This is a genomic window from Chryseobacterium wanjuense (assembly GCF_900111495.1).
GTDB lineage: Bacteria > Bacteroidota > Bacteroidia > Flavobacteriales > Weeksellaceae > Chryseobacterium > Chryseobacterium wanjuense.
The window spans coordinates 1-115343 of the sequence record NZ_FOIU01000001.1; the positions used below are offsets into that span (position 1 = coordinate 1).

Here is a 115343-nt window from a genome sequence, read left to right on the forward strand (position 1 = left end):
TTTTGATAATTTTTTGTTGTGTTGTCATAATACTTAATCTGTTTTAAAGTTATTTAATTTGATTATAACTGTCAGATTAAGTATTGACTAATTCAAATAAACTGATCATTAGAATCTTTATTTGTTTGACTTTTTAGTCTTAAACCATTTCCTACAGTTAATTTACTATAATCATATTGATTGAAAAGATTATTTGCACTATTTAGTTCATATTCAAAAAGCGAAGAACCTTTTGTAGGATAAATAATTTTTGTAAGAACAGCAGATTGCGTATAATTAATATCAGCTTGTTTAAAATTATTGTTATAATTATTATCCAATGGTATGGCTGTTGGATAATTAAAATCAGTGGGATTTAAAAACAATGTCTTATTGCTAAAACCACCATTAGAATATCCCCAATAATCTACTCCCATTGAATTTTTCGAAGGTAATAATGTTTCATTATATCCAAATATGTAAGGAGTATCATTATTTATTGTAATTGATAAGAGCTTAAGTCTTTTCTTTAATCTATCTTGTGAATAGATTTGATAAGGCTGATCTATTGTTATAGAATTCTGAGAGTTAAAATAGTCATAATTGAAGTTAACTGTTTTTACAATCTGATTTAAATTATTTTGTTCTTCTATCTTATCTAATTTTTGTGTAGGAAAATCGACACGATCAGAATAATAGAAATTAATTTTACCAAAATTTCCTGATATATTGTTTATAAGTAAATAATTTTGTGTCGTAGACCAGTTAATCAATGGTGGTGTCATAAATCCAACACTTTGAGAACTACGAAACGGATTCATTGCTGAACCAGGATATTGTTCGTCAAATTCTCCTATCCATGTAAAGTTTTGTGAGTTTGATAACGGTAAAGAATTATAATGATATGTTTGATTACCGTAAGTATAATTTAGTTTTTGTCCTATCGATACTAAATTTTTAACATTAGAATATTCATTATATGTAAAATTTATATCGTTATTGTTAATATCTGTTATTTTTGTAATAAAATAATTTTTACTCACACTGGTTAACGTTCTTACATCTTCAACTCTTGAGAAATAAAATTTAGTTCCTGTCGGATCAATGATTGTAAAATAGGAATTACTGTTGTAAGAAATTTTATATCCTTTTTTATTCAAGCAATAAAAAGTTGGTGTAAAAGTTGTCACAAAATTCGTGGGATAATTACTTATAATAAATTCTAACTTCTCACCAAATAAGTTGCATGTAAATATGTCTGGTGAGGTATCTGTATCTGCCTGAAAAGAGTTGTTTAAATCTTCAAAATTCCCATTTAATGGTAAAAACCCATCAATTGTCTTATAATACGAATAAGCATCCTTAGTGGGTTGAGATACAAATCCGGCCGGCAAAGGTTGAACACTGTGAGGGAAATAATTATTAAAAGGATTTGCTGATTTTGTAAAATCTGCTAGATATTTTTTTTCAGTTCCAAAATCACTATAGCCTCCTAAAATTGATTGTGTAATCGACGGAAGGCTTATGTCCCATCCCAATCCCGTAGATCCAGCTTCTTGTGTAACTTTTACACCATTTCCCGAAATATATTTTAATATCAGGGGAATTTTAATAGTTCCTGATTCAGCCGTAAGTAAGGGAATTTGAGGGCTATTAGTTCCTGTATATTCCGAATTTTGAATATCCCCATATCTTAAAAATGTTGCTGTTGATGGAGAATTAGGAAGGTTTTTAAAATAGTATTCACTGTATTTGTTTTGATCATTCTGAGCCTGTATTATAGAGAAGAAGGTCAGACCCAATACAAAACTTAATATTATATTTTTTTTCATTTTTGTTTATTTCTTTATCAATTTAGCATTTGCTGTTTTACCTATATCAGTTTTTATGGTGATGAGATAAGCTCCCTGAATTAAAGGCTGCGTATTAATCTTCGTCACTTTATTCTTAGTTTTCAGACTTTGCAACTGTCTCCCAGACATATCATACAACAAAATCTCAGCTTCCTTGAAATCAAAACCGATTTCTACATACGCATAGTCTGAGACAGGATTCGGATAGATCTTAATATCCTGTTTTTCGATGAGTTGATCAATCTGCTTATCTCCCAATTTTACAATCTTCCAGTTTTCCTTTCCAAGTTCCTCTGCACTGGTTCCGGCTAATACAATTGAACCGTCTCTGTTTAATTTTATATCAGCCAATCTTTCCTCCTTCTTTCTCGATTCTCCCTTTACGTATTTTCTCCACTGCTCATTACCATTGTAATCCAAATACAACATCCAGAAAGTTTCATCATCACTTTCTATACGACCTTCTGCCTGAGTGTAGCCTCCTAGCAAAACCCCTTTTGAAGATTTGTCATCAGAAGCATGTAAGATACTCATCCCCATCAATACATCTCTGTTTTTGAAATTGTAAGATTTCTGCCAGATTTCTTCTCCTCTTTCATCGAGTGAAATCAACCATAAGTCTGTTCCTTCTTCGATCCCTACAGATTTATTTCCAGACCTTTCCGATCTTGATTCTCCTCCGATTAAATATCCTGTTGATGTTAAAGAAAGTGTTCTTAAATGATCATCACCTTTTCCTCCAAAATTCTTTTCCCATTCTACTTTTCCGTCTTTTGAAAGTTTAATGATCCAATAATCGCCCTCACCGAAGTTTTCGGTTTTCTTTGATCCGCCTGCATTACTTCTAGAATAAATTCCGAGTAAAGCTCCACCATCCTTTGTTGGAATCATTTTTTCAACTTCATCGAGTCCTTTTCCCCCTAAAATAAGTTGTGATAGCTCTTTGCCATTTTTATCCAGCCTTACAATGAGAACATCCTTTGAGCCGTAACCCTTCATTTTAGAGTCCTGAGCGGAGACGAAGGATCCGGCCACAAAAAAACCAAGATCAGTCGTCTGAATAACAGCTCTTGCTTCTTCATCTGAAGCTCCACCAATGGTTTTCTGCCATAATTCATCTCCAAATTCATTGAGTCTAATCAGCCAAATATCTGATCCTCCTTTAGAATCGTCTTTTTTATCCAATCCTTTTCCTGAATAAGAAGTTCCTGCCGCTAAAAATCCACCTTCCTGAGTAGCCACTGTTGCAGACAAAAAATCATGATTCTGCCCCGAGAAATATTTCTCCCAGACTTCTTCTCCTTGCTGGTTTAATTTTATAAAATGATAGTCATAACCGTTATTCTGCTTACTTCCAGCCCCCAGTTTCTGATCTCCAGCCTGAATCGAGCTTCCTGAAATGAGATATTGCTGATCAATGGTTGTGGTAACCTGACTTAAAAAATCCTGTGTTGAGGATTTAATGTCTTTCTGCCAGACTACTTCCTGAGCAGATGTACTCAGAATTGTGCATAAGAAAAGTGCACCTGTGTAGAATTTATTCATAACCCGTGTTTATTTTTGAGTTGTTAATTATTAATTTTAAATCGCTGCAAAATTATTTCTTTTACTTCACGTTAGAAAGATTTATTACAGAGATTTAATGTGAATATGATCTTTTTTTGCAAAGATATTGCTGTATAACGACAGAACTTGTCGTGTTATTAGTAAGTCTAATGGATTGGATGCGCATATAGAAAATGCACTCATTAAATAGAGTAGTTTTTTATTCATCGTTGTGTGTTTTATATTTACATGGCAAAGCTAAAAAAAATATTTAAACTATAAAAATATTTTATATAATTAACTTATTATTAATTAAATACAAATCCAATCTTGGTTATTGTCTTGATTTAAAATTTATTTACATCAATTCTAAAAAATACTTTTAAAGTTTTTTTAATTCAGAAAACTTTTGTGTGAAAATTTCTGAGAGTAACTTTGTCAAAATTTTAAAAATGAAGAGAGGATTACAATGGTTAATGATAATATTTTCGTTAACAGTTTTTGGACAAAAAGGAACGGTTGATACAGCTCAGATAGTTATTCCCAATCGATATAACAGTGTTGAAGCACAGACAAAACCTTATGTGATCATGATTTCTGCGGACGGTTTTCGCTATGATTATGCTAAAAAATACAATGCCGGAAACCTTTTGAAGTTTTCTAACGGGGGAGTTCAGGCAAAGGCAATGATTCCAAGTTATCCAAGCATCACTTTTCCGAATCATTGGAGCTTAATTACCGGACTTTATCCTTCTCATCACGGGTTGATTGATAATTATTTTTACGATTACAAAAGAAAGGAAGCTTATGCCATGAGTGATAGAAAAAATGCTGAAGACGGAAGCTGGTACGGTGGAATTCCGCTTTGGGGACTGGCTGAAAAACAGGGGATGATTTCTGCTTCTTTGATGTGGGTAGGCTCTGCAAGTGATGCGGGAGGTATAAGACCGACATATTATTATCCTTATCACGAAAAATTCACTCCATCCGAAAAAGTGGATAAAGTGATCGACTGGCTGAAGTTGCCGATGGATAAAAGACCTCATTTTATCTCTTTGTATTTCCCTGAAGTTGATGGCAGTGGCCATCATTTTGGACCTGAGACGAAGGAAACGGAAGAAGCGGTTCATTTGGTTGACAAGGCAATAGGAGAGCTGGTTCAAAAAGTAAATAATTTAGGCTTAAAGAATGTAAATTTTATATTTGTTTCCGATCACGGAATGATAAAAGTTGATGGCGGAAATCCTCTTGAAATTCCTGCAATGCTTTTAAATAAAGAAAAATTTGATATATATAATTCCCAGACTTTGTTAAGAGTTTATGTTAAAAATCCGGAAGAAGTCAAAGCGGTTTATAAGGAATTAAAAGCCAATAAAACTGATGACTATGAAGTGTATCTGGATAAAAAATTCCCGAAATATCTGCATTTTGCTACAAAAGATGATAAGTATAACCGAATCGGGCAAATTTTATTAGTTCCGAAAGCTCCGAAAGTATTTTTACCAAAAGGAAAAACAACATCTGTAGGAAAGCATGGATACAACCCTGCAATCGTGCCTGAAATGAAAGCGACATTTTTAGCTTGGGGGTCGGAGTTCAAGAATAATTTAGTTATTGATGAATTTGCTAATATTAATGTTTATCCATTGGTTGCTGAAATTTTAGGATTAAAAATTAATGAGCCTATTGATGGAAAACTAAAAGTGTTGAAAAAGACTTTAAAAGAGAATAAATAATTTTTTAATTTGATATTAATTCATTTTAAGATAAAGTTTCGGCGAGCCGAAGGCTCGCCGAAACTCATTTATACATTCACATTGTGAAAAGGACATTCAAGTCAAAAGAAATCAAGCATTAAACCTTTCCGCAAACTCCTTAGCAAACTCCTCCAGTTTTACCTTACCATCCACATACGCTCCATGCTCAATAAAATCCTTCTGTACAACTCCGGTTCGGATTCCACGTCCCATTTCAGTGTACAATTCAGCAATTTCCTGTGGAAGACCGGCCTGAAGCATTCCGTTTAATGAATCTTCATCCTTAAACTCTACCCACTGAAGTTCAGGTTTTCCAATGGCAAGACCGAAAGTTTTAGCAAAATCAGAAGCTTGACGAAGATCACTTACAATATATCTTACATTTTTACTGTCTGAATTCTTAACCAACTCTTCAGCCGCCGCTTTTGCAATATCAATGGGATGAACCAGCGGAACTTTTACATCTTCAGGATAATTTCCTCCGATAATTCCTGCGTTTTTAATTAATGGAATGTCATTAAAGAAATTAATATAAAAATACCCGGCTCTTAAAAATGTAACGGAAGTATTTTCCAATCCGTTGTAGAGTTTTTCAATATGGTAAAGTGTTTTTATCGGTCCGTTTTCTACTGGTGATTCTGCACCGATGCTGCTTAACATCACAATTCTTTTCAAACCCGTTTTTCTGATGGCTTCTGTGTAGTTTTTCCCTGCATTAATGGTGTTTTCAACAATATTTTCAAAACCCAGATTCGGAGGAGTCATTAAAAAAGCGGCATCTTTTCCTTCAAAAGTTTTAATTAAAAATTCTAAATCTGTGATAGAACCGATCGCTGCTTTTGCCCCTAAAGCCTCGATTTCATTTTTCTTGGATTCGTTACTGCTGATTACAGTAATGTCATGTCCTTCAGCTATTAATTGTTGAGCAAGCGGTCTTGCTACATTTCCTAATGATCCTGTGATTACAATTTTCATACGTAAATTTTTTTATTGTTTTTAATGGTTTGTATGTAATCGCAGAATATTAGTTTTTATAAGTTGACTAACTAAATGCGATTTCATAATAAAATATTTTTTTATTTCCTGAGACAAAGTTATATTTGTACTTACTTTTATACAAGTACTTACCCTAAAGTATGTATTATGACAGCCATTAAAGAAAGCTCAACCATCCAGCAGAACAAGAAATACGCGCTGGATTCCTGTCCCGTAACCTATGTTATGGAAAAAATCGGTGGTTTCTGGAAACCCATTATTTTATATCATCTGTCGAATGGTGATAAAAGGTACAGTGAATTAAAACGTGCGATTCCGGCCGTAACCGAGAAAATGCTGATCCAGCATCTCAAACAGCTGGAAGCCGACGGATTGGTTATAAGAACGGCAAAACCGGTCATTCCACCTCATGTAACTTATGAATTAAGCAAGTCAGGAAAAGGATTGATTCCGGTCATTCATGCCATGGCAGAATGGGCATTTAAAGATATGAATGTGAAAATTAAATAATGTAACAACGTAACAATATAACAATATAACAATATAACAATTAAGAAATGTAATTTCCCTAAACCCTAAACCCTAAACCCTAAACCCTAAACAAAAAAAGACCCTCCGAAGAGAGCCTTAGTTAAAAAATATACGAAGATTACAAAGATTGCATATCAATAACAAAACGATATTTCACATCGCTTTTCAACATTCTTTCATACGCTTCATTGATGTCCTGAATTTTAATTAATTCAATATCAGAAACAATATTATGCTTTCCGCAGAAATCCAGTAATTCCTGAGTTTCGGCGATACCTCCGATCAGTGATCCCGCTACAGATCGTCTTTGGAAGATCATGGGTCTTGTACTTGGCTCCTCATTTTCGAATTCCCCTACGAATCCTACTAAAACCAACGTTCCGTTCAAGGCAACAGTCTGCATATAAGGATTAATATCATGCTCATAAGGAACCGTGTCGATAATGACATCAAATTTACCTTTTACAGCATCCATCTGTGCCTGTTCGGTAGAAATTACGACGTGATCGGCACCCAATTTTTTCGCATCTTCAGTTTTTCCCGGAGTTCTGGAGAATAAAGTCACTTCAGCTCCCAACCCTTTGGCAAGCTTGATGGCCATATGTCCCAACCCTCCTAAACCTACAACTGCAACTTTAGAATCCGGACCGACATTCCAGTGTCTTAATGGAGACCAGGTTGTAATACCTGCACAAAGAAGAGGTGCAACAGCTGCCAAATCCAGATTTTCAGGAACACTAAGCACAAAATGCTCATCAACAACTACTTTTTGAGAATATCCGCCGAAAGTATGACCTCCCAAATGTTTATCCTTCCCGTTGTAAGTTCCTGTAAAACCGTTTTGGCAATATTGTTCCAAATCATGTTTACAGCTCTCGCATTCTCCGCAAGAATCAACCATACAGCCCACTGCAGCCAGATCTCCGACTTTAAATTTAGAAACTTCGCTTCCTACATTCGTGATTCTTCCCACAATTTCATGTCCGGGAACAACAGGATACAAAGATCCTCCCCAGTCATTTCTCGCTGTGTGAAGGTCAGAGTGACAAACGCCGCAGTATAGAATTTCAATTTCTATGTCTTTTGCGGTTACTTCTCTTCTGTTGATATTAATTTCTTGTAAGTCAGCAATTTTAGATTCTGCTCCGTAAGCTTTTACCGTGAATGTGCTCATTTGTTTTTTGGTTTAAGTTTAATTTTAAATCTGTTGATTTCTCAAGTACAAAAGTCGATAGTTTAAAATTAACAATACTTATACAAATTACAGAAAGATTTACCAATTTTACAGGCAGTATAAAATGTCCGCCGGAAAATGGTAATTTTGATTATCAATAAAAATATATTTCATGCAAAATCAGGAGATTGAGATCTATAACAGCGTCTCGGAATACAATAAAATGGCCAATCATGAGACATTGCATCCGTTGGTAAGCATTATCGATTTCTCGAAATCTGATCCTATCTGCCAGTTCAGAAGGGTGTTTGGTTTTTATACGGTTTTTCTGAAAGATATTATGTGTGGAGATATGCATTACGGCAAGCACAGCTATGATTACCAGGAAGGAACATTGGTTTTTATTGCGCCCGGACAGACGTACGGAATTTATAATGACGGAAAGTTTATTCAGCCGGCGGGTTATGCCTTGATATTTCATCCGGATTTAATCAAAGGGACGAATTTGGGTAAAAATATCAAGGATTATAATTTCTTTTCCTATGAAGTTCATGAAGCGCTTCACCTTTCGGAAAAGGAAAGGGAAATTGTGTTGGAATGCTTTAAAAATATTAAACTTGAGCTCGAACAGTCCATTGATAAGCATAGTAAGTCATTAATTGTCAATAATATTGAGTTGTTTCTGAATTATTGCATGCGCTTTTATGACCGCCAGTTCATCACAAGAGATCATATCAATCAGGGAGTGATAGGTAAATTTGAAGGGTTGTTGGAGGCATATTTAAAATCTGATAAGCCTAAAAGCATTGGTTTCCCCATGGTCAATTATTTTGCGGAACAACTAAATCTTTCGGCGAACTATTTCGGGGATCTCATAAAAAAAGAACTTGGAATTTCCGCACAGGAATATATTCACAATAAGCTGATCGACGTAGCAAAAGACCAGATTTTTGATCCCTCAAAATCCATCAGTGAAATTTCGTATGATCTAGGGTTTAAATATCCTCAGCATTTTACAAGATTATTCAAAAGTAAGGTTGGAGTGTCTCCGAGTGAATATAAAACTTTAAACTAAAACTTTAAACACGAATTTCACTAATATTTTCACGAATAACACCAATATTTTATTAATGGAATGTCATTTGTGTTTAAATTAAAAAAATAAATTGTTCCAGATGTCAATTTTTCAATGTTTTATCAGTGAAATTTATGCAAATATTAGTGCTATTTGTGTTTAAAATAAAAAAAATAAGTTTGTTCCAGATGTCAATTTTTCAATGTTTTATCAGTGAAATTTGTGCAAATATTAGTGTCATTTGTGTCTAAAAATAAAAAATCACTAAATTTAATATCAAATAAATTTTGTTTTGGATGACAACACAGCAAAATATAGGAACACATTCTTTTCATACACCTTTTGGAAAAATTTTAGCATTAAAGGAAAATGGCGTTATCAAAGCCAAAAGCATCCGTTATGCCCGTTCTGAAAGGTACAAAATGCCTGTTCCCGTTGAAACTGTAGAGTCTGAGGAGATTTTGGATAAAACTCCGGTTTGCCCGCAGAATATCAGTCCGCTCTTAGAAAGGCTGATCGGTAAAACGGATCTCGAAAAATTTCAACCAGATGAATCTACCCAATTTTTGACCATTACCCGTCCCGAAAATTTTAGTCAAAATGAAAAACTTCCTGTTGTCGTTTGGATTCACGGAGGTTCTTATGAAATCGGCTGTGGCGATCTTCCCACTTCGGATCCTTCGGTTTGGGTGAAAGAACAAAATATGATGGTGATTTCCGTCTCTTACCGTCTCGGACTTTTCGGTTTTTTGGGCGGTGATGAAAATCGGCCTGCAAATCTTGGTTTGTTTGATATCATGGAAGCCTTGCGATGGATTCAGAAAAATATTCAAAGTTTTGGAGGAGATCCTGAAAATATTACGCTTTTTGGACAATCTTCCGGAGGTGATGCCATTGCACACCTGATGATTTCAGAAGGAGTTGATAATTTATTTCACCGGGCTATTATTCACAGTGCGCCGCTTGGTTTCAGGCTGAAAAGAAACAAAATGTCATTAGAATTTTTCCGGAAAACAGAATTTCTGAAAGATGAAACTGATCCTTTAAAAATGACGGAGGGATATGTAAATTTTTTACCATCATTCAGAAAATATGGTTTAAAAACTTCAATGCCGTTTTGTACACAATATGGTTATCCTCCTTTATGCACGGAAGAAGAAAGCCAGGAAAAATGGAAGGAAAATGCAAAGAAATATGATGTTTTAATGGGTTTAAATCATGATGAAACTGCATTTTATGTAAAAACAGCAGAGCAGGGAATTTATACCTATTTACATGAAAAAATTCTCAACAGAATCGTTCGTGTAACAACCGATTCCATCTACGAAAAACCGGCGAATATGTTTGCGGAGAACTATTCGGAAGGAGGAGGAAATATTTATTTGTTTAAAATTCATTCAACCATAAAAAATAATTATATCGGAGCATCACACTGCTTTGATCTTCCTTTAATTTTTGCCAATGAAACCGCCTGGAAATCATCAGAATTACTAAAAGATGTTCCATGGCAATATATGGTTGAAAACGGAAAAAAGCTTCGTGCGCTCTGGGCAGAATTTGCCCGAAAAGGAAAAATCTCCGATGATTCTGAAAGACCGGAAATTCTTCGTCTCCGAAAAGTTTAGTTTTATTTTTAAACACAAATGTCACAAATTTTCACAAATAATTTTTTAAACGTTTTCGCATTAATTAGTGTCATTTGTAAAAGCATTCGTGATATTTGTGTTTAAATCAATCATTCAGCAACCCAAACACTCACATTCCCAGCCGGAACCGGGAAGCTTCCCCATCCGTTTTCATCGATCGTTACTTTGTTTTCAAATCTTCCCAACAAGTCGTAGAAAGTTTTTCCAATATATTTTTCACCCATTTCCATAGGTTTTTCATAAGCGTCTTTATTGCTCAAAACAACGGCACATCCGGAATGCTCTTCATCTCCTTCACGAACCCAGCCGAGACAATTGGCATCTTCAAAATAATCTCTCTGTTCGCCGTAAGCATGATCTTTTCGGGCTTTTAGCAGTTCTTCGATTTTATCAACCTTATCTAAAAATATTTCCTGATCGTTGCCTTCTCTGTCTTTGTCGACATAATGAGCACCGTACAAATCGGGATAAAAAACACAAGGATAGCCATCTTTTCTCAACAGAATCATAGCATAAGCCAAAGGTTTAAACCATAATTCCACAGGAGCTTCCAGATCCTGCAAAGGCTGGGTGTCGTGGTTATCTACAAGGCTTACTGAGTGAAGCGGATCTGCCTGAGTAAGGCTTCCGTCGAAAATTCTTCGTAAATCATAAGAACCACCTTCTTTGGAGGCAGTATGGAAATTGTTTTGTAACGAACTGTCGAATAAGCTCATACAACCTTCCGTAACTTCGATGTATTTTTGAAGTAAATTCAGATATCCGGGAGCCCAATATTCTCCCACAGCAAAAATATTTTTCCCCGAATTGGAACGTAATAAAGTAAGCCATTCTTTATAAAAATCAAATGAAATGTGCTTGAGCGCATCCAGTCTTACTCCATCAAAATCCGTTTCGTCAAAATACCATTTTGCCCAATTGTTCAGCTCTTCGCGTACAAAAGGGTTGCGGTGTTCAATATCGTTGTACATCAGATAATCGTAGTTTCCTTTTTCATCATCGATCATCTCTTCCCAGTCGGTTCCGTATTCGTTTTTTATTTTAAAAATATGGGAATCCATACCTTCTGCATAGTCTACGCCGCTGAAACAGGTGAAATTCCATTCAAAATCTGAATATTTTTTTCCTCTTCCCGGAAAGGTAAATTTTGTGTAGGATTGGATCTCTATTTCATCGGAAATGATTTTTTCGCGGTTTTCCTCATCTACTTTTACAGCCTTAAAGCTTTCCAGCTCGTCTCCGCCACCTTTATGTCCTAAAACAATGTCGACAATCACCTGAATATTTTTCTCCTTTAAAGCTTTAATTGCTTGAATATAATCTTCTTTCGTGCCGTATTTTGTGGGAATGGTTCCTTTTTGATCAAATTCTCCCAAATCATATAAATCATAGGCGTCGTAACCTGTGGAATGCCCTCCTGTTGCGCCTTTGTAAGCGGGAGGAAGCCACACTGATGTTATTCCTAAGTCTGCCAGATATTGTGCATGCTTTTCAGCTTCTTTCCATAACTTTCCGTCTCCTTCCGAATACCAATGGAAAAACTGAATCATCGTTTCATTCATAAAATTATAATTTGGTCTTTACAATGTAGTGAAAAATTTTCACATTATTGATCCTCAAATTCCTTAAACGGGATTTTTAGTTGAACGGAAATCAGCTTTTTTTCCTCGGTATTAAGTTGTGAAAGAGATAAGCCTAATAATCGGACAGGCTTATCAAAAGGTCGAAGTTCCCAGAGTTTTTTTCCGGTGTTAAAATATTGCTCGGGTGAAGAAAAGTATTCTTCTTTGGTAATGCTTCGCGTATATAGGGAGAAGTCTTTATATTTAATTTTTAACGTTAATGTTCTTCCGAGAATATTATTTTTCTGCAAACGATTGTGAAGTTCGTCGCTTAAGCTTTGAAGTTTTTCATTGATCTGCTGTTCGTCAAAAAGGTCTTCAAAAAAAGTTCTTTCCACCGCCACACTTTTCTGAATCCGATGAGGTTTTACTTCGGAAGTATGAATTCCGCGGACAACGTTATAATAATATGCTCCCGATTTTCCAAATAATCTGGTAAGGTCTTCAAGAGATCTTTTCTTTAAATCTTTTCCTTTAAAAATGCCTAAACTAAACATTTTGTTAGCTGTAACTTTCCCTACACCGTAAAATTTTTCAACGGGTAATTCTTCAAGAAAGCTTTCAATTTTATCGGGATGAATGGTTTTTTGTCCGTTGGGCTTATTGATGTCGGAAGCTACTTTTGCCAGAAATTTATTCACAGAAATTCCTGCGGAAGCAGTAAGACCCGTTTGTTCGAAAATCTTTTGGCGGATTTCTTTCGCAATCTGATTGGCAGATTCTATTCCTTTTTTATTTTCGGTGACATCGAGATAAGCTTCATCCAAAGAAAGAGGTTCTACCAAATCGGTATATTCATAGAAAATTTCCCGGATTTTTCTTGAAATTTCTTTATAACGCGGAAATCGTGGCGGAACAAAAATCAAATGCGGACATTTTTCTTTTGCTGTTTTACTGGGCATCGCAGAACGGACGCCAAATTTTCTGGCTTCATAGCTCGCCGCCGAAACGACACCCCTGTGACCACCGCCCACGGCAATCGCTTTTCCCCTCAGCGCAGGGTTGTCATGCTGTTCCACGGAAGCATAAAATGCATCCATATCGACATGAATAATTTTGCGTATCGGAAAAGGAAAATCCATATCACAAAGATATGGATTCTTGTATTTTATGATTAATTTCTTTTGTCTTAAAACAAAAGAAACAAAAATTCAAGACTTGGAAACTCCGACTAAAAATAGACTCTGTTGTAAATGAGCTACATTTTTAACCATTAAGATTTTTATTAAGAAGTGAAGTTTAATTAAGAAAATCAAATAGATTTTAAATCTTAAAGCAACGCTAAACTTAATATTCTTAATTCCTTAATAAAAATCTTAATGGTTAAAATAAATAATAAAATGCAAATCTTTGCACTTTGAAGTTTGATTAAAATTATTTCAAAAGCTTATCAATCGTAGCCTGAATTTCCGGGTCTTCCGGTGAAATGGCGTAATATTTTGCAATCGCAGATTTTTGGTCGATCACCATATATCTCGGAATCCAGTTGAGGTCGACGTAGTTGTTGAAATCATTTTTCCAGCCGGATACAAACCAATAGTTTTCTTTGTCTTTCATTTCAAATCTTTCCAGACTTTTTTCAAAACCTTCTTTGGAACGGTCTAATGAAAGGAAAACAAAATCAATATTCTTATTGTTTTCTTCTAATTCTTTGGCTTTTGGAAGGGCCTTCAAACAATCTCTGCACCATCCGGCCCAAAAATCGAGTACTACAACTTTTCCTTTATGTTGATCAAGAATTTGCTGAATAGTAATCGTTTTTCCTTCTTCATCTTCCAGTTTTTGAGCTAAAGCTTCTTTGGAAAAGCCTGTTTTATTGGCCTGTGGAACTTTTTGTGAGCAGCCTAATCCAAAAATACTTAATGTAAAAAATAATAATAACTTTCTCATTTTTTCAATTTCATTTAATGCAAATCTAAACAATGAAATGCAATTGGAGCGTTATTTTGATGAATTAGTTAAGATTTATGAGATTGAAGATTTCTATTAAACTTAAATAACACATAAGAAATTTATAGACATATTACACAGCCTAAAAAGAACCCATTAGCTTTGAAAATCTTTGATTTTTACTTATGTTTTCTGAATTTTTTCAAATTTTTGAGTTAAATCTATTGTGACTAATGTGTTGGAATTTTTAATAGAGTTTATTTAAATATGATTTTTCTAATGTCACGTTTAGATCCTCTCAGGATGACAAACTTCGAGAAAATAACTTAGAATAAAATAAAGGAAAGTTTATTGATAATTCTTCACCAAGCCTTTCACTACTGTGATCACATTCGGCATCGCTTTATTGGCAGCATTCAGAACTTCTTCGTGAGAAACTGAAAATGCAATGTCCGGACCGCCAAGATCTGTAATGATGGAAATGCAGAAAACATCCATTCCCATATGTTTGGCAACGATCACCTCCGGAACGGTACTCATCCCGACCATATCGCCGCCGATCGCTTTGATCATCCCGTATTCTGCGGGTGTTTCAAATGTCGGACCTTGTAATGCAACGTAAATTCCCTTATGGATTTTAATATTATTTTCTTTGGCTGCGTGTTCGGCCACGGAAATCATTTTCTTGCTGTAAGCTTCACTCATATCAACAAATCGAGGACCGAAAGAATCGATATTTTTGCCACGAAGCGGATGTTCGGGCATCATGTTGATATGATCTTTTATGATCGCAATATCGGCAATGTTAAAGCTGGAATTTACTCCGCCGGAAGCATTAGAAAGAATCAGATTTTTAATTCCTAACAGATGAAAAACCCTTATCGGAAAAACAACGGTTTCAATAGAATGTCCTTCATAATAATGAAAACGGCCGCTCATCATCAAAACTTTTTTGCCCTCGAGAATTCCGCAGATTAATTTTCCGCTGTGGCCAACTACCGTTGTTTGAGGAAAGTTTGGAATTGCAGAATATTCTAAAGTATGAATGGCTTCAACTTCATCCTGTAATTTTCCCAATCCCGAGCCCAAAACAATAGCGAAATCAGGGGTTTCTTTAATGATGTTTTTAATAAAATCTGCTGTCTGCTTAATTTTTTCTAACATAATCTAAGATGATTTGATTGAATTCTTCCTTTTTATCAATAATCACATTGATAGGCCAGTAGTAAACAATGTCTCTAAGATAGTCAAAAGTTTTTAGACGAACATAATCCTTTTCTGTGGTTAAGATTAATTTATATTCACCTAATTTTTTGTATTCGGCAACGATTTTTTTAATATCATCATCCGTAAAATTGTGATGATCTCTGAATTTTAAATGCTTTACTCTTTGCGAAAATTTTGCAAGATGGGTCAATAAAGGTTTTGGATTGGCGATTCCTGTAATTAAAAGAATATCATAATAATTCAGGTTGTTGTCGGGAAGCATTTTTTCTTTTCCGTATACATTTTCGTCGTATCCGATGGATGAAAAGAACACTTTTTGCTTGTGGGAAGGTCTTATCCTTGAAATATAATATTGCTTGGTTTCTTCCGTGAGTTCATCGGGACATTTGCTTACCATAATGATATTCGCCCTTCTTACGCCGGTTCTTGATTCTCTTAAATCTCCTGCAGGAAGAAGATGATCTTTAAAATAAGGATCATTAAAATCGGTCATCATAATCGTGAATCCCGGTTTGATGGCTCTGTGCTGCATCGCATCGTCCAGTACCAGAACATCCAGATCCATATCGGAAATCACTTTTTGAGCTCCGGGAACCCTTTCTTCGGAAACTGCGATCACAAAACGGTTTTTAAAACGTTCAAAAAGCTGCATCGCTTCATCACCTACCATTTTGTAATTGCTCTCATAGTTGGTGACAGCATACCCTTTCGTGAGTCTTCCGTAGCCTCTGGAAAGCACTCCGGTTCTGTAATGTTTAGCTAAAAACTGAGCAAGATACATCACCATCGGAGATTTCCCGCTTCCGCCCACAGAAAGGTTTCCGACATTGATTATCGGAGTCTTGAATTTTGTCGATTTTAAAATTCCCAGATCATACATTGTGTTTCGGATACCCGTTACCATGTGATAACCTAGGGAAAAAGGATAAAGGTACCATCTTTTCATACGATTGCAAAAATAGGAAATTTCATATGGATTTGGCTTACTATGGTAGGTACTTTTCAATATTTATTTTAAAAATTTGATTGATAATTATCATTAAATTAGAGTATTTTTGTAGAGTTATTTTATTACATTGAGGTATTTTATTGAGTTTTCCTACAACGGCAAAAATTATTTCGGCTACCAGATCCAGCCGGATGCTATTTCCGTACAGGAAGAATTGGAAAAGGCACTTTCCACGATTTTAAGGGAAGAGATTAAAACAACAGGAGCAGGAAGAACAGATACGGGCGTTCATGCCAAGAAAATTTTCGCCCATTTTGATACAGAAAAAGTTTTGAATGATGATCTTCCCCGAAGATTAAACAGTTTTCTTCCGCCTGATATTTCGGTGAAAAGAATTTTTCAGGTAAAAGATGATTTTCATGCCCGTTTTGATGCGACGTACAGAACGTATGAATATTATATTTCCTTGGAAAAAAATCCTTTCACCCAGGAATTTGCATGGCAGCATTGGAAAAGACCTTTAGATATTAATAAAATGAATGAAGCCTGTAAGATTTTATTTGAATATGAAGATTTTACAAGTTTCGCTAAATTACATACCGACAACAAAACCAATCTTTGCAAAATGTACAAAGCAGAGTGGGAGCAAAACGGGAGCGAACTGAAATTCACGGTTTCTGCGAATCGTTTTTTACGGAATATGGTGAGAGCAATTGTTGGAACCATGGTAGAAATCGGTTCGGGGAAGATGAAACCTGAAGATTTACGAAAAGTAATTGAAGACAAGCATCGTAATGCTGCAGGAACTTCCGCGCCGGCTCATGGGCTGTATCTGGTGGATGTCGGGTATGAATTTGATTAAGGATTTTAAAAACATAAAAACATTATGATGTCAATTTTTATTATGATTGGAGCCTACAGATATTATGCAGGGCTTGCACAGAGATTTGGGAAGACGAAATGGCATTTCGGGCTTTTGGCTATTGGGATTTATCTTGGATTTCAGATTTTGTTTCTTTTTTGTTACGGAATTTATAAAGGACTTACAAATCCTACTGCTTTGAGCAACAATAATAATTATGACTATGGGAATTTTACATTTGTTAATTTTATAAGCTGGTTATTTGCTATTGCTGTCGTATATGGATTTCACACCTATCTTGAAAAGAAATTCACAAAGGAAATGGTAAGAAAGCCTTCTTCGGAAATTGAAGAAATTGGAAATAAGGAATGATAATAATGATGGTGACATGATATTTTTAAGTCATCATTTTAATTTACATAAAAACTAAAAACCATGGATGAAATCGAAAAACTGGCTTTTGCCCTGAATCATTTCGCCGGACTTACAGAAGAAGATTTCAAATTATCTGAAGATTTCTGGCTGCCCAAAAACTACAGTAAAGGAGATTTCTATAACCTTCGCGGAACGGTTTGTACCTATTTCGGATTTATAGTTGATGGTGTTTTCCGTTCTTATACTATTGATGAAAAAACGGGAGAGGAGAAGAATGTTTTTCTTTATTCTGCTAATGGTTTTGTGGTTTCGTTTAAAAGTTTTATCAATCAGATTCCCTGTGATTATCATACTCAGGCGCTTACGGATGCTTCGATTATTTATATCCGCTATACCGATCTGCTTTCATTGTATCAGCAGTCGCACCGATGGGAAAAATTTGGAAGGCTTTTGGCGCAGGAAGCTTTTAATATTACCATGTCGAGAATAGAAGGATTTATTTTAAAATCTCCTGAAGAAAGGTATTTAGACCTTATCAAACAGCATCCTGATATTTTTAATAATGTTCCGTTGTATCATATTTCTTCTTATTTAGGTATTCAGGGGCCATCTCTGAGCAGAATCCGAAAAAGAATTTCGGGTAAGTAATACGATTTTAACCAAGGTTAAAATTATCCTCATTTTATTCGCGGAACTTTGTCTCATAATTTAAAACCAATAAAAATAAAAGTTATGAAAACAAACACTATCGTATTAATTCATGGATTATTTGTGAACAATACAAGCTGGAAAGAATGGAAAACTTATTTTGAAGCTCAGGGCTACACCGTACACACACCTGCTAATCCGGGACACAACGGAGATCCTAGAGATCTGAAAAAGAATTTTCCGGCAGATTTGAAAGATGTGGGATTTGATGATGTGGTAGATCATTTATCAAGATTTATTGATACACTTCCTGAAAAACCTATTATTATCGGGCATTCATTTGGTGGATTGATGGTTCAGAAACTGATTGATATGGGAAAAGCTGTTGCCGGAGTAAGCATCGACGGCGCTCCTCCAAAAAATGTGATGGCTCCCTTTTCCACCGTGAAAATCGTTTGGCCGGTGGTGAATTTCTTTAAAGGAAATACCGTATTTATGGGGTCAAAAGAATGGTATCACAAAGCTTTTTTCAATAATTATTCTAAAGAGGAAAGTGACAAATTATATGAAACCATTGCTGCACCCGAAAGCAGAAAATTGGCAAGAGATCCGCTATTCAAATCTTCTGCAAAGCTGGATTTGCAAAAACCTCACGAGCCCTTGCTTTTCATTGCGGGTGAAAGAGATCATATTTTTGCTGCCAATTTTTCAAGAAAAATTGCCGGAGCTTACAAAGACAAAAACAGCATTGTTGATTTTAAAGAGTTTCCCGGAAGAAGCCACTTTATCGCTGGTGAAAAAAATTGGGAAGAGGTTGCGGGATATGTTTTGGATTGGATTAAAAAAGTAAATTAATATACATTTACATACACATTGAAAAAGAGACGGCTTGGGGAGTTGGTCTCTTTTTTATTTAATCAAACCTTTAAGGTTTAGTTGAGGAAAGACGAAGATTTAAAAGAACGACTGCGACCCTAGCCCAGATTGCAGCATTTGTTTGAGCTCATTTTATGGGTTTTCGGGGGCTGCGGCAAAGCCGCAGCCCCCGAAAACCCATAAAATAGCGAGTGCGGAAAGCTGGAAAAAGCTCCTGAAAAAATTAGAAGCAAGAACTTATTCAATTAAAACCGGAAAAATCATCTATACCATAAATAATACCGATCTGAATTTTTCATCAGGAATTCATGAAGTTGTAAAGGCTGGGAAATTATAAAGTCTTATTTTTGCAGAGAATTTTATTTTAATTCTTTCTTCAATTCGTACAATGAAAAAACAAGATACCTGGGGAATTATCAAGAGGCTGTTCTTTATCGGAATGAAGTTTCGTTCTTGGTTCGTCATTACGCTGATCATCTCCATCATACTGGCCATAGTTTCTACCTACAGGCCTTATCTTACTATGCAGGTTGTGGATAATGACATCACAGGGCTGAAAGATAAAGCGCTGATGATGAAGCATATCTACTTGTTGGTAGGTCTGGTGTTTGCGGAAACGGTCCTGAATTTTTTTCTGGTGTATTTTTCCAATTATATTTCCCAAAATGTAATCCGGGACATTAGAGAAAGACTTTATAACAAGCTTATTTATTTTAAAACTTCTTTTTTTGATAAAACTCCGATCGGGCAGCTGGTAACAAGAGCGGTTGGTGATGTAGAAACCATTGCAACGGTGTATACAGACGGTTTTCTGATGGTTTTCGGAGATATTTTGAGAATTATTTTCGTATTGGTGATGATGTTCATTACGAATGTTCACCTGAGTTATATTACACTGGCGATTTTGCCGCTGATGGTGGTGATTACGAGATTTTTCCAGAAAAGACTGAAAAAAGCATTTGGAGACGAAAGAACGTGGACGGCCAATCAAAACTCATTTGTTCAGGAAAGGCTGGCGGGAATGCCGATAATTCAGGTGTTCAACAGGCAGAATTCTGAGTTTAAAAAGTTTGATGATATTAATATTACCTTAAAAGACGCTTTGTTGAGAACGGTTTTCATCTTCTCACTGTTTTTTCCTGTGGTAGAATTAATTTCTTCTCTTTTCATCGGTTTTATCCTGTTTTATGGAAGTTATACAACGATTAAAGCAGGGGTTGTCATTGCTTTTATTCAATATATTTCGATGTTGATTCGCCCTTTGAGACAAATTGCCGACAGATTCAACAATATCCAGCGTGGTATTGTGGGTGCGGAAAGAGTTTTAGGCTTAATGGATGAAGAAAATTCGATGCCGAATACCGGAAAAGTGCAAAAAGATCACTTTGACGGAAAAATTGAGTTCCAGAACGTGCATTTTGCTTATGATGAGAAGCAGGAAGTACTGAAAGGAATTGATTTTAAAGTAAATCCGGGAGAAACCGTAGCAATTGTTGGAGCAACCGGAGCCGGAAAATCTACGATTATCAGTTTGATTACCAGATTGTATGATATTAATTCAGGGAAAATTTTAATTGATGATGTAGATCTGAAAGATTATGAATTGTATTGCCTGAGAAGCCATATCGGAGTGGTGCTGCAGGATGTTTTCCTCTTCCACGGAAGTATTTTTGAAAACCTGGCGTTTGGTGATGAAACCATTACTTTAGATAAAATAAAGGCGGGAGCAAAAGAAATTGAGGTAGATGAATTCATTGAAAGCCTTCCCGGAGGTTACGATTATGTTGTGAGCGAAAGAGGTTCGTCGATTTCTTTGGGGCAGAGACAGTTATTGTCGTTTTTAAGAGCCTATTTATCAGATCCTAAGATTTTAATTCTTGATGAGGCAACTTCTTCGATTGACCATGAAAGTGAAAAATTGATTCAGAGAGCAACCGAAAAAATTACCAAAAACAGAACCTCGATCATCATCGCACACAGACTTTCCACCATTGAAAAGGCCGATAAAATTATCGTTATGGAACACGGAAAAATCGTTGAAGAAGGCAAGCATCTGGAGCTTCTGGACAAAAACGGATATTACGCAACATTGTACAAAGCCCAGCTGAGACACGAGGTGGAAATGGAAGAAGAGGAAAGAAAATCATAGTATAATTTTAAGTATTCCGAATTTGGTGTGATAAAAATTTCTTTAATAATAAAAGAACAGGCAAAAATATATTGCCTGTTCTTTTTTATTATACAATTAAAATTTAAAACCGATACTAAAATATACTCTCCATAAATTAATGACATCATTTTTTGAGACATTAATATTAATAGGTCCTAAGACAGATTGATAGCCAAGATTAAGACCATAACTGAAGATGTTAATACTTTCTTTGAAAGGAGTGAGGTAATAGCTTCCCATTCCATAATGAAAAGATGGAGTAAGGTAAAACTTTTTGTAGATATTGTATTGAAAGTCAATTCCTAGTTTAGCTAAAGAGTTTATGGGCGCTTCCTTTTGTCTGAAACCGTTGAATTCGGGATTGTTTCCATTGAAATTATACTCACTTCCTCCAAGATAAAATTTCTGATTGAGAAAAAGATAAGGTGTCTGATTTTCCACTTGAGGTGTAAATGAGAAGTGAGTTCCTAAAAATACATTTGCCTTTACTGATAGCTTTTTAAAGATTGGAAAAACATAATTTTCATTGACAATTAAACTTATCATATTTTTAGATGCAGAATAATAACGCTCAGATGGGTTTAGGTATTGATAAAGTGAGGGTTGTGTATTTTCTAGATCATATAAATTATATTTATTTCCAAAATAATATTTAGAAATAATTTGTAGATTATTCCCGGAAGTCGGATAATATTTTTCATTCAGACTGTTCTGGTTGAATTTTAAAAATAGGTTAAAATCATTATGCTGATATACTTTATTATCAAAATTTCCCGTAATGAACTGGCCGATTTTGTCTACAGAATGATTGATTTTTTCGATATTATATTCTATTCCTGATGAAATCATCGCATTGGGATTGATAGTATAATTAATCGCTGTATTAAAATTAATATTTCTGTAAATATAATTGTCGGACAAGCTCACATTATCATCATCACTGTTTATTAATCGAAGGATAAAATCATTGCTTTTCAATTGAGAGGTATTTCCTTCAGCGCTGATCCACCAATGGGAAGTATTTCCCAGAAATTTCTGAAACTGCAGTCGTCCTTTAAAGTGTTCGGAAATATCCAGAGTAGCCAAAGCACGGAATCTTTTTTCAAGATTTCGATACGTATAATTTACGATAATTCCTACAGATTGCTCGTTGTCATAATGTAATGCCAATTTAAAAGCAGCCGGATTTACTCTTTTTACAAAAATATTCATGATCAATCCATCATCAGAATCTGTATAGGTATAATAGACTTTTTCATAATGCCTCATCCCAAAAACCCTGTCAATAGCTTCATTTACTGTTTTTGCATCATAATATACTCCTTTTTTCAAACCCATTAAATTGTTAATAGTTTCTATTTCAGCAGTATTATTTATAGGAGTGCCGTTATCTTCACTATAAGTGAATTTTACAGTTGGTTTCTTTATTTCTTCAATTAATTGATGATCATAAATAATTCCCAGCTTATGCTGTTCATTGGCTAAAGCAATAAATTCGGGGAGATGTTTTTTAGCTTCTTGTTCACCGATTTTAATGATTTCTTTATAGTTTTTAAAATCTTTTGTAGTATACTTATTGAGAGGAGTTACAAAATCTACTAAAATGTCAGACATTTTCTTCTGTTGATTATAATCCTGTACAGAATGAAATGCATGGGTCTGGTAAATCATTTTCATAGGATTTTCAATTTCTTTTTTTGTAAAAAGCCTGAATCCCGTATATCCTCCAATAATGTAATTGGCTCCCATATCTTTAACCTCCTGAACGGGGAAGTTGCGATCTAAGCCACCATCTACAAGCAGTTTTCCATCGATATAAACCGGAGCAAAAGCTGCTGGAATTGCCAGTGTCGAACGTATGGCCAATGCAAGCGAACCTTTTTTTTGCATTACTAGGCCTCCGTTGATAATATCAGAAGAGGTAAGCTCTACGGGAATACGGAGTTTACTGAAATCATTAATATGCTTCGCCGGAAAGGTAAGTGTGTTAAGGACTTCCGACATATATTGACCTTCAATATAAGATCCCGGTAACGTAGGCAAACCATCAATGACCGGAAACTCCATAATGTATTTATTATACTCGTCTTTTTCACTGATGTTCACTTTATTGTAGGGAATTTTGTTGCTTAAAACCCTTTTCCAGTCTGTAGAATAAACCATTTTTTTTAATTCGTTTCCGCTATATCCCATCCCATACAAACCTCCTAAAATCCCACCCATACTGGTTCCGGTAATATAATCTACTTTTATTTTTAAAGAATCCAACATCTTGAGAATTCCAATATGGGCAAAACCTTTTGCACCGCCACCGCTTAATGCGAGACCGAATTTTGTGTCTTTTGTAATAAGAGAGGAATGAATTTTTATTGAATCTTGCGAATACAGTAACGTAATTGTCATTATCAATGACAAAATGGTGAAAATTTTTTTCATTATTTGTGTGTTTTTGCAAATATAAGGAAATCTGATAAAGAGTTTTTTAATCAGTCCTTATTTAACTTTTATTTACATAATCATTTATCGGGAAATAGTTTCTTGAATGCACAAAAAATAAAATTCTGTGTTGTATCAAAAGGTGTTGTATGATCTTCTATAATACAATTGATTTTCTCAAAATTTTCATGAAACTGACTGCTCATAGTTTCTTCATCGTATTGTTTGATTTCCAGTCCGCTGCATTTTGTAGGTCCGTTTTTTGAAAAAGTTCCTAAAATCATGAACTTATTGATGCTTTTTTTCGCAATTTCAAGGTATTTTGAAATCTGTTCCGGTGTTGTCAGAAAATGAAAAGCCGCTCTGTCATGCCAGATATCATAGGTTTCAGTTGGCGCGAATTCTGTGATGTCTGTAGTGATCCACTGTACTTTTTCAGCTTTTTTGCCCAGTCTTTTTTTTGCTTTTTCTAATGCTTTTGCAGAAATATCAAGAACGGTAATATTTTCAAAACCTTCTTCTAAAAGGAAATCGACAAGATTGCCGTCACCGCCGCCGATATCAATAATTTTCGCATCTTTTTTCAATCCAAAAGAATGGATAAAATCTAAGGAAGTCTGAGGTTTTTTCTGTGTCCAGCTTACCTGATCCGGATTTTTGGTTTCATAGACGTTTTCCCAATGGTTTTTGTTGGTCATTTTAGAAATAATTAAAAAAGCTAATTTAAAATTTTAACCTTATTAATCGAACATTCTCCCATAAAGTTTACTCACATTAAAATATAGCCCCGGAATTTTATATTTATCCTTTTCAAATTTCTGATAATCACATTTTCCGTCATAGCTTTGGGCCTGGGATTCCAATTCGAACATATTCATCAAAACATATTCATGGGAAACGGAAATGACATGGAAGCCCGTTTCGCATTTTAATCCGTCGCCGGAACTGAGAATAGCACCCAGCAATCCGTGGAAATTAATTGAAGTTTTCTTGGCCATCGCTTCATCTTTGGTTAAATGATACAGATACGCCAGATAATTCATGGCTCGAAGATCCAGCGGATTTTCTTCCAGTGCTTCACGGAAAAGCTTCAGCCCTCTTGGAAGATCTTTATCTGTAATGTTTTCACCGCGATAAAATTTTGACATTTCCTCAAAGTTTTTCCCCGTTTTATAAGGTGAATAATTTTTCTGGAAAGTCTGTCCAAAATACAAATGTCGATATTGGTCTCCCGTGATTAGTGTATCGCTTGCCTTTAATTTCTTTAAAAGATTCGGGTAATAAAATTCAGAATTTTTGTCTTCAATATTTTTTTGAATGGCATCATAATCCGGTGCCTTGAATTCCGGTTTTTGAGCCTGTAAAATATTAAACAAGCCCAACATTATTACTACAAAAAATGTTCTCATAGTCATGGTTTCAATAGTTTATTATAATTTTTTATAAACGTAAAAAGTACGGAATACGTATAAATATTGCAAAATCAATTTAGTATTTTCAAATAAATGAATAAAATGTTAACAGAATGTTATGTTTATATTAATAAATTTATTAACTTTAATCAGAATTTAAACACTACCCCTAAAAAATGGTAGGGTGTTTGATAAATAAATCATTAATTTTTATTAAATCCAACAATATAGATGAAGAATATCCAAGATGAATTTCAAGTTTTTAAAGACGAATTGAGAAAGTTGAATATCGAAGTACAGAAAGTAGTGAAAGTGGGGAACGGGAGTATGGATTTCCACGAAGTATTTTACAAATCACCGAGATATCATGATGTAAAAAGTGTATATGTTCAGCGACATAATCTGGACAATATTCTTGAAAAATTCAGGCAAGCCTATCATTAAAATAGAACCCGCGGCTCAGAGAATCTGAGCCGCGGGTCTTTTATATATCATCAATAAAGATCAATCTTTATCCAGTGTCGATGTTTCTTTCGTATCTTTCATTCTTGCATACACCAGAAACGAAAAGAAAATACAAATTGTAATGTACCAGTAAAAATAGTGCTCTACATTAGCCTGTTTAAACCAAAGGGCAACATATTCAGCTGTTCCTCCAAAAATCGCAACCGTAAGGGCATAAGGTAATCCAACGCCTAAAGCTCTTACTTCGGAAGGGAAAAGTTCGGCTTTTACAACGGCATTAATGGAGGTATAGCCACTCACAATAATCAAAGCAGACATGATCAAAAAGAAAGCTCCCCACATCGAGGTTGTTGTACTTAATGCATTCAGAAGGGGATAGGTGAAAGCTGTTCCCAGAATCCCGAAACATAAAAGCAAAGGTCTTCTTCCTATTTTATCGGATAATGCACCAAAAACAGGCTGCAGACAAGCAAAAATAAATAAGGAAATAAATGAAAGCAGGGTCGACTGTTCTTTTGTAAGATGAACCGTATTCACCAAAAATTTCTGCATATATGTAGTGTAGGTGTAAAACGCCAGTGTTCCTCCTAGAGTCAGCCCGACAACAGTCAATAAAGCTTTAGGATGTTTTAATAATTCTTTTATGCTTCCTTTTCTCTCTTTTTTTACATCTTCATTTCCTTCAAAAGCCTCTGTTTCATGTAAACTGGATCTTAAATACAGAGCAACCACAGAAAGAATGGCACCAATGACGAAAGGAATTCTCCATCCCCAGGTTTCCAGCTGGGTTTCCGTAAGCAATAATTTTTGTAAAATAAGCTGAATACCAAGAGCCGTAAGCTGGCCGCCAATTAATGTCACATATTGAAAACTGGAATAAAAACCTCTCCGGTCTGAGGTGGCCATTTCGCTGAGGTAAGTCGCAGAAACTCCATATTCCCCACCAACACTTAATCCCTGTAAAAGCCTTGCAACAAGAAGCAGCAATGGAGCCAAAATCCCGATCGTATCGTAAGTTGGAGTAAGAGCAATGAGCAACGAACCGAATGACATCAGTAAAACCGAAAGCGTCATAGCTCTTTTTCTCCCGACTTTATCGGCAATACTTCCAAACATCCATCCTCCGATCGGACGCATCAGGAAGCCGACCGCAAATATTCCGGCTGTATTCATCAATTGTGCATTGAGATCAGAATCCGGGAAAAACGAATGTGAAAAATAAATGGAAAATGCAGCATAAGCATACCAGTCATACCATTCTACAAGATTTCCTATAGAGCCGCCGACAATGGCTTTTATCCTTTGGGCAGTGGTAATGTGCGTTGTATTCATAGGGGTAATATATTAATTTTTTTAAAGTACTATTTGAAGAGATAATAAAAATTCGCCTTTTCTGTCAGAAATTCTTTTAGAAGAGATGTCATATAGAGGTCTGCTGCTGTATTGAGCGACAATTCTTGCATTTTGACCATACAAATAAAAATTGGCTCCGACATCGTAATAACTTCCTGTCTGGTTTAAAGCTCTCATGTCTTTTAAAGCATAATTAAAATAAGGCTGAATTTTCAAAATCTTACTGAATTTTGGAATAACAAAACCGATCTGAGAGAACCAGATATTTCCGGTACCCATCAAAACCCGGTTGTTTCCGGCGCCTTCTATCATTTTTTGTCCCTTAAAATCAGGATCAGGAGTTCCGGGATTCATTATTCCGCTTATTCTTAGATAATCAGGACCAAAATTATAATTGTAAAATACCGAATATAAGGTGAGTCCCATTTCTTTTCTTTTTTCTCCCAGCGGAATTTCAGAATAGACATCTGCTCCAAAAATATTGGTGTTATGAGATTCAAAAACATTCTCTGAAGGCTGGGTTTGCGTTGCATCTTTATTGGTGTAAAAGCCGGCTCCAAGATTAAGAATTTTTTTGGAAGCGAGGTTATTTCCAGCTAAAAAAGAAGTAGCGGTAACTTCTTTTTCGAAAAACTGATAGTAAGCATATCCTGCAAAAGACAGTTTCCCGCTTTGGTTATTATCCACAGCCGGACCTCCGACTGCAGGGGTAGTTTTGGTAGCAAATGGTTTGTTGATGCTGAAACGGTAATTCAGCCTGTCAAATTCACCATGTACAAATACTCCCAACTGTCGGGCAAACTGATCTGCAATTTCTATCGTAGGAAAATTAAAAACCGGAATATCTGCAGCAAGCATTTTGGTCGTACTCGCATTGGTCATTCTGCTTACACCGTTCCAGGAGTGAAGCCCGGCTCCGATGTAAATATTGTTCTTATTAGGCTTTCCGGTCTGGAAATTATTTCTGGGAATAATGGCCAATTCGTTGTATGCATCATGAAAGAAAAAAGGTGCTTTTTTTCCTGCTCCACTGGCTCCGGTTCCTGTTCCGCCGCCGGAATTGAAGTTCTGGTTATTAATTCCCATCTGCAAAAATATAGAATAAAAAGGCGTCAGCTGACTTTGCATGATAAGCCTCATTCTTCTGATTCCTGCATCGTACGTGTGTTCCTGAGCGACTCCGTTTACCAAGGTTCCGGGATTATTATCAATACTGCGGAGCCATATCTGGCTGGAAATAGTGAATTTCAGCCATTTGTCTTTTTCGGGGTTGAGGTTGATTTTAAGTTCTCCGATATCTAAAGGATTCTTTTCTTTAGGCATATCTTCTGTCTTTTTTTCAACCTTGATACTGTCTTGAGCCTGAGTATATTGTAAAAATATAAGCGTCAGAATTAAAAATAATTTTCTCATAGGTTTCTTTACAGCACCTAAACAATTAATAAATTCTGAAGAAATTTTGAAGTTTTGAACTAAATTCGATTATTGTTTTTAAATTATTGATTTTTAGTTATTTAATTTTTAAATTTCATGCTGAAAGTATGCAGATTATTATTAAACTGATAAGAAATTTCATGATTGTAAATTTCCAAAATCTTCTTCACGAGCGACAATCCTATGCCGATCGAGTTCTGATCGGGATTTCCACGCTTGAATCTTTGAAATAATTCTTCGGAAGAAATTGTAGGAATATTTCCTGTATTTGAAATATAAAGATGATTATCGGTAAGTTGTATGAAAATTTTTCCGTTTCTGATATTATGCCTTTCAGAATTGCTGATGAGATTATTAATGACAATACAAGCCAGATTTTTATCAAAATTAATAAAAACATTTTCCTGAATTTCTTTTACTAAAGTAATATTTTGCAGCTCAATAATATCTTCAAAATAACTGATCCTTTCTTCTAATAATTCCGATAAATTGATATAAGCAGAATCACTTTTTTCAAAATGTTCAAGTTTCGCAAGAAGGATCAATGATTGGTTGATGGATGATAACCTGTCGATTTCATCATTCATCGAACATAAGACTGAGAGTTGGTTTTCGGAAAGATCATGTTCCATAAGCAGTTCTATTTTTCCTTTGATGGAAGCAAGGGGAGTCTGGAGCTCGTGAGAAGTGTTTTCGGACAACTCTTCAAGAAGATGATAATCTTTTTTCGAACTTTCAGACATGGTGATCAGGAATTTATTCATCTCCTGAAATTCCTGGGTATCCGTTTTCATCAGATTCATCGGACGGTTATCCTTTAAACTGAATTTTTTAATCTCATCCAAAGCCTGATAGAAAGGTTCCAGGATATTTTTTGAGATCAGTACGCTTAAAATGATGGTTAAAATAATCAGAAAAACCATAATCCAGGCAAGAACCATCAGAAGGCTCATGAGAAAACGGTTTTCGATGACAGTAATATACCGTACACTCGTAATCGAATATTTTCTGTGATGAATAATAGGATAGGTGGTTACGGAAATTTTGTTGATGTAAGACTGTATACTTTTATTCCAGATATATTTTTCTTCAATAATTTTTTCTTTTTCAGGAGCGGAACCCGGAAGAATTTTCACCTGTGTCTGTCGGTGATGAAATTTCAGAAAGTCGTAGTTGGGATTTTGTTCCAGTTTTTTTGTGACATAGTTGTTGAGGTCTTCCAGCTTGAGGATCGCAGAACGCATTGTCGCCCTTTCGAAGGCAAAATAGAGAATTCCAAAGCCTGTGAGAAGCACAAACAAAACAAGAATGGTGAAAGACCGGGCAAAACGCAAACTCAGATTCATCTGTCAATCCATTTGTATCCCAGTCCATACACGGTTTGAAGGTAATCTTTACAGCCTGCATCGGTGATTTTTTTGCGGATATTTTTCAGATGCTGATAGACAAAATCCACATTATCCATACTGTAGGTGTAATCTCCCCAAAGATGGCTTGCAATAGACTGTTTAGACAGCATTCTGTTCTGATTGTTAATAAAATAAATCAGCAGATTGAGTTCTTTTTTGGTAAGATTGAGGATGTTGTTGTTTATTTTACATTCTTTAGACTGAAGATCAATATGTATTTCATTAAAATTTAAAAACCGATTGTTTTCAGGCATTTTTCTTCTGAGAACTGCCTTTATCCGGGAATGAAGCTCGGGTAATGAAAAAGGTTTCGTCATATAATCATCTGCGCCGTCATCCAGCCCGGTCAGTTTGTGATCGAGAGAATTTTTGGCGGAAACAATGATAACGCTGGTTTCCGGAGAATAGCTTTTAATATGTCTTAAAATTTCAAGTCCGTTGCCATCGGGAAGCATAAGATCCAGAAGAATGCAGTCGTATTCGAAAAGTTCAATTTTTTCTAAAGCTTCTCGCGTGTCGGAAGCGGTTTCGCAGATATAATCTTCTTTTTTAAAGTAGATTATAACCGTATCTAAAAGATCTTTATGATCTTCTATAACAAGAAGTTTCATTTTGAATTCGGTTTTTTTCCATATTTATTGTAGCCAAAATACAAAAAACAGATTGAATACAATGAAACACGTTTAAATTAAAAAAAAACGAATTATAGTTTAATTTTTAAAACCTAAAACCTAATGAAAGTCCGCTTCTAAAGCCAATCCAAGGCCCGTCAATCAATATTCTGGCTCCATTCGCATTGGTTTCAACGGTATAATTCACAAAAGGAATGTCGAGATTTTCTATTTCCTGTTTCAGCTGAGCCTGCATATCAGGTGTGAGAACCACATCACTGGTCATCGTGAAATCTCCTTTTCCTGCTCCGTAATGGGCACCCGCAATCCATAAATCTAAGACTAAATTTTGCTTGCTGGTAAGGAAAAACTGTACGCCAACCATCACCCCACCACTGTTTCCATTGGCATTTCCGAAACCTTTCAATGGAATCTGGTAAGTTGTCCCGCTGAAATTATAATCATAATAAAAATCAAAAGTATTGGAAGTAATTTTTGAATATCGGTAATAAGGCGCTACATAAAATCCTTTTCCATACCCCGCTCCGAGATAAAACCGGGGTTCTATGGTAAAATTAAATACCTTCACTTCAAGATTCTGAAATCTTCTTTCATCTTCGTCACTTAAAAAAGAATTGATAAAAGGTACTTTTCCTTCCGGCATGGCTCCAAAACTCATATTGACGGAAAGCCATTTTGTAAAAGCTCTTTCATAAGAAAGATTGATATTTCTGAATGCATAAGCTGTAACGTTGGTTTTTACAATATTCATTTTGTCCGAAGAAACAGCGGCTGGTTCCTGTGCGTTTATTTGAGAAAAAATAAAACAAGGAAGTAAAATGAGATATTTTTTCATGATTTTATATTTTAAGATTGGTGGTATTTTGATGAAAGCAAAAAACGGGCAAAAAATCGTTGAGGTATAAACTTAATTTTTATTTATGATTGATAATTAAAATACAATTCATGATTATGATTAAAATGTTTAAAATTTTCACAATAATTCTTTTTAAACTCATTGAAAATTTAACCACAAAAACAAAAGATATTACTGAGCTATTTAAAGTTGAGCTATTTAAAAAAAACCTGCAAAAGAATAAAAATCAATAACTAATGTTTTACATCTTTTGTGGTTAAAATAAAGGCTAAGTTCAATAAAAAATCCGCTCAGAAATTTCCGGCGGATTTGAAATATGAATTAAAATATAAATTATTTTTTAATGAATTTTGAAGCTTCCGGTTTTTTATTATCCTTTGCTGAAACTTCGATGAAATAAGCGGCAGGCGGAAGTTCTGAAATCTGTACCTTTCCTGCTTTTACGTCAGATGTTTTGATTAATTTTCCATCTAAGCTATAAATTTTCGCTGTTGAATAATTTTCCGTTTTCCCTTTAAATTCGATAAAATCCTGCGCCGGATTAGGATAAATTTTCAATCCTTTTTTTCTGGCAGTAAGATCTCCCGTTGATAACGTTGTAAGATTCAAAGCCTGTGCTCCGTTGGTTGTCTGGTTGTTGATTCCCGCCAAAGGAACGTTGATGATAACCTGAGTCGTGCTCAGTAAAGGAAATTTATGCGCACTGTCATAGTACGAATAAGCGGTATTGACGATGGTTCCGATCGGGAACATAAAAGTGGTATCGTTGGGTAAATAAAGACTAAAATTCTGAACGGATTTAATTCTGAGTACATTCGGATACGTTGAAGACCCGAGAATCAATGTTCCGGAAGCATCTGCTGAAACATTGATGGTTCCTTTGCATAAGCCGTTGGCTGTGGTAGAAGTAAATGTTCCCTGTGCCTGATCTGTTTCCGTATATCCGAAAGCGGCAGGATAGGAAATGAAAGTTCCGTTGTTTGCAGACAGATTAAGGGTCGCATCGGGAGTGATAAGCCCTGTGATTTCAAGTTTTGAAGTCGACTGCTTGTACATAAAAGTATTTCCTGAAGAAACCATTTTTAATGTAGAGCTTGGAAATGTAGTCACATCACCCGTCGTCGGAGTTGAATAGGTTGTAGTAGCTGCAGCACCTTGTGTCAAAGAAGCATTGTTGAAGGTTGTATTGGCTCCCGTAGCAGAATTATCTACCGTTCCGTTGATGGTAACATTGTTCACCGTTTCGCCTGCAACAGGATCATTAAATGCTTTGGTAATAGTAGTTTGAGCTGTGCATAAGCCAGAGGCCGCCAGCATAGAAAATAGAATTCGTTTCATGTATAAAAATTTAGCTAAAGATACTTAAAATCTGATACTTAAATGGATTTTCTTTACAAGCTAGAGATTAATAAAAAATAAAAAACCGCTCAAAAAAATGAACGGTTATTCTGTACGTTAAATATTTTATTTGAGGTCATGAAGCCGGAAGTTCATTATTGGTAAAACTTCCTGCATCTATCTTCCAGCCAAAAAACTTAATTCTGGCTGATCATCATTTTGCGATAAGAATAAATATCTTCAATCGTCACGACGGTCATTGCTTTTTTCTCTGCAAAATCTACGATCTCTGGCAATCTGGCCATTGTTCCGTCTTCGTTGGTAAGTTCACAAAGTACGGCATCTTCACCGAGGTTGGCCATTTTTATGAGGTCTACACTTCCTTCCGTATGTCCGCGTCTTTCGAAAACACCGTCTTTTTTTGCCACTAAAGGAAACACGTGTCCCGGACTTGCAATGTGTTCGGCTTTTGCATTTTCTGCAACCGCCGTTCTGATCGTTGTTACACGGTCTTTGGCAGAAACTCCCGACTCGACGCCTTCTTTGGCTTCGATGGAAATGGTAAATGCGGTCTGGTTTTTAGAATTGTTGGTTTCCACCATGGGACGAAGGTTCAGGTGTCTGCTTTTCTCTTCCGAAATGCACAGGCAAACGATTCCGCTGCATTCGCGGATTAAAAGTGCCATGTCTTTTTCTGTAATGGTGGAGGCAGGAAAGATGATGTCGCCTTCGTTTTCACGGTTTTCATCGTCTACCAGCAGGATGCCTTTGCCTTGTTGTAGTGTTAAAAGTGCTTTCTCTACACGTTCTTTCGGAGTGGCTCCGAATTTTTCAATTAATTTTTCCATGTTATTTTACTTTTGAAAGTTAAAATACACTTCGGTACATGGAAATGAAATACAACACAATGAGTCCATCGAAATAGTCTCACTGATTGCTCCATTTTCTTCTCCCATCCAGACTTTAACTGTCGGTTTTGGAATTCCACCAAATCAGTCCCTTCAAAAGAAAGGAGTCGCGGACTGTAACCGCCGGTAGGGAATTTCACCCTGCCCCGAAGAAAACTTATACTAAGTTTTACTGTATGTTTCTGTTTTAATTTAAATTTTTAATTCATTGATTTTTATTTAACGTACAGACGACAAATTTCGGGAAGTTTTTTGGAATGAAGAAGAATTTATTAATTTTTATAAATATCCCTGACATTATTTTTCTCTGCAGGCACACTCATGATTTTCATTGATATATGCAATCGAAAGGGTACAGATTTTTTCTAAAACATCAATATTAATATCAGACAATTTTTTGATGTAGATACAGGCTTTACCCATTTTAAATTTTCCGAGATCATCTAATAATGGTTTACTTTCTTCGGTTGGCGAATAGACGTACAGTGAAAACTCTGCTTTGCGCGGTGAAAAGCCGATGATTGGAGCATCACCTTCATGTCCGCTTGCATATTTGTAATGATAGCCGCCGAATCCTATGATGGTAGGTCCCCACATTTTAGGTTCAAATCCTGACCATTTGCTCATTAGCTTGATTAGCTCAAAACTATCCGCTTTCTTTTCATCCTTTTCTACATATGAATTAATAAAATCGGTGACACTGACTGCTGTTTCTGTGGTTTTGTTTGCTTTAGCCATGATTTTAGATTTTGTTTACACCCCTTTGATATATTTTGTTTTTGTAAAAATAAAATATACTTTATTGTTTATATTTAATTATCAAAAATTTGAGAATCAAAAGTAAAACAAGTGATAATGCTGACCTTACAGTAATCCTTATTCCATCGAATTTTGTAGATTATTATTGATTTTTTTCCGTCAACTGATCAATATATTTTTTCAAAGTACAGGAAACCGAACTCGAATTGGAAAGCTTCAATGCTTTTTCAAAATTTTCTATAGCTTTCACATCATTGATATCCGTATAAAGATGACCCAACAGCGAATAATAAAAAGGATTATCCATAAGATTGAGTTTTTCGGCTTCAGAAATAGCAGCGGATTTTCCCCTCACTTTCGCAAAGGCAAAAGTACGGTTGAGTGCAGCGATAGGAGAGTACTCGATTTGTAAAAGCTGGTTGTACAACTGTAAAATATTTTCCCATTTTTCACCGGTGTCTTTTTTCTTGGTGTGCCAATAAGCAATGGCGGCTTCAAGGTGAAATTTGGTAAGGGTATTTCCGAAAGCACTTTGATTTAAAAATTTTATTCCTTTTCCAATTAAAGCATGATCCCATAAAGTATCATCCTGTTCTTCGTATAAAATATTTTCGCCATTTTCACTGATTCTTGCATTAAACCTTGACGAATGAAAATACATCATGGCTAATAATGCGTTCGTAGAAGGTGAATTGGTCATGGGATTTTCGAGAAGTAATGAAGTAAGTCTTATCGCTTCTTCGCATAGATCTTTTCGCAAAATAGCATTTTGAGAGGTGGAATAATACCCTTCAGAAAATAGTAAATATAACGTTGTAAGAACCGTCTGTAAATTAGAATTGATCTGTGATACGGAAGGCTGCTCGATTTTTATGCCTTCTGTTTTTAATTTTTCTTTGGCGCGTTTTAATCTTTTATAAACGACTTCCTTATTCACCAAAAAAGCGTCGGCCACTTCCTGTGTTCCGAATCCGCAGAGTAAATGTAAGGCTAAAGAAATTTGAGATTCCTTTGAAATAGATGGGTTACAGATGGTAAACATCATTGCAAGCTGGCTGTCGATAATGTTTTTCTGGGAAAGGTCTATGTCAAATTCTTCGGTGTTGGATGAGGTGTATTTTATTTCAGTTGAGATTTTCTGTTGAAATAGCTGATCCCTTTTTAAATGGTTTTTGGTCTTATTTTTTGCCACTGTGTAGAGCCAGGCTGTCGGATTTTCCGGGATTCCGTTGATGCTCCAGGATTCTGTGGCGGTGAGAAAAGTATCGCTCACGATGTCTTCGGCAATTTCGATATGGTCGATACCAAATGTCGAACAGAGCACGGAAACAATTTTCCTGTACTCTGTCCGGAATAAATTTGGTATTAATGCCTGTTCGTGCATTTAATTTAAATATAAAAAAAATTATTGTGTCACAGGAGGAATCGCCATTCTTACTTCCACGCTTGCTCCCCATTGAAGAATCGGGCATCCTTTTGCAATTTCTACAGCTTCGTCATAATCATTGGCTCTGATAATGAACATTCCGCCGATGGATTCTTTGATTTCTGCGTAAGGTCCGTTGGTTACGGTGTCGCTTTTTACCACTCTTCCGCCAAGGTCCCATCTTTTGGGTGGAGCCACCAGTTTGTTTTGTGCTGCAATACTTCCCAGCCAGTCCTGAAACGGCTGAATAGAAGCCTGCATCTGTTCCGGTGAAGGAGAAGCATCTTTATTAATAATATCTCTGTGTATTGCTATTAAAAACTCGTTCATGATTTTAGATTTAAAATTTTAATGATTGTAATTGGATTGTATAAATTTAGTAAACTTGATTTACATTTTTAACCATAAAATTTAGCTTGATTTTATGCCTTGTTTGTCGTTCCGTAGAAGCATTGAAAAAGTTAAAATTAATTTTAATCTATTCTGTTTAAATTCTTTCAGAATGACAAAAATGTGGAATTATTTCTGCTGTTTTTATGATTAAATTATTATCTCTGATTTTCCGGGTTGGAAATCCACTCGTCATAATGAATGGTTCCCAGCTTTGCATCGTCTTTCGGAATTAAAGTAGCATCATTCAAAGGAGCGCCGAAGTATTTTGCTTCCGGGCTTGCAACCACTTCGTCAGGATTTTTCATGATCGCGGTGTATTTTTTTACCAGATCGGATAATTTAATTTTGTCCGGACCGCCGATTTCTACCGTTGAATTTTTCGGTTCACCGATCACAACTTCCGTCATTGCTTTTACAACATCATCTGAAGCGATTGGCTGGATAAGAGCTGGAGAAACTAAAATTTGATGGTCAACCGTACTGGAGTGAACGATCCCGCCTACAAATTCGAAAAATTGGGTCGAATGCACGATGCTGTAAGGAATTCCTGCAGATTTAATAATGTCTTCCTGCACCTGTTTTGCTCTGAAATATCCGCTTTCCTGCAAACGTTCCGTGCCGACAACTGAAAGTGCGATGTGATGATTAACACCCGCTTTTTTCTCTGCTTTCATCAAGTTTTCACCCGATGTTTTGAAGAAGTTCATGACATCGTCATCGGCAAAAGAAGGGGAGTTGGCAACGTCTACAACAACGTCTACATTTTCAAGAGCCTGATCCAACCCTTCTCCCGTAAGTGTATTCACTCCGGAGTTCGGGGAAGCGGCCAAAACCTCATGTCCGAGATTTTTAAGGCTGTTGACAAGCTTGCTTCCGATAAGACCTGTACCGCCGATTACTGTGATTTTCATTGTGTATAATTTTTATGGGTTTATACTGTAATGACAATCGGATTTCCGGGATTGGACAAAAAATGTGAAAAAAAAATTGAGGATGGGAGAAAAGGATGGAAGAAAAAGATGGAAGCTGGAGGAGGGAGGATGGAAGTTGTTACCGTAACAAGATATAACAGCGTATTTGTCAAACTTCCAGCTTCCCACCTCCAGCTTCCTACCAAAACAAAATCTATTTCCTCAGAATTTTATCCATGGATTTTCCTTTGGCTAATTCATCGATCAATTTATCCAGATAACGGATATTTCTCATCAGTTCATCTTCGATTTCTTCTACGCGATAGCCGCAAATGACTCCTTTTATCAGGGAAACATTGGGATTGATTTTGGGTGCGTTTTCAAAAAAATCTTTGAAATTGGTTTTGTTTTCCAGGATTTCCTGAAAGCTTTTTTCATCGTACCCTGTGAGCCAGAAAATAATTTCGTGCACTTCTTCCTTTGTGCGTCCTTTCTTTTCTGCTTTTTCAATATAATGCGGATAAACTCCGGCAAAAGACATTTTATATACTCTTTCGAAATTTTTATTTTGCATTGTTTTTATTTTTCAGGTTCATAAATCAGCTGTACCACTCCCGATTTGAAGACGTTTGTTTTGATTAATTTTAAATGTAACCGTTCTTTTAAATCTTCAAATAAAGGTTTCCCGTTTCCTAAAGCAATCGGATGAACGGAAATTCTGTAGACATCGATTAAATTTAACTGAATAAAAGTTTTAATAAGACTTGCGCCGCCGTAGAGCCAGATGTCTTTTCCGCCCTGCTTCTTGATTTCATCAACTTTTTCTGTAATATCTGAATGAATGAAAGTTGCATTTTCATCTTCTCTGCTCTGACTTGAAAATACAAATTTTTCCTTTGAATGAACAGCTTCCCAAAGTTTGATTTCTTCCGGATCTGCATTTTCACCGGGTTGGTAATTCCCCCACGAGTCGTAGCTAACTCTTCCATAAAAAATAGTATCAATGCTTGAAAGAAAACCATCAAAATCCATATCATCATCCATGATGCACCAATCGATTTCACCATTAGGTCCTTCAATAAATCCGTCTAAAGTGGTAGCGAGATCCAGAATTATTTTTTTCATATAAATGAGTTATGTGAATAATGAATTTTTTAACCGTCAACTAAAAACCGTCAACGAGCAACAAGCAACCATCAACTAGTTAATAATCTCCGCATCCGGATTCTCACGTATCTTGGCTAGTCTTTCCTTCCAGCTTTGGAGTTCTTCGTCGGTCAGTTTTATCCAGTCTGTTATTTCACCGACGATTTTTACGGGATCTTGGCTGCGGTATGATCTGGTGGGATTTCCCGGAAATTTTTTGTCGGTTACATTGGGATCATTTTCGAATTGTCCCATAGGTTCCACGATGTAGATTCGTTCCTCGCCATCTCCTTTTGCCAGCGCAGCAGCCAATCCGGCACCGTTTTTTAAAGCTGTAAAATAGATGTGATTCATGATTATTTCTGGATAATAATTCGATTCGAATCCGGCAGTGAGTAGGTCACCAATTTGCAGATCAGCTTTTGTTCCGTGGTAGAATGGGCCGTTGTCCAGGATTTGTTCGTCTTTTTGATTTTCCATTTTGCGTGTGTATTTGGGTTTTTCGGAACCTGTAAACTTAAGAATTTGTTTTTACATAGAAAAACCGCTCTGGAAATAGAACGGTTTTATATATTTAATTTTATAATTTAACTCACAGCAACATCTGCGTCTTTATAGATGTTCCAGAAATTATAATCTGTCATTGGAGCATCGGTGATTCCGACGTTTCGTCCCATGGTTACGATCTGTCCTCTATGATACGTTCCGTGGATGACGATGTGTTGGATGTATTCGTACTTTGAAAAGTCACATTGAAACCATTGTGATTCGATTTTTACATTTTTTGCGAGATCTTCTTCAGAAAGGCTTTCAACGTATTTCATGAGTTTTTCCGAGTTGTTTTTTATTCCGGAGAAAATTTCGTCTTTGGTTGTTTTTGCTGAGGTTTCTGCAAAATTAAAATCATTATTTTCCGCAATGTGGCTCCACCAATATTCCTGGGTCTGCCAGATGTGGTGTAATGTTGCCAAAATCGTCGGAAAACTTGAAATAACTTCCTGATTCAGCTGTTCATCAGACTTTGTGGAAAGCCAGTCGATGTACTTGTTGACCACCCAGTTGTTGTATTGGACGGTGTGGGTGATTAGGGTTTTTAGATTCATCGTGAAATATTTTATAGTTTGGTGCTATAAAATTAATGAAAAGTCTTTGATTTTGATTAAAGAAAAAACTGCTCTAATAATTAAAGAACGGTTTCACATTATTTTGATGAATATATGTTTTTAATTTGACTGGTCACGAGCGGAGAGTGTTTCTTCACTAATATCCGCAACCTGAATGCTTTTAATGGCTGATTTGGTTGATGACGTTGTACTTCCACCCATGATGTATAATTTATTGTTATAAATTTCCGCAGCAGCATGTCTTCGCGGGATCATATTGGATGTTAACTGATGCAGTTTATTGGTTTCTGTATCGAAATAAGCCAAAAAAGTTTGATTATTAGAACCTCCTACAATAAAAATCTTATGACCGGATACCGCTAATGAATGGCCGGATATGCCAACAGGCATCGTATATTGCTCAGTCCAAAGATTTTTGTTGAGATCGTAAACATTAACCAAACGGGATGATGTACCGTTAAAACCACCAATAACATACAATTTATCATTCACAATTTTGCCCTTTGCTTCTCTGGCTGTGGGCATATTGGGTAATGGATGCCATGTATCTGACGCAATGTCATAATATTGGAATCTGTCAGAAAATACAGTGGTGGCGGCGTTGTTTAGCCCACTTCCTCCAAACGTATAAATTCTTCCGTTATGGATGGCAGAACCTGCATTTCCTGTGTAGGCACGGTTAACAGCTCCCTTCGTTTTTTTATGAGTTTCAAGGTCTACAATTTCAAGATGGCTGTTTCCCCACCCGTTAAAAATATAAATTTTATTATCGTAAGTCTCCGAATTGGCAAATCTTTTAGGAACCAGACTGGAGTTGATGATACTCCAACGGTTATCTTTAATATTGTATTTCTCAATAATAGTAGCATTGCCATCCGAATCTTTATAGCCATTGCTTACATAGATATTGTCACCTGCAATAGCACTAGTTATCGCTCCTCTTTTCATCGACATATCCGAAAGATGTTTAAAATTCAGGATTTGTGCATTGGCTAAGCATAAACCGAAAAGTGAAAGGAGGAATAGTCTTGTTTTCAATGGCGTTGAGGTTTGGTTTAATTGATTTTCTGTGTAGAAAAATATGTTTTAAATATAGGGAAAAGTTACGGATTGGAAATCTGCGACATCAGATCTTCTTTGAAATTTTGATACAAGTACGTGATACTTTTTTTTCTTACTGTAATTATTTAAAAATGAAAACCGCTTTGAGGAAGCGGTTTTTTGTTTTGTTTGTTGCTCAAAGCCGGGAGACTTTGCGCAGCGGGAGATTACTTTCTGCGTAACTTCCGATAAAATGTATCCCATGATTCCAATTTAAATGGTAAGTTAAAGGTCGATTCAAAATTATGTCTTTTGTAGCTTTCCTCTAAATCATTTTGAGTACGCCCACCTATTACTATATTATGAATGTTAATATCTTTATTTTTATCTACAAGAGTGTCTTGTTCAGGACCAATAAATGCATTAAAAAGCTTATCTCTATTGAATGCTTTTTCTCTACAGTCATGAACAAGATTTCTAAAAGATGTTATATTTTCATGTATATATCTTAATCTATCACGAATTTGATTAGCCGCCGTATCAATTTTATAATTGAATTTTTTATAATTGCCTTTATTTAGTAAATTAAAATCAGCTCCTTTTACTTCAATAAGGAATACATCCATTCTTGACATGCCTGTTAAAAGCATAAAATCAACAAAGCCATTATTTATAGGGAACTCAGAAAAGCATACATAGCTATCATTTGGAGATGCGTAGATCTCTGCAAAAAAAGACAAATCATTTTTTAACAAATTCAAAAACTCAGTTTCAGTTGAATTTTTTGTTATTAATTCGTACAAAGAATTTTTTGAAATCATATTTTTTTCAATTTCAAACTGTCTTAAGATATATTGAGATTCTAACTGGTCAGGTAATTCTGAATGTGGAGCAATTAACGTTCTAAGTTGTTCAATTTCCTCCAACAATTCAATATTTTTGAGAGTCATATCACCTATTTCATTATCATCACATTCAAGTAATTCTAAAACTCTTTCGTATGTTATAGATTCCCATTCTGTATTATTTTCTTTATTCAATTTAATAATATCAAAGATATGGTTGCGACCAATAGATGGTTCATAATGTTCAATAAAAATACTAGTTTCAGTCATTCGATATTTCTCAATTAACGTTTTACAAATTGCTTCAATAGAATTTGTAACAGATGCAGAAGTATTTTTTGTATCTAAATCAGTAATAAGTACTAATATTTTTGAATGGGAATTTACAAATGTTCTAATTCTGCAAATTCCATCTTTATTGTAATTATTTGCGAATGAGTATCTAAGAATGAAGTCATTAATTTTCATAATTGTATTTTTTACTTTCAAATTTAATAATTCTGACTAAGAATTTATGTGTGTCTAATAATAAAAAAACCGCCCCACAAAAGCAGAACGGTTAGTATATTAAATTGTCTCAGCGACACGCTGTTACATCATTCCCGGCATTCCACCACCCATTGGTATAGCTGGTTCTGCGCTCTTAATTTCAGTGATTACACATTCAGTTGTTAAAAGCATTCCAGAAACAGAAGCTGCGTTTTCAAGGGCAACTCTTGTTACTTTTGTAGGATCGATGATCCCTTCTTCAAGCATGTTTACGTATTCGTCAGTTTTTGCGTTGTATCCGAAATCTCCACTTCCTTCTGCTACTTTAGCAACGATTACAGAACCTTCGCCACCTGCATTAGCAACGATTTGTCTCAATGGCTCCTCGATGGCTCTTTTTACGATTTTAATACCTGTAGACTCGTCAGAATTGATTCCTGTAAGGTTTTCCAAAGCAGAGATCGCTCTTACCAAAGCAACACCACCACCTGCAACGATACCTTCTTCAACAGCTGCTCTTGTAGCGTGAAGTGCATCGTCTACTCTGTCTTTTTTCTCCTTCATTTCAACTTCAGAAGCTGCACCTACGTAAAGAACAGCAACACCTCCGGCTAATTTAGCCAGTCTTTCCTGTAATTTTTCTTTGTCATAATCGGAAGTAGAAGTTTCCATCTGAGCTTTGATCTGAGAAACTCTTCCTTTGATCTTGCTTTCGTCACCACCACCGTTTACGATCGTTGTGTTGTCTTTATCGATCGATACTTTTTCAGCAGTTCCCAGCATATCCAAAGAGATGTTTTCCATAGTGAAACCTTGCTCTTCAGAAATCACCTGTCCGCCAGTTAAGATCGCGATATCTTCCAACATTGCTTTTCTTCTGTCTCCGAATCCCGGAGCTTTTACAGCAGCAATTTTAAGAGAACCTCTTAATTTGTTTACCACTAAAGTTGCCAAAGCTTCACCTTCAACTTCTTCAGAGATGATTAATAAAGACTTACCTCCCTGTGCGATTGGCTCAAGAACAGGAAGCAATTCTTTCATTGAAGAGATTTTTTTCTCTACTAAAAGGATGTATGGATTTTCTAGTTCAGCCAGCATTTTCTCAGGGTTTGTCACGAAGTAAGGTGACTGGTATCCTCTGTCGAACTGCATCCCTTCTACAACGTCTACCGTTGTATCGATACCTTTAGCTTCTTCTACGGTGATAACACCTTCTTTCCCCACTTTTCCGAAAGCTTCAGCGATCAATGCACCGATTGTTTCGTCGTTGTTAGCAGAAACTGAAGCAACCTGCTTCACCATTTCTGTAGAATCTCCAACAGTTTTAGACTGAGATTTTAAGTTTTCAACAACCGCAGTTACTGCTTTGTCGATCCCTCTTTTCAAGTCCATTGGGTTTGCACCTGCAGCTACGTTCTTAAGACCTTCTCTTACGATAGCCTGTGCCAATACAGTAGCGGTAGTTGTACCGTCTCCTGCGATATCATTGGTTTTGGAAGCCACTTCTTTTACCATTTGTGCTCCCATATTTTCTACTCTGTCTTCAAGTTCGATTTCTTTTGCTACAGAAACACCGTCTTTCGTTACGTGAGGTGCACCGAAAGATTTTTCGATTACTACGTTTCTCCCTTTTGGTCCCAACGTTACTTTTACTGCATTAGCCAATGCATCAACCCCTCTTTTTAAAGCGTCTCTTGATTCAATATCGAATTTTATTTCTTTTGCCATAATGTTAAGCTTTAAGCTTTAGGCGATAAGCGGTAAGCTTTTGCCTTGAAGCTGTTAATTATTATTTAATAATTTTTTTCTAAGTTGTATAAGTTTTTGTCTGATTAAATTCAGTTTAGGATTAAGGCTTGATAATTTATCTTCGGTTGTGAAACCTAAATCGCAAGAGAGAAAAAGTAAATATTCCGTTTCGTTTGTTGAACCAATACTTATTTCTAAAAATCTTGCAAATTCTTTATCGGTTGATCTTCCACAACCTTCCGCAATATTTGTTGGAATAGAGACTGATGCTCTTCTTATTTGAGATGTTAAGCCAAAAAGTTCTGATTTTGGAAAGCTTTCAGAAATAATATAAATTTCTTTTACCAACTCATGGGCAATTTTCCAGATATCATATCTTTTGTAGTCTCTCATTGCCTATTGCTTATAGCCTAAAGCCTACTGCTTTTTATCCAATAATTCCTAAAAGATCTCCTTCTTTTACAATTAAATAATCCTTTCCTTCCAATTTCAATTCAGAACCTGAATATTTTCCATAAAGAACTTTGTCACCTACTTTAACAGTTGTAGGCTCATCTTTTTTACCGGGACCTACTGCTACTACAGTACCTTCTTGAGGTTTTTCTTTTGCGGTGTCCGGAATAATAATACCTGAAGCTGTTTTAGTTTCTGCAGCGATCGGCTCGATCAAAACTCTGTCTGCTAATGGTTTAAAGTTTACTGACATAATATATTTAATTTTTTTAATTATTCTGTGTTGTAATTCTCTAAATGTGTGCCATCGGTTGCCTGTGGATGAAATGGCAGATTTTTGTTTTTGAGTGTGAAATTTTGGCAGAAAAAAAGTTTACCACTGGGGCAAACTTTTTTGATTTTATTTTACGGATTCCATCACCATTTTCCTTCCATTGGAATCGATTTCCTGTTTTAGAACTTCCCTTGTTGAAGTATCCAGATAATATGTGACGATTGTTTTTCTATCCTGAATATCATCTGTTGTTTTTACGATCCAGACTTTTCTGCCATTAAGCTCACCTTTATTTACATCTTCAATATAAGCTTTTACCACTCCTTTTTTTGCTGCCGGATTATAATCGAAGATAGGCATTTCGGTGGAGTAGTGTTCCTTTAAAGGCAAAAATCGTAATAAACCCGGATAAGAATTGCTGTCAAAATATTCAGTAGAAACACTTTCATTAATATTGTCTTTTTTCTGAGTTTTTTTATCAAGATAATATCCGGTCACTTTATTTTTTCCGAATTTCAACTGCATATCTCTTGCAGAATTATATGATGAATGATACACCGGCTGGAAGTCTGAAATCTTCACCAACGTTGAATCTACCCACGGAATATCAGGAGACATATTCATTTTTACGCTCGTTTTGATGAGAAGAGTTGTCTTATCTACTTTTTTAACTTCTGTGGTAATCTTTCCGATTTCTTTCTTATGGGTTCCGTTTTCGATGTACCAGATAGAATTGGACGTTTCGTCTTTAATGTATTTGGATTCGATTTTTACGTTGTCGGGAGTGAGTGTTTTTTGTGCAAAAAAATTGGCACTGCTCATTATTAATAAGATCAGGAATATTCTCATGATTTTTTTAATAATAAGTAGTGCCTTTTATGTAAAAGTTACATTACTTTTGGGTTACTTTTTCCCTGCTGCCTGCATCGGATTTACTTTTCCGTTGGAAGCTCCTCTTGCATTTCCGCCTTCTTTTTGTTTAAATAATTGGAATTTTGAAGTTTCTGCTGTTCCGCCACTGTTGCTCCAGAAATTATTTGAAGTGTCGATATCGGCAGTTTCTTTCATCGGATCAAGCTGAATTGATTTTAATTTTTTATCAAAATAATACGTTTTAGAAACTTTCTGCTCATTCATTCTCCAGATCTGAGCCGAAGATTTGTCGGTTAATTTGCTGCCGTCTTCGAACGTGAATTCCAGGATAATAGGCATTACCAAACCTCCTTTATTATTAAAATCAATCTGATACGCCGTGATATTTTTAAATTTATCTTTTTCCTTTTGGCTTAAAGGTTCCGTTCCTTCTGTTTTGAGAGTGTACTCTTTATTGGTATCCACTTTTTCCTGACCTCTGTCGTATCTATAGTAGAAATCCTGAGCGTCTTTATCTTTGTCTACATAGAAAGTGATATTCTTGTCTTCTTTGTTTCTGATTTTTGAAATATCTTCAAATTCGTTTAATAAAGGCTTATCAACTTTGTATTTTGTTTCTTTATCTTCTCTCGCTGCTGTCTCGAAATCTGGGGTTGCAATCGTTACCTTATCGATAGAAATGTCTACCGGATCTGTTCCGTAGAACCATCCTCTCCAGAACCAATCCAGGTCTTCACCACTCGCGTCTTCCATTGTTCTGAAGAAATCTGCAGGTTCAGGATGTCTGAAAGCCCATCTTTTTGCATAGGTTTTAAAAGCTTTATCAAAAAGTTCTCTTCCCATAATGGTTTCACGAAGAATATTCAGTCCTGTTGCAGGTTTTGCATAGGCATTCGGGCCAAACTGAACAATATTTTCAGAATTGCTCATGATGGGTTCCAGTTGATCTTTCGGAAGCTTCATGTAGTCTACAATTGTCCAGGCCGGACCTCTTTTGGAAGGGAATTTATTATCCCATTTTTCTTCTGTAAGATATTCTACGAAAGTGTTTAGTCCTTCATCCATCCATGTCCATTGTCTTTCATCTGAATTAATGATCATCGGGAAGAAGTTATGCCCAACTTCATGAATAATAACCCCTAACATTCCGTTCTTAATTCCTTCCGAATAGGTTCCGTCTTTTTCTGTTCTTCCGAAATTGAAACAGATCATCGGATATTCCATTCCATTGGCCGCTTCCACAGACTGTGCCACAGGATACGGATAAGGAATCGTAAATTCTGAATAAGTTTTAATGGTGTGAGCTACAGCTTTTGTTGAATATTTTCTGTATAATCCGTAAGCTTCTTTCGGGTAAAAGCTCATCGCCATTACTTTATTGTTGTTTTCAGGAATGGTAACGCCCATTCCGTCCCAAACGAATTTTCTTGAGGACGTCCATGCAAAATCTCTTACATCATTCGCTTCGAAAGTCCAGGTTTTTCTTTGTTTTGAGTGGTTCTTTTCTGCTTTTTTAGCTTCGTCCAATGTTACAATTTCTACCGGTTCAGAAGAAGTTTTAGACTTATTATATCTTGCCAGCTGATCTGATGTTAATACCTGATCATAGTTTTTACACTCTCCGGTTCCGCCCACAACGTGATCTGCAGGAACATTCATTGAAACTTTAAAATTTCCGAATACTAAGGCAAATTCTCCTCTTCCTGTAAACTGATGATTCTGCCATCCGTGGAAGTCGCTGTAAACGCACATTCTCGGATACCATTGGGTCATGGTGTAAAGGTCGTTTCCGTCTTCAGGGAAATTTTCGTAACCGCCACGACCGCCCATTTTCATCCTGTTGGGGATGTTGTAGTTCCAGTCTACTTTGAAAACAAGTTTTTCGCCTTTTTTCAGAGGTTTTGGTAAATCAATACGCATCATGGTTTTGTTTACCGTATATTTTAAGGGATTTCCCGATGCATCCGTTACTTTTTCAAGATTTACACCGTATCCGTTATCTTTTGCAGGCAATTCGGTAGGTCTCAGCTGCTGATCATTCGATGCTTTCGGAAGGGTAGATGAGAATGGGAAATCTGCTTTTTTTACTGTAGATTGTTGATTTTCGTCCAGTTGAAGCCAGATATATTCAAGTTCATCGGGAGAATTGTTGTAATAGGTTACCGTTTCCGAACCCTTCAGATTTCTTTTATCTTCATCAAGATAAGCTGAAATTTCGTAGTCAGCCCTGTTCTGCCAATACCCTTGACCAGGCGCTCCGGAAGCTGTTCTATAGATATTGGGAGTAGGAAGAATGGTTCCGAGTTGTTCAAATTTGTTCCCATGATTACTTCCGGGATTGTTCTGTATATTTTGAGCAGTTAACCCGACATAAGCAAATACTGAAAGTGCGGCAACTTTTAGTTTCATAACCGAATTTGTTTAAGAATTAGCAAATATAATAATAAGTAGTTGAAAAGTTTAAAATGTTTCAAGACTAAAAAGGAATTCTTTCTAAAGCCATTTTTAGTGACAAAGCAAAAACACCGGACGAAACAAACAGAATCCAGTCTTTTTGGTTAACCCTGAAGATTTTAAGCAAAATAAATAATAAGATTAAAATACCAAAAACAATGGCAATTTGCCCCAATTCCAGCCCGATATTAAAGCCTAGAAGCGGTATGGCAATGCTTTGGCTTTTCGCAATCATCACTCGGGCGGTATTGGCAAACCCCATCCCGTGAATGAGTCCGAAGATTAAAGCTAAATAATAATTGGCCTTCATCAAGGTCTGTTTTTTATTTTTCATCAGGATATTGTCCAGCGAAGTCAAAACGATCGTAGACGGAATTAAAAATTCAACCCAAGCGGAATTGATTCTTATAATGTCTAAAATGCTTAAAGCTAAGGTGATAGAATGTCCGATTGTAAATGCTGTCACCAGAATTAATATTTTTTTCCAGTCTTTGTAGGAATAAACGGCTATCAAAGCCAATACAAAAAGCTGATGATCCAGCGCGTCCAAAGAAATGATATGTTCCCAGCCAAGGTGTAAATAGAATAGAAAATCCTGCATCATAAAGTAAAATATAAACGCTTACGAAAATAATGATTAATTTCGGAACAAATTTAATGAACTGTGTTATGAAGAATTTTTGGTTGTTTCTGCTTCCTGTGCTTTTTCTGTTTTCTTTTTCTGAAGCAAAACACCCTTATCATGTGGGTTCTGTGGAAATTAATTATAATTCTAAATCAAAAACTTTTGAGATTACCGGGAGATTTTTTCTCGATGATCTTGAAAATGCCCTTGGAAAGAAATACGGACAGTCTTTTCATTTTAATGATCCAAAATATAAAGCACAGCTTAATGAAGCTTTGAGAAAATACTGTTCAGAGTATTTTAAGCTTAAAACCAATAACCAGTTTTTGAAAGTTGATTTCGTCGGTTACGAAGAAGATCACGAATCCGTAAATGTCTATCTGGAATCTGAAGGGGTACAAAATCCCCGGAAAGTAGAAACTGCCGTTAGTTTTCTGTACAATCTCTTTGATGACCAGATCAATATTGTGCATATCATCGTCAACGATGTAAGAAAAAGCGAGAAACTGACGTATCCTAATCGTTATTTATACCAGCAATTCTAGTTTTCTTAAACAAATAAATTTTTGTTATTTTTTATTGAATTAAAATTTTAAACCAAATCTGCCACATTGGTTGATTTTAATTTTATGTTAATTTATTCACTTTATTTTGATTAATTTATTTGTTTTGAATGTCTTTTATTTTGATTTAAGTAATTTTAAATCAATTATTTAAGTTAGATTTTATTTCTTTTTTGTGTGAGTTTTTAAAACGGCTTGTCTAAAATTAAATTTATTTTTTGTGATATTTTCAATGTTTAATTTATTATATTTGTTTTTATATAAATAGTTATTTTTATATGAAATTATAGATGTTGATATATGAATTTTCTTTTATTATCTAAAAATTCATAAAAAAATTCTGTTTTTATTGATTGTTATTTAAGGTTAAAATAAAATAAAAAAAATAATACTAAAATAAACTTTCCATGAAAATTAAACATCTTTACTCATCATTAGCATTTTTTGCTGCAACTACAATTATTCAAGCTCAAGTCGGGATCAATACGGCTAATCCGCAGTCCTCACTGGATGTAGTTGGTAACGGAAGCAATACCTCTTTTAAAGACGGAATTATGGCTCCGAGAGTTTCAAAACAACAGTTGGCATCAAAAGTTGCCGGCACATATGATTCAGCACAAAACGGAGCTTTGGTATATGTGACGGATATCACAACTCCGTCCGGTGTTACACCGAGTTTGGTTCAGGTTGCTGATATTAATGCAGCCGGATATTATTATTTCGATGGTACAGCCTGGAGAGCTTCTTCTTCGGCTCCAGTTAATATTTATAATTCAAACGGAACTCTCACCAATAACAGGGTTGTAACGACTACCGGAAACCAGCTGAATTTTATAGGACCCAACACAAATATTGCAGTTGCCACAGCCGGTACGGAAGGAAGAATTTCACTTACAGGCTCTACGAGGGGATCAATAGGACTTATTTCCGGAACATCCGTCTTGAACTTATTTCAGGATAATGCGAATGTAGCTCAAATTACGACCAACGGAACTTCTACCGGATTAAATTTTGCTACTTTAAATGCTACTCCTCTTAATTTTTTAACCAGCGGAAGCAGCAGAATGATCATCACCAGTGGAGGAAATGTAGGCATAGGAACTACTTCTCCTGATACAAAACTTCATGTGGTTTCTACCGTTGCCAGCGCAAACAGATATAACATCATTGATGCTACTGCAGGAACAAATCAATACGGAATCATTGCTTTAAGAAATACTTCAGCACTTGCGACAGGAAATTTTTCATTAATCGGTTTTACGAATAGTGGTCCTACGTCGGGGGGGGCAAACTGGGCTTTGGGGTCTGTCCGTACAGGAGCTACTTTAACCAACGGCTCTGAAGAAGATTTTTATATTGGAAACTCTACAGGTGGAGGTTTGATTGAAAGAATGAGAATCAATCCAACGACAGGAAATGTAGGAATCGGGACCTCCGGAGCTACCAATAAACTTCACGTTAATGCGACTAATCCTTTGAGACTGGAAGGTTTACAGCCGTCTTCAGGAACATCGGGAAGTTTAACGGTAAATAGTACCGGTGTTGTTCAGCTGCAAAATTCGGCAAGCATCAGTGCGGTAAGAGCAACAGGGAATATTTCGATTACCACTAATAATGCATTTACCAATACAGGTACAGCAACAGAAACTTTCGATAATCTTAATGAATTTACCGGAAATACTTTTACAGCGACAGCAACAGGACTTTATAAAGTTGAATTTATTGTCAATTATCCTCAAAGACCTTCAACAGATGATACGGGGGACGGATATTTGGGATTTGCAAAAATTGTATTGAACGGAGTTGATTACGCAACAATGAACGTAAAAGTTTCACTTCCCGAAGCGAGTGGTGCACCTTCATATAATACCTGTACAAATTCTTCATTGGTGAAAATGACGGCAGGAAATACCCTTACTTTTCAAGGATTGACTTTCGGTTCTTCCCCAACTGCAGGAACGCCGATTACGGCTTCATTTACGATTAATATTGTACGAATAGATTAATAAAAAGTTCACCCTTAATCCCTCAGACATAAATTCTATCAACACAAATAAAAAAATACCTGCGTCTTTTCGTGGGTATTTTTTATTAAATGATGTTAAATATCTTATAGGTGAATTGTTTTTAATAAATGTAAATTTTTTGGCAGTGAATCGTTTTATTAAATCTGTTTTTATTAAGTAGTTGATATTTAGTTATTTATTTAAAATGGTATACAAATGGTATACTATTTTAAACTTACATTTAAATTTTTGAAAATTAATTAGTTAGAGAAAGTAGTACGTAAATGGTATAACGGTTATTTACATAATGAAATAAAAAAAATCTACTTTCACACATTCTTTTTTATTCTAAATAAAGTTAATAAAACTTTCACTTTAAAGATTTAAAAAATAATAAAAAAATACAATCAGAATTTATGGAAAAAAATTTCAGATTAGTAATGCTTTTCACTGTGTTGAGTGTTGCTAAGTTAGTTGGACAAGTAGGGATTTCAACAAATAATCCATTAGCTACTTTACACGTAGATGGGGCAAAAGATAATCCCAATATGGGGGTTCCCAACAGTGCTCAGGAAAGCAATGATGCTGTTGTGACTTCAACGGGGCAGTTGGGAGTAGGAATCATTAAACCGACAACAAAATTTCAAGTTGTCGCAAATACGGCGAACGCCAACAGATTTACATTAATTGATGCACCGACAGGTACCAATCAGTATGTAACTCTTGCTTTGAGAAATACATCTCCTTTGGCAACCGGAAATTATTCTATTTTAGGATTTACGAATAGCGGGCCAGCGTCGGGTGGTGCCAATTGGGGACTTGGAACAATTCGTACAGGAGCTGTATCCGCAAGTGGAAGTGAAGAAGAGTTTTTTATAGCAAACTCCACAGGGGTTGCTTATAATGAACGGATGAGAATTAATACAATCGGGAATGTAGGAATAGGTACATCGTCACCGAATCCGAGTGCAATATTGGAATTATCAAGTACAACAAAAGGTTTTTTACCAACCAGACTTACGACGGCTCAAAGGGATGCTATTACTCCTAAACCGGCAGGTCTCATGATTTACAATACAGACACCAATTGTATGGAATACTGGAATACAACAATGTGGGTTGGGAATTGTGCTGCTCCTAGCGGAACAAATACCATTACCAACTGTACTTCAGGAGCTTTGAGCGGAACATACGTACAAGGAACTCCAATGAATGCAGGAAATACTGTTACAATTACTGTAAATGTAGCTCAAACAGGAGCTTGGTCGATAACCTCCAATACAGTAAATGGAGTGATTTGGTCTGGCTCGGGAACATTTACAAGTACCGGAGTTCAAAACGTAACACTTACGGCAAGTGGAACACCTACCAACAGTGGAACATTTGATTATACTTTCAACTTAGGAAGTAGTAGTTGTACAAGAAGCATTACGTTTAACGGAAATACTCCTTCATCAATGTGTCAATTTGGGCCAGATGACTTACCTAATAACTCTTTTGTTACGAGTAATGGAATACAAATATCTGTTTCCGCAACACACACTGGAGATAAAGGTGTGAATACTACAGGTTGGTACGGCTGTGGTCCGGCAGGAGCAGCTAACGCAGTATATATGTCGAACTTTTGGCTATTTGGCCTTAAAAATGGAGTACATACTTCAACTACTACAACCTATTCATTTAGCAGACCAATCAGCAATGCTGAAGTGAGCATGAGCGAACTTGATGTTAATCAATCGGTAACAATTACTGCTCAGGATGTAAATGGAAACAACGTTTCGGTAGTTTTGACTAAAACTAAAGATTGTATATCCTATAATAATACTGTATCTGGAAATACTGTAACTGCTACTAACGGTAGAAATACAAGTCTTTCTATTAGAGTAGGAGGCGCATACTACAGAAAAATAACGGTTGTACACAATGGTGTTTCAGGTTCTTACAGACCAGAAACAAATAATGCAACAGCTGCGAATCTTACACTTTGTAATGCTGTTGCTCAATAGTTTATAATTTTATTGTCATAAAGGAAAAGCAGAACGTTATTGTTCTGCTTTTTTATTTTTCAAGCTGTAAAAGTGAATTAATTCCTTTTGCATGTTCCCGTAAATCAGGAAAAAAATCATCATAACATTGTTGGAGGACACTTTTATTTTCTAAAAAAGCCTCAAAAACGGGGATGTTTAGATCCAGATATTTAGCTTTGTTTAAAACATTTCTCATACTGAATTTGATGTTCTGGTCTTCACGGTAATTGTACAGCCAGTCATCTGCTTCCATTCTTACAAGCATCGTTTTGAAATTTTCGGGTAAAAACCTTTCATGGTCGTTTAAAACTTTATAAACATGAAGTGAATGTGCCTTCCACTGCGCCAAAGAATGTAAGCTTAAATCATTAGCCACAAAATAATCCATAGCAACATCTACAAAAGCTCCTGCATATAATCTTACCAACGGTGCAAAAACCTTTTTGGCTTCATGAATTGCGGGGTGAGAATCGGTAAAGGTGTCGATCGCACGATGAAGAGTAATCCCGTCCTGGATATCTTTCGGAAAAGAAAACCGGTCTCTGTTAGGGATAAAATCTTCCAAAAACTGCCCGACAATCTGTCCGTCCGAAAAAGTAAGAAAAGAATGAGCAAGATAATTCATGTCTTAAAGTTATGAGTTTTGAGTTATAAATTATGAGTTGATCAAAGTAATTAATATAAACTATCAAAGAACTCATAACTCATAATTTATAACTTATAATTCATTAAAACAATCTTTCGTGGAAATCTTCAATTTTGCTTACTTCTTCAATTTTAATTCCAAATTTTTTCTTGGGAAGTTTATTCAGATTAGAAACAAAAATTTTCTCGTAGCCTAGTTTTTCTGCTTCGGTAATTCTCTGTTCGGCCTGTGCAATCGGACGGATTTCTCCACTAAGACCAATTTCTCCTGCAAAACAATAATGTTCGGAGATCGCAATATCTTCGTTGGACGAAAGAATAGAAGCCACAACAGCCAGATCCAAAGCGGGGTCGTCTGTTTTTATTCCTCCTGTGATATTTAAGAAAACATCTTTTGCACCCAATTGAAAACCTGCCCTTTTTTCGAGAACGGCAAGAAGCATATTTAATCTTTTGGCATCAAAACCGGTTGAACTTCTTTGCGGAGTTCCATAAACTGCCGTGCTTACCAATGCCTGAATTTCCAATAACATCGGTCGGTTTCCTTCCAGAGTCACAGCAACAGAATTTCCGGAAAGCTCTTCGGATTTTTTTGTAATTAATATTTCAGAAGGATTTTTAATTTCTTTTAAACCTTGAGAAATCATTTCATAAATCCCGATTTCAGAAGTTGATCCGAAACGGTTTTTATTGGCTCTCAGCAATCTGAAAAGGTGGTTTCTGTCCCCATCAAAATTCAAAACTACGTCTACCATGTGTTCCAGGACTTTTGGGCCGGCAATTTGTCCGTCTTTTGTGATGTGACCGACTAGAAAAACGGGAACATTATTTTCTTTAGCATATTTAATGATCTCATTGGAACATTCTCTGATCTGGGAAACCGTTCCCGGAGAACTTTCAATCAGTTGAGATTGTAGGGTCTGGATAGAATCGATAATAACGAAATCCGGTTCCAGCTTTTTGGCTTCGTGAAGAATTTTTTCCAGTGAGGTTTCTGTGAAAAGAAAACAGTTGGGATTTTGAATATCCGTTAATCTGTCGGCTCTCATCTTGATCTGAGACGCACTTTCTTCCCCCGAAACATAGAATACTTTTTTCTTCATTTTCAGGGCAAGCTGGAGAAGCAGGGTAGATTTTCCGATGCCGGGTTCACCACCGATTAATGTTACCGATCCTAAAACAATTCCTCCTCCCAAAACGCGGTTGAGCTCTTCGGATGGTGTTTTTATTCTTGGTTCTTCATTGGTTTCTACTTCAACAATATTTATTACGTGTTGTTTAGATTTTGAAAAAGGCGGAGTTTTGTGTGAGCTTGTCTTTTCCACAACTTCTTCCACTAAAGTATTCCATTCACCGCAGCTTTTACACTGTCCCATCCATTGTGGATACTGTGCTCCGCAGTTTTGACAGAAATATGCTGTTTTTAATTTTGCCATGATGTAAAATTATGAAAAAACTTAGAGTCTGTTTAGATTGTAATTTGAGAATTGTAAAAAGTTGTATAAGATTTTCTTTACATTATAAAAAGCTAATGGAGATCCTTCGATTGCTTCGCGCTCAGGATGACAGCACTAATACTAACTGTTCGCAATTGCCGGAATAATTTGCCAGTGTCATCCTGAGCGCGAAGCAGTCGAAGGATTTTTTAATTAAACCAAAATATTATAAGATTAAATTTAATTCAAAAATAATTTTATCAAAATCAAGAAAATAACATAGATCAATGTCCCGTTATGATAACTGGCGTATTTTTGCTTTAAGATTAAATCTAATAAAAAAATAAATATATAATGAAAAAGATATTTTTAACTTTTGTATTCGCACTTGTAAGTGTTGTAGGATTTGCACAGACAGGTTGGGCAGTAGATCCGATGCATTCTTCTGTAAATTTCAATATCAAGCATATGGGAGTCAGCTTTGTGCAGGGAAGATTCGATAAATTCGACGGGAAAGTTGCTACGAAAGGCAATGCTCTTGACGGTGCGGAAATTTCGATGATGGTGGATGTAAACTCCATCAATACGGGTGTTGAGATGAGAGACAAACATCTGAAAAGTGCAGATTTCTTCGACGGAGAAAAATATCCGAATATGACTTTCGTTACGACTTCTATTACAAAGGATAAAAATAATTCTTATCTGTTGAAAGGAAAACTTACCATTAAAGATGTTACAAAAGACATCACCGTTCCGGTAACTTTCGGTGGTATTACCAAAAACCAGCAGGGAAAGGAGATTATGGGAATTCAGACAACATTTAAAGTAAACCGTTTAGATTATAATATTAAATATGATCCTACGGGAGCAGGTGTGGCTAAAGACGTTGACGTTAACTTATATTTTGAGTTAATTAAGCAATAGTTTTCATATATAATTTGGTTTAGGAAGAAGGTTTTCAATTTTTTTGGAAACCTTTTTTGTTTTTTGTTGGTAATCGCAAAGGGGCCAAGGTTATTGAATACCACCATGCTTTTAAGACGCAAGGATTTTATCTGCGATAAAATTTAAGAGTGATATTTTTTAATATTTAAAGTAATATTGCTGAAAATCTATGATTTTCTTGCGCCTTAAAACGTTTTCATTTATAAAATCTTTGCGCCTTTGCGATTACCAACTATAAAAATTCAAGATTTAAAATCGTAACAAAATTGCTTTGTATTTCTTTTTCCCCTAACTTTGCACAAACCTAATCTAATGAGTAAAAAGAATACAAAGTACATCTTTGTGACAGGAGGTGTAACTTCATCTTTGGGGAAAGGAATCGTTTCTGCTTCTCTGGGACTTCTACTAAAATCACGCGGCTTTAATGTAACGATCCAAAAACTAGATCCTTATATCAATATCGACCCAGGAACACTGAATCCTTATGAACACGGAGAATGCTATGTAACCGAAGATGGTGCGGAGACGGATCTGGATTTAGGCCACTACGAGCGTTATCTTGATGCTCCTACTTCCCAAAACAATAACGTTACCACAGGGAAAATCTACCAAACTGTTATCGAAAAAGAAAGAAAAGGAGATTTCCTTGGAAAAACAGTGCAGGTAATTCCTCATATCACAAACGAAATCAAACGTAGAATTAAAATCTTATCTAAACAGAACTACGATATCATTATTACTGAGATCGGTGGAACTGTCGGAGATATAGAATCTTTGCCTTATATCGAAACTGTTCGCCAGTTGAAATGGGAATTGGGAGAGAAAAACTCTATGGTGATTCACCTTACTTTGTTGCCATATTTGGCTTCAAGTGGAGAATTAAAAACAAAACCTTCTCAGCATTCCGTTCGTCAATTAATGGAAAGCGGAATTATGGCGGATGTTTTGGTTTGCCGTACAGAACATAAAATCCCGAAAGATCAGAGAGCAAAACTGGCTCAGTTCTGTAACGTGCCTTTAGATAATGTGATTGAATGTAAAGATCTGGAAACGATCTATGAAGTTCCGATGTACCTTCAAAAGCAAAACTTTGATGATGTTGTCCTTAAAGAATTAGATCTAAAAAGTGATAAAGATGCCGATCTTAAAGAATGGAAATCTTTTTTAAAGAAATTCCAGAATCCTAAAAAATCTATCGAAATTGCTTTGGTTGGAAAGTATGTATCCCTTCAGGATTCTTATATTTCAATTGCTGAAGCTTTCAAGCACGCAGGTGCGGATGTGGAAACGGAAGTGAAGGTCAGATGGGTGTACAGTGGCGATATTACGGAAGAAAATATTAAAGATACTTTAAAAGGTGTAGACGGAATTCTGATAGCTCCAGGTTTTGGTGACAGAGGAATTGAAGGAAAAGTGCTTACCGCAAGATATGCAAGAGAAAATAAAGTTCCGATGTTGGGAATTTGTTTGGGAATGCAGATCATGACGATCGAATTTGCAAGAAATGTTCTTGGATATTCTAAAGCCAACTCAATGGAATTTGATACTTCTACACCGGATCCTGTAATTTCAATTATGGAAGAACAGAAAAATGTAGTAGATAAAGGCGGAACAATGCGTCTGGGAGCTTGGAAATGTTCTTTGAAAAGCGGTTCAAAATTAAACGACATTTACGGAACTAAAAATATTACAGAAAGACACCGTCACAGATATGAATTCAACAGCGATTATATCGGTGAATTCGAGAAAAACGGTTTTCTGGCAACAGGTACAAACCCGGAAACAGGATTGGTAGAAGCATTGGAAATGCCGGAACATCCTTTCTATGTGGGAGTTCAGTACCACCCGGAATATAAGAGTACGGTTGCAACGCCGCATCCTTTATTCAGAGCTTTTATTAAGGCTTGTACACCGAAATAATACAAGTTATTAAACCTTCAAGGTTTTTAAAATCTTGAAGGTTTGAATGAATATAAAGTAATTTTCCAATTACAAACGTCATAAATAAACTCAGACTGATTATTCTCAGCCTGAGTTTATTATATAGTAATATATTATAGCATAGAGTTTTGATAAAAAAACAGTATTTTTGTCGACTCGAATTACAGAACAATACTCTATAAATTACAGAATATTGTTCTATTATATAATAGGTAAAAAATTTTAATTAAAATAAAATGCAACAGAACAACGGACTCGATAAAAGTCAAATGATTAGTTTTGCGGTTTTATGTTTGGTTCTCTTTGGTTTCATGTTTTATTTCCAAAACAAGCAATCGAAGGAGGAGCAATTGAAAGCTCAGCAACAAAAGACCGAACAGGTAAAAAATGCTGTAAAACAAACTCAGGCAAGCAATATCAATCCAAATGTAACTCCTAATGCAATTCAGACGGCAAATCTTTCCAACAAAGAATTGAAAATTGAATTCAACAGTCTGGGAGGGCAGGTTTCTAAAGTAGAACTTGCAGAATACAAAGCATACGATCACAAAACAGATAAGGCAGACCTTCCGCTTTATTTAATCAATAAAAATAATTCAAACTACGGATTCCAGTTTAAAGATAAAACAGGGAAAGTCATTAATACTAAAGATTTAGTTTTCTCTCCTACGGTTAACGGAAACGCTGTGACGATGACGGCTAATTATAACGGAGCAGTTATTCAGTTCGTTTATACTTTACTTCCGAAATATACATTAGATTTTAAAGTAAGAACGCAGGGGCTTGCAAAAATAACTTCTGACAACAAAGCAGATTTTATCTGGAATTATAATGTAAGAAATTTAGAAAAGGGTAGAGCTCAGGAACAGTCTCACTCGGAATTCTCGTACGCTTTCAATAATTATAAAGATTATGATTATGATGGAAGAACGACAATGGAGGAGGAGAAAGAGACCCTTAACTGGATTGGTGTAAAACAACAGTTTTTCTCTTCTGTGATTGAATCTAAAACAGGATTTACACAAAGTAAAGGAAATCAGGAAACCGTTGAAGAAGGTGAGTATTTGAAAAAACTGAACTATGAAGGTTTTGTTCAAATGACAGGAAGTGAGTTGAATCAGGATTTTACCTGGTACTTCATGCCTTTAGATCTAAAATTATTAAAATCTTACGATAAAAACTTCGATGAAATTTTACCATTAGGTTGGTCTTTCATTGGAGCGATGAACCGTTATTTCTTCATGCCGATGTATAATATCATTGCAAGTTGGGGAATAACAGCAGGTTGGGTGATCTTCTTAATGACCATTATCGTTAAGTTGATCCTGTCGCCGATCATGTACAAGCAGCACAAATTGAGTGCGATGATGAGAGTAATCCGTCCGGAAATTGATGAGGTGAATGCTAAGCTGAAGGATGCAGACCCGATGAAAAAGCAGCAGGCAACCATGGAAGTCTATCGAAAGGCCGGTGTGAATCAGATGGCTGGATGTCTCCCGGCGTTGGTTCAGATTCCGATTTTCTATGCGCTATTCCGTTTCTTCCCGAACTTTATTGATTTGAGAGGGAAAGGGTTCTGGTTTGCAAAAGATTTGACGGCTTATGATGATTTGATTAAACTGCCATTTAAAATTCCTTTCTTGGGAGATCATTTAAGTGTTTTCGCTTTGGCGTGTACAGTGGTGATTTTGATTTATACCGTTATGACGTCAGGGAACATGCAGCAGCCGCAACAAGAAGGTATGCCAAATATGAAAGTATTGATGTATATCTTCCCTGTTACATTCTTATTTTTCTTAAATACTTCTGCATCGGGTCTTTCTTGGTATTATTTTGTGTCAAACGCAATTAATATCCTAATTATCCTCGTGATTAAATATTGGATTTTAGATGAAAAGAAAATTCATGCACAGATCCAGGCGAATAAGGAAAAACCAAAAACTGAAGGTAAGTTCCAGAAACGTATGAGAGAAATGATGGAGAAAGCTCAGGAACAGCAAAAAGTGCAAGAGCAAAGAGGTAAAAAGAAATAATTTATACCTTATATATAATAAAGAAGAGAAGCGGAATGCTTCTCTTTTTTTGTTAACATCTATATGTGTTAATTTTCGTTAAAATATCACAAATTGTAGAATTATATTTTTAATCATATTTCAGTCTGAAAGACCTTCGATGGTATTTGGTTGGCCCAAATTTTATCAGAGCTTCCTGATGCTTTTTGGTGGCATATCCAAAATTGGTGTTCCAGCCATATTCAGGATGTTCATCGTGAAGTTCAATCATTAATTTGTCCCTGTAATTTTTAGCTAAAATAGATGCCGCAGCAATAGACAATACTTTTGCATCTCCCTGAATAATACATTCATGCGGAATATAATTATAGGGATGGAATCTGTTTCCGTCCACTAAAATCAACTCGGGTCTCACGGTCAATTTATCAAGAGCCTGATGCATTGCATGGATGCTTGCATTCAAAATATTATGCTGATCTATAAACTCTGCAGAAAGTTCTGCGATGGCATAATCTTGAACATTATCTTTTATATAGCTGTCAAGATCCATTCTGGTCTTAAAATTTAATTTTTTTGAATCATTAACTAAATTTTGGTTAAAATTATCACTTAAAATTACAGCCGCCGCAACTACAGGACCACATAAGCACCCTCTACCCACTTCATCGCAACCTGCTTCAACATAAAAAAATGACCACTTTTTTAACAAATCCATAATTATATTGAATTAATAAATGTATTAAGGTGCAATATTAAAGATTTTTAACAAAATATTTGGTTACTTTAAGAAAGTTTTTCATATTTGCAGGTAATAAAAAAAATAATCAATTTTAAATATGAAGAAATTAACTACAAGTGTTTTAGCTGTAGTTCTTACATCATCATTTGTGATGTTAAGTGCCCAGCAAACGCCTAATGACACGCTAAAAACTACCGATATACGCGAGGTTGTTGTTACAGGAGCTTTAGGGATTAAGAAGCGACAGGATGCGGTAACATCTTCTAACCAAGTTGTTAATTCAGCGGAAATTACTCAAGCTAATAACCCTAATGCTATCCAATCTCTTACCGGAAAAGTTTCAGGTTTGCAGATTAACACAACTAACAACTCTGTAAATTCTACAACAAGAGTTGTTTTAAGAGGTCCAAGATCAATTTCTGGAAATAACCAAGCATTAGTAGTGATTGACGGTGTGATTTCAACATTAGGAATTTTACAAAACTTACCACCGGAAATTATTGATAATATGAACGTTATTAAAGGGATGCAAGGAGCGGCTCTTTACGGTGAAAAAGGAAGTAATGGTGTTATTGTTGTTACAACGAAAAGAGGTACAAAATCTGAAAAATTACAATTTTCATTAACAAATTCAATTGATTTCTCTTCGGTATATAAACTACCTATTTTCCAAAAGGAATATGGGCAAGGATGGCCTGGAGATGCTTTTGATACTACAGATTACGGAGGTACAAACTGGACTCCTTACGAAAACTCAAACTGGGGACCGGCATACTCGTCATCATTGGGAGGTCAGAATTTACTTGTAGGTTTGCCCCAAGCTGATAATACTTGGTTTACAGATACATTTTCTCCTAAGAAAAATCATATAGCAAAATTCTTCCAAACAGGCGTTTTATTACAGAATGGATTATCAGTTACAGCAGGTGGTTCTGATTCGTATGTATTTTTATCTGTTAACAGGGCAGAAAATGACTTCGTTGTAGATAAAGATAATCTAAAGAGAAATAACTTTATTTTAAAAGCAGGTAAAAAAATTGGTAATTTCAGAATTGACGGTAACGTTAACTATTTGGATCTAAGAACTTCTCAAACATCTGCGGGTTTATACAGTCAATTGCTTCAAACGCCTACTAATGTTGATATTACCAAATTTAGAAATTCTTTGCCTGATGCAGGTCATTCAATGTATATTACAAACCCATATTGGTTGATAGATAATAATAGATTTGATGATAAAAGTAGGACTTTTACAGGATTAATTAATTTAGAGTATAAATTAAATGATCATGTTTCTTTCACATATGCTGGTACAGTGGTTTCAGGATCATCAATATCTGAGAGTCACCTAAACGCTTTCAATTTTGACAGGGTATATCGAGGAACTGATACTTATCTTGACGGTCATTCTCCAAGTGATGGTACTTTCGGTGTAGAACCAATTGTTTCCAATTATTATAAGTCTGTAGGCTCTAGCTTTAGATATTATGGAGATTTAATGGCTAATTTTGATTATGATTTAACAAATGATATCAACATGAAATTAAATGTTGGTCATAATATTCAAGATACTAGTGGGTCTACCACATCTGTTGGAGGTAAAAATCTAAAAATTCCAGGATGGTATCATATTAATAATGTTCTTCAGCCTGATCAATTCTATAGCTTGGATAACGGAAAGACTCAAGTAAGATCGTATGCTTGGTTTGCAAACTTAGATTTATCATATAAAGATTATTTGTTCTTAAACTCTACCTTTAGATACGAGAAAAGCTCATTGACAAGTATTAACCCTGTAGATTCTCAAGGAAATGCTTTACCATTTAATAATGAACCTTTTGCATATTATTCATTTGGAGGGTCTTTCATTCCTACAAAAGCTTTTGAAAGTTTAAAAGGGAAAGTCTTAAATTATGCGAAAGTAAGCTTATCGTATAGTAAAGTAGGTAACGTTCAAACTATTGGTGTTTACGGATTAGATCGTGTTGGTGCTTTCCCTACTGGTTATCCTTTTGGAGATTTATCTTCTTATTTGCCAACCACATCATATTACTCTCCTGATGTACAACCAGAATTCTTCTATTCAAAAGAGGCATCATTACAATTAGGTTTCTTTAATGATCGTATTACTTTTGAAGGATCAGTATTTAGAAATGATAATGATAATATGATTACATCGGTTACTACTTCTTCTGCATCTGGAATTACAAGTATTTTGGATAATATTGGAAACAGTAGGAACCAAGGTTTTGAATTAGATTTGGGTTTAACTCCTATCAAAACAAAAGATTTTGAATGGAAATTAAGAGGGTCTTATTCTACTTATAGAACAAAAATTATTTCGTTAGCAGATGGGTCACCTGATACACCTTTAACTGTTTACGGTAGACCAGCTGTGGGTATTTATGCCGTGGTTGGAGATGATTTTCCAATGATTAAAGGTACAAAATATCAGAGAGATCCTAATGGAAATATAATTGTTGATGCAAACGGAAATCCTTTGTCTACCTCTACATTAGAAGTTTTAGGTAAAGTAAACCCCGATTATATTTTAGGATTTAGTACTTCATTTAAGTTTAAAGGAATTACTTTAAGTGCAGTTGCAGATTATAGAACGGGAAATAGCTTCGTTGCATTATCTAAGACTACATTAGGGTTTGCGGGAAATCTTGAACAGACGGCAGGTTTTGACAGATCTCAAGGGTATATTATTCCAAACTCTGTTCAATTAGTAAATGGTCAATATGTTGCAAATACAACTACGGTAGGTGATGATCCATCTTATTTTGGTGTTAATAGTTATTTTACACAAGGAGCTTTCCAAAGTGTAGGTGAAGAGTATGTTGTTGATGGTACTGCATTAAAAGTAAGAGAAATTGCTTTAAGCTATGATATTCCGAAATCAGTTTTAAGAAATACGTTTGTAAATTCTTTGACTATTGGAGTATATGCAAGAAATCCTTTTGTAGTTTATGCTAAGGATAACAGAAATTTTGCAGATCCTGAAACATCTTCTACGAATGGGAATGCGGCAGGTGTTGCTCTAACAGGGCAATATCCGACAATCAGAAATTATGGTTTTAACCTAAATGTAACTTTCTAATAATTGAATAAAATGAATAAAAATAAATTTTTAACAACACTTCTAGTTGTCGCAATGGGTCTTACAGTTACTTCTTGCTCCAACGATTATTTGGATGTAAATGACAATCCAAATGCTGTGCAGGCTGAGAAAATTACACCGGATCTTATTTTTCCTGGTGCTGTAAGTACTGCCTATAGAACGCAGGCTAATACAATGATGCAGTTCGGTAATTTAATGATGAATAGCTGGGCTGGTAATACATATAGCTTTGGTGGTCCATTTGCAAGAGAATTTAATTTATCAACAGTTGATAATACGTTCTATACAGGTATTTGGGGATTATATCCGAGAATTGCAAACTTTGCTCAGATTGAGACATATCCTAATGCTGATCATAAGCAGGATTATTATGTTGCAATGGCTAAAATTATGAAGGCTTATTATATGCAATATATTGTTGACTTATATGGTGATGCTCCTTACTCTGAAGCCTTCAAAGGACAAGACAATATGACGCCTAAATATGATGACGATGCTTCTATTTATAGAGCATTGATTACTAATATTAATGAAGCAATTACATTAATTCAGACAGCACAAGACACTAATATTAATAATATCAATAACGGTTTGCCAACTGTAGCAGTTGTGCCTGGGGGAACTGATATTGTATTTGAGGCTTCTACGGATACTGAAATGGATCAATGGGAGACTTTTGCTAGAACTATTAAATTAAGAATGCTCTTAAGAATGAGCAAGGTTACAGGAGAAATGGCAACCTTTAGAGATGCACAGCTTCAAACTTTGGCAGGAGCAACATTTATTGAGGATGAAGTAACTGTAAATCCTGGTTATACAGCATCAAACGATGATCAAATGAATCCGTATATTCTTACATGGGCAAGAACATCCGCAGGAACTCAGGTTCAGAATTATGCAGTTGTAGTTGCTTCTGAACATATGGCAAATGCTCTTGAAGGAAATGTTATTTTAAGTGATTCTAATTATTCGAAGTTTACAGGTCTTAAAGATCCTAGAAGAAGTAGATTATTTACAACTGTAGTATCTGTTGATGCTGCTGGAAATCCATTTAATGGCCTAAAAGGAGTTAGACAAGGAGCTGTTCCAGGACAGCCCGGAGCTCCTATAAGCAATACTAATACTTCTAAGTTAGGTATTGGTAACTTTTCAGGAGCAGCATCTGTAGCTTCATGGTTAGATGTTATTGATGAAAACAATGAGCGTGGAGGAGTACTTATGTCTAAGGCTGAAAGTAATCTATTACAAGCAGAAGCTGCTTTGAGATGGCCGTCTATTTTTACTCTTATTACTCCACAGGCTAAATTCAATTCTGCTATTTTATCAAATGGTACTTGGCTAGGAGCTAATGCTTCTCAAATGAATACTTATATTACAAGTATTGCTTCAAGACCGGGATTAGGATGGATAGGGACTGATGCTCAAAAGCTTGAAGCTATTATGACTCAAAAGTGGATTGCCTTAACAAATGTGAATCCAACAGAAATGTTCATCGAATACAACAGAACAGGTTATCCTTGGACTCCATTGGCGGTAACGGCTCAACAGCCAAATAAACCGTTAAGATTAGTATACCCTTTCTCAGAATATGCTGCTAATGCTGCTAATGTTCCAAATATATCAAGTGCTCAAGTTTTTGTTAAAAATCAGTACACTCCATTCTGGAATCAGAATTAAAAACTTGATTTATAATTATAGAAACCGCCTTTTGGCGGTTTTTTTATTTATTATAATTTAAAATTAACTATGTCTTACATATTATTTAAAATTGAACACACAGGATAATTAAAATTGAATTTATGTATAACTGTTTGAAAACCATATAAATATTGTGTTTTAAAATTAACTCTGAATAATAATTGGTATAGAAATTTTCAATTGTTAAAAATTGTTTTTTATATAAAATTTATCAGTTTAATATTGAATATTTTTGTTAAATGTTTTATTTTTAACAAAAATTATTAATTAAATCGCTTAATTTGTTTTATAATTTTGAATATTTGTTAATTTTTTCATATTTTCTTTTGTTATTTTAAGAAAGTTTTACACCTTTGTGTTAAGCAAAATTTAATTTGATATGAAGAAACTTACAATGGGGGTACTTTCTATAGTTCTATCCTCATCCCTAGCTGTAGTTCAAGCGCAAACTCAGCCAAAAAAGGATACTATAAAAACCCAGGATATTGAAGGCGTTGTTGTAACAGCTCTAGGTATTAAAAGGGAGAAAAAGTCTTTAGGGTATTCATCCCAAACTTTAGATGCTGAAAAAGTTAACTCTGTTCCTACAAACAACTTCATAAATAACCTATCCGGTAAAGTTGCGGGTATGGAAATTAAGAATAACGGTAACTTTGGTGGTTCTAGTAATATTGTTTTAAGAGGTACAAAAAGTATTACGGGTGATAATCAGGCACTAATCGTTTTGGATGGGGTACCGATTATTAGTGGTAACCTAAACTCTAGTGATGCTTCAAGAGGGCGTGATGGGTTCGACTTTGGTAATGCTACAGCAGATATTGACCCAAATAACATTGAGTCAATAAACGTACTTAAAGGGGCTGCAGCAACTGCATTATATGGAAGTATGGCATCCAATGGAGCTGTAATTATTACTACCAAAAAAGGTAAAAAGAGTAAAACACTTGGCCTTAGTTTGAGTTCTACTGTTTCAGTCGGACAAATGGATAAAAAAACTTTTCCAAAATACCAGAATCTATATGGAGGTGGTTATTCAGGTGAGGATAGCTTTATTCATGGGGATGTAAATGGAGACGGAATTGAAGATATCATTTCGCCAACAGCAGACGACGCCTCCTATGGACCAAGGTTCGATCCGAATTTAATGGTTTATCAATGGGATGCATTTGTTCCGGGAGATCCTAATTATGGTAAAGCGACCCCTTGGGTAGCTCCTAAAAATAATCCGACTAAATTCTTCCAAAATTCACTTTCATTTGTTAATAGTTTTAACTTAAATGGAGGGGATGAGTTGAATATGTATAACTTAACAGTTACAAATAATTACGAGACAGGTATATTACCTAACAGTAGATTGAATAAAAACATGTTAAGTGGTAGCTATAGCAGAAAATTTGCAGATAATTTTACAGCACGTACTTTTTTAACATTTAATGATCAAACTACCATCGGACGAAATTCTGTAGGATATGGAGATAATATTTTGACTGGTTTTAGACAATGGTATCCTTTAAATGTTGATATTCTACATCTAAGAGACACTTATTTCAGAACGAAGCAAAATTATACATGGAATATGAATAATCCTCTTAATGGGGATCTGTCTCCTGCTTTCTGGAACAATCCATATTGGGACAGATATGAAAATTTTTCTTCTGATGATAAAACAAGGTTAATTACCGGTGCAGAATTATCATATGATGTTACAAGCAAACTTAATATCTTAGGGAGGGCGACTATTGATTACACAAATAGCAAGCAGGAGATAAGAAAAGCTGTGGGGAGTCATGCTGAAGAATTTGGTTTGTCACAAGCCGATGAAACTTCCGGATATTGGGTATTTGATGATACTATCCTGAGACAGACTTATGATTTGATTGGGCGTTATACATGGAATATTTCTGATAAAATGAATGCATTATTCGTTGCAGGGGGACAATTCATGGATCAGCATCAAAGAAGTATGGAAAATTCTACTACAGGAGGTTTGATTATCCCTGGATTATATACAATTGCGAATTCACGTGCATATTTCCCGCCAGTAGAAACGAATATCAGAGGTCAGAAGGCAGGGGTATATGCACAGGCATCATTTGATTTTGATAAATTTTTATTCTTAGAAGGTACGATTCGTAATGATACATCTTCTGCACTTCCGAAGGCTAATAGAAACTATACCTATTATTCATTAGGATCAAGTTTTGTTTTTTCTGAATTTATTAAAACTAATTGGTTAAGTTTTGGAAAACTGAGATTAAGTTATGCAGAAGTAGGTAATGATATGGCTTTCGGAAGACCAGGTTTCTTTGGCAACAGAGGAACAGTAGGAGGACTTCCTATGGCTGATATTAATACAACATTTGTAGATTTTGAAACTTTAAAACCAGAAAGACAGAAAAGCTGGGAAGTTGGTTTAGAAGCTTCAATGTTTAAAAGAAGAGTATCTTTAGACGTATCATTATACAAAACAAATACACAAGACCTATTATTTAGTGTACCGCAATCACCTTCAACAACATATAGTTTTTCTTTAATTAATGCAGGAGAAACTGAAAATAAAGGTATTGAAGTAGCTTTAGGTTTAGTACCATTAAAAAGCAAAGATTTCCAATGGGATATCAATGTAAACTGGGCTAAAAATAGAAATATGGTTGTTGCTCTAAATCAAGGAAGAGATAATTTACAATTAGCAAGTTTCCAAGAAACAACTCTTAATGCTACTGTAGGTGATGCTTACGGAACATTTAGAGGAACAGGATTTGTTTATGATGCCAATGGAAATAAAGTTGTAGATGAAGATGGACATTATCTAGTAGCAACGGATAAAGTCTTAGGGAATATTCAGCCAGACTGGATCGGAGGTGTTTATAATACATTTAGATACAAAAATTTCTCTCTTGGATTTCTGATTGATGTAAGAAAAGGAGGTAGTGTATACTCGCTTGATCAATCATACGGAAGTTTTACAGGGATGTATGAATATACTGCTGGGCTAAATGATTTAGGAAACCCTATTAGAAACTCACTTGCTGATGGAGGAGGTATAATTTTACCTGGAGTTAAGCAAAATGGAACGCCTAACGATGTTAGAGTAGATGCGTCTTTTGCAGGTGGTGCTTTTGGAACAGATGCAGGTTTGCCGCAAGAGGCATTTATTTATGATGCGTCATTTGTGAAATTACGTGAGGCTAAAATTTCTTACAGCCTACCTGCAGATTTATTAAGAAATACATTTATTAAAGGGATGACTTTCAGTCTACTTGGTCAAAATTTATGGATTATTCATAAAAATCTTCCGGATGCAGATCCTGAAGCAGGTACATCTTCAGGAAATATTCAAGGTTTCCAGTCAGGAGTTATGCCAACCACACGTATTTATTCATTCAATGTTAAATTAGATTTCTAAACCAGAATTAAAATGAAAAAGATATTTTCAATACTTACTATAGGTTCTTTAGCAATGCTAACGAGCTGTATCAATGGAGACGAAGATTTTAATAATAATCAAAGCCAGCCATATGAAGTTCCAGCTGAACCTCTTTTGACAAATGCTCAAAAAGAACTGATGGATCAAATGGAAACTCCAAGTGTGAATTTAAATGTATTCAGATTTTTCCAACATTACTTGGCTACTACCATATACAGAAACGATGCACGTTTCAATTTTACCGGGACAAGAAAAGTTCCGGACAATATGTGGCTTGCATTGTATACTGATGTATTAGGAAACATAAATCAGGCAAAAAAAATAATTCCATCAGAAATAAAACCTACTTTAACACCACAAGCTGCATGGGATAAGCAGCAGGCAAATAAATTGGCAATTCTTAATTTAATGGAAATTTATACTTATCAGGTTCTAGTTGACAGTTTTGGAAATGTTCCTTACTCTGAGGCTGCAAAACCAGAAACAATTGTACTTCCAAAATATGATGACGCAAAAACTATTTATGCAGATTTAATTGCAAGACTCAATTCTATTATCGCAACTTTAGATGCCGGATATCCTAGTTTTCAAACAGGTGACAATATCTATAATGGTAATGTAGCAGATTGGATTATTTTTGCAAACAGTTTAAAACTGAAAGTTGGGATCAATTTGGCAGACGTTAATCCTACATTAGCTAAGCAGGCTGTTGAGTCTGCATTTGCAGGAGGAGTATTGTTGAATAATGCTACAAATTCATTATTTAAGTATGATGCAACATCTCCAAACTTTAATCGTTTGTATGCTGAAGTAATAGCAAGTAATAGAAACGACTTTGTTGCAGAAAAAGGAATAGTGGATGTAATGAATACTTTGAACGACCCTAGAAGACAATTCTATTTTACAACGGTAAGTGGAAGTTATGTAGGTGGTACAGTAGGATTAACTAATAATTATAATGACAACTCTCATATTGGAAATAGTTTATTGGCTCCGAATAAGCCAGGACTTTTATTTGATGCTTCAGAAGTTAATTTTTATTTAGCAGAAGCTGCTGCTAGAGGATATAGTGTTGGTGACACAGCACAAAAATATTACGAAGATGCTATCAAAAGATCTATGGAGCAGTGGGGAGTATCAACATCTGATATCACAACATATTTAGCAAATCCTAGTGTCGTATTTTCTCCTGCAAATTGGAAACAAAGTATTGGACAACAAGCTTGGATCGCTATGTATAACAGAGGATTTGAATCTTGGAACTTTTATAGAAGGCTTGATTATCCTGTGTTAACAGCACCTAATGCAGTCCCTGCTGCAGCGGGTAAGGTTCCTACAAGATTGACATATCCGATTAACGAACAGACAGTTAATGGAACTAATTGGAGTCAAGCATCATCAGCAATAGGAGGTGATAAATTGACTACCAAAGTATTCTGGGACATTAATTAAACTAAAAAAACACCTTAGTTAACATTCATATTTAATCCGCCTTCGGGCGGTTTTTTTATTTCCGTATATTTGTGATTCGAAAATTAAAGAAGACTAAGGCTGTTTCGTATAGCTTAAAAACGATACACACATGAATATTAAAAATATAATAGAAGAAAAACTTTCGGAAGTTATCTTGAATGTCTATCAGTTGAAAGACATTAATCTGGAAGTTCAAGAAAATAAAACCGAATTTGAAGGAGATTTTACAATCGTAACGTTCCCGTTGGTAAAGCAATTGAAGAAAAATCCGGAAAGTATTGCGGTTGAATTGGGAGAGGCATTAACAGAACAAACCGAATTACTGGAAAGCTTCAATGTTATCAAAGGCTTTTTGAATGTTAAAGTTAAAAATCAGTTTTTTGTAGATCAGTTCAGATCTATCAATAACGATTTTGATACAATTGAAAAGAAAAATTCTACGGTAATGGTAGAATATTCTTCTCCGAATACCAACAAACCCCTTCACTTAGGGCATATCAGAAATAATTTATTAGGTTTTTCTGTGGGTCAGATTCTTAAAGAAGCGGGTTATGATGTGATTAAAACGCAGATTATTAATGATCGTGGAATTCACATATGTAAGTCGATGCTGGCTTGGGAGAAATTCGGGAAAGGAGAAACTCCTGAAGTTACCGATACAAAAGGAGATAAATTTGTTGGAAATTATTATGTAAAATTTGACCAGGAATATAAAAAAGAAATTTCTGAACTCGTAGCACAGGGAATTTCCGAAGAACAGGCAAAAAAAGATGCTCCTTTGATGAAGGAAGCACAGAAAATGTTGTTGGATTGGGAAAATGGAGACGAAAAAGTAAGAAATCTTTGGAACGAAATGAATGCATGGGTTTATAAAGGTTTCAATGAAACATACAAAAGATTAGGGGTAGATTTTGATCAGGTTCAGTATGAGAGCAATACTTATATTTTAGGAAAAGACCTTATTCAGGAAGGTTTGGATAAGGGAGTTCTGTATCAGAAAGAGGACGGTTCTGTGTGGTGCGACCTTACGGAAGATGGTTTGGATCAAAAATTATTATTACGTTCAGACGGTACTTCGGTGTATATGACACAGGATTTGGGTACTGCAGTAGAACGTTTTAAACAAAATGATATTCAAAAGTTAATTTATACTGTTGGAAACGAACAGGATTATCATTTCCAGGTTTTATTTAAAATATTAGGAAAATTAGGATATTCATGGGCAGATCAGTTGTACCATCTGTCTTACGGAATGGTAGAGCTTCCAAACGGAAAAATGAAATCTCGTGAAGGAACTGTCGTAGATGCAGATGATCTGATGCAGGAAATGCATAGTACCGCAAAAGCAAAAACTATCGAACTGGGCAAGCTGGAAGGTCTTTCCGATGAAGAAAAAGAAGTTTCTTATGAAATAATTGGTCAGGCTGCATTAAAATATTTTATGCTAAAAGTTGATCCTAAGAAAAAAATGCTGTTCAATCCGGATGAAAGTATTGATTTCAACGGAAATACAGGGCCATTTATTCTTTATACATATGCCAGAATTCAATCTTTATTAAATAATGGGAATTATGAATATAAAGAAGTTCCTGAAATTGAAGCTAATCAGCATGAAAAAGAAGTCATTATGCTGCTGTCAAATTACAAAGGAATCGTTCAGAAGTCTGCAGAATTGCTGAGTCCGGCTTTGGTCGCCAATTATATTTATGATTTGGTTAAAGCCTACAATTCTTTTTATCAAACTAATAATATTTTAAAGCTTGAAGATGAAAATTTAAAACAATTCCGTTTAAATTTATCAGATCTTACAGCAAAAACAATAAAAAAATCTTTACACCTTCTGGGAATATCCACAGTAAACAGAATGTAAAATATTGTAACCTCCTGAGAAATCAGGAGGTTTTTTTATGAAAGCTCATAAGCTCTATAAAATTGTTTACACGTTGTATCGAATCACTGTATCACAGGAGTCCCATTTACAAAATTGAATAACGGAAATGTCTGCCAATTTGATCCGCCGTCTACAAACTGTGCCTGCACGACAATCGTGTAGCTTCGGTCTGTAAGATAAAGATCAGAAATATCGAGATACGTATAAAATGCATTCGATCCCTGGATGGCAGTTCCGGATACGGCATGATAAGGCGCGTCTTTCGGCATGAAATAAACATTCAATGAATTAATGGGTGAACCCACACTGAAATTACCCCAGACATGAATCCGCCCGTTGGATAAAGTTCGTTGGGTCACAGATGCCTGCATACCATGATTTTGATTGTAAAAATAACCGGCAGGTTTTGCTACAGTAGAAAAAAGCTGACAATTGTTAAGAATAGCCGCAGTGGGTTTGCTTAAAATAGTAGAAGAGTAGCCATAGGTCTGGTTGCCCCAGCTCATAAGGGAAGTTCCGTAGCCGGGGGTATTTTGCAGACTTTTAGGCAAAGCATCATGAGGAAGGTTCATCCCATGTCCCAGCTCATGCAGCAAGCCTCCCATATAGGCCTTGACCTGATTTCCCCGTGTTGTATTTTGGTTAAAATATTGATAATCATTGTATTCGTTGTCTCCTACAAAACAATTTCTGCCCAATCCATAATAAGGGATTTCGGTATTAATGCTGGGCGTAGCCGTAAAAACAATCGTATGCTCGCTGGTTTTATCGGTGGGATGGACTGCAAACCAGCTATTTACCTCAGATAAGATCTGATTTCCCGATGAATAGTTGTAAGATGCCATCGGTTTTGATCCACTCACTACATTTATTTTAATTCTATTGGTTGTAGGATTTTTTAATAGACCAAAAGTCCGGTTGCCGTAGCCCCAATTATACATATTCTGGCGGTAATATTCTTGGGCAGCCAACAGAAATTCACTTATTCTTCTTTCATATTCAGGTCGCGCAGAGACATCCGAAGGAATGAAATAAACTACATTCAGGTTATAGGGCAAACTCGATTGGTAGGCTCCTATAGTGGTCTTACCGGCTATAGGTTCTGACTTCGGAATTTCATTTTCAAAGAAATCTTCCGTGCAGCTAATGGAGCATAGAAAAATGCTCATCAATAATGATTTAAAAAAAACTGTTTTCATAATTTTTTTGTGTTTGGATTAGTGCGACAAAGATTTAAACTTGAGGGTATGAAAACAAGAAAACTCACGTTAATAATGATTAATGAAAAAAAGATTATCGTTATAAAATGTTAATTTAATTTTTTATAATTAATTGATTATTAGTAATTTTTAAAAATAATTATGTTAATCCAAATTTGGACTTGAATGCATTTTTTGATATTAACACTTTTTTTTATCTCAGAGATTTTTAGCTTAAATCACAGCAAAAAAAGAAGTTTTTAAGTAGATATGCAGTAGAAGAATTTGTAGTCGCTTACAAAAGAATTGCCCTTATTTTATTAAACCCTTGATAAAAAAGAACCAAAGCAAAAAAAATTGCTTTGGTCTGATGGTTTTGTCTTATTAATTTTGATAGAAACTTATTTAAGTGCCCCGATCTCGGCCATCGCGATATATGGTTCGCCATCATAACTGCTGTTGAAAACAATACGGATATACCTGCAGGCCAATGCCTGAGAAAATAAAACATTTTGTTTATAAGCCACCTTTTTAAGGTCATAATTTCCGCGATGAGTCCATCCTTCGGCGGTGCTGGCGCGGGTGTAGACACTAATGTTTTTGGCATTTCGGGCAAGACCTTGATGTTGGGTGAAAACCAGTCCCCAGATATAATCTGCAGCCCCCATATTAATATCATAAAAATAAGGGAACGTTTGCGCCTGGCCCGGAACCGGATCGGTTTGTAACACACCCGGACTGTAATTGGTATGCCAGTAAGTATTAAGGTTGCCGTCTATAGCAAAAGATGCGGGATAGGCAGGGTATGCCGAGCTGCTGCTGATTGTCCAGCCCGTTCTGCTCACTTCCGTCTGAAAATCCATTTTAGGAATTCCGTTTACGATAGGGAAATTATAGACTTTATAGACCGCACCGCCGTCCGGAAACTGAGCCTGAATTATAAACTGATAATCTGTGTTGGTATAATACAGATCCGAAATATCTACATAGGTACTGAAGGAATTGACCAGATTGCCATCTGCAACAGAGGAAACCGCATAGTATTGATTATTCGGACTGAAGTAAGTATTAATCGCATTAATGGGCTGACTTGTAGTATATGTTCCCCAAATCCTTATTCTTCCGTTTTCGAAGCTGTGGTAAAGTTGGTTAATAGTAAAACTTTTATTTCCCCCATAGAAAGGTTTTGCGGTAGTTGCAAAAACCTGAATATTATTTAGTATAGCACAACTCGATTTGGTGAGGATGGTTGAAGAATATCCATAGGTTGAATTTCCCCAGCTCATAAGCGATGTTCCGTAGCCGGGAACATTTTGCTGACTTTTGGGCAGAGCATCATGCGGAAGTCCCAGACCATGTCCCAGCTCATGAAGAAAGCCGCCCATATACCATTTTACAGTTGTTCCTTCCGGTGTATTTTTGTTAAAATTCTGATAGTCCCACGCTTCGTTATCACCCACAAAACACGATGTACCATTTCCTACAAAAGGAATAGGTGTTTCCGGAGTAGGCACGGCAGTAAAAACAATCGTATGTTCACTGGTTTTATCGGAAGGGTGGGCTGCAAACCAGGCATTCACCTCAGATAAAATCGGATGATAACTGGAAGCCGAATACGTAGACATGGGATTTGCCGCATGAACGATAGTAATTTTAACCCGGTTTGTTAATGGGTTTTTCAATACTCCAAACGTGCGGTTACTGTAGCCCCAATTATGCATATTCTGACGGTAATATTCCTGCGCAGCTAAAATAAATTCGCTAATTCTTCTCTCATATTCCGGACGCATCTGAACATCCGAAGGTACAAAATATACCACATTCAGGTTATAAGGCTGGTCAGACTGATAAATTCCGGAGGTAACTTTAGCACTGTTTTGAGTGTCGGTTTTTAATGCAATCTCAGTTTCTAATAAATCTTGTTCACAACTGGTAAACAGCAATAAAAGATTGAATAATAAAATGTTCAAAAAAAATGTTTTCATAATTTCTGTGCTTAAATTTGATTTAAACAAATATTTAAACTTGCATTACGAAAACAATGAAAAGTATCGTTAATAATAATTAATTAAAAAAAGGCTACGGTAAAAAATTGTTAATTTTTATTTTTGTATCGTGTTGGTTTTTAATGGATTAAAATATTATTATGTTAAATCGGATTAATGATAGAAATAATGAAATTTTTTCAAATTGAATACAATACATTATAATTGCTGATTTTTCAAGCTTTCCCCATATAATTTCGAGTCACTCCATTTGGCGTGCTTAGACGGACTGATTTTATACCCCTTTCTATAAGCATACACTTTGGTATATTCTGCACCGAAGAAAATGAGCATACATGAATAATTGATCCACATCATAATCAAAATAATCGTTCCTGCCGTACCGAAAGCCGAAGTAGGTTTTGTCGTTCCGAAATAAAGACTCAACAGGAATTTCCCCAGCGTAAACAAAGCTGCTGTAAGAAAAGCGCCTTTCCATACGGGCTTCCAACTGACTTTTACATCCGGAAGAACTTTAAACATCAATGCAAAAAGCAACATTACGAATCCGAAGCCTACCGCAAAATTCACCAATTCTACGAGCATATAGGTTTCAAAGCCGAAGTATCGGGTGATAATTTTATTAAAAACACTGATTAATGAAGACAGAATCATCGTAATCATCAATAAAAATCCCAAAATCAGAATCATTCCCAATGAATTGACCCTGTCCAGAAGGAATTTTACCAACGCTTTTTTCGGGGCAGATTTCACATCCCAAAGACTGTTCAGCGAATGCTGCAACTGAAAGAAGAGGGTAGTGGAACCAAAAATCAAAGCTCCGACTCCTACGGCTTTCATAATGACATTGTGTTTGTCAATTAAAGCTCCGGCAATCATGTCTTCGATGCTTTTTGAAACTTCAGGTCCCATAACACCGCTGATCTGTTTGCTGATCTCTCCGCGGATGGCTTCTTCACCAAAGAAATATCCTGCGATCCAGATAATGATAATTAATAATCCGGGAATGGAAAAAATAGCGTAATACGCCAGACTCGCCGAATCTTTCATGGCGGAGGAATTGTTCCATTCCGAGAAGGTTTCTTTCAAGGTTTCCCAAAAAAAATTTACATGCTTTCTCATTTGTTGTGTTTTTTATGTTTAGAAAGGATATCCGATAGCAATATTCAAAATAAGATTATCTTTTCTCCAGCTTGGATCTCCGAATTTAATCCTGTCAAATGTCCATCTTTCATTTTTTTCATAATACGGAACTCTCAATGGCATGGCGAGGTCTAATCTTAAAATTAAAATAGAAAAATCAAGTCTCAGACCAAATCCTGCTCCCACAGCAATTTCACTCAAAAATTCTTTGGAAAATTTGGCGCCGGGTCTTTTGGGGTCTTCATTTACCAGCCATACATTTCCGGCATCGGCAAAAACGGCGACATTGAGAAATTTATATAGATTGGCTCGGTATTCGGCATTTAATTCTAACTTTATATCCCCGGATTGGTCAAAAAATTCTCCCGGAGTCAGCGTTCTGGGATCAAAACTTCCCGGTCCCAAAGTCCTTGCACGGAAGGCTCTCACACTATTACTACCACCGGAGAAAAATTGTCTAGAAAAAGGAATATGATCAGAATTCCCGTATGGGTAAGCAACGCCTGCAATCGCTCTTGTTGCTAAAGAAGTTTTTTCTGTAAACTTGTGATAAAACCTGAAATCATTCTCAATTTTTGCAAACTGACTGAAAGGAATTCCGAAAATATTTTTCTGTTTGCCTTTATCCACATTAGCACCCATCAATAATCCGGTTAAGTTCCCGGCCAGATCCAATGTACCTTTATAATAGATGGTATTAGGCTTTTGTAGCATGGTGTTGGTGTAGGTATACGAATAAATAGGCCCGAAAATAAGCTGTTTGTCAACTACCCTCTGTAAGTAAATATTAGCATCTGCTTTAGCCTGATATTCCGGGGTGACATTTGCCGGTGATACATACGTGATGTCTATCACTTTAAGATCGTGCTCTTTTCTAGCATTTTCTTTCCATACATAGCCGAATGAAGCATTGAAGGTATTTAAAGTATAATTCTGCGTACGGTTTTGGAATTCATATCCCAATATGATATTGGTTCTCGGTACAAAAGCACTTGAAGAATTAAATCTAAACGGCGCAACAAGTCTTGGAATCGAAAGCTGGGCATTGGCTCCTGCTCTGAAAATATTATTGGCATTCTCAGGCCCACCGATCTGAACGTCGAAAGCGCCGTAAATAGAAGCCTTGAACTGCTCAGCTCCACGGAAAAAGTTTCTGTGGGTCCAGTTTAAGTTTAATTCACTTCCTGCGTAGTTGGCAGAATTGGTTCTTCCCAAAGCTTCCAGACGAAGGGACTGGATTTGTCTCGGGGTTAATAAATAATAAGCATCGAATTTATGCTGCAGAGAATCGGAAACTACAAATTGATTTTTCACAAACTTGAAAACCCCCAGACTGATCAGTCGGTTTAGGGTAAGATTGTGATTTGTTCTGTTGTAAAGATCTCCTTTTTTAAAATATAAAGCTCTGTCGAAAATTTTTGGTTTAAATTTATGTTCAGGATCAATCACATAGATGTCTTCATGAGCATATTTTTGAAGAGAATCTGCATTCATTGGGACATTGTATTTTCCATCCTTCACGTCTCTTATATTGTAATTCGGGAAAACAATTACTTTATCAATACTGAATTGCTCGGTCGCAAGCGCAGGAGTATTGTCTTTTAGTTTTACAATAAGTTCAACTTTATGTTTTTTGCTGATTGTACTGTCCGCCTGTACGATAATGTTATCAGGACTGAAATAATAGAACCCTTTTTCTTTCAGCCCGTTGTCGATTCTGTCTCTTTCAGCTTTGATGACATCAAGGTCAAAAGGATTGCTTTTTTTCAGAAAAGTTTTATCGGTAAGGGTTTGAATTTCTTTATTAATGATTGTAGAATCTTTCAGAAATCTCACATCACTGATCAAATATCTGGCTCCCGGACTTACATTATAGATGACCTTGGCTCTTTTATCTTTAGAAACTGTGTCGTAGGTGGCTTTTGCATTGAAATATCCTTTGTTTTCAGAATAATTTTGAATAATATCTTTATTGAATTCTCGGTCTACATCACCCAACAGAACGGGTTTTTCACCGACTTTGTTTTTAAGCCAGTAATTAAACCCTTTTTCTTTTTTCGGTTCTTTGGCGATATTGTAGAAAAATAATCTTGGTCTTAGTCCTAAAAATGTAGAATTCGGTTTCGGTGTAAGATTGCTTTCAAGGGCAGCTTTCAGATCTTTTTCTTCCTGTTTGGAAAGAGAATCGTTTTTAATATTGATTTCGGCGCCGGTATACAGCATCTGTCCTTCCTTCAGATATTTTGTATTACTGCACGAAAGCGTCGCGGAAGCCAGTCCGGACGCAAACAAATATTTAAAATAAGTTTGGATTTTTTTCATTATTTAAATTCTACCACTTGGTTTTTCTTATTTTCTCTGGATTCTCTCTGTCTTTTGTTTCTGGATTTTTGGAAAATCTCCCTGAATTTGTCATAGTCTAACGTAATGATAAACCCGACTCCGGTTTCCACGATCTGCCCTTGCAGAGCCACCTGATATTCATTCTTACGATAGGCGCGAAGCATGTATCTTCCGTCTTTGGAAAGGCTGTAATCTACCGTAACATCTCCTGCAATATTGGTCGTGCTTTCATTTTGGCGGGCATCTCCTTCGAGTCCGAAATTACTTCCCACCGAAACTTTTAGTCTGTCGTTCAACAGTTTTTTGCTGATGTCTACATTCAGGTCGGTTCGTGTATTTTTTGCTCCTGTGGAATAATCTTCGGAAGATTCAAGATCAAAATTAAGATCCACTCCTTTGATTAATCCTGAGGCCAGGTTATTCAATTGCTGCGAAAGAATTTTACTCACACTTTGTCTCGCCAGCATTTCTCCGGACATTCCGGCTCCGGATTCAAATGGGTTTTCACCGATAAATCTGTTTAATAATAATAAAGCAAAAATCTGTTTGTTCATATCAGATTCCTGACTTCTGAGCTGGGTAAGTTTTTGCTCGACAATATCCGTAACCGTTGAAGAAACGGAATTGTTGTCTTCATCAGTGGTAATATCAAAACTGATCTGCGGCTTCAGCAATTCTCCTTTCATTTTTAATAATGCACTGAAAGGAATTCTTTGCTTAAACTGGTTCATCACATCGGCACTTTCCCCGCTGATCTGCTGTTCAACTAAATCTATCGGTGCCGCTTCTGTTTTATAAACGGCGGTGATATCCATAATTGCCGTGGTTGGTTCGCCCGTCCAGGTAATCGTGCTTCCTTTTTGAATATCAAACTTACGTTTCATGATACTTACCGACATTTCATAGCTTCCGGATTCTACTTCATAAACCCCGACAAGAGTAGTTTTTCCCGAAGGATCGATTCCTCCCGTTAAATCTGCTTCTCCCTGAAGTTTTACAAAATCTCCGTTGGCTTTATCGATTAATAAAGATAATTTTGCGTCTTTATTGATCTCAATATTTACACTCACATCCATTCCTTTGATACGGCTTTGGGAGTTGAGAGAATCTGTTTTGATGGTTTTATTTAAAACAACCTGATCCTGGTCAATAAATTCTACAATTCCTTCTCTATCCTGCATAGAAGGGGTGGATTGCGGAAGTACAAACGTAAAATCCGTATTGTCGGCAACGGCTAATCTTCCGTCAACTTTCGGTAGATCCAGATCTCCGCGAATGTGTAATGCTGCATCGATCGCTAAAATCCCGTACATGATGGCATCATCCGATTTTTGAGAATTCACGACTTTGAAATCTTTGGCGTTCACATCAAGATTGAACGCGAAATCTCTGTACGTCTGTGTCAGAACCTGTCCGTCGATATCCATCGAGTTTCCGTCTTTATCGTTAATTTTAAAATTATTAAATTCTATTCCACGGCTTGTAAAATCAATTTCATCATTCAGTTTTCTGAAATCACTTCCGGTTTCTGCAATCTGCAGCCCGACTTCATTGAATTTTACTTTCCCTACAATATTAGGTTTATCCGTAGTTCCAGTGATTTTCAGGTTGCCAGAAAGATAGCCTTCCGTATTCGTAATCGCGTTCATAGAAAATCCTTGTACACTCTTCATCTGAAGCTGGTTGATGGCCATATTCATGTCAAACGAGCTTGAAGAAGTATTGTAATCTCCCACAATTTTCACATCATTATTATTTCCTGAAAGAACAATATTAGCATTTAAAAGATTCGGTGAAGTGTTGTTTACCTTCGCATCGACATTTCCGACAGGACTTCCGTATACGAATAAATCGGTGATTTTTAAATCTGAAGTGAAGGTCATATTTTTCGTCAGATTACGAAGCTGAGCCGTTCCGTTGATATTTCCTCTGGCTAAAACGGTGTCTTTTTTAATTAATTCCGTAATGGTTTCGATTTTAAAATCCTTCAACGAAACATTTAGAGGAGCATTTGGAGATTGGGATTCAGACTGTAAAGAAATTTCGCTTCCTCCATTCGAAAGTCTGAAATTATCTGCAAAAATTCCATTGTCACTGATCTGGATTTTGTTGTTTTCTGCAACAGTCCAGTCGGTATAATTTAATTTTAAACCATTTGGATTTAACGAAATTTCCGTGATGTCGTTCAAAGATTTTGCATTTCCTGCAATTAAAAACTGGGTAACATTTTTCTGGTCTTTCGTGGTAATATTATAATTGATGACATTATTCGCAACGTCTCCGGTGATATTTACTTTATTTAAAGCAAAGCTCGAACTTTTCAACGCGGCGACATTGAAGTTGTATTGTAAGGCCTGGTTTTCGTTGGTGACTTTCAGGGAAGCATTTTCGATTGAATTTTCACCATACAGAAGCTGCGGAATCTCCCCGTCGATTTCAATTTTCTGGGAATCGGCATCATAATTTCCGACTAAATTGATCGTTTCAAAACTCTTCAGATCCGGAACAAATTTTCTGATGACATCGTCATTTTTTATTTTTGCACGAAACGCAAAGAACTGTCCCGCCTGGATTTTCTGAGCTTTTCCAGGTTTTTGGAACTGATAATATTGGTTCACAGTATTGGCTAAAGAACCAAAAATCTGCGTCAGTTTATATTTTCCTTTCAATTCTACATCCGCGATCTGCGAATTCAAAATAATATGAGTAGAATCATTGGTGGAAGAAGCTTTCAAATTAACTTCCTGCAACGGATAAACTTCTTTTGTGTCGGAAAAAGCGAAGTTTTTAAGATTCAAATATCCATTCAGGTTATCGGGATCTAAGCTGGTAAAATCTGCGTCAATTTTTCCGGCAAGAATCATTGGTTTTTCATAGAAACCAAGTTTGTTGAGGTCTAATTTGATGATGTCTCCGTCTACTTTTACCGTAGGATTTTTTTCGTTATAAACTCCTGAAGCGGTTAATAATAAATTAGCATTCGGATCTTTTGAGTTTAAAACAATATTGTAAGCCCCACGATTGATTTTCCCCGTAAGATTCATATTCTGATAGCGGTACCCTTTGTAGACTGCGGATGCAACATAGCCTTTCAAGTCTGCTTTTGCGTTTTTAAAATCAAAACTTTCTCCTTTTGCAGCAATCTGTGCCGTAACTGCCCCAATATCTTTATTCTGAATAATCTTTCCGATCTGTAAACCCTGAAGATTGGCTTTTACATCATACAATTCATGGTTTTTTCTCCTCATATCGATTTGGGCGACCACCGCAGCATTTCCCAATGTAGAGTAGAGGTTGAGGTTGGCATTTACAACCTTTGTGGTGCCTTTTGCAACACCTTTGACGCTCATGTTGGAAGGAAGGGAAATATTGGAAGGAATGGTGTTTTTCGGAACCAAATTGAAGATCGTTTTTGCTGATGAAGACAATTCCGTAATTCTGAGATCATAATACAAATTGTCAGGATTCATCGCATTTTTGATTCTTCCTGATGCGGCTACTCTCAGCTGATCCAATCCGGAAACTTTCAGATTATTGATCAATAGATCATTCACGCTTCCTTTTACATTGGCATTCACATGTAAAATAGCATTTGGATATTTATTGAATGGAACCGTATTTCGTAAAGTCGGAACTAAATTTAAAATATCAGCGAAACCGATTCTTGAATCTTTAATATTGGCTGAAAGTTTTACGGCTCCAAGATTTGAGCTTAATTGCTCGATTGAATTATAATTTAAAACAACCTCATCGCGAAGCAGCGTTTTGGGAGTTTGTAAATAAAGGTCTTTTAAATAAGCTTCTTTTTCATTATACACAAAATCCGTATTGAATTTCTGAATATCAAGCCCTCTCGCTTCCTTAATTTCTGCGGAATTTACCGTTCCTGCAAAAGTATTATTCTGCATTTTAAAGCTTCTTACCTCAACATTCATTTTGGAAAAATTCAGGTGGTTGTAGTCCATTCCCTGCTTTGTAGGAGCTATCGCCGTATTGTTGTACACGACTTTTACATCATTTAAAACTATTTTTCCAAGCAATAAACTCAACGCTTTTTCCTGATCCGTAGCTTTTGAAACTTCCGGTTCTTTTGTATTTTTCGGATTGGCATTCTGAGTAGGAAGATAAAGATTGGCATTAATATCTGCTCCGGAAAGATAGACATTTGCCACATTGTAGGAATTATTCTCCAGATCAAGTTTGTTCACTTTTGTGCTTAATTCCTTAAAGAGAACCTTTGCAAAAGTTTTGGTATTGTCATCTCCGTAATCGATGTCGAAATTGGTGAGTTTTATCCCTCTCAGGCCAATCTGCATCGGCTTTTTATCGTTCAGGGAATCGACTTTTTTCTCCACTTTTTTGGAGACTTCCTTTACGAGGTCTTGTTTTAATTTTAACTTTAATCCGTCAAGATTAATGTCATTAACAGCATATTTGTTGTTATTTAAATCAAAGGTTTTTACCCGTGTGTCGAAAGATTTAAAGTAAAGTTTTATATCATTCTGGGATTGCTGGTCGTTGAAAGTAACACCGATATCTTTTAAATTAATTTTATCTAATGAAATAATGAAGGGTTTCGAGGGACTTTCCTCTTTATCACTGGTCGCGAAGGCATCAATAATATAATCAAAATTGAATTTTCCGTCCGGTTTTCTCACCACATTGGCGCGAACGCCTTCCATATCGACCGATGTGATGTCTGCCGTGGACTTCAGGAGTTTCCACATGTGCAGCCCGACATCCAGTTTCCTCACCGCCAGAAGCGTATCGGTATCCTGGCCTTTTAAATAAAGTTTTTCCATCACAAGGCTGTTCGGAAATCCTATATAAACTTTTTCGAGGCTTACGTCGGTCTTTATTTTTTTTTCAAGATAGACGACAAGTTTGTCTTTGATAAAATTTTGAACGACAGGAAGTCTCAAGCTAAAAATAAGCAATGTGAAAAAAACCAATATGGAAATAAAGGTTATGAGTATTCGCCTGAGTAATTTTTTTTTATTGATTTTCAGTTTCAAGAGTGTTTCTATTTAAACAAATATAATAATAGTATTTTATTATTGCACTTGTTGTGGTACTCTTAGCGAATACAAAAATCCTGCCTTGACTGCCCGATTATGGAATTTAGTTTAGTTAATTGTCAAGTGAATTTGTTGATGGATGACAATCAAGGCGCGGATTTTGTTTTTTTAAAGCCCCCTTTTTATCCCATTTTCTTTAGTGTTGAAAAGGTTTAGCAAAAATGAAAATTCGAATGTTAGTTTAGTTATTCAAGGGGGCTTGGTATAGTTTGTAAGTTTGAGATATTAGTTTTTTTTTAATTGTTTCCGTTTTCCCATTTGGCTACTTCACCTTGCGGGGCAGCACCTCCTTGAGCTGGGGTAATTGGGGCAGTTTCCTGATTGATATGATAGATATAGGCTGCAATTTTTTCTGCATCCCTTCCTGTAATAGTACCTTCTTTAATCAAAGGACGCATGGTCGGGTTGTTGGGAGAGCCGTTTTCCAGCATCCAGAAAACATTTTTGAATAAGCTTTTTTCTTTAATATTAATCCAGTAAGTATCTGTTAAATTCGGACCGATTCCTCCTTTTCCTCCTTCTCCGTGGCAGGTTACACAATTGGTCTTGAAAAGCTCCTGACCTTCAGCAATATTATCTGCGCTGTATTTTGCGGATTCCAGATTGATTTGGGGTGCAGTTTTCTCATATTCTTCGATGGAAGCGAGCATTTGCTTGGTTTCTGCATTCAGTTCTGCATCGGGATGAGCATAATCTGTAAAAGCAAAAGCCGTCATATACACTGCGCAGAAAATAAATCCGAACCAGAATAGCCCGATCCACCATTTGGGAAGTGAATTGTCGAGTTCTGTGATTCCGTCGAAACCATGATCGATCAGGATATCTTTTTCTTCAGTAGCAGACTGTTTCTTGAATGCCGAATTCCAGAGTTTTTGAAAATAAGGAATATTTTTTTCTTTTAAATATTGAGCTTTTTCTTCATCAGATAATTTGGAGAAATTCTGATTTTCAATTAAATCTCCAATCGAATTCATGATGAGAAGCAAAATAATGGCAATCAGCATCAGTCCCCAAAAGAACGGAGAAGAAAAATATCCTGAATCGTGTGCGAACATTTCGAACGCCATGATCGTCAAACCTACGGTTACAAGAATGTATATTGAAATTGGAGTTCTCGTTTTCATTTTAATTCTATTTAAAATTAATTGGTACTTGCAGTTTGAACCTGAGTGGTTTTAATATCCGTTCCTAATCTTTGCAGATAGGCGATCATCGCTACAATTTCCCTTTGCTCAAGCGGTACAAAAGAGTTTCCTTTTGCCATTCTGTCTTTATCTACCTGCTGTTTTACATCATTGGCTTCAGCATAAATTCTTTTCACAATACCTTTGGCTTGGTTGTCTGCCCATTGATTGGCGGAATCTATTTCTGCTTTTGTGTAAGGAACATCGAAATAATTTTTCATTAATTTCATTTTATCAACCATTTTGGTTTTGTCTAATGTATTGGCAATCAACCATGGAAAACGTGGCATAATGGAACCTGCAGAAGTGATTCTTGGGTTGTACATGTGTTTAAAGTGCCATGAGTCAGGGTTTCTGCCGCCTTCTCTGTGAAGATCCGGTCCGGTTCTTTTGGAACCCCAAAGGAATGGTCTGTCGTAAACAAATTCCCCTGCCTTAGAATATTGTCCGTTTTTACCTTCAAATCTTACAATCTCATCTCGGAAAGGTCTGATCATCTGTGAATGACACGAGTTACAGCCTTCTCTGATGTATAAATCCCGGCCTTCCAGTTCTAATGGAGAATAAGGTTTTACAGCGGTAATGGTAGGAACACTTTGTTTTAAACTTAATGTCGGAATAATTTCCACCAGACCTCCGATTGCAACAGCAATGAAAGCTAAGATTGAAAGGAATTTTGGAGTTCTTTCCAACCATAAGTGGATTCCTTCGCCTTCTTTTCTCGCAGATCCGATGTTGGCCAATGCAGGTGCTTCCGCAGGAACATTTTTCTGGAATGAACCTTGTTTAATGGTTTTAACCACATTCACCACCATTAAAATAGCTCCTGACAGATAAAACACCCCACCTAAAAATCTCATTTTATAATAAGGAATAATCGCAGTGACGGTATCCAGCCAGTTTTTCCAAACCAACGTTCCGTCCGGATTAAACTGCTTCCACATCAACCCTTGCGTGAAACCTGAAATATACATGGGTACGGCATAGAAAATAATTCCCAAAGTTCCGAGCCAGAAATGCAAGTTGGCCAGTTTTTTAGACCAAAGCTCAGTTCTCCACATCACCGGAATAAGATAATAGACGATACCGAATGCCATGAAACCGTTCCAGCCTAGAGCTCCGATATGTACGTGACCGATGACCCAGTCTGTGTAATGCCCGATTTTATTTAAAGATTTTGTGGCTAATAAAGGGCCTTCAAAAGTTGCCATCCCATAGCAGGTAACGGCTACCACAAAGAATTTCAGAATAGGATTTTCTCTTACTTTATCCCATGCTCCTCTTAAGGTTAAAAGCCCGTTTAACATTCCTCCCCAGGAAGGGGCGATCAGCATGATGGAAAACCCCGTTCCCACTGCCTGAGCCCAAGCCGGAAGTGCCGTATATTGCAGGTGGTGTGGTCCCGCCCAAAGATAAACGAAGATCAGCGACCAGAAGTGGATGATTGATAATTTATAAGAAAATACCGGTCTGTCTGCAGCTTTTGGCAAGAAATAATACATTAAACCTAAAACCGGAGTCGTCAATACGAACGCCACTGCGTTATGACCGTACCACCATTGTACCAAAGCGTCTTTTGTTCCTGAATAAATTGAATAGGATTTCCAGCCTGTAAAAGATAACGGAACTTCAAGATTATTAAAGATATGAAGCATGGCTACGGCAATCCAGGTACCGATGTAGAACCAGATTGCAACATATAAATGCCGAACCCTTCTTTTGGCAATCGTTCCGAACATATTAATCCCGAAAACGACCCATGAGATGGTAATCAGAATATCAATCGGCCATTCGTGTTCCGCATATTCTTTTGAAGTGTTGATTCCCATTAAGAAAGTGATCACCACGCTTACAATCATGATCTGCCATGTCCAGAAATGAATCCATGAAAGGGTATCGCTGTACATTCTTGTTTTTAATAATCTCTGCATGCTGTAATAGGCACCGCAGAAAAAGGAATTACAGACGAAAGCAAAAATAACGGCACTTGTATGCAACATTCTTATTCTTCCGAATCCTAACGCTCCTTGTGTATTAATCAGCCCCTGAATATTTCCTGATGCCAAGCTTTTAATGGTTGTATCATCAGTTCCGAATAAAAATTCCGGAAGTTCGGGGTAAAAAAGCATCAGTGCAGCCGTAAGACCGAGTAAAAAACCTACCAAACCGAATGCAATCGTAGCGTACAAGAATGCTTTGACAATAGCATTGTCATAATTAAATCTTTGCGTCTCCATAATTCCAATTGTATTGTACTGAAGTGATATTTTTTCTTTTACAATAAGATTTTGTGAATGATTTTTAATCTAAATCGTAAATAATTAAAATATCATGTAACGTAATAATGTTTTGCCAAAGGTATTCACTAACTTTGTGTAAGTCTAATAGATATACTTCTAAAGTATACCGAAAACTACTAAAACCGGAACAATGAAAATTTGCAGTCAAAACATCAGAAAAATCAGACGGAGTAAGGATCTTACTCAGGAATATATGGCTTTTGAAATGGGTATTTCACAAAAAGCTTACTCTGATATTGAAAACGCTAAAGTGAAGATCAATCTGGAAATTCTCACGAAAATTTCTGATATTCTTGACATTAAGCCTTCTGAAATATGCAGCATCTCGGATAAGTGCGCCAATGAGTTTGAGGATAAATATCATGGTCTTCTGGAGTATATGAAAAAGAATGATATTTCTATTCCGAAAGAATATTTGTAAATTTTTACTAAAAATAAAAAAGACAGGCTGCTTCGAAGCAGCCTGTCTTTTTTTATAATCAAACCTTCAAGGTTTATAAGTGAACTGAAAATTTAACCAAATTATTTCTTCAATAATCCCGGATAAAGAACTCCGTCTGTTTTTAAATTAAGATTTAATAAATAAGCAATTAACGGTGCGATATCTTCCTGTCCCATTAAAGGAATTACTGTTCCTTCTTTAATATTTCTTCCGAAAGCAACGAAACCTGTCTGGATCTCTTTAAAATCAGTTGGAAGATAACCGTGTGTTCCTCCGTCTGCTGCTTTTAATAATTCTCCTGTTGCTGTAGCCCCGAAACTTACCCCCTGATAAGCTGCTAAAGCTAATGATGCCGTCGGATCGCCCTGCGCTTCTGCAACCTGCTGTTTATTCAGAACGTGGAAAAGTTTTTTGTATCCGTCTGGGAGATTGTTCAGAAGTTCATTTACTTTATTTAATGTAGCCTTATCATTAGGATTTTTCAAATGTAAAAATGCCGATCCTCCGCTTGCCTGAAAATAAGCTTTCCACTCTTCTTTTTTATCGTTGTTGTACAGTCCGGCCTTTGCCAGCATTACATTCGGGTTGAATTGTGTATGGATATCCACAAAACCATGATCTCCAGTTATGATAAATGTCGTGTTATCCTGAATTCCTGCTGCCGTAGCGGCATCGATCAATGTTTTAATAGCAACATCTGCGCCCACAACTGCAGAACGCACTTTATCGCCTTCTCTTCCCTGTTCGTGCTCGAAATGATCGGTGGCCGCGATGTGAAGAGCTAAAAATGAAGGTTTATATCTTTTCAAAATATAGGCAGCCATTCTGGCTTTGTTTTGGTCAGTTACCGCATAATCTAAACTTGCACCATATTCCGCAAATTTTCCTACAGCATAATCCTGAACCTCCTGGAAAAGCTCTTTAGGAGTGGATTCCATGCTCATAGCTTTTACTTCGTCCTTTTTTTCTCCTTTATTTTTAGGAAGATAAACGTATTCTGGTAAGTTGTAAGTAATTGGGGCTCCTACTGTTACCGGCCAGCTCACACCCGCGGTAGTAAGACCGGCTTCTTTCGCAGCAGTGAAAATAGTAGGTACCTTGATATCTTTATAAAACCAAAACCATTCTCCTGTAATTCCCAAAGGTTGAACCGGGGTGTTGTAATAAATACCATGTTTTGCAGGCAATACACCACTCACCATCGTAGTATGCGACGGATAAGTAACGGTAGGAAAAGAACCTCGTACACCGTTGGCATAAGCTCCTTTTTTCATCATTTGTCTCAGATTTACCATAGACCATTCCGCATCCAGATAAAATTCAGGTCTCAAACCATCTACACTTATCAAAACCACATGTTTAGAATTATCCTGGGCTTTTACCAATCCCACTGCGAGAGCAAGAAAAAAGAATATTTTTTTCATTGTAAAAATTTTTGCAAGATTAGAACATTAGTATTAATAGGAGATGAACGGTTTATTAAATGTCTTACATAAGAAATGTTTTTTTCAAGAGAATGTGTTTTTTGATTTAAATTTTAAATAATTAATGACCAAAAACAAGGAGGTATAGAATGAAAAAAACCACCCTTAAAAGGATGGTTTTTCGTAGACCCACAGGGATTCGAACCCCAGATGACTGAACCAAAATCAGTAGTGTTACCGCTACACCATGGGTCTTTGTTTATTTCAGTGGTGCAAATTTACAGCTTTTTTCATTACATGCAAAAACTTTTTAAACTTTTTTTTAAATTTACTGTGCTTTTTTACCCAAGCCAATCATGCAGATAAACTTCAATAATCTCAATATTAATCAATTATCTTTTGAAACGGAATTCGAACAGAAAATCAAAAAATTCCTGGAAGAATGGTTTTCCGAATCGGAGACGGTAAGGGTACAAACTTCCGGTTCTACGGGCATTCCGAAGGTTTTTGATATTGAGAAAAAGAAAATGATCAATTCCGCAGAAATGACTTGCGATTTTCTTGGATTAAAAGAAGGAAATACAGCATTGATTTGCCTTCCGGTAGAGTATATTTCGGGGAAAATGATGATCGTAAGATCGATGGTGAAAGAATTAAGATTAATTGTTGTTCATCCCTCTACAAAGCCTTTAGAGCATATCAACGATGAGGTTGATTTTTGTGCAATGACGCCGCTTCAGGTTGAAAATTCTTTGGATAAACTGCATTTAATTAAAAATTTAATCATCGGCGGGGCTGCAGTATCAGAAAGTTTGAAAACCAAAATCACTCAAACGCTCCAATTCTCCAATTCTCCAACCCGGATATTTGAAACCTATGGAATGTCTGAAACCCTTTCCCATATTGCTTTGAAACAAATTTTTCCTCTGACGGAAGATTATTTTACCGTTTTTGAAAATGTTACTATTTCTAGAGACGAAAGAGGATGTCTGAAAATTTTTGCACCCAATTTGAATGCTGAAGTTTTGCAAACTAATGATTTAGTTGAAATCAAATCTGACAATAAGCAATTTAGATTTTTGGGACGAATAGATAACATAATTAATTCCGGAGGAGCGAAAATTTTTCCTGAACAATTAGAATCATTAGTAAAGAAAAAAATTCCGAATGAAGTTGTATTTTTAGGCTTGAATGATGAAAGTTTGGGACAAAAATTGATATTGGTAATTGAAGGAAAAGAATCGGAAAATTTAATTGAAAAAATTTCAGCGATGCCGTTTGAAAAAAAATTTCACAAGCCGAAAGAGATTATTTTTATCGAAAAAATCCCAAGAACTCCGAATGGGAAAATCAACCGAATCGAATTAACTAAAATTATCGGTAATAAATAACCGGCATGAAAATTCCCCTCATTTGGAAGGGGGCGAAAATTCAAAGAATTTTTGACGGGGTGGTTAAATCTTTTAAAAGCAATTAATGAAAAAAGATATAATTAAAATTGCAGTTTTATTTTCAGCAGCAATTGTCGGATGGATATTTTGGGTAAAACAAAGTATAAAAGATGCTGAAATACAGGATAAATACGAGCAGCCATTTTTTCATAATAATATCTTAATAAACGGAAGAGTGGGTGGCGTAAGTGATTCGGGAAATCACTGTTTTGGAATAATATATTTGAAAGATTTTGTAAGCAATGTAAAAGAATTTAATCCATACAAAAAAGATATTTTTCCCTATGCGATTAAAAATAATGAAGCTGAAATTTACTCATGGATGTGTTTGTACGATGTCGAGGAGGGAGATTCTATTATAGTAAATTCAAATGATAGAAGTATATTAGTAATTAAAAAAGATTTAAGAGAGAAGAAAGAGGGTGATCTAAAATTCGTTAATGACGAAAAAGATTATATACAACAAAATTCAAAACTAAAATTCCAATGAAAGATTTTTCAAAAGAACTCAGTTTCAAAACCTCCCGCAGCAGCGGAGCAGGGGGGCAGAACGTTAATAAAGTTGAGACTGCTGTGACAGTGCTTTGGAATGTCGGTGAGTCTGAATTTTTTAATGAAGATCAAAAGCTTTTAATTCAAAATAAACTAAAAAACAGGATCAATGCAGAAGGATTTTTATTCTTAACGGTTTCTGAAAGTAGAACGCAATTAATGAATAAAAACAAAGCCATTGAAAAAATCCTGGAGATTGTAGATAAGTCTTTATTTATTCCTAAAAAGAGAGTGGCGACAAAACCCTCAAAAAATCAAAAACAAAAAAGGCTGGACACCAAGAAGAAAATTTCAGAGAAGAAAGAAAACAGGAAATTTAGATATTAGAAGTAGAACGAGATGAGTGCTCTTCAATACATATATTTTTATAACTCATAGTAAATCCCTATCTTAGCAAAAATAAGCACAAAATGATTATTACAACACAAAATTCTTTTTTAGCAAAACTTCGTCAGTCGAAGGTGTTGTTGTCGTTGCTTTATTTACATACAGATTCTTTCCTGAAAAGTTCTAAGGAGTTTATCAAGTAAGCCCTGTCAGGATCCAAGACAGGGGAATTTTCCGATTTAAATTATATTTTTTTTTGATGCATTTTTCATAGGAACGAGCGGTATTTTGCTTGTATTCCTACGTTGGATCATTGTAAAATCGTCATATTTTAATCTTTTAAAATTAAATAAAATGTCAGATAATATTATTGTAACAACCGGAATTTATGATGCGATAAAAGATACCTTGAGAAGAAAAAAAGTAACTGTTTTAGAAGAAAAGAGACTTGCAGAAGAACTTAGAAAAGCAAAACAGGTTTTGAGAAGAGACCTGCCTTCTGACGTCGTGACGGTTGATCGAAAGGTAACGATTAAGGATCATACGCAAAATTTCGAACATGAATATATTTTTGTGGCAACTACAAAAGCGAAGCCCGCAAAAAATAAATATTCAATTTTATCAGATATTGCCCTTGCTACCGTTGGATACAAGGTTGGAGATATCATCGATTGGCCTTTCAAAGATGGGGAAAGAAAAATTGAAATCTTAAAAGTAGAACCTTGGCAAGGGTAATTTTAAAGAGAAAAGTACAGCTTATTGCAAGTTGTACTTTTTTTAATTAAAGTTTAATAAAGTGTCTGTAGCTTTTTAAATCTAATAAAAATCTTATTTTTGCTCAAAATTTAGAATAATGATTAAAAAACTAATAACACTGGGATTATTTTCAATCTCTGCAATGTCTTTTGCTCAAAAAGTTTCGCTTATGCCATCTGTTGGTTATGCCTGGAGAACGGCGGAGATGCCGAAAGGTATTACTTATGAAGAGAGAAATTATATTAAAGGATTAAAAAAAGGGGTCAATTTTGACATTTCTGCTTACTATCATGTTAATCATATCTTAGGAGTTGGGTTGAAATTTTCCAACTACAGCGCATCAAGCGATGGAAGATTAACTGTGATGGATAACCAGGGAAATGTTGTTACCGGGAATGTAAGTACAAAAGATAATATTACATTTTTTGGTCCGGCTTTGATGATTTCAAATTTCAGCGAACAAACCAGGCACAAAATGTTTGTTGATATGGGATTAGGAGTTATTTCCTATACAACAAAAACGGGTAGTGTAAAAGGGACGGGCTCTAATTTGGGAGCTGAGCTTAATTTCGGTTACCAGTACCAAGTCTCCAAAAACTTCTTAATCGGTCCAAAACTGGGACTTACTGCCGGAACGCTTAGTAAAATGAAGTTCAACGGCGTTACGTATGAATTTGGCGAAGAAGAAAAAGAAGGTTTACACAGAGTTTCTTTGAGTGCAGCCGCTACATTCCGTTTTTAAGTTTTATCTTTGCAAAAATTAAAAAAATGAATAAACCGATTACCGAATTCATAGAAAAATATTACCTGCACTTCAATGCAGCTGCGTTGGTGGATGCCTCTAAAGGTTACGTTGCACACCTTAAAGAAGGTGGAAAGATGATGATCACTTTGGCAGGGGCAATGTCTACTGCGGAGTTGGGAAAAATCCTTGCAGAAATGATTCGTCAGGATAAAGTAGATTTTATTTCTTGTACAGGAGCCAATCTTGAAGAAGATTTGATGAATCTTGTGGCACATTCTCATTACGAAAGAGTTCCTCATTACAGAGATTTAACGGCTCAGGATGAGTGGGATCTTTTGGAAAGAGGTTTAAATAGAGTTACAGATACATGTATCCCGGAAGAAGAAGCTTTCAGAAGGTTACAGAAACATATTGTTGAAATCTGGAAAGATGCAGAAGCAAAGGGAGAAAGATATTTCCCGCACGAATTTATGTATAAAATGATCCTTTCAGGAGTGTTGGAACAGTATTACGAAATTCCGAGAGAAAACTCTTGGATGATCGCTGCGGCGGAGAAAAACTTGCCGATCGTAGTTCCGGGATGGGAAGATTCTACCATGGGTAACATCTTCGCTTCTTACTGCATCAAAGGAGAATTGAAGGCTACGACTATGAAATCAGGGATCGAATACATGACTTATCTGGCAGATTGGTACACAAAAAATTCAGGTGGAAAAGGAGTGGGGTTCTTCCAGATCGGTGGAGGTATCGCAGGAGATTTCCCGATCTGTGTGGTTCCGATGTTGTATCAGGATATGGAAATGCATGATATTCCGTTCTGGTCATATTTCTGTCAGATTTCAGATTCTACGACTTCTTACGGTTCGTACTCGGGAGCAGTTCCGAACGAGAAAATCACTTGGGGTAAACTGGATATCACTACACCGAAATTTATCGTTGAAAGTGATGCTACGATCTGTGCACCATTAATGTTCTCTTATATTTTAGAGAATTAATTATTAGAAAATGTCATCCTGAGCTTGTCGAAGGATCTCAAAATACAAACGTTCCAATTTTTGGGACGTTTTTTATTTCCCACAAATTACGCAAATCTGCATAGATGTTTGTGTCTATTCGTGAAAAATTATTTGTGAAATTTGTGTTTAAATTTAGGGCGTGTCCCTCTCCAAAGCAATCCCAAAGCTCGGGTCGGGCTTCTCCGGGCTCCACTTCGTTCCGGTCTCGTTGTCGAAACAACGAGACTGCTCCCTTCGGTCGCACCCTCCATATCCCTCACGCGAAACTGTTAGTCCAAAGAATTCACCAGCACAAAATACCGATAGGCTAAAATCCCTTTTTGAAATTTTGTGAGTTTATTCGGATCTTTATTACTTAATTTTGGGAGAATCGCTTTATTCACTTTATTCAGCCAACGGAAAAATGTTTTTTTCATAACTTTATATTTTTAGTGATTGGATTTTAGAAAATGTAAAGTCCAAAAATAATGCAAAACAAAACATGGACGAAATATTCAAAAAACAAGTCTGGGAAATCACAAAATTAGTTCCCAAAGGAAGAGTAACAAGTTATGGAGCGATTGCCAAAGCAGTCGGTTATCCGAATCATTCGCGTCACGTAGGAAAAGCGATGGGAGGTTGCCCGAAAGATGTTCCTGCACATCGTGTAATTTCCAGTTCGGGAACTTTATCTGTTCCGGAGTTTCAGAAAAGATTAGAAGCCGAAGGAATTGTTGTTGAGAATTTTAGAATTAAAAATTTTAAGAAGCTGTTTTGGGATCCGTTGACGGAGTTATAAATTATTAATAGTGAGTTATAAGTCAAGGCTTCGAGAACCTCAGCCTGACAACGCTGTAAATCCTACAAAAAACAGTTAGTATTAGAGATATCAGGCTTCGAGAGCCTCAGCCTGACAATGCTGTAAATCCTACAAAAAACAGTTAGTATTAGAGATATCAGGCTTCGAGAACCTCAGCCTGATAACGCTGTAAATCTTACAAAAAACAGCTAGTATTAGGGATGTCAGGCTGAGGTTCTCGAAGCCTTTAAAGCTGATAAAAGTTTCGGCGGTGCCTTTGGCACCGCCGAAACTCTGATAATACAAAGTGAAAACTACTCATAAAAAGTTTCGGGGCGACTTTGTCGCCCCGAAACCCCTATATAAAATAACCATATTATTTATTCAGATTCTGATAACTTCTTTGAATAAAGTCTGTCAGATCTTTTCCTTTCAATAAATTCTGAGAAAGTTTAGCCAAATCCAAAGCGTATTTAATCAAACCTTCTTTTTCCTCCGAATTCTCAGATTTCAAAATCTGACTCGCAAATTCACTATTGGAATTCACCACCAGATTATACATTTCCGGGAATCCGCCCATTCCAAACATTCCGCCGCCGCCGGTTGCCTGCATATCTTTCATTCTTCTCATAAATTCCGGTTGAGTGATCGTGAAAGGTGCATCATTGCTGTCCAGATCCTCAAGCTGAACCGTGAATTTTGTATCATTAATTGCTTCCTCAACATTCTTTTTCAATGATTCTTTTTCCGTTTCATTCAATTTAGAAATGAGGGGTTCATCTTTTTTAATCAAATTATTGATATGATCTGCATCCACTCTTACAAAAGAAATTTTCTCTTTTGAAGTTTCCAGTTTTTGGATAACGTGAGGAATAATCGGTGAATCCAAAAGAAGAACTTCATACCCTTTATCCTTCGCAGACTGAATATAACTGTGTTGTTCATCAGCATTTGAAGCATAAAGAACGATTAAATTTCCATCTTTATCGGTCTGGTTTAATTTAATTTTTTCTTCCAATTCATTCCACAAGAAATATTTTCCGTCTGTTGTTGGATATAATGTGAATTTATCTGCCTTTTCAGCAAATTTCTCTTCCGTTACGATTCCATATTCGATAACGATTTTAATGTCATTCCATTTTTTCTCATAATCTTCACAGTTTTCGTTGATGAGAGAAGACATTTTGTCGGCAACCTTTTTCGTGATGTAAGACGAAATTTTCTTCACCGCACCATCTGCCTGTAAGTAAGAACGAGAAACATTCAACGGAATATCCGGAGAATCAATAACTCCACGAAGAAGCATTAAGAAATCAGGAACGATACCTTTCACCTCATCCGTTACAAATACTTGATTTTGATAGAGTTGAATTTTATCTTTTTCAATATTTAAATTATTGCTCAGTTTCGGGAAGAATAAAATCCCCGTCAGATTAAACGGATAATCAACATTCAAATGAATATTAAATAATGGCTCCTCAAACTGCATCGGGTACAATTCGTGGTAGAATTTCATATAATCTTCATTCGTTAGTTCATTGGGAGCAATCGTCCACGCTGGAGTAGGGTTGTTGATGATATTATCAACTTCTTCCGTTTCTGCAACGGCATCTTCCGGAGCGTCTTCCGGTAAAGGCAATGTGTGGGTTCTTGTACCAAATTTAATCGGAACCGGCATGAATTTGTTATATTTCAACAACAATTCACGGATTTTCCCTTCATCCAAAAATTCAGTCGAATCTTCTGCAATATGAAGAATAATTTCTGTTCCTCTGTCGGTTTTGTCTGTCGTTTCTTCTAAAGTAAATTCAGGACTTCCATCGCAAATCCAACGAACGGCTGGCTCATCTTTGTAAGATTTGGTTAAGATTTCCACTTTCTCTGCCACCATAAACGCAGAGTAAAATCCAAGTCCGAAATGACCGATAATTCCCGAATCTTTCGCGGTGTCTTTGTATTTTTCCAAAAACTCTTCAGCTCCCGAAAAAGCCACTTGGTTGATGTATTTTTGAACTTCTTCACCCGTCATTCCAATTCCTTGATCTATGATGCGAAGCGTTTTATTTTCTTTGTCGATTTTAACTTCCAGTTTCGGATTTCCGTATTCAACTTTTGCTTCACCAATGCTTGTTAGATGCTTTAATTTTAAAGTTGCATCCGTTGCATTAGAAATCAATTCTCTCAGGAATATTTCGTGGTCACTGTAAAGAAATTTTTTGATAAGCGGGAAAATATTTTCCACAGATACATTAATATTTCCTTTAGTCATAATATTTTTAGTTTTAATTTTCTCTTAATTCTTTCTCAAAAAAAAGACCGTTTGACTAAAAGTGACATTTTGACATTTTTTGTATTTAGAAATCAGAAATTAGAAATTAGAAATTAGCTTATTAATAAGCACTCCGAAAAATTCCCCTCCTCTGGAGGGGTGGCAAAAATTCAAAGAATTTTTGACGGGGTGGTTCAAATAAACAAATAAATTTTAAGCACAAATCCCACAAATATTTTCACAAAATAAAACCCAAACATCTGCGCAATCTGCAAAATCCGCGAGAGAAAATAACTTCAACAAGCTTAACAACAGCTAGCTTTATCCCTTCGCAATGACAATAAAAAAGACAGCCCAAAAGACTGCCTTTCAATATTTTTAAATCAAAAAACTTATTTTGCTTTGTTTTTCAATTCCTCTTTGATTTTGTTTTCCAATTCCTCAGCAAGTTCAGGATTGTCTTTTAACACATCCTTCACGGCATCACGACCTTGCCCCAGCTTAGTTTCTTCATAGCTGAACCAAGAACCGCTTTTCTTCACAATTCCTAATTCTACCGCCTGATCAAGGATTTCTCCTGTTTTAGAAACACCTTCTCCATACATGATATCAAATTCTGCTTGTTTGAAAGGTGGCGCTACTTTATTTTTCACGATTTTCACTTTCACGCGGCTTCCGATCGCTTCATCTCCGTTTTTGATCGGGGCACTTGCTTTTCTGATGTCCACTCTTACAGACGCGTAGAATTTCAAAGCATTACCACCTGTTGTTGTTTCAGGGTTTCCAAACATTACACCGATTTTTTCTCTCAACTGGTTGATGAAGATTACCGTACATTTTGTTCTGGAAATAGTTGCTGTTAATTTTCTCAATGCCTGAGACATCAATCTTGCGTGAAGACCCATTTTAGAATCTCCCATTTCACCTTCAATCTCCGCTTTTGGAGTTAATGCTGCTACAGAGTCGATAACGACGATATCAATTGCTCCTGAACGGATCAGGTTATCGGCAATTTCCAAAGCCTGTTCACCGTTGTCCGGCTGAGAGATAATTAGGTTTTCTAAATCGATGCCCAGTTTTGCGGCATAAGTTCTGTCGAAAGCATGCTCCGCATCGATAAATGCTGCAATTCCTCCTGCTTTCTGAGCTTCTGCAATGGCGTGAAGTGTTAAAGTTGTTTTACCTGAAGATTCAGGACCGTAGATTTCGATAATTCTTCCTCTCGGGTATCCACCTACTCCAAGAGCGATGTCCAATCCCAAAGATCCTGAAGGAATTACCTCAATAGTATTGTCGACAGAGTTTTCTCCCAACGTCATTACAGTACCTTTTCCGTATGTTTTATCTAGTTTGTCAAGCACCAGTGCAAGTGCTTTTTTCTTATCATCAATATTACTCATCTGTTGTTTAAATAATTTCTCAAAAATACGAAATTTTACGATCAAAAACTAATATTATTTGCTCCTGAAACCTGTTTTTATAGTTAAAAAATAATAAAATTTTGAGACAGCAATTTAATAATTAATGAACTGTAAATGTATTATTTGGAGTTTTTTACAGTTTGAGATTTATAAACTAAACCTTCAAGGTTTCAAAAACCTTGAAGGTTTGATTGGATACTATATTTTAATGAAAATTAGAGTTTTGTGTAATCTTAAGATAATCCGTTAAAACCTTCATTTGATCTTTATTTCCTTTCCGGATTCTGGCTTTTCTGCTTACGGTTTTGTCATAAATTTTGTTGATGAACCATTTTGTGTAAGGGAAGACGTTTCTGTTGGCGACATCCGGAATCTGCAGTCTTCTACAAACATCATCATCCAATAAAAACCAGGTACAGCAAATGTGAAGGTAACGTAAATTTTTTCGCTGAAATTGATATTTTAAGATAGGATTTTCCAAAGACTCGTTGAGCAGGGAATGGGCGAGAAGCACAGAATCTTTATCTGCGGGAGGCTGAATCGAAGTCCATAGATAAAAATATTCCGTTGCCTGTTTTTTATCGTTGGGAAGGAGGTTTTCAGGGATGCCGAGCAAATATCCGACGTATTTCCAAAGATGGAAAATTCCTTTTTCTTCCTGTGGCGAAAAGGTATTGCCCAACTTTTTTAAGCTATGAAGAAATACGAGACTGAAACCAATATAAGTCGCCATCATATCCCATGAATTGATGGGTTCGCCCCAGTTTTCCGTGTCCCAGTTTTTATAATATTTTTTGATGGAAAGTCTTGCGTATGAATGAATCAACCTGGTTTTTATGGCAAATTCGTAGCCTTTTTTATGAATTTCCAGAGCGTCATATCTTGTGACATTCACCCAAAAATCCAATGTTTCGGAAAGTCTTTTTACGGCACCTTTTTTTAAGGCTTCCGTCGCGATTAACGGTTTGTTGAGATAAGCATAATCATAACCACCCATTAAGCAGTAATCACGCAGGGAAATCAATGAATCGAGATTGCTTCTCATGCAAAGTTCTGCACCGCTTTTAATCAGGTCATAATCCAGCCAATCCGGAATTTTCTGAGTCTGCAGAAGGAGTTTTTTTACACTTTCAGGAACATCATCATTCTCGGAAATGCCGTTTCGGATATAACCTTCGATTTCCCGTGATGCTTCATGAAATTTTTTCGTTAAATAAACATCTTTTGCCACTTCATCACCGATTTCGTCCACATGATAATAGTAGGGTGCAAATTTTTCAAAATCTTTAAAGCTGGGTTGTGCTCCGGAAAAATCTATAAGCTCTTTTCCGTTGCCTTTAATCCAAAAGTCTTTGAAGTGTGATGAATCCTTGAATCGTGGTTGTAAAATCGTTATTTCCATGAAGGATAAAAATACAAGTTTTACGCCGAAGTTTCATCGTGAGATTTATCAGGAATTTACAGTCAATATGATCTTTAAATTTATTTTATATATCAAATTATTGATTTGTATTAATTTTATTCACAATTGACAATTGACAATTCACTTTAAATAAGCCCCCATTCGAAAGCCTTTCTCAAAAGTTCTTTGCTGTTTCTCGAATTGGTTTTTGTTAAAATATTTTTCCGATGGGTACGGACGGTATGTTCAGAAAGGATAAGCATTTTGGAAATTTCGGATCCTGAGTACCCTTTTGCAATAAGAGATAAAATTTCAGTCTCTCTTCGGGTTAAATTTACTCCGGAAAAATGATTATTTGAAGAAATATTTTCAATTTTTATTTGATGGAAGTCATTTCTGGGTCCAAATCCCGCAATTAAAACCGTACGAGGATTTTCTTTCGTAATATGATTGATATTGGTGTGAATATTAATGGACTGAACCAGATTTCTATCTTCATCTTCCAGTGTAAGAATGGCCTGATGGTGAAAAAGTTCATAGTTTCCGGAGGCGGTTTTCATTCTGAAACAGTAACTTGGCTTAAGATATAGCTGGTGTTCTTTACCGATTTCCATCATTTTTTCGACAACTTTTTGCTCGGCTTTCACAATAAATTCGATATCATCGGGATGGGTAAGATCAATGATTTCCTTTAAATTTTGGGGATATTCTTCTAAACCATGAAGTTTTAAAATATTTTCATGATGATGGGAAATCGTACTGTTGGTAAGATTCAGCACATAATAATAAAATTCACCAATAGCGAACATTTCCCCAATAATGCGCTCGATGGGAGGTATGACCGAAATAGCCTTATTTTCTTTTCTGACACCGGGATAAGTATTCCATACTTCTACCAAAGGGTGTTTTTTTTCTGAATTGTCCATGCTAAAGTTTGACTTCTAAAATAGTTAAAGTTTTCTTAAAAAATACCACAAAAGGGGGATTTTTTTGTATTGATTAAATTTTAAAATTTGTATTGACTAATAACCTTGAAAACTCACTTCTAAAACTATTCTGTTTTGCCATTATTTCTTTGTATTTTTAACCTGTAAATACAATCTGATTATAATTGTTTCTTATAACATAAAAATAAGTTTATAATTTTCTGTTAGCTGTTTGAAAATATAAACTGGAATCCCCTGCAAATTTGTAGGGGATTCATTATTTTGTCATTTTTAAATTGGCTTCAAAAATTACACAAACGGGTAATTTCTTTGTATTCATGGATTTTTAAAATTTGTATAAAAATTGATAACCATGAAAACAAATTTATTATTGCTGTTTCTGCTGGGATGGGCGGGGATAGTTTTCGGACAAGAGCAGGCAAATGGAAAAATAGATGTGAATGCAAATAACATTTTTAGCTTAAGTTTCGAGTCAGATACGATAAAAGTAGAAAAAACATCAAAAGACGGTTATATTTCAATTCCTCTTAAAGTTGATATTGTGAATCCCAAAACCTGGGAAGATTATAAATTTTATATTGAAGTTGATAAGGAGAAAAGTACTTTACCTGTTTCAGATTATGAGTTTGAAGATAATACTTTTAATTTTCCTGATTTAAAAAAGAGTAAAGTCATTACTATTAAACTAAAAAAAGATACCCTTTGGGATAGAGGAAGACAAATCGTTTTAAGTTTAAAAACATCCAAGAATGCCGATGATATAGATAAAAGGAATATTGGATTAAAGAAAAAAATAATAGTTCTTGTGGATGATGGAAAAGATCATATTAATCTTTTTCATGAGTATAATATTCTAGCTTACGTGGGAACAAATTTTGATATTGTAGAAAGTAAAACAAAAGCTAAAAATTTGTTTTTTGCCACAAATATTTTTATACCTCCTGTTGAACGAAGAAATAAAGTAGGTTTTTATTTTAGTTTATATGGAAATAGAACTATGAGTGATATTGATTCTACAGGAAATGTTAATAGAGTATATAAAATTGAACCAGTTTCAGAAACCCAGCACAATGAATATAGGGCACAATATAAAATGGTGACATCAAGAGTTTCAGATAATATAGGAGCATATATAAGTCCATTATTTAAACTTATAAAGTCATCAAATAAACACTTGAGTTTATATTACTCGCCGTCTTTAGAATTTATTTGGAGAAAATCAACAATTACGAGAGATTTTAAAGATCAGAAAAATTCAGAAGTTTCCCTTGTTGACGGGTTTGTACCAGGAACTGTCATAATGGATAATGTTTCAAGAAAAATACAGAATGAATATGTTTTTAATGTGGGGGGAGCAGGTTTTTTCCTCGCTTATCAAACAGCAAATGTTAGCTTTAGAGCACATGCCTCGGTTGGGTATTCATCCTATTTTTATCCAAGTAATTATTTAATAGAAGGAAATACTACAGAAGTTAAAAGAATGCATGATGTGTTTTTTTTAGGAAGAGTATGGTTAACGGAAGCAAACACAGGGATAACTTTGCAGGCAGAAATTATGAACACGGCAATTAATCCTCGTCCATTTTTTGGAGTTACGCTTTCAAAAGCAATTAAATTAGATAAATTAGGAAGTATTTTTACGCCACTAACTGATCGTTGAAAATAATTTAAACAAAAAACAACCTCCCATCGAGAGGTTGTTTTTTATATTATTTGATACTTTATTACAAAGAAGCAGCATGTACCAACATATCTACCAACTTGTTTGAGTAACCCATTTCGTTGTCATACCAAGAAACAAGTTTTACGAAGTTCGGAGAAAGCATGATACCAGCGTCTTTATCGAAGATTGAAGTTCTCTTATCTCCTACGAAATCCTGAGAAACTACAGCATCTTCAGTGTATCCAAGGATACCTTTCAATTCACCTTCAGAAGCAGCTTTGATTACTGAACAGATTTCTTCATAAGAAGCAGCCTTTTCAATTCTCACCGTTAAATCTACTACAGAAACGTCAACAGTCGGTACTCTGAAAGACATACCTGTTAATTTTCCGTTCAATGAAGGGATTACTTTTCCTACCGCTTTAGCAGCACCTGTAGAAGAAGGAATAATATTGTTAAGAGCAGCTCTACCCCCTCTCCAGTCTTTCGCAGAAGGACCGTCAACAGTTTTTTGAGTCGCCGTTGTAGCGTGTACCGTAGTCATCAAACCTTCTACGATCCCGAAGTTATCGTGGATTACTTTAGCTAAAGGAGCTAAACAGTTTGTTGTACAAGACGCGTTTGATAAAATTTTGATATCGTCAGTAAGTTCTTTGTGGTTTACCCCCATTACGAACATTGGCGTATCATCTTTAGAAGGAGCAGAAAGAATTACTTTTTTTGCACCAGCATTGATATGTTTAGCAGCATTTTCTTTATCAAGGAAAAGACCTGTAGATTCTACGATATAATCAGCTCCGATTTCGTTCCACTTTAGGTTGTTCGGGTCTCTTTCAGCTGTTACTCTGATTCTTTTTCCGTTTACCACAAGGTCGTTTCCTTCTACAGAAACCTCACCTGGGAAAATCCCGTGTACAGAATCATATTTTAACATGTAAGCCATGTATGTAGCATCGATAAGGTCATTGATTCCTACTACTTCGATGTTATCTCTTTCAGTCATTGCTCTGAAAACAAGACGTCCAATTCTACCAAACCCGTTGATACCTACTTTGATTGTTGACATAATAGTTTGTTTTAATTATATTAAAAATATTAGATTGCTAAAATTTCTGAAATCAGTAAAAGATCTTTGTTGATTTCATTATGTTTTTTAATGGCTTCTTCGATAGGTGTGTACACAATATCGTTGGAACGCATCCCTGCCATTACGTTTGTTTGTCCTTCCATTAATCCTACTACGGCTCCGTAACCCAATCTGCTCGCCAAAACCCTGTCTGCACAGCTTGGAGACCCACCTCTTTGGATGTGTCCTAAAATCGTAACACGAATGTCATAATCAGGAAATTCCTGTTTAGTCTGCTCTGCAAGTTCATAAATATTGGCCAGCCTTTCACCTTCAGCTACGACCACAATACTGGAAGCTTTCCCAGTTTTTTCAGCATTTCTGAAATTGGCAAAAAGATCAGACATACTGTCTTTTTTCTCAGGAATTAAAATGTCCAAAGCACCAGTTGCCAATCCGCTGTTTAAAGCAATAAAACCAGCATCACGACCCATTACTTCAACAAAGAAAACCCTGTTGTGAGAAGTTGCCGTATCACGGATTTTATCTATCGCTTCCATTGCTGTATTCAAGGCTGTATCATATCCGATGGTGTTGTCAGTCCCGAAAATATCATTATCAATAGTTCCCGGTACACCGATTACTTTGATTCCGAATTCTTCGTTAAAAATTTTTGCTCCGGTAAAAGTTCCGTCCCCACCAATGCAAACCAACGCGTCAACACCATGTTTTACGCAGTTGTCATAAGCTTTTTGGCGGCCTTCTTTAGTTTTAAATTCCATGGAACGGGCAGATTTCAGAATAGTTCCGCCCTGGTTGATTATATTTTTTACAGAACGAGGTCCCATTTTCAGGAAATCCCCGCTGATCAGACCATTATAGCCTTCTCGTACTCCGTAACATTCTATGTTATAATAGTTTGCGGTTCTTACCACCGCTCTTAATGCTGCATTCATACCCGGAGAATCTCCTCCTGAAGTAAGAACTGCAATTTTTTTTACAGCACTCTCTTTCATCTAGTAAAAAATTTCGAACACAAATTTACAAAAACAAGTTCAGATAATTGCAGTAACTTCATAAGAGTTTTGAATATAAATTATTAGAAATGTCTAAAATTTGTCGGTTTAATATGTAATCCTTGTCAAGGTTCGAAACCTTGACAAGGATTATCTGGATAATATTTTAAATCTTTTTTAAAGTTTTCAAGTCTTTAATTTTTGTTTCTTTTATTTCAAGACAAAAAGAAATTTAATATTTCTCCGTCAAATACTTCCAATATCTCCTCGGAACATGCTGAATATGTAGTTTCAGATTCTTTCTCTCGACAATATTGGTTTTCGTAAAATACCGTTGCCAAAGCGTCTGATATTGCGTTTCCTCGTCGTGAAATTTCTGCTGATATTTATTTAAGTCTAATTTTTCATCAGGATAAAAAAAATCGCAGCTTTCCAGATCATAGAGAATTCCATAATTTCTTCTCAGATCATAGATCATCCATTTTTGATCCTGGTAACGGTCTTTAAAATGTTTTCGAATCAAAGGAAGAACATTGAAATCAGGATCGATTTTAGCGAAAAAAACATCATCCTGCATCTTTTCGAAACGGACAAAAGCTGTCATCCGGTGCCTTTCCCGACTTACAGATTTGCAGATTTTGGAAATTTTCAACATATCATTATCGGCATAATTTTGTAAAATATTTTCATCCGGATGTTTTATAGATTGTTTTACCGCAGATAAAATAAGCTGTTCCGATTCAGTATCTTCCGATAAATAAACCTTCAAAAGGTCATGGATTCCGGATTTTCCGATGTTTTGTTCTAATTTATTTAAAACTCTTTCAGCTTTATCATTTTGAGTAATCACCTCATGGATTTCCGCAAAAATATTTTCCTGATGAAACCTTTCTCTGCTTACAATTTCCACATCTTGATAACGATATTCAAAAACTTCAAATATCGCTGTGAAAAGCCCGTCGAAACTGCCGTCGTAGAGTAGGGTGGTCATGGTTTGATGTAACAATTTAGTAATTTAAAATGTAATAATTTGAGCGTCTCGTTATTCAGTTTGTCATGTTGAAAGCATCTAGGCAAAGTATTAGAGAAACAATTTTAAATGTATGTTGAGATCCTTTCAGGATGACAAAGAGGTTGTTTGATTTTGTGTTATTTGTGAAAAACATTCGTGCCATTTGTGTTTACATCAAAAAAGCGTCAGTTGCTGCGAAAATTGATTATGAAACTTTGAAGAACTTCCGCCAATCAACAGTTTTCTGAAATTTTTATCCGTTAAATATTTCAAATACGCATTTCCTGTATTAAAATCGATAAAATATCTCGCCCGATTCACCGCTGCACCCAGCTTTTTCAAATGATCCAACGTTAAAACCTGAAAACGTCTTGCACTGACAATTTTCTGCGCAGTTTTTACTCCAATTCCGGGAATTCTTAAAATCATCTGATAATCTGCAGTCTGCAAATTAACAGGAAATTGATGAAGATGTCTCAAAGCCCAGCTTAATTTCGGATCGACTTCCAAATCTAAAAACGGCATATTCGGATCTAAAATTTCTTCTGCTTTAAAACCATAAAAACGCATAAGCCAATCCGATTGATACAAACGGTTTTCCCGAAGCATCGGAACTTCCGTCGTTAAAGAAGGCAGTCTTTTATCTTCCAAAACCGGAACATACCCGGAATAGTAAACTCTTTTAAGATTAAAATTTTTATAAAAATGATCGGCAACCTTGATAATTTGTAAGTCATTTTCATTCGTAGCACCTACAATCATCTGCGTGGATTGTCCTGCCGGCGCAAACTTCGGAACTTTCCTGAAAATTTTCTTTTCGTCCTTGTATTGCGCAATTCCGTTTTGAATATATTTCATCGGATTGAGCATATCCTGTCGATTTTTTTCAGGAGCCAGTAATTTGAGGCCACTTTCTGTAGGAATTTCAAGATTAATGGATAATCTGTCGGCGTACAAAGCTGCTTCCTGCATCAGTTCATCGCTCGCTCCGGGAATTGATTTTAAATGAATATATCCGTTAAAATTTTCTTCCAGGCGTAATTTTTTCGCGACGCGAACCAATCGTTCCATCGTGGTATCCGCATTTTTGAAAATTCCTGAACTTAAAAATAACCCTTCAATATAGTTTCTACGGTAAAAATTGATCGTTAAATCAACGACTTCTTCTACTGTAAACGCAGCTCTTTTAATATCATTCGAACTTCTGGAAACACAATAAGCACAGTCGTAAATACAATGATTGGTCAATAGAATTTTGAGAAGCGAAACACATCGTCCGTCTTCGGTATAGGTATGACAGATTCCGCTCGCAGAACTGTCTCCCAAAGCGCCTTTCGTATTCTTTCTCGTTCCTCCGCTGGATGAGCACGAAACGTCATATTTCGCTGCATCGGCAAGGATTTCGAGTTTTTCTTTGAGGCGGTCAAAATTCATATTTAATTTTATTTTTTACCAAAAAAGGATTTAATTTTTTTTCTTTTAACATATGACTTATGTGTTAAAAAAAATATAACTTTTATAGTTTAAACTTTAAAATTTCTATTCAAATTTAATTCCAAAATTGATAAATGTCAACCTTTTTTCATTGAAGTTATCAACATAAAACAGAGACAAAATTAGTATATTTACGGTCAATAATTTATGAGTGAGATCGCAAACTCGCGATTCCATATTATATAAAATGCATACCTATGAACCATAAACCCGTTGAAGGTTTTTCTAAATTGACAAAACAAGGGAAAATCGATTGGCTTGTAAACGAATATCTTGAAGGAAACGAAGAATATCAACATATATTAAAACAATACTGGAACGAAAATGCTGATCTTCAGAAACTTCACGATGAGTTCTCTGAAAATACCATTTCCAATTTCTATATGCCTTACGGAATTGCACCGAATTTCCTGATTGACGGAAAATTATTCGCCCTTCCAATGGCTGTTGAAGAAAGTTCAGTAGTTGCAGCGGCGTCAAAAGCTGCAAAATTCTGGATTGATAAAGGTGGTTTTAAAACTACGATCATCAACAACGAAAAACTGGGACACACTCACTTTATATTTAACGTGGAATCTCATAAACTACTTCATTTTTTTAATTTTAATTTAAAGAAAAAATTAATTGAAGCTACGAATGACATTACCGCAAATATGAGAAATCGCGGTGGTGGAATTTTAGATATCAAATTAGTTGATAAAACTGCGGAAATGCCAAATTATTATCAGCTTAAAGCAAGTTTTGATACAGTAGATTCTATGGGTGCGAATTTCATTAATTCTTGTCTGGAACAGTTTGGAAAAACATTAAAACAGGAAGTTGCGGTAAGCGAAGATTTCACTCAGGAAGAAAAGAATTCTTTACAGATCGTGATGAATATTTTGTCGAATTTCACTCCGGATTGTATCGTGAGGGCTGAAGTTTCCTGTAAGATTGAAGACCTGAAAGACGACAGCGGAATTTCAAACGAAGAATTTGCAAGAAAATTCAAGCAGGCGGTGACGATTGCTGAAATTGAACCTTTCCGGGCGACAACTCATAATAAAGGGATCATGAATGGAGTAGATGCTGTTGTAATCGCAACCGGAAACGACTTTAGGGCGACCGAGGCTTGTGCTCATGCATATGCAGCGAGAAACGGAAGATATTCTTCTTTAACACATTGTACAACAGACAACGGAGTTTTCAGATTCTGGATCGATCTTCCGATTTCTGTAGGTGTTGTGGGCGGTTTAACGAACCTTCATCCGCTGGTAAAATTCTCTTTGGCACTTCTTGGAAAGCCTTCTGCTCAGGAATTGATGAGTATTTTGGCGGTTTCCGGACTGGCTCAGAATTTTGCGGCGCTACGTTCTTTGGTGACAACCGGAATTCAAAAAGGGCATATGAAAATGCATTTGCTTAATATTTTAAATCAATTAGGTGCAACGGAAGAAGAAAAGCAACATTTTGTGACTTATTTTAAGGATAAAACCGTGAGTCATCATGAGGTTATTAATGAATTTAACCGATTGAGAGAGAAATAATGTTTGGAATTATTGTCTCAGCTTTTATGCTGACTTTCGGGATTTTTCTGAAATTAACTAAAAATCCGGGCTTTGCACAAAATAAAAAGCTGGCGTGGGTTTTCATCGGGATTGGAGCTATATCATTAGTATTTAAGATTATAAATTATAAATGAAAACAATTACTTTAGTTTTTGGTGCCGTTTACGGAATGCTGTCCGTGATTTTGGGTGCATTCGGCGCGCACGCTTTAAAGAAAATCTTGTCTTTGGAAAGGCTGGAAAGTTTTGAAACGGGAGTAAGATATCAGATGTATGCTGCTTTCTTTTTGTTGATTATTGGCTACATTTTAAAATTTGAGACTTCAACGGAAAAATGGACTTCCATTTTAATGATTGTGGGAACTTTCCTGTTTTCTGTGAGCATTTATTTCCTAAGTCTTCAGGATTATTTAGGTGCCAACCTGAAGTTTTTAGGACCGATCACTCCGCTTGGAGGTTTGTTGATGATCCTTAGCTGGGGAATGCTGATTCTTTATTTTGCGAAGAATAGAATTTAATTTATAAATAAGCCTTCGACAGGCTCAGACTGACACCCGTAATAGGTGCTGAAAAGGTCAAGGGCAAATTTTTATAAGTTTAAAATAAAAGCGCGAGCGAAGCGAGCGTCAAAACAGTTAGTATTCGCGATGTCATGCTGAACCTGTCGAAACATTTTAATGTTTGCAGGCTAATTTTTTCGTCCGCAAATGCATTAATACTCATCAAAGATCATAAATTAATACACAATTATGATCTTAATTTTAAAATCAATTTAAATGAAAATCAATAGAAGAAGACGCCTAATCAGAACATTTGATCTTTTGGATCAGCCCATCAGATTTAATCCGTTTGTTTTTAGCCGGACTTTTTTTATGTGGGCTTTTACAGGTCTTGTTGGTGGCGTGATTGCCGGGTTGTATTGGATTGTCCTCGAACATTTTACTGAATTTCTAGCAGAATTTCAAGGGTGGATGGTGATTCCGACGATGGCTGTTTGTGGCTTGCTGGCGGGTTTGGTGATTCATTTTTTTGGAGATCCGGGAGAAATTCATTTGATTGTAAATAATATCAGATTTAATAAAGGAAAATTAGAACCGAAAAATAATCCTTCCATGATTTTGTCTTCACTTTTCTGTGTGGCATCGGGAGGAAGTTTAGGCCCTGAAGCACCTTTGGTTCAGGTAACGGGTTCTACGGGAACCTGGCTGGGAAAAATTTTCAGATTAAAAGGAGAAGAATTACGTTCTTTAAGCATCGCGGGAATGGCATCGGGCTTTACGGCACTTTTCGGTGCTCCGCTTGGAGGAAGTCTTTTTTCTTTGGAAATTCTTCATCACAAACACGCGGTTGAATATTACAAAGCCATTATTCCAGCCCTTGTAGCAAGCTGTTTCAGTTATCTGATGTTTGCCTTGATCATTCACATGGGAATCGGGGCAACGTGGAACCTGAAAGATTATCATTACTCAGGAGTTTATGATTTTGCCTATGCAACAGCTTTCGGGATTGTCGGTACTTTATTCGGCTGGATTTTTATTTTTGTTGTTAAATTTTTCAAAAAAATCTTTGAATACAGGAAGCTTCCTATCTATATTACAATGATGATTGGCGGCATTATTTTGGGAGTTATCGCTTTCTATCTACCGATTACAAGATATTTTGGGCATAATGAAATCAATGAAATTATCAACGGGAATTTTACATTAGATTTTTTAATTATTGTTTTAATTTTTAAAATTTTAGCAATTGCCATTACCGTAACTTCCGGATGGAGAGGTGGTTTTATCATTCCGCTTTTCTTTGTGGGAACGACTTTGGGATTAATTATTCATAATCTTTTCCCTACCGTTGACACAACGCTGGCCATTGTAAGCTGTATGGCTGCGATCAATGCCTGTGTAACGAGAACTCCGATGAGTACAACGATTATTTTGGGGACTTTAACAGGGTTTACGTACTTCGTGCCGATACTTTTTGCGAGTTTAACAGGCTATTTCCTGGCTCCGAAAATTCCGTTTATCGGTTCACAATCTGAAAAATTATCCGAAGAATAGGACAAAATAGAAAGATATGTTAAAAATCAAGTTCTCTGAACTTTAAATTTTAAGCCAATAAACTTGAACTTCCGTGTCTTTTTAGTAAATTTGTCAACCTTTAAATTTTAAAATAAAATAATAAAAATAATATGAATCTTCACGAGTATCAATCAAAAGAGATTTTATCAAAGTACGGAGTAGCTATCCAACGTGGTTACGTAGCAAATAACGTAGACGAAGCTGTAGCTGCTGCTGAAAAACTAACTGCTGAAACTGGCGCTCAAGGGTGGGTAGTAAAAGCTCAGATCCACGCAGGTGGTCGTGGTAAAGGTGGTGGTGTAAAGTTCTCTCCAAATATGGATAAGCTTAAAGAAAACGCTCAGAACATCATCGGAATGCAGTTGGTAACTCCACAAACGTCTGCTGAAGGTAAAAAAGTAAATTCTGTTTTGGTTGCAGAGGATGTATATTATCCGGGAGAGTCAGAAACTAAAGAATTTTATGTTTCTATTCTTTTAGACAGAGCTGAAGGTAAAAATACAGTAGTATATTCTACTGAAGGAGGTATGGATATCGAGCACGTTGCTGAGGTAACTCCTCATTTGATCCACAAAGAAATCATTGATCCTGCTTTAGGTCTTCAGGGTTTCCAGGCTAGAAAAATTGCTTTCAACCTAGGTCTTGAAGGGAATGCTTTCAAAGAATTCACAAAATTCATCACTTCTTTATATAATGCTTATACAGGTATCGATGCTTCTCTTTTCGAGATCAACCCTGTATTGAAGACTTCTGATAACAAAATTATCGCTGTAGATGCTAAAGTAACTTTGGATGACAACTCATTGTTCCGTCACAAAGATCTAGCTGAACTGAGAGATACGAGAGAAGAAGATCCAATGGATGTTGAAGCTGGTGAAGCTGGTCTTAACTTCGTAAAACTAGACGGTAACGTTGCTTGTATGGTAAACGGAGCTGGTCTTGCAATGGCTACAATGGATATCATCAAATTATCTGGTGGTAACCCTGCCAACTTCCTGGACGTTGGAGGTACTGCTGATGCTCAGAGAGTACAGACTGCTTTCGGAATCATCTTGAGAGATCCAAACGTAAAAGCAATCTTGATCAACATCTTCGGAGGTATCGTAAGATGTGACAGAGTGGCTCAGGGTGTTGTAGATGCTTACAAAGCAATGGGTAGCCTTCCGGTTCCATTGATCGTAAGATTACAGGGAACTAACGCTGTTGAAGCTAAAAAATTAATTGACGAGTCTGGTCTTCCGGTTCACTCTGCAATTACTTTAGAAGAAGCTGCAAACAAAGTAAAAGAAGTTTTAGCTTAGTCTAAAATTTTTATATAAAATTAAATCCGTTTCATTTTTTTGGAACGGTTTTTTGTTTTCATTAATAGGAAAATCATCATTTATATGATTTCTAACGTCTTATTTTAATCATGATTTTCGTTGATTAAAGTGTCTCCGTTGGTAATATTAATACTCGTCGGCGTTACCAATTGGATATTATCCGAATCCAGACGTTGCTTGATTTTCATTAAAGCTTCATTTTTTACCAAAGCCATATTGGCGCCGACTTTCATCCAAAATTTAGCCTGAAGATTAAAAACGCCTTGTTTTAAGTCTGTAAAAATAACTTCAGCGGTATCCAGTTTGTCTGCATTTTCCAGATTTTTTATGACTTCTAAAATTCCTATTTGTGCTTTGTTGACATCCTCATCTGCAGGAATTTCAAAATTTAAAATAATTCTTCGCTGAGGTGAAGCTGTAATATTAGAGAACGGAGCATTGAAAACAACCTGATTCGGGATGTATACTTTTTTACCATCATCGGTAATTATTTTTGTGGTTAAAAATCCAATTTCGATAACAGTTCCCGAGTTGGCTCCAATGGTGATATAATCTCCTACTTTAAAGGCTTTATCGATTCCGATGAGCATTCCTGAGAAGATACTAGAGACTAAATCTTTCAATGCTACCCCTGCAATGACCCCTGCCACTCCCAAGCTTCCGATGAATTTCCAAAGGAAATTGCTGAATCCCATGATCTCAAGAGCAATGAAAGTTCCCATCAGCATAATAATAAATCTGAAAACACTGATTAAGGTTACCAAAGAACTTTCCTTTTTGCTTTTAGGAAAAAATTTATGGAAAAATTTTACGGCAATCTGACTAAAATATTTGCTGGTAATCAAGAAGAATGAGAATACCAGAATTCCTACAATTAATTTTGGAGTAAGCTCTGCAAATTTTAAATACCAGTTTTCCAAGACTTTATAAACAACATCGAAGTAGCTTAAACCATTTTTTTGCATGAAGTAAAATTATTTACATTAAATATAAAAAAAATCAACAAAAATTTTGCCAGTCTTAAAAAGTCTACTAAATTTGTAGACTAACAAAACAAAATATTATGTCAATTAAACTAGGAGATACGGCACCCAATTTTCAGGCAGAAACCTCTGTCGGAGATATTAATTTTTATGACTATCTGGGAGATTCGTGGGGAATTTTATTTTCACACCCGGCAGATTATACACCAGTCTGTACGACGGAATTGGGGTATACTTCAAAACTGAAGTCGGAGTTTGAAAAAAGGGGAACTAAAGTCATTGCCCTGAGTGTAGATGGAGTAGAAGATCACCTGAACTGGATTAAAGATATTAATGAAACCCAGAATACAGATGTACAGTTTCCTATCATAGCAGATAAAGAAAGGAAAATTTCAGAATTATATGATTTTATTCATCCTAATGCTTCTGCGACTACGACAGTACGTTCGTTGTTAATCATTGATCCGGAGAAAAAAGTAAGATTAATTATCACATACCCGGCTTCTACCGGAAGAAATTTTAATGAAATTATTCGAGTGCTGGATTCTCTTCAGTTAGTTGATTCATATAAAGTGGCAACACCCGTAAACTGGGAAAACGGAGAAGATGTGATTGTCCCACCTGCAATTTCTACGGAAGATGCAAGAAAAATATTTCCGAAAGGCGTTACGGAAATAAAGCCGTATCTGAGATATACACCTCAACCTAATACATGATTTATTTGATTTTTTATAGTTTAGTTTTAATTTGTACGAAAAGCGCCCCAAAAATTTTGGGGCGCTTTCAAGATATACGATATGTATATGTGAAGTGATTCTATTTTACGTCGTTTACGACTTGTTTTGCTTTCGAAGTAGGAATATAGATACTGAAACCTAAATTGAAAGTAATGTTAGAAGTAAGACCTTCATTACCAAATCCGGTAACTCCAGCATATTTTACCAAACCTTCAAGACCGATATTCGGAGTAATGAAGTAAGAGTAACCAGGACCTACACCGAAATCCAGACCCGTTGTAGAAGTACCTCCTTTAGTAGATTGCCCTCCAATACCTAAGTTTCCTTCAAAAAACCATCTTCCGTGGTTTAATAAATTATCAACACCTTTCTCTCCCGGAGATAGATAGTAACGTCCTAAACCTCCTACAGCATAGGTAAATTGTGTTCCGGAATCTTTACTTACTTTACTGGTACCTAATGTTACGTATCCTCCGACAGCAACGTTATCTTTTATAAAATATGCACCCTTCGGCTGAATTGCGATGTCATATCCTGCGTCTGTGTTCAATCCGAATCTACTGGATATAAGGCTGCTTCCAACCATCCAGTTTCCTTTTTGAATTTGAGCATTCATAGTCGTAGCCAAACCAGCTACAGCAAGTATGCCGGTTAAAATCAGTTTTTTCATAATTTATCTTTTTAATAATTAATGTTTTATTATTTGTCAAATAAAGAAAAAACAAGAAATGTGCCATACTTGTTCAACACTTGGTGAATTTTTATAATTTTTGTTAATTTAATGAAAATTATTTTCTTTTAATTCGTAATTATAGTTAAAATTATAATTATATTAAATAAATAACAAAATAATAGAAACTACAATGCCTATAATTGTAAAAATAATTCCGCGCTTAAAAATTTTTGATTTTGGGTTAAACATCCAAAAACTTGATATGACAAAAAAGAAAAGAGATATGCCAAAAAAGGTATTTAATGGCGAAAGGGTGTCTTTAGATTGTGCCTTGTGCAATTTTGTCATCTTGTCCAAAACAAAAGGAAGTTCTTTTTTTGAGTATTTTGCTTCACCGGTTTCCGTATTATAAGTCCCCTGTTTGAAGGTTAAAATAGAGCCCTCTGTTTTTTCTACTTCCAGGTTTTTTATTTTTAATTCTTTGCCAAGTTCTTTTTCAGAAAGGTTTTTGTCGATTACTTTGTCATATTTTTTTTCTTTTTTAAGGAAATCTGTATCCCTGTAAACCAGCAGAACACCGCTCAAAGCATAAATAGCCATGATTCCCGCCAGAAAATATCCCAGATAGCGGTGTGTGATTCTCATGAAACTTCTTGTATCCTTAATCTTATCCATATCGTCTTTGTTTTTTAAAGTTTAAAAGTGGAAACTGCAAAATTGCAATTCCCACTCTTTTTATTTGAAGTAATTGGTATTATTAAATTATTAAAGTTTATACGTCAAAGTAAAATAATAATTTCTTGGTGTAATAGGGTTTACCGAATAATTTTCGTGTACATTATAGTTCACTACATCAAACAAATTTCCTACTTTTCCTTGGATCATGAATTTTTTCCATTCGTAGCCTAAACTTAAATCGACTGTTGTAAAGCCTTCAACATCGATCATTCTTGTAACTTGGGTTTGGTTTTTTGTGTCATTCCAGCCTGCTTTTCTGTCACCTGTGTAGAATGCTGTTGCACCAACTCTTAATCCTTTAGCAAAGTTTGTAAATGTGTAGAATACA

General features: G+C 35.8%; 95 protein-coding genes, 1 tRNA gene and 1 riboswitch (1 of these 97 running past the window's edge). Of the genes, 36 read left to right on the plus strand and 60 right to left on the minus strand.

From position 1 onward, the window contains the following. Positions 1-92 precede the first annotated feature (92 nt). Together BMX24_RS00005 and BMX24_RS00010 are read right to left on the minus strand one after the other, a co-directional pair. Positions 93-1811 carry a hypothetical protein gene (locus BMX24_RS00005; RefSeq protein ID WP_089789862.1) on the minus strand — a complete coding sequence of 573 codons (1719 nt, stop codon included), beginning with the start codon at positions 1809-1811 and terminating at the stop codon, positions 93-95. A 6-nt stretch (positions 1812-1817) separates the two neighbouring features. Then, complete coding sequence (locus tag BMX24_RS00010) at positions 1818-3377, minus strand: T9SS type A sorting domain-containing protein (RefSeq protein ID WP_089789864.1); 1560 nt, start codon at positions 3375-3377, stop codon at positions 1818-1820. 452 nt (positions 3378-3829) lie between these two features. Between BMX24_RS00010 and BMX24_RS00015 the strand changes: the two genes are divergently transcribed. Further along, on the plus strand, positions 3830-5113 hold the full coding sequence (locus BMX24_RS00015) for an alkaline phosphatase family protein (protein WP_089789867.1): 1284 nt from the start codon (positions 3830-3832) through the stop codon (positions 5111-5113). A 111-nt stretch (positions 5114-5224) separates the two neighbouring features. On the opposite strand, the gene BMX24_RS00020 is transcribed toward BMX24_RS00015, so the two are convergent. Beyond that, positions 5225-6109 carry an NAD(P)H-binding protein gene (locus tag BMX24_RS00020; protein WP_089789869.1) on the minus strand — a complete coding sequence of 295 codons (885 nt, stop codon included), beginning with the start codon at positions 6107-6109 and terminating at the stop codon, positions 5225-5227. A 168-nt stretch (positions 6110-6277) separates the two neighbouring features. On the opposite strand from BMX24_RS00020, the gene BMX24_RS00025 reads away from it, so the two are divergent. Further along, positions 6278-6640: a winged helix-turn-helix transcriptional regulator gene (locus BMX24_RS00025; RefSeq protein ID WP_089789871.1), complete on the plus strand. Its 363-nt coding sequence runs from the start codon at positions 6278-6280 to the stop codon at positions 6638-6640. Positions 6641-6779: 139 nt separating this feature from the next. On the opposite strand, the gene BMX24_RS00030 is transcribed toward BMX24_RS00025, so the two are convergent. Continuing rightward, positions 6780-7835, minus strand: a complete 1056-nt coding sequence (locus BMX24_RS00030) for an NAD(P)-dependent alcohol dehydrogenase (protein ID WP_089789873.1) — start codon at positions 7833-7835, stop codon at positions 6780-6782. Positions 7836-8007: 172 nt separating this feature from the next. Here BMX24_RS00030 and BMX24_RS00035 point away from each other — a divergent pair, with 172 nt between their 5' ends. Both BMX24_RS00035 and BMX24_RS00040 read left to right on the plus strand, forming a co-directional pair. Continuing rightward, entirely contained in the window at positions 8008-8910 is a 903-nt protein-coding gene (locus tag BMX24_RS00035; RefSeq protein WP_089789875.1) for a helix-turn-helix domain-containing protein, read from the plus strand. 296 nt (positions 8911-9206) lie between these two features. Then, complete coding sequence (locus BMX24_RS00040) at positions 9207-10535, plus strand: carboxylesterase family protein (RefSeq protein ID WP_089789876.1); 1329 nt, start codon at positions 9207-9209, stop codon at positions 10533-10535. A 110-nt stretch (positions 10536-10645) separates the two neighbouring features. Here BMX24_RS00040 and BMX24_RS00045 read toward each other — a convergent pair whose 3' ends face one another. The 5 genes from BMX24_RS00045 to lpxK form a co-directional block, all read right to left on the minus strand. Then, positions 10646-12118 (minus strand): alpha-amylase, encoded by a 1473-nt coding sequence (locus BMX24_RS00045; RefSeq protein ID WP_089789877.1) that lies wholly within the window; start codon positions 12116-12118, stop codon positions 10646-10648. A gap of 44 nt (positions 12119-12162) precedes the next feature. Further along, entirely contained in the window at positions 12163-13260 is a 1098-nt protein-coding gene (gene dinB / locus BMX24_RS00050; protein WP_089789878.1) for a DNA polymerase IV, read from the minus strand. Between the two features lie 292 nt (positions 13261-13552). Next, on the minus strand, positions 13553-14068 hold the full coding sequence (locus BMX24_RS00055; protein ID WP_089789880.1) for a TlpA family protein disulfide reductase: 516 nt from the start codon (positions 14066-14068) through the stop codon (positions 13553-13555). A gap of 348 nt (positions 14069-14416) precedes the next feature. Then, a complete protein-coding gene (locus tag BMX24_RS00060; RefSeq protein ID WP_089789882.1) occupies positions 14417-15232 on the minus strand; it encodes a purine-nucleoside phosphorylase in 816 nt (271 codons plus the stop codon). After that, positions 15216-16241 carry a tetraacyldisaccharide 4'-kinase gene (lpxK, locus tag BMX24_RS00065; RefSeq protein ID WP_089789885.1) on the minus strand — a complete coding sequence of 342 codons (1026 nt, stop codon included), beginning with the start codon at positions 16239-16241 and terminating at the stop codon, positions 15216-15218. The genes BMX24_RS00060 and lpxK overlap by 17 nt, the downstream gene beginning before the upstream one ends. Before the next feature lie 130 nt (positions 16242-16371). On the opposite strand from lpxK, the gene truA reads away from it, so the two are divergent. From truA to BMX24_RS00095, 6 genes are all read left to right on the plus strand, one after another. Beyond that, complete coding sequence (gene truA, locus BMX24_RS00070; RefSeq protein WP_089789887.1) at positions 16372-17106, plus strand: tRNA pseudouridine(38-40) synthase TruA; 735 nt, start codon at positions 16372-16374, stop codon at positions 17104-17106. A 24-nt stretch (positions 17107-17130) separates the two neighbouring features. Beyond that, entirely contained in the window at positions 17131-17478 is a 348-nt protein-coding gene (locus BMX24_RS00075; protein ID WP_089789890.1) for a hypothetical protein, read from the plus strand. A 63-nt stretch (positions 17479-17541) separates the two neighbouring features. Next, entirely contained in the window at positions 17542-18129 is a 588-nt protein-coding gene (locus tag BMX24_RS00080; RefSeq protein ID WP_089789892.1) for a Crp/Fnr family transcriptional regulator, read from the plus strand. An 84-nt stretch (positions 18130-18213) separates the two neighbouring features. Further along, positions 18214-18984 (plus strand): alpha/beta hydrolase, encoded by a 771-nt coding sequence (locus tag BMX24_RS00085; protein ID WP_089789895.1) that lies wholly within the window; start codon positions 18214-18216, stop codon positions 18982-18984. Positions 18985-19126: 142 nt separating this feature from the next. Beyond that, positions 19127-19342, plus strand: coding sequence for a hypothetical protein (locus BMX24_RS00090; protein WP_089789897.1), 216 nt, complete (start codon positions 19127-19129; stop codon positions 19340-19342). A 51-nt stretch (positions 19343-19393) separates the two neighbouring features. Beyond that, positions 19394-21154, plus strand: coding sequence for an ABC transporter ATP-binding protein (locus BMX24_RS00095; protein WP_089789899.1), 1761 nt, complete (start codon positions 19394-19396; stop codon positions 21152-21154). Positions 21155-21250: 96 nt separating this feature from the next. Here the strand turns inward: BMX24_RS00095 and BMX24_RS00100 are convergent, their stop codons facing one another. From BMX24_RS00100 to BMX24_RS00110, 3 genes are all read right to left on the minus strand, one after another. Then, entirely contained in the window at positions 21251-23611 is a 2361-nt protein-coding gene (locus tag BMX24_RS00100; RefSeq protein ID WP_089789902.1) for a patatin-like phospholipase family protein, read from the minus strand. 80 nt (positions 23612-23691) lie between these two features. Then, positions 23692-24309: a class I SAM-dependent methyltransferase gene (locus BMX24_RS00105; protein WP_170835629.1), complete on the minus strand. Its 618-nt coding sequence runs from the start codon at positions 24307-24309 to the stop codon at positions 23692-23694. Between the two features lie 42 nt (positions 24310-24351). Next, a complete protein-coding gene (locus tag BMX24_RS00110) occupies positions 24352-25020 on the minus strand; it encodes a DUF4919 domain-containing protein (RefSeq protein ID WP_228404611.1) in 669 nt (222 codons plus the stop codon). A gap of 234 nt (positions 25021-25254) precedes the next feature. Here BMX24_RS00110 and BMX24_RS00115 point away from each other — a divergent pair, with 234 nt between their 5' ends. Further along, positions 25255-25467 carry a hypothetical protein gene (locus BMX24_RS00115; RefSeq protein ID WP_089789909.1) on the plus strand — a complete coding sequence of 71 codons (213 nt, stop codon included), beginning with the start codon at positions 25255-25257 and terminating at the stop codon, positions 25465-25467. 60 nt (positions 25468-25527) lie between these two features. Here the strand turns inward: BMX24_RS00115 and BMX24_RS00120 are convergent, their stop codons facing one another. From BMX24_RS00120 to BMX24_RS00230, 23 genes are all read right to left on the minus strand, one after another. Continuing rightward, a complete protein-coding gene (locus BMX24_RS00120; protein WP_089789911.1) occupies positions 25528-26820 on the minus strand; it encodes an MFS transporter in 1293 nt (430 codons plus the stop codon). Positions 26821-26841: 21 nt separating this feature from the next. Next, positions 26842-28254: a hypothetical protein gene (locus BMX24_RS00125; protein WP_089789913.1), complete on the minus strand. Its 1413-nt coding sequence runs from the start codon at positions 28252-28254 to the stop codon at positions 26842-26844. Between the two features lie 101 nt (positions 28255-28355). Next, positions 28356-29621 carry a sensor histidine kinase gene (locus BMX24_RS00130; RefSeq protein WP_089789915.1) on the minus strand — a complete coding sequence of 422 codons (1266 nt, stop codon included), beginning with the start codon at positions 29619-29621 and terminating at the stop codon, positions 28356-28358. Continuing rightward, positions 29618-30295, minus strand: a complete 678-nt coding sequence (locus BMX24_RS00135) for a response regulator transcription factor (protein ID WP_089789918.1) — start codon at positions 30293-30295, stop codon at positions 29618-29620. Before BMX24_RS00135 ends, BMX24_RS00130 begins: the two co-directional genes overlap by 4 nt. A gap of 106 nt (positions 30296-30401) precedes the next feature. Continuing rightward, positions 30402-31151: a DUF3575 domain-containing protein gene (locus BMX24_RS00140; protein WP_089789920.1), complete on the minus strand. Its 750-nt coding sequence runs from the start codon at positions 31149-31151 to the stop codon at positions 30402-30404. Positions 31152-31505: 354 nt separating this feature from the next. Continuing rightward, positions 31506-32510 (minus strand): T9SS type A sorting domain-containing protein, encoded by a 1005-nt coding sequence (locus BMX24_RS00145; RefSeq protein ID WP_089789922.1) that lies wholly within the window; start codon positions 32508-32510, stop codon positions 31506-31508. Positions 32511-32707: 197 nt separating this feature from the next. Beyond that, complete coding sequence (gene ribB, locus BMX24_RS00150) at positions 32708-33358, minus strand: 3,4-dihydroxy-2-butanone-4-phosphate synthase (protein WP_089789924.1); 651 nt, start codon at positions 33356-33358, stop codon at positions 32708-32710. A 92-nt stretch (positions 33359-33450) separates the two neighbouring features. Continuing rightward, positions 33451-33576, minus strand: a riboswitch (FMN riboswitch). A gap of 139 nt (positions 33577-33715) precedes the next feature. Then, positions 33716-34156 carry a DUF1801 domain-containing protein gene (locus BMX24_RS00155; protein WP_089789926.1) on the minus strand — a complete coding sequence of 147 codons (441 nt, stop codon included), beginning with the start codon at positions 34154-34156 and terminating at the stop codon, positions 33716-33718. A gap of 163 nt (positions 34157-34319) precedes the next feature. Further along, positions 34320-35561 carry an RNA polymerase sigma factor gene (locus BMX24_RS00160; RefSeq protein WP_089789929.1) on the minus strand — a complete coding sequence of 414 codons (1242 nt, stop codon included), beginning with the start codon at positions 35559-35561 and terminating at the stop codon, positions 34320-34322. Positions 35562-35582: 21 nt separating this feature from the next. Continuing rightward, positions 35583-35933 carry a YciI family protein gene (locus tag BMX24_RS00165; RefSeq protein ID WP_089789931.1) on the minus strand — a complete coding sequence of 117 codons (351 nt, stop codon included), beginning with the start codon at positions 35931-35933 and terminating at the stop codon, positions 35583-35585. Positions 35934-36151: 218 nt separating this feature from the next. Beyond that, positions 36152-36907, minus strand: coding sequence for an SDR family oxidoreductase (locus BMX24_RS00170; protein ID WP_089789932.1), 756 nt, complete (start codon positions 36905-36907; stop codon positions 36152-36154). Positions 36908-37121: 214 nt separating this feature from the next. Beyond that, positions 37122-37481 (minus strand): DUF2200 domain-containing protein, encoded by a 360-nt coding sequence (locus BMX24_RS00175; protein WP_089789935.1) that lies wholly within the window; start codon positions 37479-37481, stop codon positions 37122-37124. A gap of 5 nt (positions 37482-37486) precedes the next feature. Next, positions 37487-38032, minus strand: coding sequence for a dihydrofolate reductase family protein (locus tag BMX24_RS00180; protein ID WP_089789937.1), 546 nt, complete (start codon positions 38030-38032; stop codon positions 37487-37489). 75 nt (positions 38033-38107) lie between these two features. Further along, positions 38108-38533 carry an NAD(+)--rifampin ADP-ribosyltransferase gene (gene arr / locus BMX24_RS00185; protein WP_089789939.1) on the minus strand — a complete coding sequence of 142 codons (426 nt, stop codon included), beginning with the start codon at positions 38531-38533 and terminating at the stop codon, positions 38108-38110. Positions 38534-38640: 107 nt separating this feature from the next. Further along, the gene (locus tag BMX24_RS00190; protein WP_089789940.1) at positions 38641-39156 is read right to left on the minus strand and encodes a DinB family protein; all 516 of its coding nucleotides are present in this window, start codon (positions 39154-39156) and stop codon (positions 38641-38643) included. A 120-nt stretch (positions 39157-39276) separates the two neighbouring features. After that, positions 39277-40215: a Kelch repeat-containing protein gene (locus tag BMX24_RS00195; protein WP_139176670.1), complete on the minus strand. Its 939-nt coding sequence runs from the start codon at positions 40213-40215 to the stop codon at positions 39277-39279. Positions 40216-40445: 230 nt separating this feature from the next. Continuing rightward, on the minus strand, positions 40446-41531 hold the full coding sequence (locus BMX24_RS00200) for a Shedu immune nuclease family protein (protein ID WP_089789945.1): 1086 nt from the start codon (positions 41529-41531) through the stop codon (positions 40446-40448). A 123-nt stretch (positions 41532-41654) separates the two neighbouring features. Continuing rightward, positions 41655-43280: a chaperonin GroEL gene (gene groL / locus BMX24_RS00205; RefSeq protein WP_089789949.1), complete on the minus strand. Its 1626-nt coding sequence runs from the start codon at positions 43278-43280 to the stop codon at positions 41655-41657. 54 nt (positions 43281-43334) lie between these two features. Beyond that, positions 43335-43694: a four helix bundle protein gene (locus BMX24_RS00210; RefSeq protein ID WP_089789951.1), complete on the minus strand. Its 360-nt coding sequence runs from the start codon at positions 43692-43694 to the stop codon at positions 43335-43337. 34 nt (positions 43695-43728) lie between these two features. Next, positions 43729-44007: a co-chaperone GroES gene (locus tag BMX24_RS00215; RefSeq protein WP_029295711.1), complete on the minus strand. Its 279-nt coding sequence runs from the start codon at positions 44005-44007 to the stop codon at positions 43729-43731. Positions 44008-44154: 147 nt separating this feature from the next. After that, a complete protein-coding gene (locus BMX24_RS00220; RefSeq protein ID WP_089789954.1) occupies positions 44155-44877 on the minus strand; it encodes a DUF3108 domain-containing protein in 723 nt (240 codons plus the stop codon). 54 nt (positions 44878-44931) lie between these two features. Further along, positions 44932-47310, minus strand: a complete 2379-nt coding sequence (locus BMX24_RS00225; protein WP_089789957.1) for a M1 family metallopeptidase — start codon at positions 47308-47310, stop codon at positions 44932-44934. Positions 47311-47377: 67 nt separating this feature from the next. Beyond that, positions 47378-47956, minus strand: a complete 579-nt coding sequence (locus BMX24_RS00230; RefSeq protein ID WP_089789959.1) for a HupE/UreJ family protein — start codon at positions 47954-47956, stop codon at positions 47378-47380. A 68-nt stretch (positions 47957-48024) separates the two neighbouring features. Here BMX24_RS00230 and BMX24_RS00235 point away from each other — a divergent pair, with 68 nt between their 5' ends. The 3 genes from BMX24_RS00235 (at position 48025) to BMX24_RS00245 (ending at position 52555) form a co-directional block, all read left to right on the plus strand. Then, complete coding sequence (locus BMX24_RS00235) at positions 48025-48525, plus strand: DUF6702 family protein (protein WP_089792649.1); 501 nt, start codon at positions 48025-48027, stop codon at positions 48523-48525. Positions 48526-48950: 425 nt separating this feature from the next. Next, a complete protein-coding gene (locus BMX24_RS00240) occupies positions 48951-50549 on the plus strand; it encodes a hypothetical protein (RefSeq protein ID WP_089789961.1) in 1599 nt (532 codons plus the stop codon). A gap of 416 nt (positions 50550-50965) precedes the next feature. Then, positions 50966-52555 (plus strand): hypothetical protein, encoded by a 1590-nt coding sequence (locus tag BMX24_RS00245; protein WP_089789964.1) that lies wholly within the window; start codon positions 50966-50968, stop codon positions 52553-52555. Positions 52556-52607: 52 nt separating this feature from the next. Here the strand turns inward: BMX24_RS00245 and BMX24_RS00250 are convergent, their stop codons facing one another. After that, a complete protein-coding gene (locus BMX24_RS00250) occupies positions 52608-53201 on the minus strand; it encodes an acyl carrier protein phosphodiesterase (RefSeq protein WP_089789966.1) in 594 nt (197 codons plus the stop codon). 103 nt (positions 53202-53304) lie between these two features. After that, positions 53305-54657 carry a DNA repair protein RadA gene (radA, locus tag BMX24_RS00255; protein ID WP_089789969.1) on the minus strand — a complete coding sequence of 451 codons (1353 nt, stop codon included), beginning with the start codon at positions 54655-54657 and terminating at the stop codon, positions 53305-53307. 354 nt (positions 54658-55011) lie between these two features. Here radA and BMX24_RS00260 point away from each other — a divergent pair, with 354 nt between their 5' ends. The 3 genes from BMX24_RS00260 to yidC all read left to right on the plus strand — a co-directional run bounded on the left by BMX24_RS00260 (position 55012) and on the right by yidC (position 59576). Then, the gene (locus BMX24_RS00260; RefSeq protein WP_089789971.1) at positions 55012-55581 is read left to right on the plus strand and encodes a YceI family protein; all 570 of its coding nucleotides are present in this window, start codon (positions 55012-55014) and stop codon (positions 55579-55581) included. Positions 55582-55914: 333 nt separating this feature from the next. After that, entirely contained in the window at positions 55915-57522 is a 1608-nt protein-coding gene (locus BMX24_RS00265; protein ID WP_089789973.1) for a CTP synthase, read from the plus strand. Between the two features lie 257 nt (positions 57523-57779). Further along, positions 57780-59576: a membrane protein insertase YidC gene (yidC, locus tag BMX24_RS00270; RefSeq protein WP_089789975.1), complete on the plus strand. Its 1797-nt coding sequence runs from the start codon at positions 57780-57782 to the stop codon at positions 59574-59576. A 109-nt stretch (positions 59577-59685) separates the two neighbouring features. Here yidC and BMX24_RS00275 read toward each other — a convergent pair whose 3' ends face one another. After that, a complete protein-coding gene (locus tag BMX24_RS00275) occupies positions 59686-60270 on the minus strand; it encodes a ribonuclease HII (protein WP_089789977.1) in 585 nt (194 codons plus the stop codon). Between the two features lie 121 nt (positions 60271-60391). Here BMX24_RS00275 and BMX24_RS00280 point away from each other — a divergent pair, with 121 nt between their 5' ends. From BMX24_RS00280 to argS, 5 genes are all read left to right on the plus strand, one after another. Beyond that, on the plus strand, positions 60392-63397 hold the full coding sequence (locus BMX24_RS00280; RefSeq protein ID WP_089789980.1) for a SusC/RagA family TonB-linked outer membrane protein: 3006 nt from the start codon (positions 60392-60394) through the stop codon (positions 63395-63397). 12 nt (positions 63398-63409) lie between these two features. Next, positions 63410-65095, plus strand: a complete 1686-nt coding sequence (locus BMX24_RS00285; protein ID WP_089789982.1) for a SusD/RagB family nutrient-binding outer membrane lipoprotein — start codon at positions 63410-63412, stop codon at positions 65093-65095. 400 nt (positions 65096-65495) lie between these two features. Further along, complete coding sequence (locus BMX24_RS00290) at positions 65496-68522, plus strand: SusC/RagA family TonB-linked outer membrane protein (protein WP_089789983.1); 3027 nt, start codon at positions 65496-65498, stop codon at positions 68520-68522. A 12-nt stretch (positions 68523-68534) separates the two neighbouring features. Beyond that, on the plus strand, positions 68535-69995 hold the full coding sequence (locus tag BMX24_RS00295; protein WP_089789985.1) for a SusD/RagB family nutrient-binding outer membrane lipoprotein: 1461 nt from the start codon (positions 68535-68537) through the stop codon (positions 69993-69995). A gap of 130 nt (positions 69996-70125) precedes the next feature. After that, a complete protein-coding gene (gene argS / locus BMX24_RS00300; RefSeq protein ID WP_089789987.1) occupies positions 70126-71886 on the plus strand; it encodes an arginine--tRNA ligase in 1761 nt (586 codons plus the stop codon). Positions 71887-71969: 83 nt separating this feature from the next. Here the strand turns inward: argS and BMX24_RS00305 are convergent, their stop codons facing one another. The 7 genes from BMX24_RS00305 to ccoN all read right to left on the minus strand — a co-directional run bounded on the left by BMX24_RS00305 (position 71970) and on the right by ccoN (position 87097). Then, complete coding sequence (locus BMX24_RS00305) at positions 71970-73106, minus strand: hypothetical protein (protein ID WP_089789990.1); 1137 nt, start codon at positions 73104-73106, stop codon at positions 71970-71972. Positions 73107-73507: 401 nt separating this feature from the next. Next, entirely contained in the window at positions 73508-75076 is a 1569-nt protein-coding gene (locus BMX24_RS00310; RefSeq protein ID WP_170835630.1) for a discoidin domain-containing protein, read from the minus strand. A 234-nt stretch (positions 75077-75310) separates the two neighbouring features. Beyond that, the gene (locus BMX24_RS00315; protein ID WP_089789995.1) at positions 75311-76234 is read right to left on the minus strand and encodes a YihY/virulence factor BrkB family protein; all 924 of its coding nucleotides are present in this window, start codon (positions 76232-76234) and stop codon (positions 75311-75313) included. An 18-nt stretch (positions 76235-76252) separates the two neighbouring features. After that, a complete protein-coding gene (gene tamL, locus BMX24_RS00320; protein ID WP_089789997.1) occupies positions 76253-78577 on the minus strand; it encodes a translocation and assembly module lipoprotein TamL in 2325 nt (774 codons plus the stop codon). Further along, the gene (locus BMX24_RS00325; RefSeq protein ID WP_089789999.1) at positions 78577-83613 is read right to left on the minus strand and encodes a translocation/assembly module TamB domain-containing protein; all 5037 of its coding nucleotides are present in this window, start codon (positions 83611-83613) and stop codon (positions 78577-78579) included. Before BMX24_RS00325 ends, tamL begins: the two co-directional genes overlap by 1 nt. A gap of 299 nt (positions 83614-83912) precedes the next feature. Further along, the gene (locus tag BMX24_RS00330) at positions 83913-84800 is read right to left on the minus strand and encodes a cbb3-type cytochrome c oxidase N-terminal domain-containing protein (RefSeq protein ID WP_089790001.1); all 888 of its coding nucleotides are present in this window, start codon (positions 84798-84800) and stop codon (positions 83913-83915) included. A gap of 17 nt (positions 84801-84817) precedes the next feature. Then, complete coding sequence (gene ccoN, locus BMX24_RS00335) at positions 84818-87097, minus strand: cytochrome-c oxidase, cbb3-type subunit I (RefSeq protein ID WP_089790003.1); 2280 nt, start codon at positions 87095-87097, stop codon at positions 84818-84820. A 193-nt stretch (positions 87098-87290) separates the two neighbouring features. Between ccoN and BMX24_RS00340 the strand changes: the two genes are divergently transcribed. Continuing rightward, on the plus strand, positions 87291-87581 hold the full coding sequence (locus BMX24_RS00340; protein WP_089790005.1) for a helix-turn-helix domain-containing protein: 291 nt from the start codon (positions 87291-87293) through the stop codon (positions 87579-87581). A gap of 101 nt (positions 87582-87682) precedes the next feature. Here the strand turns inward: BMX24_RS00340 and BMX24_RS00345 are convergent, their stop codons facing one another. Beyond that, on the minus strand, positions 87683-89026 hold the full coding sequence (locus BMX24_RS00345) for an alkaline phosphatase family protein (protein ID WP_089790007.1): 1344 nt from the start codon (positions 89024-89026) through the stop codon (positions 87683-87685). A 184-nt stretch (positions 89027-89210) separates the two neighbouring features. Further along, positions 89211-89281, minus strand: a tRNA-Gln gene (locus BMX24_RS00350). 101 nt (positions 89282-89382) lie between these two features. Between BMX24_RS00350 and BMX24_RS00355 the strand changes: the two genes are divergently transcribed. The 6 genes from BMX24_RS00355 (at position 89383) to BMX24_RS00380 (ending at position 93852) form a co-directional block, all read left to right on the plus strand. After that, positions 89383-90417, plus strand: coding sequence for an AMP-binding protein (locus BMX24_RS00355; RefSeq protein WP_089790009.1), 1035 nt, complete (start codon positions 89383-89385; stop codon positions 90415-90417). Between the two features lie 85 nt (positions 90418-90502). Continuing rightward, positions 90503-90967, plus strand: a complete 465-nt coding sequence (locus tag BMX24_RS00360) for a hypothetical protein (protein ID WP_089790012.1) — start codon at positions 90503-90505, stop codon at positions 90965-90967. Next, positions 90964-91356, plus strand: coding sequence for an alternative ribosome rescue aminoacyl-tRNA hydrolase ArfB (gene arfB / locus BMX24_RS00365; RefSeq protein ID WP_089790014.1), 393 nt, complete (start codon positions 90964-90966; stop codon positions 91354-91356). Before BMX24_RS00360 ends, arfB begins: the two co-directional genes overlap by 4 nt. 354 nt (positions 91357-91710) lie before the next feature. Continuing rightward, complete coding sequence (locus tag BMX24_RS00370) at positions 91711-92091, plus strand: GreA/GreB family elongation factor (protein ID WP_089790016.1); 381 nt, start codon at positions 91711-91713, stop codon at positions 92089-92091. A gap of 118 nt (positions 92092-92209) precedes the next feature. After that, a complete protein-coding gene (locus BMX24_RS00375) occupies positions 92210-92854 on the plus strand; it encodes an acyloxyacyl hydrolase (RefSeq protein WP_089790018.1) in 645 nt (214 codons plus the stop codon). A gap of 26 nt (positions 92855-92880) precedes the next feature. Beyond that, on the plus strand, positions 92881-93852 hold the full coding sequence (locus BMX24_RS00380) for a deoxyhypusine synthase family protein (RefSeq protein WP_089790020.1): 972 nt from the start codon (positions 92881-92883) through the stop codon (positions 93850-93852). A 290-nt stretch (positions 93853-94142) separates the two neighbouring features. Here BMX24_RS00380 and BMX24_RS21095 read toward each other — a convergent pair whose 3' ends face one another. Beyond that, on the minus strand, positions 94143-94289 hold the full coding sequence (locus BMX24_RS21095; RefSeq protein WP_170835631.1) for a hypothetical protein: 147 nt from the start codon (positions 94287-94289) through the stop codon (positions 94143-94145). Between the two features lie 65 nt (positions 94290-94354). Here BMX24_RS21095 and BMX24_RS00385 point away from each other — a divergent pair, with 65 nt between their 5' ends. Further along, positions 94355-94651, plus strand: a complete 297-nt coding sequence (locus BMX24_RS00385) for an MGMT family protein (RefSeq protein WP_089790022.1) — start codon at positions 94355-94357, stop codon at positions 94649-94651. Between the two features lie 376 nt (positions 94652-95027). Here BMX24_RS00385 and htpG read toward each other — a convergent pair whose 3' ends face one another. The 4 genes from htpG to BMX24_RS00405 all read right to left on the minus strand — a co-directional run bounded on the left by htpG (position 95028) and on the right by BMX24_RS00405 (position 100669). Further along, complete coding sequence (gene htpG, locus BMX24_RS00390) at positions 95028-96920, minus strand: molecular chaperone HtpG (RefSeq protein WP_089790024.1); 1893 nt, start codon at positions 96918-96920, stop codon at positions 95028-95030. A gap of 392 nt (positions 96921-97312) precedes the next feature. Then, complete coding sequence (gene recA / locus BMX24_RS00395; RefSeq protein ID WP_089790026.1) at positions 97313-98320, minus strand: recombinase RecA; 1008 nt, start codon at positions 98318-98320, stop codon at positions 97313-97315. 226 nt (positions 98321-98546) lie between these two features. Beyond that, positions 98547-99743 carry an oxygenase MpaB family protein gene (locus tag BMX24_RS00400; RefSeq protein WP_089790028.1) on the minus strand — a complete coding sequence of 399 codons (1197 nt, stop codon included), beginning with the start codon at positions 99741-99743 and terminating at the stop codon, positions 98547-98549. A gap of 146 nt (positions 99744-99889) precedes the next feature. After that, positions 99890-100669 (minus strand): response regulator transcription factor, encoded by a 780-nt coding sequence (locus BMX24_RS00405; RefSeq protein ID WP_089790030.1) that lies wholly within the window; start codon positions 100667-100669, stop codon positions 99890-99892. 373 nt (positions 100670-101042) lie between these two features. Between BMX24_RS00405 and BMX24_RS00410 the strand changes: the two genes are divergently transcribed. Beyond that, complete coding sequence (locus tag BMX24_RS00410) at positions 101043-102350, plus strand: hypothetical protein (protein ID WP_089790031.1); 1308 nt, start codon at positions 101043-101045, stop codon at positions 102348-102350. Between the two features lie 64 nt (positions 102351-102414). On the opposite strand, the gene gap is transcribed toward BMX24_RS00410, so the two are convergent. The 4 genes from gap to BMX24_RS00430 all read right to left on the minus strand — a co-directional run bounded on the left by gap (position 102415) and on the right by BMX24_RS00430 (position 106881). Then, the gene (gene gap / locus BMX24_RS00415; protein WP_089790033.1) at positions 102415-103419 is read right to left on the minus strand and encodes a type I glyceraldehyde-3-phosphate dehydrogenase; all 1005 of its coding nucleotides are present in this window, start codon (positions 103417-103419) and stop codon (positions 102415-102417) included. Positions 103420-103448: 29 nt separating this feature from the next. Then, on the minus strand, positions 103449-104435 hold the full coding sequence (gene pfkA / locus BMX24_RS00420; RefSeq protein ID WP_089790035.1) for a 6-phosphofructokinase: 987 nt from the start codon (positions 104433-104435) through the stop codon (positions 103449-103451). Between the two features lie 232 nt (positions 104436-104667). Continuing rightward, positions 104668-105426, minus strand: a complete 759-nt coding sequence (locus BMX24_RS00425) for a TIGR03915 family putative DNA repair protein (RefSeq protein ID WP_089790036.1) — start codon at positions 105424-105426, stop codon at positions 104668-104670. A 195-nt stretch (positions 105427-105621) separates the two neighbouring features. Continuing rightward, the gene (locus tag BMX24_RS00430) at positions 105622-106881 is read right to left on the minus strand and encodes a putative DNA modification/repair radical SAM protein (RefSeq protein ID WP_089790038.1); all 1260 of its coding nucleotides are present in this window, start codon (positions 106879-106881) and stop codon (positions 105622-105624) included. Positions 106882-107138: 257 nt separating this feature from the next. Between BMX24_RS00430 and BMX24_RS00435 the strand changes: the two genes are divergently transcribed. The 4 genes from BMX24_RS00435 (at position 107139) to sucC (ending at position 111863) form a co-directional block, all read left to right on the plus strand. After that, entirely contained in the window at positions 107139-108467 is a 1329-nt protein-coding gene (locus BMX24_RS00435) for a hydroxymethylglutaryl-CoA reductase, degradative (RefSeq protein ID WP_089790040.1), read from the plus strand. 151 nt (positions 108468-108618) lie between these two features. Beyond that, a complete protein-coding gene (locus BMX24_RS00440; RefSeq protein WP_089790042.1) occupies positions 108619-109005 on the plus strand; it encodes a DUF423 domain-containing protein in 387 nt (128 codons plus the stop codon). Positions 109006-109263: 258 nt separating this feature from the next. Next, entirely contained in the window at positions 109264-110541 is a 1278-nt protein-coding gene (locus BMX24_RS00445; RefSeq protein ID WP_089790044.1) for a chloride channel protein, read from the plus strand. A gap of 131 nt (positions 110542-110672) precedes the next feature. Continuing rightward, on the plus strand, positions 110673-111863 hold the full coding sequence (gene sucC / locus BMX24_RS00450) for an ADP-forming succinate--CoA ligase subunit beta (protein ID WP_089790045.1): 1191 nt from the start codon (positions 110673-110675) through the stop codon (positions 111861-111863). A 104-nt stretch (positions 111864-111967) separates the two neighbouring features. Here the strand turns inward: sucC and BMX24_RS00455 are convergent, their stop codons facing one another. Further along, positions 111968-112849, minus strand: coding sequence for a mechanosensitive ion channel family protein (locus BMX24_RS00455; protein ID WP_089790046.1), 882 nt, complete (start codon positions 112847-112849; stop codon positions 111968-111970). Positions 112850-112947: 98 nt separating this feature from the next. On the opposite strand from BMX24_RS00455, the gene BMX24_RS00460 reads away from it, so the two are divergent. Then, positions 112948-113583, plus strand: coding sequence for a peroxiredoxin (locus tag BMX24_RS00460; protein WP_089790050.1), 636 nt, complete (start codon positions 112948-112950; stop codon positions 113581-113583). Between the two features lie 100 nt (positions 113584-113683). Here the strand turns inward: BMX24_RS00460 and BMX24_RS00465 are convergent, their stop codons facing one another. The 3 genes from BMX24_RS00465 to BMX24_RS00475 all read right to left on the minus strand — a co-directional run. After that, a complete protein-coding gene (locus tag BMX24_RS00465; protein WP_089790052.1) occupies positions 113684-114274 on the minus strand; it encodes a hypothetical protein in 591 nt (196 codons plus the stop codon). A 162-nt stretch (positions 114275-114436) separates the two neighbouring features. Further along, positions 114437-114952 (minus strand): hypothetical protein, encoded by a 516-nt coding sequence (locus BMX24_RS00470; protein ID WP_089790054.1) that lies wholly within the window; start codon positions 114950-114952, stop codon positions 114437-114439. Positions 114953-115042: 90 nt separating this feature from the next. Continuing rightward, on the minus strand, positions 115043-115343 hold the end of the coding sequence (locus BMX24_RS00475; RefSeq protein ID WP_089790056.1) for a TonB-dependent siderophore receptor. 1898 nt of this gene lie beyond the right edge of the window; only the last 301 of its 2199 coding nucleotides appear in the window; its start codon lies beyond the right edge, outside the window — the gene reads right to left on this strand; it ends in the stop codon at positions 115043-115045.

Excerpts from the sequence above, each read along its gene's own strand:
- BMX24_RS00005 (WP_089789862.1), bottom strand. The coding sequence starts at position 1,811 with ATGAAAAAAAATATAATATTAAGTTTTGTATTGGGTCTGACCTTCTTC.
- BMX24_RS00010 (WP_089789864.1), bottom strand. The coding sequence starts at position 3,377 with ATGAATAAATTCTACACAGGTGCACTTTTCTTATGCACAATTCTGAGT.
- BMX24_RS00015 (WP_089789867.1), top strand. The coding sequence starts at position 3,830 with ATGAAGAGAGGATTACAATGGTTAATGATAATATTTTCGTTAACAGTT.
- BMX24_RS00020 (WP_089789869.1), bottom strand. The coding sequence starts at position 6,109 with ATGAAAATTGTAATCACAGGATCATTAGGAAATGTAGCAAGACCGCTT.
- BMX24_RS00025 (WP_089789871.1), top strand. The coding sequence starts at position 6,278 with ATGACAGCCATTAAAGAAAGCTCAACCATCCAGCAGAACAAGAAATAC.
- BMX24_RS00030 (WP_089789873.1), bottom strand. The coding sequence starts at position 7,835 with ATGAGCACATTCACGGTAAAAGCTTACGGAGCAGAATCTAAAATTGCT.
- BMX24_RS00035 (WP_089789875.1), top strand. The coding sequence starts at position 8,008 with ATGCAAAATCAGGAGATTGAGATCTATAACAGCGTCTCGGAATACAAT.
- BMX24_RS00040 (WP_089789876.1), top strand. The coding sequence starts at position 9,207 with ATGACAACACAGCAAAATATAGGAACACATTCTTTTCATACACCTTTT.
- BMX24_RS00045 (WP_089789877.1), bottom strand. The coding sequence starts at position 12,118 with ATGAATGAAACGATGATTCAGTTTTTCCATTGGTATTCGGAAGGAGAC.
- dinB (WP_089789878.1), bottom strand. The coding sequence starts at position 13,260 with ATGGATTTTCCTTTTCCGATACGCAAAATTATTCATGTCGATATGGAT.
- BMX24_RS00055 (WP_089789880.1), bottom strand. The coding sequence starts at position 14,068 with ATGAGAAAGTTATTATTATTTTTTACATTAAGTATTTTTGGATTAGGC.
- BMX24_RS00060 (WP_089789882.1), bottom strand. The coding sequence starts at position 15,232 with ATGTTAGAAAAAATTAAGCAGACAGCAGATTTTATTAAAAACATCATT.
- lpxK (WP_089789885.1), bottom strand. The coding sequence starts at position 16,241 with ATGAAAAGATGGTACCTTTATCCTTTTTCCCTAGGTTATCACATGGTA.
- BMX24_RS00075 (WP_089789890.1), top strand. The coding sequence starts at position 17,131 with ATGATGTCAATTTTTATTATGATTGGAGCCTACAGATATTATGCAGGG.
- BMX24_RS00080 (WP_089789892.1), top strand. The coding sequence starts at position 17,542 with ATGGATGAAATCGAAAAACTGGCTTTTGCCCTGAATCATTTCGCCGGA.
- BMX24_RS00085 (WP_089789895.1), top strand. The coding sequence starts at position 18,214 with ATGAAAACAAACACTATCGTATTAATTCATGGATTATTTGTGAACAAT.
- BMX24_RS00095 (WP_089789899.1), top strand. The coding sequence starts at position 19,394 with ATGAAAAAACAAGATACCTGGGGAATTATCAAGAGGCTGTTCTTTATC.
- BMX24_RS00100 (WP_089789902.1), bottom strand. The coding sequence starts at position 23,611 with ATGAAAAAAATTTTCACCATTTTGTCATTGATAATGACAATTACGTTA.
- BMX24_RS00105 (WP_170835629.1), bottom strand. The coding sequence starts at position 24,309 with ATGACCAACAAAAACCATTGGGAAAACGTCTATGAAACCAAAAATCCG.
- BMX24_RS00110 (WP_228404611.1), bottom strand. The coding sequence starts at position 25,020 with ATGAGAACATTTTTTGTAGTAATAATGTTGGGCTTGTTTAATATTTTA.
- BMX24_RS00115 (WP_089789909.1), top strand. The coding sequence starts at position 25,255 with ATGAAGAATATCCAAGATGAATTTCAAGTTTTTAAAGACGAATTGAGA.
- BMX24_RS00120 (WP_089789911.1), bottom strand. The coding sequence starts at position 26,820 with ATGAATACAACGCACATTACCACTGCCCAAAGGATAAAAGCCATTGTC.
- BMX24_RS00125 (WP_089789913.1), bottom strand. The coding sequence starts at position 28,254 with ATGAGAAAATTATTTTTAATTCTGACGCTTATATTTTTACAATATACT.
- BMX24_RS00130 (WP_089789915.1), bottom strand. The coding sequence starts at position 29,621 with ATGAATCTGAGTTTGCGTTTTGCCCGGTCTTTCACCATTCTTGTTTTG.
- BMX24_RS00135 (WP_089789918.1), bottom strand. The coding sequence starts at position 30,295 with ATGAAACTTCTTGTTATAGAAGATCATAAAGATCTTTTAGATACGGTT.
- BMX24_RS00140 (WP_089789920.1), bottom strand. The coding sequence starts at position 31,151 with ATGAAAAAATATCTCATTTTACTTCCTTGTTTTATTTTTTCTCAAATA.
- BMX24_RS00145 (WP_089789922.1), bottom strand. The coding sequence starts at position 32,510 with ATGAAACGAATTCTATTTTCTATGCTGGCGGCCTCTGGCTTATGCACA.
- ribB (WP_089789924.1), bottom strand. The coding sequence starts at position 33,358 with ATGGAAAAATTAATTGAAAAATTCGGAGCCACTCCGAAAGAACGTGTA.
- BMX24_RS00155 (WP_089789926.1), bottom strand. The coding sequence starts at position 34,156 with ATGGCTAAAGCAAACAAAACCACAGAAACAGCAGTCAGTGTCACCGAT.
- BMX24_RS00160 (WP_089789929.1), bottom strand. The coding sequence starts at position 35,561 with ATGCACGAACAGGCATTAATACCAAATTTATTCCGGACAGAGTACAGG.
- BMX24_RS00165 (WP_089789931.1), bottom strand. The coding sequence starts at position 35,933 with ATGAACGAGTTTTTAATAGCAATACACAGAGATATTATTAATAAAGAT.
- BMX24_RS00170 (WP_089789932.1), bottom strand. The coding sequence starts at position 36,907 with ATGAAAATCACAGTAATCGGCGGTACAGGTCTTATCGGAAGCAAGCTT.
- BMX24_RS00175 (WP_089789935.1), bottom strand. The coding sequence starts at position 37,481 with ATGCAAAATAAAAATTTCGAAAGAGTATATAAAATGTCTTTTGCCGGA.
- BMX24_RS00180 (WP_089789937.1), bottom strand. The coding sequence starts at position 38,032 with ATGAAAAAAATAATTCTGGATCTCGCTACCACTTTAGACGGATTTATT.
- arr (WP_089789939.1), bottom strand. The coding sequence starts at position 38,533 with ATGGAAAATCAAAAAGACGAACAAATCCTGGACAACGGCCCATTCTAC.
- BMX24_RS00190 (WP_089789940.1), bottom strand. The coding sequence starts at position 39,156 with ATGAATCTAAAAACCCTAATCACCCACACCGTCCAATACAACAACTGG.
- BMX24_RS00200 (WP_089789945.1), bottom strand. The coding sequence starts at position 41,531 with ATGAAAATTAATGACTTCATTCTTAGATACTCATTCGCAAATAATTAC.
- groL (WP_089789949.1), bottom strand. The coding sequence starts at position 43,280 with ATGGCAAAAGAAATAAAATTCGATATTGAATCAAGAGACGCTTTAAAA.
- BMX24_RS00210 (WP_089789951.1), bottom strand. The coding sequence starts at position 43,694 with ATGAGAGACTACAAAAGATATGATATCTGGAAAATTGCCCATGAGTTG.
- BMX24_RS00215 (WP_029295711.1), bottom strand. The coding sequence starts at position 44,007 with ATGTCAGTAAACTTTAAACCATTAGCAGACAGAGTTTTGATCGAGCCG.
- BMX24_RS00220 (WP_089789954.1), bottom strand. The coding sequence starts at position 44,877 with ATGAGAATATTCCTGATCTTATTAATAATGAGCAGTGCCAATTTTTTT.
- BMX24_RS00225 (WP_089789957.1), bottom strand. The coding sequence starts at position 47,310 with ATGAAACTAAAAGTTGCCGCACTTTCAGTATTTGCTTATGTCGGGTTA.
- BMX24_RS00230 (WP_089789959.1), bottom strand. The coding sequence starts at position 47,956 with ATGCAGGATTTTCTATTCTATTTACACCTTGGCTGGGAACATATCATT.
- BMX24_RS00235 (WP_089792649.1), top strand. The coding sequence starts at position 48,025 with ATGAAGAATTTTTGGTTGTTTCTGCTTCCTGTGCTTTTTCTGTTTTCT.
- BMX24_RS00240 (WP_089789961.1), top strand. The coding sequence starts at position 48,951 with ATGAAAATTAAACATCTTTACTCATCATTAGCATTTTTTGCTGCAACT.
- BMX24_RS00245 (WP_089789964.1), top strand. The coding sequence starts at position 50,966 with ATGGAAAAAAATTTCAGATTAGTAATGCTTTTCACTGTGTTGAGTGTT.
- BMX24_RS00250 (WP_089789966.1), bottom strand. The coding sequence starts at position 53,201 with ATGAATTATCTTGCTCATTCTTTTCTTACTTTTTCGGACGGACAGATT.
- radA (WP_089789969.1), bottom strand. The coding sequence starts at position 54,657 with ATGGCAAAATTAAAAACAGCATATTTCTGTCAAAACTGCGGAGCACAG.
- BMX24_RS00260 (WP_089789971.1), top strand. The coding sequence starts at position 55,012 with ATGAAAAAGATATTTTTAACTTTTGTATTCGCACTTGTAAGTGTTGTA.
- BMX24_RS00265 (WP_089789973.1), top strand. The coding sequence starts at position 55,915 with ATGAGTAAAAAGAATACAAAGTACATCTTTGTGACAGGAGGTGTAACT.
- yidC (WP_089789975.1), top strand. The coding sequence starts at position 57,780 with ATGCAACAGAACAACGGACTCGATAAAAGTCAAATGATTAGTTTTGCG.
- BMX24_RS00275 (WP_089789977.1), bottom strand. The coding sequence starts at position 60,270 with ATGGATTTGTTAAAAAAGTGGTCATTTTTTTATGTTGAAGCAGGTTGC.
- BMX24_RS00280 (WP_089789980.1), top strand. The coding sequence starts at position 60,392 with ATGAAGAAATTAACTACAAGTGTTTTAGCTGTAGTTCTTACATCATCA.
- BMX24_RS00285 (WP_089789982.1), top strand. The coding sequence starts at position 63,410 with ATGAATAAAAATAAATTTTTAACAACACTTCTAGTTGTCGCAATGGGT.
- BMX24_RS00290 (WP_089789983.1), top strand. The coding sequence starts at position 65,496 with ATGAAGAAACTTACAATGGGGGTACTTTCTATAGTTCTATCCTCATCC.
- BMX24_RS00295 (WP_089789985.1), top strand. The coding sequence starts at position 68,535 with ATGAAAAAGATATTTTCAATACTTACTATAGGTTCTTTAGCAATGCTA.
- argS (WP_089789987.1), top strand. The coding sequence starts at position 70,126 with ATGAATATTAAAAATATAATAGAAGAAAAACTTTCGGAAGTTATCTTG.
- BMX24_RS00305 (WP_089789990.1), bottom strand. The coding sequence starts at position 73,106 with ATGAAAACAGTTTTTTTTAAATCATTATTGATGAGCATTTTTCTATGC.
- BMX24_RS00315 (WP_089789995.1), bottom strand. The coding sequence starts at position 76,234 with ATGAGAAAGCATGTAAATTTTTTTTGGGAAACCTTGAAAGAAACCTTC.
- tamL (WP_089789997.1), bottom strand. The coding sequence starts at position 78,577 with ATGAAAAAAATCCAAACTTATTTTAAATATTTGTTTGCGTCCGGACTG.
- BMX24_RS00330 (WP_089790001.1), bottom strand. The coding sequence starts at position 84,800 with ATGAAAACGAGAACTCCAATTTCAATATACATTCTTGTAACCGTAGGT.
- ccoN (WP_089790003.1), bottom strand. The coding sequence starts at position 87,097 with ATGGAGACGCAAAGATTTAATTATGACAATGCTATTGTCAAAGCATTC.
- BMX24_RS00340 (WP_089790005.1), top strand. The coding sequence starts at position 87,291 with ATGAAAATTTGCAGTCAAAACATCAGAAAAATCAGACGGAGTAAGGAT.
- BMX24_RS00345 (WP_089790007.1), bottom strand. The coding sequence starts at position 89,026 with ATGAAAAAAATATTCTTTTTTCTTGCTCTCGCAGTGGGATTGGTAAAA.
- BMX24_RS00355 (WP_089790009.1), top strand. The coding sequence starts at position 89,383 with ATGCAGATAAACTTCAATAATCTCAATATTAATCAATTATCTTTTGAA.
- BMX24_RS00360 (WP_089790012.1), top strand. The coding sequence starts at position 90,503 with ATGAAAAAAGATATAATTAAAATTGCAGTTTTATTTTCAGCAGCAATT.
- arfB (WP_089790014.1), top strand. The coding sequence starts at position 90,964 with ATGAAAGATTTTTCAAAAGAACTCAGTTTCAAAACCTCCCGCAGCAGC.
- BMX24_RS00370 (WP_089790016.1), top strand. The coding sequence starts at position 91,711 with ATGTCAGATAATATTATTGTAACAACCGGAATTTATGATGCGATAAAA.
- BMX24_RS00375 (WP_089790018.1), top strand. The coding sequence starts at position 92,210 with ATGATTAAAAAACTAATAACACTGGGATTATTTTCAATCTCTGCAATG.
- BMX24_RS00380 (WP_089790020.1), top strand. The coding sequence starts at position 92,881 with ATGAATAAACCGATTACCGAATTCATAGAAAAATATTACCTGCACTTC.
- BMX24_RS21095 (WP_170835631.1), bottom strand. The coding sequence starts at position 94,289 with ATGAAAAAAACATTTTTCCGTTGGCTGAATAAAGTGAATAAAGCGATT.
- BMX24_RS00385 (WP_089790022.1), top strand. The coding sequence starts at position 94,355 with ATGGACGAAATATTCAAAAAACAAGTCTGGGAAATCACAAAATTAGTT.
- htpG (WP_089790024.1), bottom strand. The coding sequence starts at position 96,920 with ATGACTAAAGGAAATATTAATGTATCTGTGGAAAATATTTTCCCGCTT.
- recA (WP_089790026.1), bottom strand. The coding sequence starts at position 98,320 with ATGAGTAATATTGATGATAAGAAAAAAGCACTTGCACTGGTGCTTGAC.
- BMX24_RS00400 (WP_089790028.1), bottom strand. The coding sequence starts at position 99,743 with ATGGAAATAACGATTTTACAACCACGATTCAAGGATTCATCACACTTC.
- BMX24_RS00405 (WP_089790030.1), bottom strand. The coding sequence starts at position 100,669 with ATGGACAATTCAGAAAAAAAACACCCTTTGGTAGAAGTATGGAATACT.
- BMX24_RS00410 (WP_089790031.1), top strand. The coding sequence starts at position 101,043 with ATGAAAACAAATTTATTATTGCTGTTTCTGCTGGGATGGGCGGGGATA.
- gap (WP_089790033.1), bottom strand. The coding sequence starts at position 103,419 with ATGTCAACAATCAAAGTAGGTATCAACGGGTTTGGTAGAATTGGACGT.
- pfkA (WP_089790035.1), bottom strand. The coding sequence starts at position 104,435 with ATGAAAGAGAGTGCTGTAAAAAAAATTGCAGTTCTTACTTCAGGAGGA.
- BMX24_RS00425 (WP_089790036.1), bottom strand. The coding sequence starts at position 105,426 with ATGACCACCCTACTCTACGACGGCAGTTTCGACGGGCTTTTCACAGCG.
- BMX24_RS00430 (WP_089790038.1), bottom strand. The coding sequence starts at position 106,881 with ATGAATTTTGACCGCCTCAAAGAAAAACTCGAAATCCTTGCCGATGCA.
- BMX24_RS00435 (WP_089790040.1), top strand. The coding sequence starts at position 107,139 with ATGAACCATAAACCCGTTGAAGGTTTTTCTAAATTGACAAAACAAGGG.
- BMX24_RS00440 (WP_089790042.1), top strand. The coding sequence starts at position 108,619 with ATGAAAACAATTACTTTAGTTTTTGGTGCCGTTTACGGAATGCTGTCC.
- BMX24_RS00445 (WP_089790044.1), top strand. The coding sequence starts at position 109,264 with ATGAAAATCAATAGAAGAAGACGCCTAATCAGAACATTTGATCTTTTG.
- sucC (WP_089790045.1), top strand. The coding sequence starts at position 110,673 with ATGAATCTTCACGAGTATCAATCAAAAGAGATTTTATCAAAGTACGGA.
- BMX24_RS00455 (WP_089790046.1), bottom strand. The coding sequence starts at position 112,849 with ATGCAAAAAAATGGTTTAAGCTACTTCGATGTTGTTTATAAAGTCTTG.
- BMX24_RS00460 (WP_089790050.1), top strand. The coding sequence starts at position 112,948 with ATGTCAATTAAACTAGGAGATACGGCACCCAATTTTCAGGCAGAAACC.
- BMX24_RS00465 (WP_089790052.1), bottom strand. The coding sequence starts at position 114,274 with ATGAAAAAACTGATTTTAACCGGCATACTTGCTGTAGCTGGTTTGGCT.
- BMX24_RS00470 (WP_089790054.1), bottom strand. The coding sequence starts at position 114,952 with ATGGATAAGATTAAGGATACAAGAAGTTTCATGAGAATCACACACCGC.